This is a genomic window from Serratia sp. BNK-33-b (genome assembly GCF_048684565.1).
GTDB classification, from domain to species: domain Bacteria; phylum Pseudomonadota; class Gammaproteobacteria; order Enterobacterales; family Enterobacteriaceae; genus Serratia; species Serratia marcescens.
In genome coordinates, this window is the sequence record NZ_JBLQTZ010000001.1 from 4,641,457 (window position 1) to 4,756,799 (window position 115,343).

At 58.7% G+C, this 115,343-nt stretch carries 91 protein-coding genes, 7 tRNA genes, 6 rRNA genes, 1 other RNA gene, 1 pseudogene and 1 riboswitch (2 of these 107 only partly in view); of the genes and pseudogenes, 28 read left to right on the top strand and 78 right to left on the bottom strand.

What is annotated here, in order from left to right:
* Together ACMGGK_RS22490 and ACMGGK_RS22495 are read right to left on the bottom strand one after the other, a co-directional pair.
* Window positions 1–4: the 5' end (the start) of a condensation domain-containing protein gene (locus ACMGGK_RS22490; protein ID WP_420277282.1), read on the bottom strand. It extends 2,906 nt beyond the left edge of the window; only the first 4 of its 2,910 coding nucleotides appear in the window; the start codon lies at window positions 2–4; the stop codon falls past the left edge of the window.
* Between the two features lie 78 nt (window positions 5–82).
* Complete coding sequence (locus ACMGGK_RS22495; RefSeq protein WP_049299585.1) at window positions 83–2,176, bottom strand: TonB-dependent receptor; 2,094 nt, start codon at window positions 2,174–2,176, stop codon at window positions 83–85.
* A gap of 534 nt (window positions 2,177–2,710) precedes the next feature.
* On the opposite strand from ACMGGK_RS22495, the gene ACMGGK_RS22500 reads away from it, so the two are divergent.
* Window positions 2,711–4,321 carry a condensation domain-containing protein gene (locus ACMGGK_RS22500; protein WP_420277283.1) on the top strand — a complete coding sequence of 537 codons (1,611 nt, stop codon included), beginning with the start codon at window positions 2,711–2,713 and terminating at the stop codon, window positions 4,319–4,321.
* 64 nt (window positions 4,322–4,385) lie between these two features.
* Window positions 4,386–7,481 carry an amino acid adenylation domain-containing protein gene (locus ACMGGK_RS22505; protein ID WP_420277284.1) on the top strand — a complete coding sequence of 1,032 codons (3,096 nt, stop codon included), beginning with the start codon at window positions 4,386–4,388 and terminating at the stop codon, window positions 7,479–7,481.
* A gap of 43 nt (window positions 7,482–7,524) precedes the next feature.
* On the opposite strand, the gene ACMGGK_RS22510 is transcribed toward ACMGGK_RS22505, so the two are convergent.
* Entirely contained in the window at window positions 7,525–8,868 is a 1,344-nt protein-coding gene (locus ACMGGK_RS22510; RefSeq protein WP_420277285.1) for a condensation domain-containing protein, read from the bottom strand.
* 274 nt (window positions 8,869–9,142) lie between these two features.
* Entirely contained in the window at window positions 9,143–10,459 is a 1,317-nt protein-coding gene (gene gltP / locus ACMGGK_RS22515) for a glutamate/aspartate:proton symporter GltP (RefSeq protein ID WP_420277286.1), read from the bottom strand.
* A gap of 901 nt (window positions 10,460–11,360) precedes the next feature.
* Between gltP and acs the strand changes: the two genes are divergently transcribed.
* The 3 genes from acs to actP all read left to right on the top strand — a co-directional run bounded on the left by acs (window position 11,361) and on the right by actP (window position 15,371).
* Window positions 11,361–13,319, top strand: coding sequence for an acetate--CoA ligase (gene acs / locus ACMGGK_RS22520; RefSeq protein WP_164053953.1), 1,959 nt, complete (start codon window positions 11,361–11,363; stop codon window positions 13,317–13,319).
* Window positions 13,320–13,410: 91 nt separating this feature from the next.
* Entirely contained in the window at window positions 13,411–13,722 is a 312-nt protein-coding gene (locus ACMGGK_RS22525) for a DUF485 domain-containing protein (protein ID WP_004930047.1), read from the top strand.
* Entirely contained in the window at window positions 13,719–15,371 is a 1,653-nt protein-coding gene (gene actP / locus ACMGGK_RS22530; RefSeq protein ID WP_193843206.1) for a cation/acetate symporter ActP, read from the top strand. The genes ACMGGK_RS22525 and actP overlap by 4 nt, the downstream gene beginning before the upstream one ends.
* A 363-nt stretch (window positions 15,372–15,734) precedes the next feature.
* On the opposite strand, the gene rrf (ACMGGK_RS22535) is transcribed toward actP, so the two are convergent.
* The 5 genes from rrf (ACMGGK_RS22535) to ACMGGK_RS22555 form a co-directional block, all read right to left on the bottom strand.
* A 5S ribosomal RNA gene (gene rrf, locus ACMGGK_RS22535) occupies window positions 15,735–15,850 on the bottom strand.
* A gap of 103 nt (window positions 15,851–15,953) precedes the next feature.
* Window positions 15,954–18,861: ribosomal RNA gene (locus ACMGGK_RS22540) — 23S ribosomal RNA — on the bottom strand.
* A gap of 207 nt (window positions 18,862–19,068) precedes the next feature.
* Window positions 19,069–19,144 (bottom strand) — tRNA-Ala (locus ACMGGK_RS22545).
* Window positions 19,145–19,182: 38 nt separating this feature from the next.
* Window positions 19,183–19,259, bottom strand: a tRNA-Ile gene (locus tag ACMGGK_RS22550).
* A gap of 74 nt (window positions 19,260–19,333) precedes the next feature.
* Window positions 19,334–20,875: ribosomal RNA gene (locus ACMGGK_RS22555) — 16S ribosomal RNA — on the bottom strand.
* The 16S, 23S and 5S rRNA genes sit together here with 2 tRNA genes alongside, the layout of an rRNA operon.
* Window positions 20,876–21,510: 635 nt before the next feature.
* Between ACMGGK_RS22555 and purH the strand changes: the two genes are divergently transcribed.
* Both purH and purD read left to right on the top strand, forming a co-directional pair.
* On the top strand, window positions 21,511–23,100 hold the full coding sequence (gene purH, locus ACMGGK_RS22560) for a bifunctional phosphoribosylaminoimidazolecarboxamide formyltransferase/IMP cyclohydrolase (RefSeq protein ID WP_015376332.1): 1,590 nt from the start codon (window positions 21,511–21,513) through the stop codon (window positions 23,098–23,100).
* Window positions 23,101–23,148: 48 nt separating this feature from the next.
* Window positions 23,149–24,432 carry a phosphoribosylamine--glycine ligase gene (purD, locus tag ACMGGK_RS22565; protein ID WP_049300348.1) on the top strand — a complete coding sequence of 428 codons (1,284 nt, stop codon included), beginning with the start codon at window positions 23,149–23,151 and terminating at the stop codon, window positions 24,430–24,432.
* Window positions 24,433–24,481: 49 nt separating this feature from the next.
* Here purD and ACMGGK_RS22570 read toward each other — a convergent pair whose 3' ends face one another.
* From ACMGGK_RS22570 to nudC, 6 genes are all read right to left on the bottom strand, one after another.
* Window positions 24,482–25,153 carry a DUF1481 domain-containing protein gene (locus ACMGGK_RS22570; RefSeq protein WP_028127643.1) on the bottom strand — a complete coding sequence of 224 codons (672 nt, stop codon included), beginning with the start codon at window positions 25,151–25,153 and terminating at the stop codon, window positions 24,482–24,484.
* Window positions 25,154–25,189: 36 nt separating this feature from the next.
* The gene (gene hupA / locus ACMGGK_RS22575) at window positions 25,190–25,462 is read right to left on the bottom strand and encodes a nucleoid-associated protein HU-alpha (protein WP_004929874.1); all 273 of its coding nucleotides are present in this window, start codon (window positions 25,460–25,462) and stop codon (window positions 25,190–25,192) included.
* 189 nt (window positions 25,463–25,651) lie between these two features.
* The gene (locus ACMGGK_RS22580; RefSeq protein ID WP_015376329.1) at window positions 25,652–26,242 is read right to left on the bottom strand and encodes a YjaG family protein; all 591 of its coding nucleotides are present in this window, start codon (window positions 26,240–26,242) and stop codon (window positions 25,652–25,654) included.
* Window positions 26,243–26,290: 48 nt separating this feature from the next.
* A complete protein-coding gene (gene nfi / locus ACMGGK_RS22585; RefSeq protein ID WP_049300349.1) occupies window positions 26,291–26,977 on the bottom strand; it encodes a deoxyribonuclease V in 687 nt (228 codons plus the stop codon).
* Between the two features lie 9 nt (window positions 26,978–26,986).
* Window positions 26,987–28,051 carry a uroporphyrinogen decarboxylase gene (hemE, locus tag ACMGGK_RS22590; RefSeq protein ID WP_016929418.1) on the bottom strand — a complete coding sequence of 355 codons (1,065 nt, stop codon included), beginning with the start codon at window positions 28,049–28,051 and terminating at the stop codon, window positions 26,987–26,989.
* Window positions 28,052–28,089: 38 nt separating this feature from the next.
* Window positions 28,090–28,857: an NAD(+) diphosphatase gene (gene nudC, locus ACMGGK_RS22595; protein WP_028127642.1), complete on the bottom strand. Its 768-nt coding sequence runs from the start codon at window positions 28,855–28,857 to the stop codon at window positions 28,090–28,092.
* Window positions 28,858–28,958: 101 nt separating this feature from the next.
* Here nudC and ACMGGK_RS22600 point away from each other — a divergent pair, with 101 nt between their 5' ends.
* The 8 genes from ACMGGK_RS22600 to ACMGGK_RS22635 all read left to right on the top strand — a co-directional run bounded on the left by ACMGGK_RS22600 (window position 28,959) and on the right by ACMGGK_RS22635 (window position 36,677).
* On the top strand, window positions 28,959–29,462 hold the full coding sequence (locus ACMGGK_RS22600; RefSeq protein ID WP_004929879.1) for an Rsd/AlgQ family anti-sigma factor: 504 nt from the start codon (window positions 28,959–28,961) through the stop codon (window positions 29,460–29,462).
* 39 nt (window positions 29,463–29,501) lie between these two features.
* Window positions 29,502–29,626: riboswitch (TPP riboswitch) on the top strand.
* Window positions 29,627–29,740: 114 nt separating this feature from the next.
* Window positions 29,741–31,684, top strand: coding sequence for a phosphomethylpyrimidine synthase ThiC (gene thiC, locus ACMGGK_RS22605; protein WP_337055790.1), 1,944 nt, complete (start codon window positions 29,741–29,743; stop codon window positions 31,682–31,684).
* A complete protein-coding gene (gene thiE / locus ACMGGK_RS22610; protein ID WP_016929422.1) occupies window positions 31,677–32,327 on the top strand; it encodes a thiamine phosphate synthase in 651 nt (216 codons plus the stop codon). Before thiC ends, thiE begins: the two co-directional genes overlap by 8 nt.
* Window positions 32,320–33,069 (top strand): HesA/MoeB/ThiF family protein, encoded by a 750-nt coding sequence (locus tag ACMGGK_RS22615; RefSeq protein ID WP_004929883.1) that lies wholly within the window; start codon window positions 32,320–32,322, stop codon window positions 33,067–33,069. Before thiE ends, ACMGGK_RS22615 begins: the two co-directional genes overlap by 8 nt.
* The gene (gene thiS, locus ACMGGK_RS22620) at window positions 33,066–33,266 is read left to right on the top strand and encodes a sulfur carrier protein ThiS (protein WP_016929423.1); all 201 of its coding nucleotides are present in this window, start codon (window positions 33,066–33,068) and stop codon (window positions 33,264–33,266) included. The genes ACMGGK_RS22615 and thiS overlap by 4 nt, the downstream gene beginning before the upstream one ends.
* A gap of 1 nt (window position 33,267) precedes the next feature.
* Window positions 33,268–34,047, top strand: coding sequence for a thiazole synthase (locus tag ACMGGK_RS22625; protein ID WP_004929886.1), 780 nt, complete (start codon window positions 33,268–33,270; stop codon window positions 34,045–34,047).
* Window positions 34,047–35,180: a 2-iminoacetate synthase ThiH gene (thiH, locus tag ACMGGK_RS22630; protein WP_016929425.1), complete on the top strand. Its 1,134-nt coding sequence runs from the start codon at window positions 34,047–34,049 to the stop codon at window positions 35,178–35,180. Before ACMGGK_RS22625 ends, thiH begins: the two co-directional genes overlap by 1 nt.
* A 717-nt stretch (window positions 35,181–35,897) precedes the next feature.
* Entirely contained in the window at window positions 35,898–36,677 is a 780-nt protein-coding gene (locus ACMGGK_RS22635) for a helix-turn-helix domain-containing protein (protein ID WP_028127641.1), read from the top strand.
* On the opposite strand, the gene ACMGGK_RS22640 is transcribed toward ACMGGK_RS22635, so the two are convergent.
* The 17 genes from ACMGGK_RS22640 to ACMGGK_RS22720 form a co-directional block, all read right to left on the bottom strand.
* Window positions 36,663–37,937 (bottom strand): sensor histidine kinase, encoded by a 1,275-nt coding sequence (locus ACMGGK_RS22640; protein ID WP_016929427.1) that lies wholly within the window; start codon window positions 37,935–37,937, stop codon window positions 36,663–36,665. The two genes, ACMGGK_RS22635 and ACMGGK_RS22640, sit on opposite strands and share 15 nt — an antisense overlap.
* Before the next feature lies 1 nt (window position 37,938).
* Window positions 37,939–38,403 carry a hypothetical protein gene (locus tag ACMGGK_RS22645; protein WP_016929428.1) on the bottom strand — a complete coding sequence of 155 codons (465 nt, stop codon included), beginning with the start codon at window positions 38,401–38,403 and terminating at the stop codon, window positions 37,939–37,941.
* Window positions 38,403–38,849, bottom strand: coding sequence for a GNAT family N-acetyltransferase (locus ACMGGK_RS22650; protein ID WP_016929429.1), 447 nt, complete (start codon window positions 38,847–38,849; stop codon window positions 38,403–38,405). Before ACMGGK_RS22650 ends, ACMGGK_RS22645 begins: the two co-directional genes overlap by 1 nt.
* A 167-nt stretch (window positions 38,850–39,016) precedes the next feature.
* Window positions 39,017–43,240 (bottom strand): DNA-directed RNA polymerase subunit beta', encoded by a 4,224-nt coding sequence (rpoC, locus tag ACMGGK_RS22655; RefSeq protein ID WP_004929899.1) that lies wholly within the window; start codon window positions 43,238–43,240, stop codon window positions 39,017–39,019.
* 118 nt (window positions 43,241–43,358) lie between these two features.
* A complete protein-coding gene (rpoB, locus tag ACMGGK_RS22660) occupies window positions 43,359–47,387 on the bottom strand; it encodes a DNA-directed RNA polymerase subunit beta (RefSeq protein WP_004929900.1) in 4,029 nt (1,342 codons plus the stop codon).
* A 332-nt stretch (window positions 47,388–47,719) separates the two neighbouring features.
* Window positions 47,720–48,085, bottom strand: coding sequence for a 50S ribosomal protein L7/L12 (gene rplL, locus ACMGGK_RS22665; protein ID WP_004929903.1), 366 nt, complete (start codon window positions 48,083–48,085; stop codon window positions 47,720–47,722).
* A gap of 63 nt (window positions 48,086–48,148) precedes the next feature.
* Window positions 48,149–48,646: a 50S ribosomal protein L10 gene (rplJ, locus tag ACMGGK_RS22670; protein ID WP_004929905.1), complete on the bottom strand. Its 498-nt coding sequence runs from the start codon at window positions 48,644–48,646 to the stop codon at window positions 48,149–48,151.
* Window positions 48,647–48,984: 338 nt separating this feature from the next.
* Window positions 48,985–49,689 carry a 50S ribosomal protein L1 gene (gene rplA, locus ACMGGK_RS22675; RefSeq protein ID WP_004929908.1) on the bottom strand — a complete coding sequence of 235 codons (705 nt, stop codon included), beginning with the start codon at window positions 49,687–49,689 and terminating at the stop codon, window positions 48,985–48,987.
* A gap of 3 nt (window positions 49,690–49,692) precedes the next feature.
* Window positions 49,693–50,121 (bottom strand): 50S ribosomal protein L11, encoded by a 429-nt coding sequence (rplK, locus tag ACMGGK_RS22680; RefSeq protein WP_004929911.1) that lies wholly within the window; start codon window positions 50,119–50,121, stop codon window positions 49,693–49,695.
* Between the two features lie 165 nt (window positions 50,122–50,286).
* Window positions 50,287–50,832 carry a transcription termination/antitermination protein NusG gene (gene nusG / locus ACMGGK_RS22685; protein ID WP_004929914.1) on the bottom strand — a complete coding sequence of 182 codons (546 nt, stop codon included), beginning with the start codon at window positions 50,830–50,832 and terminating at the stop codon, window positions 50,287–50,289.
* A 1-nt stretch (window position 50,833) separates the two neighbouring features.
* Window positions 50,834–51,217 (bottom strand): preprotein translocase subunit SecE, encoded by a 384-nt coding sequence (secE, locus tag ACMGGK_RS22690; RefSeq protein ID WP_004929916.1) that lies wholly within the window; start codon window positions 51,215–51,217, stop codon window positions 50,834–50,836.
* 259 nt (window positions 51,218–51,476) lie between these two features.
* Window positions 51,477–52,661 (bottom strand): elongation factor Tu, encoded by a 1,185-nt coding sequence (gene tuf / locus ACMGGK_RS22695; protein WP_015376315.1) that lies wholly within the window; start codon window positions 52,659–52,661, stop codon window positions 51,477–51,479.
* A 109-nt stretch (window positions 52,662–52,770) separates the two neighbouring features.
* Window positions 52,771–52,846: transfer RNA gene (locus tag ACMGGK_RS22700), tRNA-Thr, on the bottom strand.
* A 6-nt stretch (window positions 52,847–52,852) separates the two neighbouring features.
* A tRNA-Gly gene (locus ACMGGK_RS22705) sits at window positions 52,853–52,927 on the bottom strand.
* A gap of 36 nt (window positions 52,928–52,963) precedes the next feature.
* A non-coding RNA gene (locus ACMGGK_RS22710) (RtT sRNA) lies at window positions 52,964–53,079 on the bottom strand.
* 46 nt (window positions 53,080–53,125) lie between these two features.
* Window positions 53,126–53,210: transfer RNA gene (locus ACMGGK_RS22715), tRNA-Tyr, on the bottom strand.
* A 25-nt stretch (window positions 53,211–53,235) separates the two neighbouring features.
* Window positions 53,236–53,311, bottom strand: a tRNA-Thr gene (locus ACMGGK_RS22720).
* 396 nt (window positions 53,312–53,707) lie between these two features.
* On the opposite strand from ACMGGK_RS22720, the gene ACMGGK_RS22725 reads away from it, so the two are divergent.
* Complete coding sequence (locus ACMGGK_RS22725; protein ID WP_004929422.1) at window positions 53,708–54,256, top strand: GNAT family N-acetyltransferase; 549 nt, start codon at window positions 53,708–53,710, stop codon at window positions 54,254–54,256.
* A gap of 219 nt (window positions 54,257–54,475) precedes the next feature.
* On the top strand, window positions 54,476–55,426 hold the full coding sequence (gene coaA, locus ACMGGK_RS22730; protein WP_025304936.1) for a type I pantothenate kinase: 951 nt from the start codon (window positions 54,476–54,478) through the stop codon (window positions 55,424–55,426).
* 48 nt (window positions 55,427–55,474) lie between these two features.
* Here coaA and birA read toward each other — a convergent pair whose 3' ends face one another.
* The 11 genes from birA to ACMGGK_RS22785 all read right to left on the bottom strand — a co-directional run bounded on the left by birA (window position 55,475) and on the right by ACMGGK_RS22785 (window position 68,605).
* Entirely contained in the window at window positions 55,475–56,437 is a 963-nt protein-coding gene (gene birA, locus ACMGGK_RS22735) for a bifunctional biotin--[acetyl-CoA-carboxylase] ligase/biotin operon repressor BirA (RefSeq protein ID WP_004929427.1), read from the bottom strand.
* Window positions 56,434–57,471: a UDP-N-acetylmuramate dehydrogenase gene (gene murB, locus ACMGGK_RS22740; protein ID WP_151254215.1), complete on the bottom strand. Its 1,038-nt coding sequence runs from the start codon at window positions 57,469–57,471 to the stop codon at window positions 56,434–56,436. Before murB ends, birA begins: the two co-directional genes overlap by 4 nt.
* Before the next feature lie 378 nt (window positions 57,472–57,849).
* Window positions 57,850–57,965: ribosomal RNA gene (rrf, locus tag ACMGGK_RS22745) — 5S ribosomal RNA — on the bottom strand.
* A gap of 99 nt (window positions 57,966–58,064) precedes the next feature.
* Window positions 58,065–60,972, bottom strand: a 23S ribosomal RNA gene (locus tag ACMGGK_RS22750).
* Window positions 60,973–61,211: 239 nt separating this feature from the next.
* Window positions 61,212–61,287 (bottom strand) — tRNA-Glu (locus ACMGGK_RS22755).
* Between the two features lie 88 nt (window positions 61,288–61,375).
* A 16S ribosomal RNA gene (locus ACMGGK_RS22760) occupies window positions 61,376–62,917 on the bottom strand.
* 391 nt (window positions 62,918–63,308) lie between these two features.
* Window positions 63,309–63,842 carry a menaquinone-dependent protoporphyrinogen IX dehydrogenase gene (gene hemG, locus ACMGGK_RS22765; protein WP_420277288.1) on the bottom strand — a complete coding sequence of 178 codons (534 nt, stop codon included), beginning with the start codon at window positions 63,840–63,842 and terminating at the stop codon, window positions 63,309–63,311.
* A gap of 21 nt (window positions 63,843–63,863) precedes the next feature.
* Window positions 63,864–65,315 (bottom strand): Trk system potassium transporter TrkH, encoded by a 1,452-nt coding sequence (gene trkH / locus ACMGGK_RS22770; RefSeq protein WP_004934492.1) that lies wholly within the window; start codon window positions 65,313–65,315, stop codon window positions 63,864–63,866.
* 35 nt (window positions 65,316–65,350) lie between these two features.
* A complete protein-coding gene (locus tag ACMGGK_RS22775) occupies window positions 65,351–65,965 on the bottom strand; it encodes an IMPACT family protein (protein WP_004934489.1) in 615 nt (204 codons plus the stop codon).
* Window positions 65,965–67,296, bottom strand: coding sequence for a Xaa-Pro dipeptidase (gene pepQ, locus ACMGGK_RS22780; RefSeq protein ID WP_049299746.1), 1,332 nt, complete (start codon window positions 67,294–67,296; stop codon window positions 65,965–65,967). Before pepQ ends, ACMGGK_RS22775 begins: the two co-directional genes overlap by 1 nt.
* 112 nt (window positions 67,297–67,408) lie before the next feature.
* Window positions 67,409–68,605: an MFS transporter gene (locus ACMGGK_RS22785; protein WP_028127639.1), complete on the bottom strand. Its 1,197-nt coding sequence runs from the start codon at window positions 68,603–68,605 to the stop codon at window positions 67,409–67,411.
* A 233-nt stretch (window positions 68,606–68,838) separates the two neighbouring features.
* Here ACMGGK_RS22785 and fadB point away from each other — a divergent pair, with 233 nt between their 5' ends.
* Together fadB and fadA are read left to right on the top strand one after the other, a co-directional pair.
* The gene (fadB, locus tag ACMGGK_RS22790) at window positions 68,839–71,028 is read left to right on the top strand and encodes a fatty acid oxidation complex subunit alpha FadB (RefSeq protein WP_016929440.1); all 2,190 of its coding nucleotides are present in this window, start codon (window positions 68,839–68,841) and stop codon (window positions 71,026–71,028) included.
* Between the two features lie 10 nt (window positions 71,029–71,038).
* The gene (fadA, locus tag ACMGGK_RS22795; protein WP_033638974.1) at window positions 71,039–72,202 is read left to right on the top strand and encodes an acetyl-CoA C-acyltransferase FadA; all 1,164 of its coding nucleotides are present in this window, start codon (window positions 71,039–71,041) and stop codon (window positions 72,200–72,202) included.
* Between the two features lie 172 nt (window positions 72,203–72,374).
* Here fadA and fre read toward each other — a convergent pair whose 3' ends face one another.
* The 3 genes from fre to pepE form a co-directional block, all read right to left on the bottom strand.
* Window positions 72,375–73,076 carry an NAD(P)H-flavin reductase gene (gene fre / locus ACMGGK_RS22800; protein ID WP_004934474.1) on the bottom strand — a complete coding sequence of 234 codons (702 nt, stop codon included), beginning with the start codon at window positions 73,074–73,076 and terminating at the stop codon, window positions 72,375–72,377.
* A 50-nt stretch (window positions 73,077–73,126) separates the two neighbouring features.
* The gene (gene ubiD / locus ACMGGK_RS22805) at window positions 73,127–74,647 is read right to left on the bottom strand and encodes a 4-hydroxy-3-polyprenylbenzoate decarboxylase (protein ID WP_015376309.1); all 1,521 of its coding nucleotides are present in this window, start codon (window positions 74,645–74,647) and stop codon (window positions 73,127–73,129) included.
* A 62-nt stretch (window positions 74,648–74,709) separates the two neighbouring features.
* Complete coding sequence (gene pepE / locus ACMGGK_RS22810) at window positions 74,710–75,435, bottom strand: dipeptidase PepE (protein ID WP_004934469.1); 726 nt, start codon at window positions 75,433–75,435, stop codon at window positions 74,710–74,712.
* 245 nt (window positions 75,436–75,680) lie between these two features.
* Between pepE and rfaH the strand changes: the two genes are divergently transcribed.
* On the top strand, window positions 75,681–76,169 hold the full coding sequence (gene rfaH, locus ACMGGK_RS22815; protein WP_016929445.1) for a transcription/translation regulatory transformer protein RfaH: 489 nt from the start codon (window positions 75,681–75,683) through the stop codon (window positions 76,167–76,169).
* Window positions 76,170–76,214: 45 nt separating this feature from the next.
* Here rfaH and hemB read toward each other — a convergent pair whose 3' ends face one another.
* The 12 genes from hemB to udp form a co-directional block, all read right to left on the bottom strand.
* Entirely contained in the window at window positions 76,215–77,237 is a 1,023-nt protein-coding gene (hemB, locus tag ACMGGK_RS22820; RefSeq protein ID WP_004934463.1) for a porphobilinogen synthase, read from the bottom strand.
* A gap of 14 nt (window positions 77,238–77,251) precedes the next feature.
* Window positions 77,252–78,034, bottom strand: coding sequence for a 3'-5' ssDNA/RNA exonuclease TatD (gene tatD, locus ACMGGK_RS22825; RefSeq protein WP_028127638.1), 783 nt, complete (start codon window positions 78,032–78,034; stop codon window positions 77,252–77,254).
* Window positions 78,035–78,087: 53 nt separating this feature from the next.
* Window positions 78,088–78,858 carry a Sec-independent protein translocase subunit TatC gene (gene tatC / locus ACMGGK_RS22830; protein WP_004934456.1) on the bottom strand — a complete coding sequence of 257 codons (771 nt, stop codon included), beginning with the start codon at window positions 78,856–78,858 and terminating at the stop codon, window positions 78,088–78,090.
* Window positions 78,859–78,861: 3 nt separating this feature from the next.
* Window positions 78,862–79,413 (bottom strand): Sec-independent protein translocase protein TatB, encoded by a 552-nt coding sequence (gene tatB / locus ACMGGK_RS22835; RefSeq protein WP_420277293.1) that lies wholly within the window; start codon window positions 79,411–79,413, stop codon window positions 78,862–78,864.
* A 3-nt stretch (window positions 79,414–79,416) separates the two neighbouring features.
* Window positions 79,417–79,680 (bottom strand): Sec-independent protein translocase subunit TatA, encoded by a 264-nt coding sequence (gene tatA, locus ACMGGK_RS22840; protein ID WP_004934452.1) that lies wholly within the window; start codon window positions 79,678–79,680, stop codon window positions 79,417–79,419.
* Between the two features lie 80 nt (window positions 79,681–79,760).
* Window positions 79,761–81,392, bottom strand: a complete 1,632-nt coding sequence (gene ubiB, locus ACMGGK_RS22845; RefSeq protein ID WP_420277296.1) for a ubiquinone biosynthesis regulatory protein kinase UbiB — start codon at window positions 81,390–81,392, stop codon at window positions 79,761–79,763.
* Complete coding sequence (gene ubiJ / locus ACMGGK_RS22850; protein WP_015376304.1) at window positions 81,389–81,997, bottom strand: ubiquinone biosynthesis protein UbiJ; 609 nt, start codon at window positions 81,995–81,997, stop codon at window positions 81,389–81,391. The genes ubiB and ubiJ overlap by 4 nt, the downstream gene beginning before the upstream one ends.
* A gap of 13 nt (window positions 81,998–82,010) precedes the next feature.
* Window positions 82,011–82,766, bottom strand: a complete 756-nt coding sequence (gene ubiE, locus ACMGGK_RS22855; protein WP_004934443.1) for a bifunctional demethylmenaquinone methyltransferase/2-methoxy-6-polyprenyl-1,4-benzoquinol methylase UbiE — start codon at window positions 82,764–82,766, stop codon at window positions 82,011–82,013.
* A gap of 78 nt (window positions 82,767–82,844) precedes the next feature.
* Window positions 82,845–84,392, bottom strand: a complete 1,548-nt coding sequence (gene rmuC, locus ACMGGK_RS22860; protein ID WP_049241614.1) for a DNA recombination protein RmuC — start codon at window positions 84,390–84,392, stop codon at window positions 82,845–82,847.
* Window positions 84,393–84,532: 140 nt separating this feature from the next.
* Window positions 84,533–85,063 (bottom strand): DedA family protein, encoded by a 531-nt coding sequence (locus ACMGGK_RS22865; protein ID WP_004934438.1) that lies wholly within the window; start codon window positions 85,061–85,063, stop codon window positions 84,533–84,535.
* A gap of 79 nt (window positions 85,064–85,142) precedes the next feature.
* Window positions 85,143–85,925 carry a tyrosine-protein phosphatase gene (locus ACMGGK_RS22870; RefSeq protein ID WP_004934435.1) on the bottom strand — a complete coding sequence of 261 codons (783 nt, stop codon included), beginning with the start codon at window positions 85,923–85,925 and terminating at the stop codon, window positions 85,143–85,145.
* Window positions 85,926–86,054: 129 nt separating this feature from the next.
* Window positions 86,055–86,816: a uridine phosphorylase gene (gene udp / locus ACMGGK_RS22875; protein WP_004934432.1), complete on the bottom strand. Its 762-nt coding sequence runs from the start codon at window positions 86,814–86,816 to the stop codon at window positions 86,055–86,057.
* A 493-nt stretch (window positions 86,817–87,309) separates the two neighbouring features.
* Between udp and ACMGGK_RS22880 the strand changes: the two genes are divergently transcribed.
* Window positions 87,310–88,137 carry a dienelactone hydrolase family protein gene (locus ACMGGK_RS22880; protein WP_420277300.1) on the top strand — a complete coding sequence of 276 codons (828 nt, stop codon included), beginning with the start codon at window positions 87,310–87,312 and terminating at the stop codon, window positions 88,135–88,137.
* 84 nt (window positions 88,138–88,221) lie between these two features.
* On the opposite strand, the gene metE is transcribed toward ACMGGK_RS22880, so the two are convergent.
* Window positions 88,222–90,510, bottom strand: a complete 2,289-nt coding sequence (gene metE, locus ACMGGK_RS22885) for a 5-methyltetrahydropteroyltriglutamate--homocysteine S-methyltransferase (protein ID WP_079452306.1) — start codon at window positions 90,508–90,510, stop codon at window positions 88,222–88,224.
* A 90-nt stretch (window positions 90,511–90,600) separates the two neighbouring features.
* On the opposite strand from metE, the gene metR reads away from it, so the two are divergent.
* On the top strand, window positions 90,601–91,545 hold the full coding sequence (gene metR / locus ACMGGK_RS22890; protein WP_016929455.1) for an HTH-type transcriptional regulator MetR: 945 nt from the start codon (window positions 90,601–90,603) through the stop codon (window positions 91,543–91,545).
* Window positions 91,546–91,561: 16 nt separating this feature from the next.
* On the opposite strand, the gene ACMGGK_RS22895 is transcribed toward metR, so the two are convergent.
* A complete protein-coding gene (locus tag ACMGGK_RS22895; RefSeq protein ID WP_016929456.1) occupies window positions 91,562–92,422 on the bottom strand; it encodes a carboxylate/amino acid/amine transporter in 861 nt (286 codons plus the stop codon).
* 151 nt (window positions 92,423–92,573) lie between these two features.
* On the opposite strand from ACMGGK_RS22895, the gene ACMGGK_RS22900 reads away from it, so the two are divergent.
* Window positions 92,574–92,903 (top strand): hypothetical protein, encoded by a 330-nt coding sequence (locus ACMGGK_RS22900; RefSeq protein ID WP_049299739.1) that lies wholly within the window; start codon window positions 92,574–92,576, stop codon window positions 92,901–92,903.
* Here the strand turns inward: ACMGGK_RS22900 and ACMGGK_RS22905 are convergent.
* From ACMGGK_RS22905 to ACMGGK_RS22965, 13 genes and pseudogenes are all read right to left on the bottom strand, one after another.
* Window positions 92,884–93,840 carry an AEC family transporter gene (locus tag ACMGGK_RS22905; protein ID WP_016929458.1) on the bottom strand — a complete coding sequence of 319 codons (957 nt, stop codon included), beginning with the start codon at window positions 93,838–93,840 and terminating at the stop codon, window positions 92,884–92,886. The genes ACMGGK_RS22900 and ACMGGK_RS22905 overlap by 20 nt on opposite strands.
* A gap of 60 nt (window positions 93,841–93,900) precedes the next feature.
* Complete coding sequence (gene ugpQ / locus ACMGGK_RS22910) at window positions 93,901–94,638, bottom strand: glycerophosphodiester phosphodiesterase (RefSeq protein ID WP_016929459.1); 738 nt, start codon at window positions 94,636–94,638, stop codon at window positions 93,901–93,903.
* Complete coding sequence (locus tag ACMGGK_RS22915) at window positions 94,638–95,276, bottom strand: TOBE domain-containing protein (protein WP_420277488.1); 639 nt, start codon at window positions 95,274–95,276, stop codon at window positions 94,638–94,640. The genes ugpQ and ACMGGK_RS22915 overlap by 1 nt, the downstream gene beginning before the upstream one ends.
* Window positions 95,277–95,282: 6 nt before the next feature.
* Window positions 95,283–95,697 (bottom strand): annotated as a pseudogene (locus ACMGGK_RS22920) (ATP-binding cassette domain-containing protein); the annotation flags it as partial.
* Between the two features lie 5 nt (window positions 95,698–95,702).
* Entirely contained in the window at window positions 95,703–96,548 is an 846-nt protein-coding gene (ugpE, locus tag ACMGGK_RS22925; RefSeq protein ID WP_004934403.1) for a sn-glycerol-3-phosphate ABC transporter permease UgpE, read from the bottom strand.
* Window positions 96,545–97,432, bottom strand: coding sequence for a sn-glycerol-3-phosphate ABC transporter permease UgpA (gene ugpA / locus ACMGGK_RS22930; RefSeq protein WP_015376293.1), 888 nt, complete (start codon window positions 97,430–97,432; stop codon window positions 96,545–96,547). The genes ugpE and ugpA overlap by 4 nt, the downstream gene beginning before the upstream one ends.
* A 78-nt stretch (window positions 97,433–97,510) precedes the next feature.
* The gene (gene ugpB, locus ACMGGK_RS22935) at window positions 97,511–98,830 is read right to left on the bottom strand and encodes a sn-glycerol-3-phosphate ABC transporter substrate-binding protein UgpB (protein ID WP_420277303.1); all 1,320 of its coding nucleotides are present in this window, start codon (window positions 98,828–98,830) and stop codon (window positions 97,511–97,513) included.
* A 309-nt stretch (window positions 98,831–99,139) separates the two neighbouring features.
* Window positions 99,140–100,327 carry a PLP-dependent aminotransferase family protein gene (locus tag ACMGGK_RS22940; protein WP_033638994.1) on the bottom strand — a complete coding sequence of 396 codons (1,188 nt, stop codon included), beginning with the start codon at window positions 100,325–100,327 and terminating at the stop codon, window positions 99,140–99,142.
* 44 nt (window positions 100,328–100,371) lie between these two features.
* On the bottom strand, window positions 100,372–101,073 hold the full coding sequence (gene livF / locus ACMGGK_RS22945) for a high-affinity branched-chain amino acid ABC transporter ATP-binding protein LivF (protein ID WP_015376292.1): 702 nt from the start codon (window positions 101,071–101,073) through the stop codon (window positions 100,372–100,374).
* A 268-nt stretch (window positions 101,074–101,341) separates the two neighbouring features.
* The gene (gene livG / locus ACMGGK_RS22950; protein WP_143778386.1) at window positions 101,342–102,112 is read right to left on the bottom strand and encodes a high-affinity branched-chain amino acid ABC transporter ATP-binding protein LivG; all 771 of its coding nucleotides are present in this window, start codon (window positions 102,110–102,112) and stop codon (window positions 101,342–101,344) included.
* Window positions 102,109–103,392 carry a high-affinity branched-chain amino acid ABC transporter permease LivM gene (locus tag ACMGGK_RS22955; RefSeq protein ID WP_197759055.1) on the bottom strand — a complete coding sequence of 428 codons (1,284 nt, stop codon included), beginning with the start codon at window positions 103,390–103,392 and terminating at the stop codon, window positions 102,109–102,111. Before ACMGGK_RS22955 ends, livG begins: the two co-directional genes overlap by 4 nt.
* A complete protein-coding gene (gene livH / locus ACMGGK_RS22960) occupies window positions 103,389–104,315 on the bottom strand; it encodes a high-affinity branched-chain amino acid ABC transporter permease LivH (protein ID WP_015376290.1) in 927 nt (308 codons plus the stop codon). The genes ACMGGK_RS22955 and livH overlap by 4 nt, the downstream gene beginning before the upstream one ends.
* A 117-nt stretch (window positions 104,316–104,432) precedes the next feature.
* The gene (locus ACMGGK_RS22965; protein WP_015376289.1) at window positions 104,433–105,548 is read right to left on the bottom strand and encodes a branched-chain amino acid ABC transporter substrate-binding protein; all 1,116 of its coding nucleotides are present in this window, start codon (window positions 105,546–105,548) and stop codon (window positions 104,433–104,435) included.
* 405 nt (window positions 105,549–105,953) lie between these two features.
* Between ACMGGK_RS22965 and panM the strand changes: the two genes are divergently transcribed.
* Genes panM through ACMGGK_RS22980 form a run of 3 tightly spaced genes read left to right on the top strand, consistent with a single transcriptional unit; the run spans window position 105,954 to window position 109,622 of the window.
* Window positions 105,954–106,346 (top strand): aspartate 1-decarboxylase autocleavage activator PanM, encoded by a 393-nt coding sequence (gene panM, locus ACMGGK_RS22970; protein ID WP_016929466.1) that lies wholly within the window; start codon window positions 105,954–105,956, stop codon window positions 106,344–106,346.
* The gene (locus ACMGGK_RS22975) at window positions 106,343–107,560 is read left to right on the top strand and encodes a DUF3142 domain-containing protein (protein WP_049300253.1); all 1,218 of its coding nucleotides are present in this window, start codon (window positions 106,343–106,345) and stop codon (window positions 107,558–107,560) included. Before panM ends, ACMGGK_RS22975 begins: the two co-directional genes overlap by 4 nt.
* Window positions 107,561–107,603: 43 nt before the next feature.
* Window positions 107,604–109,622 (top strand): hypothetical protein, encoded by a 2,019-nt coding sequence (locus ACMGGK_RS22980; protein WP_143778395.1) that lies wholly within the window; start codon window positions 107,604–107,606, stop codon window positions 109,620–109,622.
* A 64-nt stretch (window positions 109,623–109,686) separates the two neighbouring features.
* Here the strand turns inward: ACMGGK_RS22980 and rpoH are convergent, their stop codons facing one another.
* The 4 genes from rpoH to ftsY form a co-directional block, all read right to left on the bottom strand.
* A complete protein-coding gene (rpoH, locus tag ACMGGK_RS22985) occupies window positions 109,687–110,544 on the bottom strand; it encodes an RNA polymerase sigma factor RpoH (protein WP_004934345.1) in 858 nt (285 codons plus the stop codon).
* 317 nt (window positions 110,545–110,861) lie between these two features.
* Window positions 110,862–111,815: a permease-like cell division protein FtsX gene (gene ftsX, locus ACMGGK_RS22990; protein WP_004934340.1), complete on the bottom strand. Its 954-nt coding sequence runs from the start codon at window positions 111,813–111,815 to the stop codon at window positions 110,862–110,864.
* Window positions 111,805–112,476: a cell division ATP-binding protein FtsE gene (gene ftsE / locus ACMGGK_RS22995; protein ID WP_004934337.1), complete on the bottom strand. Its 672-nt coding sequence runs from the start codon at window positions 112,474–112,476 to the stop codon at window positions 111,805–111,807. Before ftsE ends, ftsX begins: the two co-directional genes overlap by 11 nt.
* A gap of 5 nt (window positions 112,477–112,481) precedes the next feature.
* Window positions 112,482–114,164, bottom strand: coding sequence for a signal recognition particle-docking protein FtsY (gene ftsY / locus ACMGGK_RS23000; RefSeq protein ID WP_420277306.1), 1,683 nt, complete (start codon window positions 114,162–114,164; stop codon window positions 112,482–112,484).
* A 242-nt stretch (window positions 114,165–114,406) separates the two neighbouring features.
* On the opposite strand from ftsY, the gene rsmD reads away from it, so the two are divergent.
* Window positions 114,407–115,027: a 16S rRNA (guanine(966)-N(2))-methyltransferase gene (gene rsmD, locus ACMGGK_RS23005; RefSeq protein ID WP_049299805.1), complete on the top strand. Its 621-nt coding sequence runs from the start codon at window positions 114,407–114,409 to the stop codon at window positions 115,025–115,027.
* Window positions 115,017–115,289, top strand: a complete 273-nt coding sequence (locus ACMGGK_RS23010) for a DUF1145 family protein (protein ID WP_004934327.1) — start codon at window positions 115,017–115,019, stop codon at window positions 115,287–115,289. Before rsmD ends, ACMGGK_RS23010 begins: the two co-directional genes overlap by 11 nt.
* A gap of 3 nt (window positions 115,290–115,292) precedes the next feature.
* Here ACMGGK_RS23010 and ACMGGK_RS23015 read toward each other — a convergent pair whose 3' ends face one another.
* On the bottom strand, window positions 115,293–115,343 hold the 3' portion of the coding sequence (locus ACMGGK_RS23015) for a DUF2500 domain-containing protein (protein ID WP_028127633.1). Its footprint extends 306 nt past the window's final position; 51 of the gene's 357 nt are visible here — the last part of the coding sequence; its start codon lies off the right edge, out of view — the gene reads right to left on this strand; it ends in the stop codon at window positions 115,293–115,295.

A 115,343-nucleotide genomic window follows, 5' to 3' on the forward strand; every position in this document is an offset into this window, starting at 1 on the left:
TCACTGCGTTATCTCCTTTGCCCGGCCATGCCGGGATAGCGCATAAAATGGGGGACATTCGTCCCCCGTCACCGCGATAGCGTTAGAAAGTCAGCTCAACCGCTGCGCCGACCAGGCGGCCTCGCTGGAGAGTCGCCGTGTAGATGTCGTTGCTTCTGACCATCTCGCGGCGGTCGGAATCAAACAGGTTTTTCGCATACAGCGTGGCGCGACCGTAGTCGAAGGTGTAAGCCAACTGGGCGTTGGCCGTCCAATAAGAGCCGATGCGCCCGCGCGAGTCGTTGTCGTATTGCGAATAGTAGGAGTCGGTAAACGCCACGTTGCTGCTCAGCTCCCATCCTTTCAGGAACTGATATTTGGCGCCCATGTTGGCGGTGTAAGCCGGTGCGCGCGCCAGCTCATGCCCTTCCACGCCGCTGCCCGAGAACTTCTTGATGTCGGTTTTCAACAGGCCGAGGTTGCCGAACAGTTCGAAGTCCCAGCGCGGCTGCCAGGTGGCGCCGATTTCCGCGCCGTAGGTTTCCACCTTGTCGGCGTTGCGGATCACGCTGGAGTTCTCACCCAGCGAGTACGGAAGCTGCATGTCTTTGTAATCGTTGTAGAAGATGTTACCTGTCAGCACCACGTTGGCGTCTTTCAGGTGATGGCGGGTGTACAACTCGTAGTTCCAGACATACTCAGAACCGTAGGTGTAGCTGACCACCGGCGTGCCGATCGTGATGCCGCCGCCGCCGGCGTTATAGCCGCGGGCGATCTTGGCGCCGTAGGTTTGGGTATCCGTCGGTTTCCAGGCCACGTCCAGCTTCGGCAGGAACACGGTGTAGGTTTCATCGAAATCGATGCGCACCGCCTGGCTGCCGCCGTCGCGGCGACGGTGTTCGCGTTCCAGGCGGCTGGCGGCGGTCACGTCCACCTGCGGCGTCAGCGCATAGGTCAGCTCGGCGAACGCCGAATGGGTATCGGTTTTATCTTTGAAGGTCGATCCGCCGAAGATGTTGACGAACTCATCCTGCGTGCCGTGGAAGTAACGCAGCCCCGCCAGCCCGTGCAGGCGGCTGTCCGCTCCGCCGAAGCGCACCACCGGCTCCACGTGAACTTCCTGGCCGTCGATCTCGGCGTATTGGATGTTGTAAGCGGTCGGACGGTTGATGTTGAAATCGGTATAGATAACGCGATTTTCAAACGTCATCGCATCGGAGGCCTCCCAGGCCAGATCCCAGATGGTGCTGTTCATGTTGCTTTTGAACACGGCGCGGCGCGGATCGTGGCGCGGGTTGGTCGGATGCGGCTGCGGGTTGAGGCTTTCGTTCTGCGGCGCGGTGCTGCCAAAGTGGTTAAAGGTCAGCTTGGTGGTCAGATCGCGCAGGCCGGCCGGGTTAAACAACAGCTTGGCGCGGGCGGTGGTGGCCTCCACTTCGCGCGGATCGCCCACCGGCGCATAGGCCGGCAGATCGGCTTCGCTACGGCGGCGCTGGCGATCGACGCTGACGCGGAACGCCAGCTGATCTTCCACCAGCGGGCCGGACGCCATGGCGGCCAGCTGTGAAGAGTGCTGGTTGCCGGCCCCGCCCTTGAACGCGCTTTCCCATTCGAAGGTCGGATCTTTACTGGCCATGACGATAGCGCCGGCGATGGCGTTGCGCCCCTGGATGTAGCTTTGCGGGCCGAGGAACACTTCGACGCGATCCAGATCCCACAGCGACTGCGGACCGAACGCCTGTTCGTTATACGTCAGCGAACGGCCGTCCAATGACAGATTGAGGCGCGGGCGGGTGCCGCTGAGGAAAGCGTTGGCGCCGACGTTCGGGCCGGAACCGTCGATACCGCGCACGGTCGGCAGTTCGTTGCCGATGCCTAGATCCACCACGTTGGGGGTCATGCGCAGCAGATCGGGGATCTGCACCGCATCGGGCATCGAGGCGATGCGGTTGCTGTCGAACACCTGCACGCTGGAGCCGGTGTCGAAAATGGAACGTTTGATCTTCTCACCGGTAACCAGCAGCGTTTCCGCGTCCTGGTAGGTTTCGTTGCTCTTCGTTTCCGCCGCGTTGACGTTACCGATCGCCAGTGAACAAACCCCTAAAAATACGGAGGAAAATGCCCCAAGGGCTTTCATCCCCGCCTTTTCCCCGTTTCCTACGCTTTCATGCCGTTGAGCCGCAAAATGCTTGCCCATAGATGTCTTCTCCTTTCATCCCAGAGGTGCACAAAATTTGATTTTTTTTTACACAACCTACATCGACACTCACACAGACCATGACGCTGCGGCCTTCCCGGCCTTGCTGTTGCTTATCCCTGCGGCAAACCCATGTCTTTCGCGGCCGAACGGGCGCGGCCCGTCCACGGCCAAGCCGCCGGCGGAGCGGCCGACGGCTTGTATAAAAACGTAAAATAATGTTAAGAATGATAATATTTTGCATTTTCTAATGCAAATCATTATCAATAAAGGTGTGAGAGCGGCCACGATAACCGCCAGAAAACCTTATACTTTCGCAGGAAAAACAAGCGCTGCAATAACAAGCAATCATTTCAATGCTAAGAATAATATAGATAAATTATTCACACCCAACGCCCTCTCTGCCCGGCATCGCTAAAACGCCTTATAGATAGCACCCGTGCGCCAAATGGATCAAATAATAATAATTTTCATTCCTATTAACATTTGGATATATTCTTGCAGTCTCGTTGGCTGAATCAAAATGGATACCCGATGAAAGCGTTAACCACGATGCAGGCCGCCTATTGGGTTGGCCGACAGTCCGCTCCCCCTCTGGGCGGCATGGCCGCCCATCTGTATGCGGAGTTCGACGGCGGCGAGCTGGATATCGCTCGGCTGCGCCAGGCCGTCGAGGCGTTGTACCTGCGTCATCCGCTGCTGCGCCTGCGCATTACCGACGATGGCCGGCAGACGATCGCGCCTCCCGGCCCCCGACATACCTTGCATCTCGACGACTGGCGACATGCCGATGAAGCAACGCTGGCGGCCGCGCTCGCCGCCAAACGCCAGGCGAAAAGCACCCAGTTGCTGCCGCTGGAACAGGGCGTTCCCTGCGATATCAGCCTGAGCCTGTTGCCGGAAGGACGCAGCCGCCTGCATGTCGATCTCGACATGATCGCCGGCGATGCCATGAGCTTTCGCCTGTTGATGGAAGATCTGACGGCGTTTTATCACCAGTGTCCGGCGGCCCCAGCCCATGACGCGCCGCCGGCCTACTTCGATCACCTCGAACGACGCGACGCCGACGTGGCGCTGCGCCAACGGCGCGAACGCGGCCAGCGTTGGTGGCGTGAACGCCTGGCACAGATGCCGCCGGCGCCGCGCCTGCTGCGCACGCCGGACCGTTGCCGCAGCGATCGTTTGGCCATACAGCTGAATGCAGAAGAAAGCCGCGCGCTGGAAAACGTCGCGAAACGGCATCACACCTCCCTCTCGACGCTGTTTCTGGCGCTGTTCGCGCTGGCCGTCGGCCAGGGTTGGAACATGACACGCTTCCGGCTCAACGTGCCGCTGTTCCACCGCGAGAGCGAACGGGAGGACGCACATCGCCTCATCGGCGATTTCTCTAACCTGGTGCTGCTCGGCGTGGAACTGAACCCGACGGAAAACCTGAACGCCTTCTGCCGACGCTTGATGACGCAGCTGGCGGAGCTGATCGAGCATGCGGATTACCCCGGCGTCAGCGTGATGCGCGATCTGTCGCGCCTGCACGGCAGCCTGCAACCTTCGCCGGTGGTGTTTACCGCCGGTTTCGGCATCCGCGGCAAAACGCTGTTTTCCGAACGGGTCACCGACACCTTCGGCCGTCTCGGCTGGGTGATCTCTCAGGGGCCGCAGGTGGCGCTGGATGCGCAGGTCGCCCATGTCGACGACGGTATTCTGATCAACTGGGACGTGCGGCTGGACGCGTTCCCCGAGCAGGTGCTGCCGCGCCTGCTGGCCTGTTACCGGGCGCTGCTGCACCTGGCCGCGCGGCAAGCGGGGGCGTTCGATCGCCCGCTGTCGCAGCTGCTGGCGCAATGCACGCCCGACGCGCTGGCGCAGCAGGCGCCGGTGCGCCAGGTGCTGCACCGGCTGCTGGCGCGGGTGGCTCCCAAGGCCGACTTGCGCGACCACGACGATATCCGCCGGTTGGCCTTGCCGGATGCCGGGGTGAACGCGCTGCTGACAGTGCTCAACAAGTATCTGGCGGCGGCGCTGACGGCGCAGGATCTGACGGCGCATCCCTCCCCGGCTGCGCTGGCGGCGTTGATCTGCCAACGGTCGCCAGAGGCAGGAAAGCATGCGAAAACGCTGCTCGCCGCGCTGGCGCCGCAGCACTGAGATCGGTTTCCGGGCGCACGGCGCCCGGCTCGTTTTAATCGGTTAGCGACTATAGGGAAGTACCATGGAGACACCATTAACCGCACTGCAGCAGGCCTACCTTCTGGGCCGCAGCGATCGATGGCCGCTCGGCGGCGTGGCGATGCACGACTTTCGCGAATACCGCACCCGGCAGCGGGATGTACCGCGCCTTGAAGCGCGCCTGGCCGAGCTGGTACAGCACTACCCGGCGTTGCGCACCTGCATCGATGTGCAGCGCGCCACGCAGCACGTACGCCCAGAGGTGACGCTGCATCTGGATCGCCACGATCTGCGCTCCCTTGATGGCGAAGCGGCGCAGCGCCAGACTGAACAGCTGCGCGATCGCTACTCCCACCAGCGCCACGATCCGAGCCAGCCACTGTGGCGCATCGCCGTGATCCAACTTGCCGAACAGCAGGATCCGACGGGATCGCCGTACGATACCCTGATCTTCACCAGCTTCGATGCCTTGATCCTCGACGGCCAGGGTATCTCCACCGTGATCGCGCGCCTGTTCGACGATCGCCCTCTGGCGCCGACCGCCGCCGCACTGCCGCCCCCCGCCGCATCGGCGGCGCAGCGCCAGGCCGATGCCGCCTACTGGCGTGAAAAGCTGCAGGATGTCACCACCCCGTCGGCACTGCCGTGGCGCGCCCCACTCGCCAATCTCACCTCATCACGCTATCGCCGCGCCACCCTGACGCTGCCGCGCGATACGGTAAAACAGCTTGGCCGCCTGGGATCGCCGCATGCGCTGCTGCGCAACAGCCTGCTGTCGGCGCTGATCCTCGATACGCTGGCCCACTGGACCACCGATGGCGAGCTGTGCGTCGGGGTGCCGGTGGCGTTCCCCGCCGCCGACGGCGCCCTGGGCAACGCCTCCAGCTTCGTGGCGGTGCGCTATTCCCGCCACGGCGAAGATTTTATTCAGCGCGCGCAAGCCCTGCAGGACGATGTGCTCGGCGCGCTCGACCACCTGGCGTTTTCCGGCGTCGATCTGGCGCGGCAGTTGCTCGGCCAAAGCCAGGGCGGCCCGGCGCTGCCGGTGATCCTGACCAACTGCCTGGGTTGGGAAACGCTGCCGGCCGAGGCGCCGGTGCGCTTCCACGACGGCCTGACCCAAACGCCGCAGGTCGCCATCGACATTCGCCTGACGCTGGACAGCGAAAAAAATCTGCAGCTGTGCGTGGACTACGCCGAACAGGCGCTGCACGGCGAGCAGGTAGAAGCCATGCTAGCCGCGTTGCAGCGACGCATCCTGCACAGTTGCCAACGGGCCGACCTGGCGATCGCGCCGCGGGACTTCATCGATCTGGCGCATTACCGCCACAACGACAGCGAAGCGAATTACGCGCCTTACCCTTATCTGGCGCAGCTGGCCGAGCGGCTGTTTGGCGCGCAAAACGGCGGCAATGCGCTGATCTGCGGCGAGCAGACGCTGACCTACCGCGAACTGGGCCAGCGGATCGCCACGGCAATCGCCCACCTGCAGAGCCGCGGCGTGCAGCCGGGCAACGTGGTGGCGCTGTATCTGCCGCGCAGCCCAGAACAGATCATCTTCAGCCTCGCCTGCGCCCTGCAGAGCGTGATCTGGGTGCCTATCGACATCAACTCACCGCCGGAACGCACCGCCTACCTGCTGGAGAACTGCCGGCCAACGCTGGTGGTGCACGGCGGCGATCTGGAGACGCCGATCGGCGTGACGCCGGCGATCCTGCTGGCGCCGACGGATCGCGCGCCTGCGCTGCCGGATGAACAGACGTTGGTGGAACGCAGCGCCAGCCTGGCCGCAAGCTACTACCTGTATACCTCCGGCACCACCGGCAAGCCCAAATGCGTGGTGCTCAACAACCGCGCCACCGCCAACGTTATCCACCAGACCCAGCAGCGCTGGGCGGTCACCGCCGACGACGTGTTCATTTCCGTCACGCCGCCGCACCATGACATGTCGATGTTCGATCTGTTCGGTTCGCTGTGCGCCGGCGCTACGCTGGTGCTGCCGGCGCCGCATCAGGAAAAGGACGCCATCAGCTGGAACCAGCTGGTGGAAAAACATCGGGTCAGTCTGTGGTGTTCGGTGCCGGCCATTCTGGAGATGCTGCTCACCTGCAAAACGGCCGACAGCCTGCGTTCGCTGCGCCTGGTGGCGCAGGGCGGCGACTACATCAAGCCGGCGACGGTGCAAACCCTGCGAACCCTGCGCCCGGATCTTGCGCTGTTCTCGCTTGGCGGGCCGACCGAAACCACCATTTGGAGCATCTGGCACCCGATCGCCCCGCAGGAGAGCGGCACTGTGCCTTACGGCCGCCCGCTGCCCGCCAACCGTTATTTCATCTGCCATGACGACGGCAGCCATTGCCCGGCGGGCGTGGTCGGCCGCATTCACACCGCCGGGGTCAACCTGGCGTTGGGCTACCTGGAGCAGGGTGAGCTGAGGCAGCACGATTTCATCACCCTCGAAGGGCCGGACGGACAACCGCTGCGCGCTTTCCGCACTGGCGATCAGGGCTACTACCGTGCGGACGGCAACATCATGTTCGCCACCCGAGTGAACGGCTATGTGAAGATCCGCGGCGTGCGCGTCTCGCTGCCGGAAATCGAAGACGTGCTGCGCCGCCATCCGGCGATCCTGGATATGGTGGTGGTGGATTATCCCAGCGGAGAGAACAACGAGGCGGCGCTCGGCGCCCTGTATCTGACCCGCGACGGCAAACCGCTGCCGCTGTCCGAGATCCGCGCCTTCGCCACCGGCTATCTGCCCTGTACCCATATTCCCACGCGCTTTATCCATGCCGAGGCGCTGCCGTTGTCCGCCAACGGTAAAACCGATCGCCATCGCATCCGCGCCGACCTGAGCCACCAGCAAACCGCGCCGGCGTTAAACGCCTGCGCGGCCCCGCCGCCAAACGCGCCGCTGGCGCGCAGCACAGAGATCCTGACCATTTACTGGCAGGCGATCGGCGTGACGCCGCGCCCGGAATGGGGGGAAGAGACGGCGTTTATCGCCATGGGGCTGAAGCTGCCGCATATCAAACAGGTGGCGGCACGCCTCAATGACGCTTTCGGCACCCGTCTGGTAAGCAGTTCGCTCTTGCCGTGCAAGAACGCGCGCGAAGTGGCGGCGTTGCTGGCCAGCTGAAGCCATACCACTCGGGCGGGAGCATCCTCCCGCCCGCACTTTCTCAGGCGGGCAACGCCGTCAGGGCCGCCAGCGGTTGCTCCCAGGCTTCCCGCTGCAGCGCACGCAACAGAAATTCTTGCAGCGCCTCGCCATAGTCCAGCGCATCCTCCGTCGGAAACTGCTCCAGATAGATATCGATATCCACCTGCAGATCGCGGGCGTCGGTGCGGCCGCGATAAGTCAGGTTGAAACCGTCGCCCGAGCCGCCGGCCAATACGCTGCGCGTACCGCTGCAGCCGGTAAAACGGGGCGTATCGAAGGGCTGCACGTTGATGAAAGGGGAAATAAAGAAGCGCGAGTCCGGATCCACGCCGCGATCGGCGGCCAGTTGGCGCAGGCGGTAGCCGCCGTGGCTGCGCAGCTCGCGCAGTTGCTGCGTCAGCGTGGTGAGAAAGCTCCCCAGCGTCTCCGCTTGCGGTGGTGACACCAGCAGCGGCAGAGTGTTGACCGCCAGCGAAGGCACGTTGGTGGCGGCCTGTCCACGGCGATTCAGCGCCGGCATCCACATCGGCAGCGTATCGCCCTGCCGGGTACAGCGCGGCATCACCTGAAACAGCCAGGCCGCCGACAGCGCCACCAGCAAGTCGGGCCAATTGATGCCGCTGCGCTCCGCCAACTGCGCCAGACAGTGCGACACCGCCGCCGGCAGCCGGTAGTGGGCGCTCAAACGCCGTACGCCATAGGCCTCACCGCCCTTGCGCACCGTCGGCAGCGCCTGCGACGGCGGCAGATAGGTCTGCCAAAAGCGCCGATCGCGCGCGCATCGCTCAGAATCAGCGTAGGCCAGTTCAGCCTGTTGAAAGGCGTCAAAGGCACCCAGGGGCATACCCGCGCTGCCCTCACCCAGATAGTGCGCGTATAACGCGGCGCAGCGGTGTTCGATCAGGGCCATGCCGAAGCCATCAACCAGAATATGGTGCGCACGCACGTACCAGAGGTAGCGCTCCGGCCCCAGTTTGAGCAGCCAGGCTGCGGCTAGCGGCTCGCTGTGCAGCGCCCGGCGCTGCGCGATATCTTCGCGCATCAGGCTTTGCGCCGCCTGCCAGGGATCGCCGTGCGTTTGCAGATCGATGCGTTGCAATGGCGGTGTGCACTGTGGATCGTAACGTAACGACGCAGGAGCGTCGCCATGCCGCTCACCAAAGCGCAAGGCAAGCGCCTGCGTCTCGGCGAGAGTGGTGACGATCGCCCGGCAGAGCGTCTCTTCCTCTACCGCGCCACACAGTTCGGTGCAATGTGCGACGGTGGACAGAGTCTGCCCAGGGTGCAAGATGTGTTCTTCCCAGAAATCAAGCTGCGCTGGCGCCAGCGGCAACCATCCAGAGGCCAAAGCGGTGTCCGACATGTTACCTACCTTTGATAAGCCCGAATAAAGACGCCGAACGGGCGTAACCCCACCGTTCAACGGCTTTGCGTGTCTCCATACATCATCAAATGAAAATGATAATAACATCTATTATCATTTCTATTAATTTGGTAACACTTTAGATTCTGTTAAGCGGGGATGCAAGTCGCGCAGTAAGGCAGAGAAAAGAAAGTGGCAGGTTGAAGAGCCATAAAAAACAAAACGCCCCGGCACAACTGCCTGGGGCGTTTTCAACGTCGGCGATACTCGGTGATTAGGCCTGGTTGGCCGGCTTCACCTTCTGCGCCTGGAACTCCGTTTCGTAGGCCAGCGCCTTCTTGCGATCGAACTGGTGCTCCCACTTGGCGATCACCAGTACCGCCAGCGCGTTGCCCACCACGTTCAGCGCGGTGCGCGCCATATCCAGGATACGGTCCACGCCGGCGATGAACGCCAAGCCTTCCAGCGGAATGCCGACGCTGCCCAGGGTGGCCAGCAACACCACGAACGAGACGCCCGGCACGCCGGCGATCCCTTTCGAGGTCACCATCAGCGTCAGCACCAGCACGATCTCCTGCCCCAACGACAGCTCGATGCCGTACAGCTGGGCGATAAAGATGGCGGCAATGCTCTGGTACAGCGTCGAGCCATCCAGGTTAAAGGAGTAACCCGTCGGCACCACGAAGCTGGTGATCGACTTGGGCGCGCCGTAAGCCTCCATCTTTTCGATGATGCGCGGCAGCACCGTTTCCGAGCTGGCGGTGGAATAAGCCAGGATCAGTTCGTCTTTCAGGATGCGGATCAGCGTCCAGATGCGCAGGTTGCACAGCCGGGCGACCGCCCCCAGCACCACCAGGGCGAAGAACGCGATGGCGAAGTACACCAGCACCACCAGCTTGGCCAGCGGCAGCAGCGAAGCGAAACCGAAGTTGGCTACCGTGACCGCAATCAGGCCAAACACCCCGATCGGCGCATAACGCATGATCATGTGGGTGACTTTGAACATGCTCTCGGACACCGCCTTGAACACCTTCAGCAGCGGCTCTTTGGTCTCTTTCGGCAACGACGACAGCCCCAGGCCGAACAGCACCGAGAAGAAAATAATCGGCAGCATGTCGCCCTTGGCCATCGACGAGAAGACGTTCGATGGGATCAGCGACAGAATGGTCGCCACCAGGCTGTGCGAACCGCTTTGCACCTGTTCGGTGGTTTTCTCATACTGCGAAATGTCCACCGTGGTCAGCGTCGACATATCAATGCCGTGGCCAGGTTGGAATACGTTGGCCAAGGTGAGCCCCACCACGATGGCGATCGTGGTGATCACTTCGAAGTAAATAATGGTTTTCAATCCGATGCGGCCCAGCTTTTTCGCATCCCCCACGCCGGCAATACCGACGATCAGCGTGGAAATAACGATCGGCACCACAATCATCTTGATCAGACGAATAAAGATATCACCCGCCGGGCTGAGAATATTACTGACCAGCCACTCACGAGATTCGGTCTGGTTGTGCAATACCGCGCCAACAATAATACCCAGTACCAACGCGATCAGGATTTGCCAAGCCAGGCTAATTTTTACACTTTTCATACCCAAAAAGTCCTCAAAGACTCTTTGCGCCGTACAAAGTCGCAACACGGCGAAAAGAATACTTAATCATTTATTACAGGCTTATGTTAATTCAGTGGAAGCGTTCACCTGCCCTGGGTGCGACGCAGTATAAATCTGTATCATCCGGGCGGCATGCTCTGCAAGCCTTGATTTGTCAGGCTTGAGCGCTGAATCGAATCACAAAAATTTCGCGTAACTATTTCAAATGGCATAATTGCTTGTTATTAAAAACATAATTCTTCATATAATGAAGTACATAACCGCGCCGACGACGATTTTTTGAACGCGATTAAAATGCGTTATTTTTCGCTCATTCTGCATATTTAATCCGCATCGTATGTTTATATTTTGTTACTCAAAAGTCAAATAAATGAGAATTGGCCGAGTGACACTTTCGTCCATAAATGCAGCTCCACTTTATATTTCGATTAAAAATCGAACGATACCGCAGGATGAATGCCACAGGGTATTTCCCGAGTTTTCATCAGGAATTAAGCGTTAATAAAACGTTATTTCACGCGGTGCAGTCCATCGTTATATCGTGCTAATGCCAACTTAGAATATTAATGGCGAAAAACAACCCAAAAAGATTTATAGCGAGAAATAATGGCGGCCCTGATCGTATCTATTAATTTCGCGGCAGTTGAGTCCGTTTTGGTTTATTCTTTTTTGTTCTTTATATAAGTGTTTTTGGTTAAAAACGTGGGTTTATGAGGATTTAAGCGCCAAAGAGATAGATACGCCCTGCAAATGCGACAGAACGATTACAAATCAATATCTTTGTTGCGTGATCTGCCGCGCAAAAAAGAAACAAAGAATCGTAGCAAACTATACTTAACCTTCAGTTGACATATCATTAACAACTTCAAGGAGAAAAGCTATGAGCCAACTGCATAAACACGCTATTCCTTCTGCAATTGCAGAACGCGCCCTGATTAATCCGGCACAATACCAACAGTATTATCAACAGTCGGTTCAAGACCCAGAGGCTTTCTGGGGTGAGCATGGCAAAATCCTGGATTGGATCAAACCCTATACCAAAGTTAAAAATACCTCGTTCGATCCGGGCCACGTCAGCATTCGCTGGTTTGAAGACGGCACCTTGAACCTGGCGGCCAACTGCCTGGACCGCCATCTGGCCGAGCGCGGTGACCAGACCGCCATTATCTGGGAAGGCGATGACCCGACCCAATCCAAAAAGGTGACTTACAAACAGCTGCATCACGATGTCTGCCAATTCGCCAACGTGCTGAAACAGCTCGGCGTTAAAAAAGGCGACGTGGTGGCCATCTATATGCCGATGGTGCCGGAAGCGGCGGTCGCGATGCTGGCCTGCGCGCGCATCGGCGCCGTACATTCGGTGATCTTCGGCGGCTTCTCGCCGGAAGCCGTCGCCGGGCGCATTATCGACTCCAACGCCAAACTGGTGATCACCGCCGATGAAGGCCTGCGCGCCGGCCGCGCCGTGCCGCTGAAAAAGAACGTCGACGATGCGCTGAAAAATCCCGGCGTGATCAGCGTGGCCAACGTGGTGGTATTCAAACGCACCGGTAAGCCGGGCTACTGGCAGGAAGGGCGCGATCTGTGGTGGCATGAGCTGACCCAGGGCGTCTCCGCAGACTGCCCGCCGGAAGAAGTGAACGCCGAAGATCCGCTGTTCATCCTGTACACCTCCGGTTCGACCGGCAAGCCGAAAGGCGTGCTGCACACCACCGGCGGCTACCTGGTCTACGCTGCGATGACCTTTAAGTATGTGTTCGACTACCACGACGGCGACATTTACTGGTGCACCGCCGACGTGGGCTGGGTCACCGGCCACAGCTATCTGCTGTACGGCCCGCTGGCCTGCGGCGCCACCACGCTGATGTTCGAAGGCGTGCCTAACTATCCGGGCGTCAATCGCCTGTCGCAGGTGATCGACAAACACCAGGTCAACATTCTGTATACCGCGCCGACCGCCATTCGCGCGTTGATGGCCGAAGGCGACAAGGCGATCGAAGGCACCCGACGCGATTCGCTGCGCATCATGGGCTCGGTCGGCGAACCGATCAACCCGGAAGCTTGGGAGTGGTATTACAACAAGATCGGCAACGCGAGATGCCCGATCGTCGACACCTGGTGGCAAACCGAAACCGGCGGCTTCATGATTACCCCGCTGCCGGGCGCCACTGAGCTGAAGGCCGGTTCAGCCACGCGGCCGTTCTTTGGCGTACAGCCGGCGCTGGTCGATAACGTCGGCACGCCGCAGGAAGGTGCCTGCGAAGGCAATCTGGTGATCGTCGATTCCTGGCCAGGCCAGGCGCGCACCCTGTTCGGCGATCATGATCGCTTCGAGCAAACTTACTTCTCGACCTTCAAAGGCATGTACTTCAGCGGTGACGGCGCCCGCCGCGACGAGGACGGTTACTACTGGATCACCGGCCGCGTCGACGACGTGCTGAACGTCTCCGGCCATCGTCTGGGCACCGCCGAGATCGAGTCCGCGCTGGTATCGCACCCGAAAATCGCCGAAGCAGCGGTGGTCGGCATTCCTCACAACATCAAAGGCCAGGCGATCTACGCCTACATCACGCTGAATCACGGCGAAGAACCGACGCCGGAGCTCTATACCGAAGTGCGCAACTGGGTGCGCAAAGAGATAGGGCCGATCGCTACGCCGGATGTGTTGCACTGGACAGATTCGCTGCCCAAAACGCGCTCCGGCAAGATCATGCGGCGTATCCTGCGCAAAATTGCCGCCGGCGACACCAGCAACCTGGGGGATACCTCCACGCTGGCGGATCCGGCCGTAGTCGACAAGCTGTTGGAAGAAAAACAATCAATGAAAGTGCCGTCATAATTTACGCCGCTTCAGGCCGCTCATTCGGATAACGCGCCGTTGAGCGGCCCTGGCGCGGCGTACTCTCTCAATACCGACTGGAGACACTCTGATGAATGACACCATTTATCAAGGGATTGAAGAAAACCCGCGCTTTAAAGAGCTGGTGAGAAAACGCGGCCGGTTCGCCTGGCTGCTTTCGCTGATTACGCTGGCGCTGTACGTCGGCTTTATCTTGTTGATCGCCTTCGATCCCCAATGGCTCGGCACGCCGATCGCCGCCGGATCGACCATCACCCGCGGGATCCCGGTCGGCGTCGGGTTGATCGTGATCTCTTTCGTCTTGACCGGGATCTACGTGTTTCGCGCCAACGGCGAGTTCGATCGCCTCACCGCAGAGATCCTGCGCGAGGTGAAACAATGAAGCGCTTATTGTTCGCCGCCGCGCTGCTGTTACTGCCGGGCCTGGCCTGCGCCGACGCCATTGGCGGCGAGGTGCATCGCCAGCCGCTGAACATCCAGGCGATCGTGATGTTTATCCTGTTTGTCGGCGCCACGCTCTACATCACCTATTGGGCGTCCAAACGCACTCGTTCCCGTCAGGACTACTACACCGCGGGCGGGCGCATCACCGGCCTGCAAAATGGCCTGGCGATCGCCGGCGACTTCATGTCCGCCGCCTCGTTCCTCGGCATCTCCGCACTGGTCTATACCTCGGGCTATGACGGGCTGATCTACTCCATCGGCTTCCTCATCGGCTGGCCGATCATTCTGTTCCTGATCGCAGAACGCCTGCGCAATCTCGGCCGCTATACCTTCGCCGATGTCGCCTCTTACCGTCTGCAGCAGAAACCGATCCGTACCCTCTCGGCCTGCGGCTCGTTGGTGGTGGTGGCGCTATATCTGATCGCGCAGATGGTCGGCGCCGGCAAACTGATCCAGCTGCTGTTCGGGCTCAACTACCACGTGGCGGTGATCCTGGTCGGTATCCTGATGGTGCTGTACGTGCTGTTCGGCGGCATGCTGGCCACCACCTGGGTGCAGATCATCAAAGCGGTGCTGTTGCTGGCGGGCGCCAGCTTTATGGCGCTGATGGTGATGAAGTCGGTGAACTTCGACTTCAATACCCTGTTCGCCGAAGCGGTAAAGGTGCACCCGAAAGGCATCGCCATCATGAGCCCCGGCGGGCTGGTCTCCGATCCGATTTCCGCGCTATCGCTTGGCCTGGCGCTGATGTTCGGCACCGCCGGTCTGCCGCACATCCTGATGCGTTTCTTCACCGTGAGTGACGCCAAGGAAGCGCGCAAGAGCGTGTTCTACGCCACCGGCTTTATTGGTTACTTCTATATTCTGACCTTTATCATCGGCTTCGGCGCCATCTTGCTGGTCAGCGCCAATCCGGCGTTCAAAGACGCCACCGGCGCGCTGCTGGGCGGCACCAACATGGCGGCGGTGCATCTGGCCAATGCCGTTGGCGGCAACTTCTTCCTCGGCTTTATCTCGGCGGTGGCGTTCGCCACCATTCTGGCAGTCGTCGCAGGCCTGACGCTGGCCGGCGCCTCGGCCGTGTCCCATGACCTGTACGCCAGCGTGATTAAAAACGGCAAGGCGACCGAGCGCGATGAACTGAAGGTCTCCAAGATCACCGTCGTGGTATTGGGGCTGGTCGCCATTGCCCTGGGGATTTTGTTCGAGAAGCAGAATATCGCCTTTATGGTCGGACTGGCCTTCTCCATCGCCGCCAGCTGTAACTTCCCTATCATCATCCTGTCGATGTACTGGTCGCGTTTGACGACCCGCGGCGCGATGATTGGCGGCTGGCTGGGTCTGTTAACGGCGGTGATTCTGATGATCCTCGGCCCGACAATCTGGGTACAGATCCTCGGCCATGAAAAACCGATTTATCCGTATGAATATCCGGCGCTGTTCTCGATGATCGTGGCCTTTGTCGGCACCTGGCTGTTCTCGATCACCGACAGCTCGCTGGCCGGACAGCAGGAGCGGGAACGCTTCCGGGCCCAGTTTGTCCGTTCGCAAACCGGGCTGGGCATCTCCCAGGGCAGCTCGCATTGATCGAATAATAAGTGAAAAAAGCAAACACACCCTAATCAAAGGCCCTTCGGGGCCTTTTCTCTGGCTCGCTGGCGGAGAATAAGGAGGAGGGGGAAAACCGCGCAGCGTAGCTGCGCTTTTTTACGTTTTACGCACAGCAAAAAGCCCTGAACGTCAGTTCAGGGCTTTCGGCTTTGTTTGATGCCTGGCAGTGTCCTACACAATTCGTCTCATCCTGAGACTCTCCCCTCCGGGGCCGCCGCACACGGCGTTAAGGCCCGTTCCCGACGGGCCTTTCGCATGCCCATGCTCGAGCAGAACGCCAGATAACAGACAAAACAACAAGCCTCATGCGAAAGCATGAGGCTTGTTGTTTTATTTGATGCCTGGCAGTGTCCTACTCTCGCATGGGGAGACCCCACACTACCATCGGCGCTACGGCGTTTCACTTCTGAGTTCGGCATGGGGTCAGGTGGGACCACCGCGCTATTGCCGCCAGGCAAATTCGTTTTAATCAACCCGCTTCATCGCTGAAGCCAGTCAATCCAATCTGTCAACAAGCTGAATATTGTCTCGGTCTCACCAAAACACCTTCGGTGTTGTAAGGTTAAGCCTCACGGATCATTAGTACTGGTTAGCTCAATGCATCGCTGCACTTACACACCCAGCCTATCAACGTCTTAGTCTTAAACGTTCCTTCAGGGGCCTTGAAGGCCCAGGGAAGACTCATCTTGAGGCAAGTTTCGCGCTTAGATGCTTTCAGCGCTTATCTTTTCCGCACTTAGCTACCGGGCAATGCCATTGGCATGACAACCCGAACACCAGTGGTGCGTTCACTCCGGTCCTCTCGTACTAGGAGCAACCCCTCTCAATCTTCCAACGCCCACGGCAGATAGGGACCGAACTGTCTCACGACGTTCTAAACCCAGCTCGCGTACCACTTTAAATGGCGAACAGCCATACCCTTGGGACCTACTTCAGCCCCAGGATGTGATGAGCCGACATCGAGGTGCCAAACACCGCCGTCGATATGAACTCTTGGGCGGTATCAGCCTGTTATCCCCGGAGTACCTTTTATCCGTTGAGCGATGGCCCTTCCATTCAGAACCACCGGATCACTAAGACCTACTTTCGTACCTGCTCGAGCCGTCACTCTCGCAGTCAAGCTAGCTTATGCCTTTGCACTAACCTCACGATGTCCGACCGTGATTAGCTAACCTTCGTGCTCCTCCGTTACTCTTTGGGAGGAGACCGCCCCAGTCAAACTACCCACCAGACACTGTCCTCACCCCAGATTATGGGGCCGAGTTAGAACATCAAACATTAAAGGGTGGTATTTCAAGGATGGCTCCACGCAGACTGGCGTCCACGCTTCAAAGCCTCCCACCTATCCTACACATCAAGGCTCAATGTTCAGTGTCAAGCTATAGTAAAGGTTCACGGGGTCTTTCCGTCTTGCCGCGGGTACACTGCATCTTCACAGCGAGTTCAATTTCACTGAGTCTCGGGTGGAGACAGCCTGGCCATCATTACGCCATTCGTGCAGGTCGGAACTTACCCGACAAGGAATTTCGCTACCTTAGGACCGTTATAGTTACGGCCGCCGTTTACTGGGGCTTCGATCAAGAGCTTCGCCTTGCGGCTGACCCCATCAATTAACCTTCCAGCACCGGGCAGGCGTCACACCGTATACGTCCACTTTCGTGTTTGCACAGTGCTGTGTTTTTATTAAACAGTTGCAGCCAGCTGGTATCTTCGACTGGCTTCAGCTCCATCCGCGAGGGACTTCACCTACATGCCAGCGTGCCTTCTCCCGAAGTTACGGCACCATTTTGCCTAGTTCCTTCACCCGAGTTCTCTCAAGCGCCTTGGTATTCTCTACCTGACCACCTGTGTCGGTTTGGGGTACGATTTAATGTTACCTGATGCTTAGAGGATTTTCCTGGAAGCAGGGCATCAACTACTTCTGCACCGTAGTGCATCGTCATCACGCCTCAGGGTTGATATGCAACCGGATTTACCAGGTCACACCCCCTACACGCTTAAACCGGGACAACCGTCGCCCGGCTAGCCTAGCCTTCTCCGTCCCCCCTTCGCAGTAACACCAAGTACAGGAATATTAACCTGTTTCCCATCGACTACGCTTTTCAGCCTCGCCTTAGGGGTCGACTCACCCTGCCCCGATTAACGTTGGACAGGAACCCTTGGTCTTCCGGCGAGCGGGCTTTTCACCCGCTTTATCGTTACTTATGTCAGCATTCGCACTTCTGATACCTCCAGCAACCCTCACAGGCCACCTTCAACGGCTTACAGAACGCTCCCCTACCCAACAACGCCTAAGCGTCGCTGCCGCAGCTTCGGTGCATGGTTTAGCCCCGTTACATCTTCCGCGCAGGCCGACTCGACCAGTGAGCTATTACGCTTTCTTTAAATGATGGCTGCTTCTAAGCCAACATCCTGGCTGTCTATGCCTTCCCACATCGTTTCCCACTTAACCATGACTTTGGGACCTTAGCTGGCGGTCTGGGTTGTTTCCCTCTTCACGACGGACGTTAGCACCCGCCGTGTGTCTCCCGTGATAACATTCTTCGGTATTCGGAGTTTGCATCGGTTTGGTAAGCCGGGATGGCCCCCTAGCCGAAACAGTGCTCTACCCCCGAAGATGAGTTCACGAGGCGCTACCTAAATAGCTTTCGGGGAGAACCAGCTATCTCCCGGTTTGATTGGCCTTTCACCCCCAGCCACAAGTCATCCGCTAATTTTTCAACATTAGTCGGTTCGGTCCTCCAGTTAGTGTTACCCAACCTTCAACCTGCCCATGGCTAGATCACCGGGTTTCGGGTCTATACCTTGCAACTAATCGCCCAGTTAAGACTCGGTTTCCCTACGGCTCCCCTATACGGTTAACCTTGCTACAAAATATAAGTCGCTGACCCATTATACAAAAGGTACGCAGTCACACCACGAAGGTGCTCCCACTGCTTGTACGTACACGGTTTCAGGTTCTATTTCACTCCCCTCGCCGGGGTTCTTTTCGCCTTTCCCTCACGGTACTGGTTCACTATCGGTCAGTCAGGAGTATTTAGCCTTGGAGGATGGTCCCCCCATATTCAGACAGGATGTCACGTGTCCCGCCCTACTCATCGAACTCACGACCTGTGCATTTTAGTGTACGGGGCTATCACCCTTTGCTGCGCGACTTTCCAGACGCTTCCACTAACACACAAGCCGATTCAGGTTCTGGGCTCCTCCCCGTTCGCTCGCCGCTACTGGGGGAATCTCGGTTGATTTCTTTTCCTCGGGGTACTTAGATGTTTCAGTTCCCCCGGTTCGCCTCATGCCACTATGTATTCATGACATGATAGTGTGTCGAAACACACTGGGTTTCCCCATTCGGGTATCGCCGGTTGTAACGGTTCATATCACCTTACCGACGCTTTTCGCAGATTAGCACGCCCTTCATCGCCTCTGACTGCCTAGGCATCCACCGTGTACGCTTAGTCACTTAACCTCACAACCCGAAGATGTTTCCATCGTTCGCGCTGCAAACATTTGAGAGACTCTATGACAGGTTACTCTTCATCCCAGTACTTCTACGGAGGGATAAATTTCAGCCGTCATGTTTCAATTTTCAGCTTGTTCCAGATTGTTAAAGAGCAAAATACTTCGCAGCATACTGTCGCCAATATACTCTGAAGTATTGAAATACCGGACTATATGGTGGAGCTAAGCGGGATCGAACCGCTGACCTCCTGCGTGCAAGGCAGGCGCTCTCCCAGCTGAGCTATAGCCCCATACAGTCACGCGCAGTACCTTTTCCACTTCCGAGAAGTGGTAGGCCTGAGTGGACTTGAACCACCGACCTCACCCTTATCAGGGGTGCGCTCTAACCACCTGAGCTACAAGCCTATAAAGGTATTTCTGCTCGTTACTTTCTATCAGACAATCTGTGTGAGCACGCCACTCGAACTAATATCTTTAGGTAAGGAGGTGATCCAACCGCAGGTTCCCCTACGGTTACCTTGTTACGACTTCACCCCAGTCATGAATCACAAAGTGGTAAGCGCCCTCCCGAAGGTTAAGCTACCTACTTCTTTTGCAACCCACTCCCATGGTGTGACGGGCGGTGTGTACAAGGCCCGGGAACGTATTCACCGTAGCATTCTGATCTACGATTACTAGCGATTCCGACTTCATGGAGTCGAGTTGCAGACTCCAATCCGGACTACGACGTACTTTATGAGGTCCGCTTGCTCTCGCGAGGTCGCTTCTCTTTGTATACGCCATTGTAGCACGTGTGTAGCCCTACTCGTAAGGGCCATGATGACTTGACGTCATCCCCACCTTCCTCCAGTTTATCACTGGCAGTCTCCTTTGAGTTCCCGGCCGAACCGCTGGCAACAAAGGATAAGGGTTGCGCTCGTTGCGGGACTTAACCCAACATTTCACAACACGAGCTGACGACAGCCATGCAGCACCTGTCTCAGAGTTCCCGAAGGCACCAATCCATCTCTGGAAAGTTCTCTGGATGTCAAGAGTAGGTAAGGTTCTTCGCGTTGCATCGAATTAAACCACATGCTCCACCGCTTGTGCGGGCCCCCGTCAATTCATTTGAGTTTTAACCTTGCGGCCGTACTCCCCAGGCGGTCGATTTAACGCGTTAGCTCCGGAAGCCACGCCTCAAGGGCACAACCTCCAAATCGACATCGTTTACAGCGTGGACTACCAGGGTATCTAATCCTGTTTGCTCCCCACGCTTTCGCACCTGAGCGTCAGTCTTCGTCCAGGGGGCCGCCTTCGCCACCGGTATTCCTCCAGATCTCTACGCATTTCACCGCTACACCTGGAATTCTACCCCCCTCTACGAGACTCTAGCTTGCCAGTTTCAAATGCAGTTCCCAGGTTGAGCCCGGGGATTTCACATCTGACTTAACAAACCGCCTGCGTGCGCTTTACGCCCAGTAATTCCGATTAACGCTTGCACCCTCCGTATTACCGCGGCTGCTGGCACGGAGTTAGCCGGTGCTTCTTCTGCGAGTAACGTCAATTGATGAACGTATTAAGTTCACCACCTTCCTCCTCGCTGAAAGTGCTTTACAACCCGAAGGCCTTCTTCACACACGCGGCATGGCTGCATCAGGCTTGCGCCCATTGTGCAATATTCCCCACTGCTGCCTCCCGTAGGAGTCTGGACCGTGTCTCAGTTCCAGTGTGGCTGGTCATCCTCTCAGACCAGCTAGGGATCGTCGCCTAGGTGAGCCATTACCCCACCTACTAGCTAATCCCATCTGGGCACATCTGATGGCAAGAGGCCCGAAGGTCCCCCTCTTTGGTCTTGCGACGTTATGCGGTATTAGCTACCGTTTCCAGTAGTTATCCCCCTCCATCAGGCAGTTTCCCAGACATTACTCACCCGTCCGCCGCTCGTCACCCAGGGAGCAAGCTCCCCTGTGCTACCGCTCGACTTGCATGTGTTAAGCCTGCCGCCAGCGTTCAATCTGAGCCATGATCAAACTCTTCAATTAAAAGCTTGATTTGCTTCCACTCGAGAAGCGATGCTCAAAGATTTACTGCATGAATTTTACTTCAGTTAGTCACTCTTCAAGACTTGATATTTTTTTGCATCCGAAGATGCTGGATATCGTCTTGTGGAGTGCCCACACAGATTGTCTGATAAATTGTTAAAGAGCAGTGAGTTAGGCGCTTTCGCTTGCTAACTCGAGGTGGCGTATATTACGCTTTCCTCTTTCAGAGTCAACCCTAATTTTCAGGATTTTTTCTCTGCGACCCCCGGATACTCTGTGAAGTTGTTCACATGTTCCGTGTCGATGGAGGCGCATTATAGGGAGTTCCTCGCAGGCCGCAACAGGTATTTTCAGCAAAAACGATCGTTCGCTGCATTCCACAGCAAAACCCCGCCTTATACCCACTTGCGCACAGTGTTATCCACAGATGCGATTTGTACGGAAAATTTACGAGCGCCACGCAAACGTTTTCGCTACAATTCCCCGCGACGAAACGATCCCCCTTTTAATGGGGGCGTTACCTGAATATGTGCCTGACCCTCCCTTATAAGGCAAAAAACCTTCCTTATAGAGAGAACGAGGTGGACATTCACGTAACGCTCTTTAATTGCGACTCAAAGCCAAGGGATAAAACCATGCAACAACCTCGTCCAATCCGCCGGGCCCTGCTCAGCGTGTCTGACAAAACCGGTATCGTTGAATTCGCCGAAGCGCTTTCCCAGCGCGGCGTTGAACTGCTCTCCACCGGCGGCACCGCTCGTCTGCTGGCAGACGCCGGTCTGCCCGTTACCGAAGTTTCCGACTACACCGGCTTCCCGGAGATGATGGACGGACGAGTTAAGACCCTGCACCCGAAAGTCCACGGCGGCATTCTCGGCCGCCGCGGCCAGGACGACGCCGTCATGAATCAGCATGACATCAAGCCTATCGACATGGTGGTCGTCAATCTGTACCCGTTCGCCCAAACCGTGGCGCGCCCGGATTGCTCGCTGGAAGACGCGGTCGAAAATATCGATATCGGCGGCCCGACCATGGTGCGCTCCGCCGCCAAGAACCATAAAGACGTCGCCATCGTGGTGAAGAGCAGCGACTACGCCGCCATCATTACCGAGATGGACAACAACGACGGCTCGCTGCGCTATGCCACCCGCTTCGATCTCGCCATCAAAGCCTTCGAACACACCGCCGCCTACGACAGCATGATCGCCAACTACTTCGGCGCGCTGGTGCCGGCGTACCACGGCGAGACCGAGCAACCGTCCGGCCGCTTCCCGCGTACCCTGAACCTCAACTACATCAAGAAGCAGGATATGCGCTACGGTGAGAACAGCCACCAGCAGGCCGCCTTCTATATAGAGGAAGAGGTGAAGGAAGCGTCCGTCGCGACCGCCGAGCAGCTGCAGGGCAAAGCATTGTCCTATAACAACATCGCCGATACCGACGCCGCGCTGGAATGCGTGAAAGAGTTCGCCGAACCGGCCTGCGTGATCGTCAAGCACGCCAACCCTTGCGGCGTGGCGATCGGCGACGACATTCTGGCCGCCTACGAGCGCGCTTACCAAACCGACCCGACCTCCGCCTTCGGCGGCATCATCGCCTTTAACCGCGAGCTGGACGCCGCCACCGCGCAGGCGATCATCAGCCGCCAATTCGTGGAAGTGATCATCGCGCCAAACGTCACCCAGGAAGCGCGCTCCCTGCTGGCCGCCAAACAGAACGTGCGCGTGCTGGCCTGCGGCCAGTGGCAGCAACGCGTGGCGGGGCTGGACTTCAAGCGCGTCAACGGCGGCCTGCTGGTGCAGGATCGCGATCTGGGCATGGTAACCGCCGCCGATCTGCGCGTGGTATCCGAGCGCCAGCCGACCGAGCAGGAACTGCGTGATGCGCTGTTCTGCTGGAAAGTGGCCAAGTTCGTGAAATCCAACGCCATCGTTTATGCGCGTGACAACATGACCATCGGCATAGGCGCCGGCCAGATGAGCCGCGTTTACTCCGCCAAGATCGCCGGCATCAAAGCGGGCGACGAAGGGCTGGAAGTAAAAGGCTCCGCCATGGCCTCCGACGCCTTCTTCCCGTTCCGCGACGGCATCGATGCCGCCGCGGCGGTTGGCATCACCTGCGTGATCCAGCCTGGCGGCTCAATCCGTGACGACGAAGTGATCGCCGCCGCCAACGAACACGGCATCGCGATGATCTTCACCGACATGCGTCACTTCCGCCATTAATTCCTTTTGCCGCGTGCGCTCCGGCGCACGCCATTCGTGGAGCCCCTGATGAACATTTTGATTATCGGCAACGGCGGGCGCGAACACGCGCTGGCCTGGAAAGCCGCCCAGTCTCCGCTGGCGGACAAAGTCTACGTCGCGCCGGGTAATGCCGGCACCGCGCTGGAAGCCAATCTGGAAAACGTGGCGATCGCCGCCACCGACATCCCCGCCCTGGTCGCGTTCGCCCAGAGCCATGATATCGGTCTGACCATCGTTGGGCCGGAAGCGCCGCTGGTGATCGGCGTGGTCGACGCCTTCCAGGCCGCCGGTCTGAAAATCTTCGGCCCATCACAGGCCGCCGCGCAGCTCGAAGGCTCCAAAGCCTTCACCAAAGATTTCCTGGCGCGCCACCGCATCCCGACCGCCGAATATGAAAACTTCACCGAGGTGGAGCCAGCGCTAGCCTATGTGCGCCGCAAAGGCGCGCCGATCGTCATCAAGGCTGATGGCCTGGCGGCCGGTAAAGGCGTGATCGTCGCGATGACGCTGCAGGAAGCGGAAGAAGCCGTGCGTGACATGCTGGCCGGCAACGCCTTCGGCGACGCCGGTCATCGCATCGTAGTGGAAGAGTTCCTCGACGGCGAAGAAGCCAGCTTCATCGTGATGGTCGATGGCGAGAACGTGGTGCCGATGGCCACCAGCCAGGACCACAAGCGCGTCGGCGACGGCGATACCGGCCCGAACACCGGCGGCATGGGGGCCTACTCTCCGGCGCCGGTCGTGACCGACGAAATCCACCAGCGCGCCATGGACCAGGTGATCTGGCCGACGGTGCGCGGCATGGCGGCGGAAGGCAATACCTACGTCGGCTTCCTGTACGCCGGCCTGATGATCTCCGCTGACGGCCAGCCGAAGGTGATCGAATTCAACTGCCGTTTTGGCGATCCGGAAACTCAGCCGATCATGCTGCGCCTGCGCTCCGATCTGGTGGAACTGTGCCTGGCGGGTGCCGAAGGCCGTCTGAACGAGAAAAGTTCTGACTGGGACGAACGCCCTGCGCTCGGCGTAGTGCTGGCAGCCGGCGGTTATCCGGGCGACTATCGCAACGGTGAGGTTATCCAGGGGCTACCGCAGCAGGAAAGCGCCGACGGTAAGGTCTTCCACGCCGGTACGCACCTGCAGGGCGATGACGTCGTCACCAGCGGCGGCCGCGTGCTGTGCGTGACGGCGCTGGGCGACACCGTGGCGCAGGCGCAGCAACGCGCTTATCAGCTGGCGGAAGGCATCCAGTGGCCAGGCAGCTTCTGCCGTAAAGATATCGGTTATCGCGCGATTGCGCGCGGCAAATAATTTGACCTTTCATGGTCATGACAAGAGGCTCCGCAGCGCGGGGCCTTTTTTATAGTTGGTCTTCTTTCGGTTCCCAGCTGCAGAAATCGTCGTTCGCCACCAGCAGCAGTTCGCTGCCTTCAGGCGCTTCCAGCCAGGCGACGCTCACCGGCCGGCTGCTGCTGCGGGCACGCTTCTCGATCCAGACGATGGAGGCGGCATCCAGTCCCGGTTTCATGCTTTGGCCGTCGCAGGTTTGCACCTCGCCCTGCATCCAACGCCCCTGCAGCAATTTCACCTTGCCGGCGCGCAGCGCATTGCTCACTTCGAGGATCCGTCGCGCCTGATATTGATACAGGGCAATTTCATCGCGGGTCAGCGGTTCGCGGCGTGTCGCCAGTTGGCGCTGCATAAAGCTCACCGTGCCGTCGTCGGCAAAGCGCAGCTGAATAGAATCTCGATCGCCGTCGGCGTCGTTACGTTTGATTTGGCGCAGCACGTCGCCCTGATAGGTGTACAGCGTGGTAATGGTACCCGGACCGCGGTAAGGGCTGTAGACGCTGACCAACACTTGCGGACGATGTTGCTCATCGTCTTTACGCCACAGACGTATCACGCCCTGATCGGCCACGAAGCCGCTGGCGGTAAAACTGGGGATATCGGAATGGAAACTGCAGGCGCTCAGGCCGACGGCGATGCCAACGGCCATGAGCGCCCGACGAGTAAACAAAAGGGGCGCCATCGCCCCCCTGTTTAATCTTTTCACCGAGGCGCGGTCTTATTTAACGGCGTCTTTCAGTGCTTTGCCAGAAACGAACGCAGGCACGTTGGCTGCTGCGATTTTGATTTCTTTGCCAGTCTGTGGGTTGCGGCCAGTGCGCTCGCTACGATGGTTTACTTTGAAAGTACCGAAGCCAACCAATTGTACTGCATCACCTTCTTTCAGAGACTCAGTAATTGCAGCCAGGGTGGATTCCAGAGCCAGTTTAGCTTGTGCTTTGGAAAGGTCAGCCTTGTCCGCGATTACATCAATCAGTTGAGTCTTGTTCATAAGTTATCCTTACAGTGTGTTTATCGTTTGCAAAGCATCGAGTGCGACGGATATGCCGATTGACAGCACTCTCCTGCATACACGCACCGATAGCCACTTTTTTTACGCCCCCCAAATGTAGACCAGACAGGGTGCGGATGTGAAGCCTTAAGGCATGACAAATCAGGCGTTAAATCACGTTTTGTTGCCTTATTGCGCTAAATTTATCCCGATGTTGCTGACACCGGCCTCTCGCAGGTCGGATCGCAGCCCCTTGATCAGGTCTAAATCGCGCTCTTCACAGGCGTCCAACAGGCGGAAAATTTCCCATTGAATGTCCCATTCTTCCTCTACCGCCGGCAAACTTTCCAACTCTTCGTCGGTCATTTCCTTACCGGCTTGGGTCATTTCCAACATCGCCACGGTACGAATCGATGTTTCGCTGATGGCGATGGCGTGCTCCAGCGTCTCCCCGCCGAGCCGCGAATGGATCAGTTCCCCTAATGCGATACAGGCATCAATTGCCGGGTAAACGCCGTAAAGATCGTAATCTTCCGCCGACGGAATCGCCTCTTCCAACTTCTCGAGCTGGCTGTCGAAGTTGACCTTGGCATCCTTCACCACCAGCGTTTCCCACACCAAATCCAGAATGCGGCGATAAACCGCCGGATCGCCGAACTCGGTCTGTTTGCAGAACATCTGGTAATTCGGGTACATACGCTCGCACAAACTGGCCATAAAGGTCAAATGTTGCCAGCCCTCGAGCCGTTCCAGACGTAAATGAATCGGGTTACGTAGCATGCTTTACTCTCTTACGCGTTATCTGCGGCGCAGTGTACCCGAAATCGCTCATGGCGACACCTCCGGATGCTGCTGCAACCACCGCTGAAACGCCGGACGGCGCGAAGCGATGGCGTCGGCCCAACGGGTCGGCTCCGGCAAACGGTAGCCCGCCATGCAGCGCTGCACCCACGCCAGCGCGCTGTCGGCACCCACGCGGTGACCGGTAGAGATGAACAGCGGGTTGCAACGCGCCTTGCTGCGCCATACCCAACCCAGCTGTTCACCCTTATCTTCCAACGGCGCCAGCGCGCCGACGGCGGCGTCCAGCGGCGCGAATTTGCCGCACAGGCGCTTCTTGGCCACGCCGATGGTCGGCACATCGACCAGCAGGCCGAAATGGCTGGCGACGCCAAGGCGCCGCGGATGTGAAACGCCGTGGCCATCAACGAAGATCAGCCCCGGTTTTTGCCGCAGCTGCGCCCAGGCGGCCAGCAGCGCCGGGTATTCGCGAAACGACAGGAAACCCGGGATATAAGGCATGACGGTAGCGATGCGCGCCACCTGATACTCCACCAGATCCAGCGACGGATAGCGCAGGATGGCGATGGCGGCGCGCGTCACCGCGCCCTCTTGCTCGAAGCCCACATCGGCGCCGGCGATGAACGCCGGCGGTTCGGCCGGCAGATCGTCGTAGCGAATGACTTCAGCGGCGCGCCGCAGCTGTTCGGCGCGCAGAGCCGCCATATCGGTCACATCGGATCCTTAACGGTGGTATTTCGCCGACTGCGCGTGTACCGCCTCGACGAAGGCCCCGGCGTGCTCCGGCGGCACATCCTGATGGATGCCGTGGCCCAGGTTGAACACATGACCGTTGCCGTGGCCGAAACCGGCCAGAATGGTCTCCACTTCGTCCGCGATGCGCGCCGGAGAAGCATAAAGCATCGACGGATCCATATTGCCCTGCAGCGCCACTTTGTCGCCCACGCGCCGACGCGCGTCGGCGATATCGGTGGTCCAGTCCAGCCCCAGCGCATCGCAGCCGGTGGCGGCCATCGCCTCCAGCCACTGCCCGCCGCCTTTGGTAAACAGCGTCACCGGCACGCGGCGGCCGTCATTTTCACGCAGCAGGCCATCGACGATCTTGTGCATGTAGTGCAACGAGAACTCGCGGTAATCGCGCCCGGTCAGCACGCCGCCCCAGGTGTCGAACACCATCACCGACTGCGCGCCGGCCTTGATCTGGGCATTGAGATACAGGATCACGCTGTCCGCCAGCTTGTCCAGCAACAGGTGCAGCGTGGCCGGTTCGGCATACATCATCTTCTTCAGCTTGGTGAAGGCCTTGCTGCTGCCGCCCTCAACCATATAGGTAGCCAGCGTCCACGGGCTGCCGGAGAAGCCGATCAGCGGCACTTCGCCCTTCAGCTCGCGGCGAATGGTGCGCACCGCGTTCATCACATAGCCCAGCTCCACTTCCGGATCGAACACCGGCAGTTTGTCGACGTCGGCGCGGCAGGTGACGGGGGAGCTGAAACGCGGGCCTTCGCCGGCTTCAAAGTACAGGCCGAGCCCCATGGCGTCGGGAATGGTGAGAATATCGGAGAACAGGATGGCGGCGTCCAGCGCATAGCGGCGCAGCGGCTGCAGCGTAACCTCACAGGCCAGCTCCGCGTTCTTGCACAGCGACATGAAATCACCGGCCTGGGCGCGAGTCGCCTTGTACTCCGGTAAATAACGACCGGCCTGGCGCATCATCCATACGGGGGTCACATCCACCGGCTGGCGCAACAGCGCGCGCAGGTAACGATCGTTCTTCAACTCAGTCATTTATGGGGCTCCCTTAATAATCTGCCGGCCATTGTACATTATTCTGCCCGGCACAGCGCCACGGTGTCCTCAATCAACCGGCGCGCCACGGTGCCGGGCGGCGGCAACAGCGGCAGTTGGTCGTAACGATACCAGCCGGCATTGAGCAGCTCCTTGGGATCGTGACGAATCTCACCCTGGTGGTAATCGGCCATAAAGGCCATCATCAGCGAGTGCGGAAACGGCCAGGGTTGTGACGTGACGTAGCGCAGGTTCTTGATTTCAATATTGCTCTCTTCCATCACTTCGCGCGCCACCGCTTGCTCCAGCGTTTCGCCCACTTCGACGAAGCCGGCCAGCACCGTGTGAATGCCGCCGCGATGGCGCACGTGCTGCGCCAGCAGGATCTGATCCTCGCGCCGAATGGCGACGATCACGCAGGGCGCGATCTGCGGGTAGTAGCGTTCTTTGCAATGGCCGCACAGGCAGGCGCTTTCGGTGCGGCTGAGGTGCATCTCATGGCCGCAGTAGCCGCAATAGCGATGGGAGCGGTAGAAGTCCGCCAGCTGCACGCCGCGCCCGGCCAGCTGGAACAGACCGCGATCCTGATCCAACAGCTGACGCACCGACCCCATCTCCCGCGGCATCGCCTGGCGCACCAGCCAGACCGGCGCGCCCTCCCACTCACCGATGACGCGCGCCATATGGCCCTGCAGCCCGAGGGCGGCGGCAGTCCCCGACGGCAATTCACCGTTCGGTAACCAAAGTTTGCTTTCATGGCTGACGATCCACCAGCCGTTTTCATTGCCCGTTAATGCAAGTTCCATATCGTTGTTGCACAACCTCAGCTTCACTGGCACTCTACAAATCGGCTTTGTTACATTTTAATAACTTACCGGTTGCTTTTGTTACTTACACGGAGTCAAACATGCTCAACCGTTTGGAAAGGCTGACTCAGCGCGTTGGCGGTAGTAATGAATTAGTTGATCAATGGCTTCAGGCCCGCAAGCAGTTGCTGGTCGCCTACTGCACGCTGGTAGGCCTCAAACCGAATAAAGAAAAGCATACGCCGCTGAATGAAAAAGCGCTGGAGAACTTTTGCCACAACCTGGTGGATTACCTCTCCGCAGGGCATTTTCATATCTATGACAGAATTATCAAACAAGTGGAAGGCGCAGCCAGTCCGAAAATGTCGCTGGCGGTGAACATCTACCCCAAGCTGTGGGCCAATACCGAACAGATCATGGCATTCCACGATCGCTATACCGAAGTGGATATCGATCAGGAGGTTTGTCTGGAATTCCACCAGGCCTTGTCGGATATCGGCGAAACGCTGGCGGCGCGCTTTGCGCTGGAAGATAAGCTGATCCTGCTGGAAGCGGAAGCCACGCAGCAACCGCTGCCGGACCAGGCGCTGGATCCGGCGCGTTAAAATTTTATAGTTTTTTTTCTTATCCCTCCTATACTGGGGGGCATCTTGTCGGAGTGCCTAGCGCCTGATTTGTTCATCGAATCAGCCAGGCTGAGACCGTTAATTCGGGATCCGCGGAACCTGATCGGGTTAATACCCGCGAAGGGAACAAGAGTAATCTATCGCCACAGACACGGCCTTCCCCTTGCGGGTGCCCTGCCTTATCGGCCACCATCATTACTCCCTCCGAGCTCCAGACAAGCAACTTTCCCAACCCAACACACTGGTAGGAACTTGCTATGTCTAACGTTAATCCACCGCGCGCCCGTAAAGCGCAACGCGAAGCCGCCCAGCAGTTTATCGACACCCTGCAAGGCATGGCTTTCCCAAACTCACGCCGCATCTACCTGCAGGGTTCGCGCCGCGATATCCAGGTGCCGATGCGCGAAATTCAGCTCAGCCCGACCCTGATCGGCGGCAGCAAAGATAGCCCGCAGTATGAACCCAACGAGGCGATCCCGGTGTATGACACCGCCGGCCCGTACGGCGATCCACAGGCCGAGCTCGACGTGCACGCGGGCCTGACCAAGCTGCGCGCAGGCTGGATCGACGCGCGCGGCGATACCGCCACCCTGAGCGGCGCCAGCTCCGGCTTCACCCAACAGCGGCTGGCGGACGAAGGCCTCGATCACCTGCGTTTCGAACACCTGCCGTTGCCACGCAAGGCGTTACCGGGCAAGTGCGTGACCCAACTGCACTATGCCCGCGCCGGCATCGTCACACCGGAGATGGAGTTCATCGCCATCCGCGAAAACATGGGGCGCGAGCGCATTCGCGGCGAGGTGCTGCGCCACCAGCATCCGGGCCAGGGCTGGGGCGCCAACCTGCCGGACAACATCACGCCGGAGTTCGTGCGCCAGGAAGTGGCCGCCGGCCGCGCTATCATTCCCGCCAACATCAATCACCCGGAAGCGGAGCCGATGATTATCGGCCGCAATTTCCTGGTAAAGGTGAACGCCAATATCGGCAACTCGGCGGTCACATCATCGATCGAAGAAGAGGTGGAGAAGCTGGTGTGGGCCACCCGCTGGGGCGCAGACACCGTGATGGATCTCTCCACCGGCCGCTACATTCACGAAACCCGCGAGTGGATCCTGCGCAACAGCCCGGTGCCCATCGGCACCGTGCCGATCTACCAGGCGCTGGAGAAGGTCAACGGCGTGGCGGAAAACCTCACCTGGGAGATGTTCCGCGATACGCTGCTGGAACAGGCGGAGCAAGGGGTCGACTACTTCACCATCCACGCCGGCGTGCTGCTGCGTTACGTGCCGATGACCGCCAAACGCCTGACCGGCATCGTGTCGCGCGGCGGCTCGATCATGGCCAAATGGTGTCTGTCGCACCATCAGGAAAACTTCCTCTATCAGCATTTCCGCGAAATCTGTGAGATCTGCGCCGCCTACGACGTTTCGCTGTCGCTCGGCGACGGCCTGCGCCCCGGCTCAATTCAGGACGCCAACGACGAAGCCCAGTTCGCCGAACTGCATACGCTGGGCGAGCTGACCAAAATCGCCTGGGAATACGACGTGCAGGTGATGATCGAGGGCCCAGGCCACGTGCCGATGCAGATGATCCGCCGCAACATGACCGAAGAGCTGGAACACTGCCACGAAGCGCCATTCTACACCCTCGGCCCGCTGACCACCGATATCGCCCCGGGCTATGACCATTTCACCTCCGGCATCGGCGCGGCGATGATCGGCTGGTTCGGCTGCGCCATGCTGTGTTACGTCACGCCGAAAGAGCACCTCGGCCTGCCGAACAAAGAAGACGTCAAACAGGGCCTGATCACCTACAAGATCGCCGCTCACGCCGCCGATCTGGCCAAAGGCCATCCGGGCGCGCAGATCCGCGATAACGCCATGTCCAAGGCGCGTTTCGAATTCCGCTGGGAAGATCAGTTCAATCTGGCGCTCGATCCGGCCACCGCGCGCGCCTATCACGACGAAACCCTGCCGCAGGAATCCGGCAAGGTCGCCCACTTCTGCTCGATGTGCGGGCCGAAATTCTGCTCGATGAAGATTTCGCAGGAGGTGCGCGACTACGCCGCCGCCCAGGAGGTCGCCAAGCCGATCGAAGTGCAGCTGACCGGCATGGAGAAAATGTCCGCCGAGTTCCGCGCCCGCGGCAGCGAGCTGTATCACAGCGCCGGCACGCTGCAAGAGGAGACAAGCAATGACTGATATCACGACCCCCTTCCCGGCGACGCCCTACAAACTGGGGCTCTACCCGGTCGTCGACAGCGTGGAATGGATCGCTCGCCTGCTTGAGGCCGGCGTCACCACCATCCAGCTGCGCATCAAGGATTTGCCTGACGAGCAGGTCGAAGAGGATATCGCCGCCGCCATCGCGCTGGGCCAGCGTTATCAGGCGCGGCTGTTCATCAACGACTACTGGCGGCTGGCGATCAAGCACGGCGCCTACGGCGTGCATCTGGGCCAGGAAGATCTTGATACCACCGATCTGGCGGCCATTCACCGCGCCGGGCTGCGGCTCGGCGTGTCCACCCATGACGACGCCGAACTGGCGCGCGCGCTGGCGGTGAAACCGTCCTACATCGCGCTGGGGCACATCTTCCCCACCCAAACCAAAGACATGCCTTCGGCGCCGCAGGGGCTGACGGAGTTGAAACGCCACATCGCCGGCCTGGCGGATTACCCGACGGTGGCGATCGGCGGGATCAGTATCGATCGCGTACCGGCGGTGCTGGCGTGCGGCGTCGGCAGCGTCGCGGTGGTCAGCGCCATCACCCAGGCGCCGGACTGGCGCGCGGCGACGGCCGAGCTGCTGCGGCTGATCGAAGGCGAGGATCCGAACGATGCTTAACGATCAGGAATTCCTGCGCTATAGCCGCCAACTGCTGCTGGAGGACGTCGGCCCGGAAGGCCAGGAGAAACTCAAGCGCGCCACGGTGCTGATCGTCGGTTTGGGCGGGCTCGGCTCCCCGGCTTCGCTGTATCTGGCCGCCGCCGGCGTCGGCACGCTGCTGTTGGCCGACGACGACCAGCTGCACGTCACCAACCTGCAGCGGCAAATCCTCTACCGCAGCGCCGATACCGCCACCGGTAAGGCGGCGCTGGCGCAACGCCATCTGCAGGCGCTGAACCCATTGGTGGAATCCATCCCGCTGGCGCAGCGGCTGCAAGGGCAAGCGCTGCGCGACGCGGTCGCCCGCGCCGATTTGGTGCTGGACTGCTGCGACAATATGGCGACCCGCCATGAGGTCAATGCCGCCTGCATCGCCGCCGCCAAGCCGCTGATCAGCGGCAGCGCGGTCGGCTTCAGCGGCCAGTTGCTGGTGCTCGAGCCGCCCTATGCACACGGCTGTTACGCCTGCCTGTACCCGGAGCAGGAAGAGCCGCAGCGCAACTGCCGCACCGCCGGGGTACTCGGCCCGGTGGTCGGCGTGATCGGCACCCTGCAAGCGCTGGAGGCCATCAAGATGCTGGCCGGCATGCCTTCCTCCCTCAGCGGGAAACTGCGGCTGTTCGACGGCAAGCAGCAGAGTTGGAGCACGCTGCAACTGAGCCAGGCCCGCGCCTGCCCGGTATGCGGAGGCGCGGCATGAAGATCCGTCTTAACGATCAGCCGCTGGAGCTGGCGCAGCCGCTCAGCGTTGCCGCCCTGCTGACCCAGCTGGAACGCCACCAGCCGGGCACCGCGCTGGCGATCAACCAAACCATCATCCCGCGCGCCGACTGGGCCGACCACCAGGTGCAGGACGGTGACGATATTTTACTGTTTCAAGCGATCGCCGGAGGCTGACATGCTGAAAATCGCCGATACCACTTTTACCTCGCGCCTGTTCACCGGCACCGGCAAGTTCGCCACCCCGGCATTGATGCTGGAGGCGCTGGCGGCCTCCGGTTCACAGCTGGTGACCATGGCCATGAAGCGCGTCGATCTGCGCGGCGGCAACGACGCCATTTTGGCGCCGCTGCAGCAGTTGGGCGTCAGGCTGTTGCCCAACACCTCCGGCGCCAAAACCGCCGCCGAAGCGGTGTTCGCCGCCCGGCTGGCGCGTGAAGCGCTCGGCACCCGCTGGGTGAAGCTGGAGATCCATCCCGATGTGAAATACCTGCTGCCTGATCCGATAGAAACGCTGAAGGCGGCGGAAACGCTGGTGAAAGACGGTTTTGTGGTGCTGCCTTACTGCGGCGCCGATCCGGTGCTGTGCAAACGGCTGGAAGAGGCGGGCTGCGCGGCGGTGATGCCGCTCGGCGCCCCTATCGGCTCCAACCGCGGTCTGCGCACCCGTGACTTCCTCGAGATCATCATCGAACAGGCCAAAGTGCCGGTGGTGGTCGACGCCGGCATCGGCGCGCCGAGCCACGCGCTGGAAGCGATGGAGCTGGGCGCCGACGCGGTGCTGGTGAACACCGCCATCGCCGTGGCGCGCGACCCGGTGCAAATGGCGCGGGCGTTTCGCCTGGCGCTGGAGGCCGGCGAATTGGCGCGCAGCGCCGGACTGGGCGCCAGCCAGCGCGGTGCGGTCGCCTCTAGCCCGCTGACCGCCTTCCTCAGCCAGCCAGAGGAGGCACAGTGATGGGCGACGATTTCAGTAGCCGCTGGCAACAGCTGGATTGGGACGACATTACGCTGCGCATCAACGGCAAAACCGCGCGCGACGTGGAACGCGCGTTGAACGCCGACAAGCTGACGCGCGACGACTTTATGGCGCTGATCTCCCCCGCCGCCGCGCCGTATCTGGAACCGCTGGCGCAGCGCGCGCAGCAGCTGACCCGTCAGCGATTCGGCAACGTCGTCAGCTTCTATGTGCCGCTGTACCTCTCTAACCTGTGCGCCAACGACTGCACCTACTGCGGCTTTTCGATGAGCAACCGCATCAAGCGCAAAACGCTGGATGCGGCGGAGATCGCACGCGAGTGCGAAGCCATCAAGGCGCTGGGGTTCGAACACCTGTTGCTGGTCACCGGCGAGCATCAGACCAAGGTCGGCATGGACTATTTCCGCCGGCACATTCCGGCGATCCGCAGCCACTTCAGCTCGCTGATGATGGAAGTGCAGCCGCTGGCGCAGGACGAGTACGCCGAACTGAAAACACTGGGCCTGGACGGCGTGCTGGTGTACCAGGAAACCTACCATCCGGCCACCTATCTGCAGCATCACCTGCGCGGCCAGAAGCAGGATTTCCATTGGCGCCTGGCCACGCCGGATCGCCTGGGGCGCGCCGGGATCGACAAGATCGGCCTCGGCGCGTTGATCGGCCTCTCCAACAGCTGGCGCACCGACTGCTACCTGCTGGCGGAACATCTGTTCTACCTGCAGCAAACTTACTGGCAGAGCCGCTACTCGATCTCGTTCCCGCGTCTGCGCCCCTGCGCCGGCGGCATTGAACCGGCGTCGATCATGAGCGAGCCTCAACTGGTGCAGCTGATCTGCGCCTTCCGGCTGTTCGCGCCGGACGTTGAGCTGTCACTGTCTACGCGTGAGTCGCCGTACTTCCGCGATCATATGATCCCGGTGGCGATCAACAGCGTCAGCGCCGGCTCCAAGACGCAGCCCGGCGGCTATGCCGATGACGTGCCGCCGGAGCTGGAACAGTTCGAACCGCACGACGGCCGCACGCCGCAGCAGGTCGCCGAGGCCATCAGCAACGCCGGGCTGCAGCCGGTGTGGAAAGACTGGGACGGTTATCTGGGACGCGGTGCGCAATAAGCGGCAACGTTTGCCGCCGCGTGAAGAAAACGCTGGAGCGGCCGCGCAATGCTGAACGCCGATGCTGGCGTCGGCAAGCCCCTCGCTTATAGTGACCTTGCCGACCGCCAAACCCGGCGTCGGCCGGGGCCGTCTCCCTCTCGATGGCCCCGCCTTATCCCATCCCGGATCGCGCAGAGACTCTCTGCGCGACTCCGGTTCCTCCTTGGATTTGCGCCGGCGGGGCATGCGGACAGGCCGTTTTGGCGACTCGGCTGACAGGAGAAACTGCGTTCTGCAATAACTCAGAGTGAGATTCAAAGGGCGACGGTTACAACAGAAAGTGGAGAGCGTGGAAAAAGAAGGCACTGCAAAGAAGATGCGCGACAAGAGAAGCTTGAAGGATAATCCCCGGTGCTGCCAATGGCCCTGGTGCTGGCCGCGGATCTTTTTGCCGCCTGCTCCCTGCTTACGGACAAGAGCAGGCGGTTTATTTTGTGAGACTGGCACCCCCCCAGGACGCGAATCACACAGTATGTGCGCTAATTAACCACATAAACGGCGAAATGTGAATGTCTTTTGAGTGTTTTTTTATTCATGATCGAGTGTGTTTTGAGTTTGCCAAGGAAAATCAAACTGATATCACCGCAATACCCGAGGCTTCATCTATAATCCAGCACGGGTCCTCAAACAGGTTTTTCAACGCTCGCGGTTAACATCAAAAAAGCCAAGGTTGTCATGAAGAAAACGCCAAATTACATCGATGCAATCAGCGCGTTGCTCACTCTGAAAGGAGTTGGCGACAGAAAACATGCCTCCACGATGGCCAACATACTGAACCTTCAGTACAACAGCGCCAAACAGAAGCTGGATGGCAAAAGGGGCATCACCCTCGATGAAGTCAAAAAGGTTTTCCAGTATTTCAACGAGCCGTTTGCCGGCCAACGGACACATAACGGCGTGTTTATCATGAACAGCATTCACAAGCGCTGCAACATTGAGGTCGACGAGCGCCCGGTCACGCAAGCGGACAACGACGAAACTTACGCCTACAAAAAGGACGACCTTTTCATCATCAACACCAATCGGGAATATGCAGCCGATGCCCCGCTGTATAAAGTCAACAAGATAGACTTTCTGCCGGCCCCGCGTATCGCGATCCTGGATAATGACGGCGATATTCTCGAACTGTTGAAGAAGATCGCCAGCCGCTACGGCATCGAAACTGAGACCTTTCAGACGGCGGACGCCATGCTGGCCGCGCTGGAGCAGCAGTCCTTTGAGGCGTTTATTTTGGACTGGCTGTTGGACTTCGGCGAGACTTCCGAACGCGTCGTGAAGAAAATTAAAGACGCCCTCGATCCGCACGCCCGCATCATCATTCTGACCGGCCAGCTGAATCACTACGAGAAAAACATCGGCGATATGATCCTGCACTATGACGTGCACCTGGTGGAAAAACCGACCAAGCCGCTGATTATCTCCTCGCTGTTGCTGTCGAACCTATTCTTTAATTAGTTTGATCGGGATGCGGATCAAAAACGATGAGCCAACTCCTTCGACGGATTTGACCTTGATGGCGCCTTTCATCGTCGTGACGTAATTTTTGATAATGGTCAGCCCCAGCCCCAACCCCTGCCGCGTTTCCCTTTCCAGCCCCTGATTGAACGCCTTATATAACCGATCCAGATTATCGACGTTAAACCCGATGCCGGTGTCTTTGACCCGCAAATACAGATTGCCGTGACACACCTTCACATTGAGGACGATCGCGCCGTGGTGGGTAAATTTGTCCGCGTTGCTGAGCAGGTTGGCCAATATTCGGTAGAGCTTGTATTTATCAGAACCAATCAGGCCGGCATAAGACGAACGGTGGATCACGAGCCGATTGCCTCGCCCGGCGCCGATGCCGGTTACGGCATCCTCCACCACCTCATTCAGCCGGAAGGTGGAAATATTGATTTTAACTTCTCCCATCTCAAGCCGAGAATAATCCATCACCTCGCGCGTTTGTTCGGCGATCTTGTTGCCGTGATAGGAGATCAGGCGGGCTTCTTTTTTCAACTCTTCCTGCGCTAGCTCGTGTTCCATAATATCCGCGGCAATGACGATGGCCTGGGTCGAGCCGGCGATCTCGTGGTAGATGGAAGAGATAAAGATGTTCTTGTTCTTGATGATCTCTTTCAACGAGAAGGCATTTCTCAGCACCAGGAACATCATCAGGAACACCAAAATCAGCGAAAAGAGGGCGAACATCTCGGCTTTACTCGAGTTGTCCTGGATGATGCCTTTCACTTCGGTAAAGTTTTTAATCTGTATCCGATAAATAATTTCCTGGATATCGACCAGCGTGCCCTCGATATCATCCATATAAGAGAGAATGTCCGCCTTGTTTTTCTGCCCCACCAGCAAGCCGGCAGAAAGATCGTCCAACGTGCGATACTGCTGCTTCAGCAGCGCAACATTTTTGATGAACTCATCGTCGTAATAAAAAGAGTCGCTGAAGGTCGAACGGCTCTCCAGGATCTGAATCTTCGAGTAGAAGATTTTCTTTTTGATCTGGAAGGCGTCGTAATCGTTGTTTTCACTGAGCAACAGCGCGGTTTTGGTCCTTTCAAACGCCAGAAACAGGATCTCGGCCACCGAGTAGTTGTCCAGGTTGGGCTCGATCTGCTTATAGCGCTCTTTTACGCCGCCGAAATTAATGGCAATCAACAAAATCAATAAGGAGAAGATGGCAACCAACGCGATAAGAGTACCGATCAGTTTTTTGCTCATCTTATTTCAGCTCCAACCTTTTAACTTGCCAGACGGTTTTCGCATTCACATCCAGGTTATTCAGCTCAGCATAGCCATCGCGCGGATAAATAATGGCGAACGGCCCCAGCTCACCAACGTCGATCGGCTTGCCGCCGCGCTGGTAGGCGACGATCACACGGTATTTAATCATCTCGTCAATCGGCATCGAATAAGAGTAATCATCCCAGGCGAAAGCGCGCACCGACTGGCCTTTCAGGTGATAGGCTTTCACTAACTCCGCAAACTCAACGCCGGTGAACATATCTTCCGGGGTGAAATTGGTCGAGGTTTTAATCGTGTGCTGCGGCATCGCCGCCAGCATCTGCCGGGTTATCTTGATCTTCTCGCCATCGAGCGGTTTCAGGTAAAAATAGTCAACGGCCGCATACAGCGGCGTGCTGAACAGCGAAAGCAGCAGTAACGTCATCAATCCTTTGATTGTCATTATTCACCCTCTTTACGTTTTACCAGTTCGGCCTGGCCGAATTCATCCTGCCCGACCACGGCCCAACCGTGATGTTGATAAAAGCCTTCGGCTTTGGAGCCGGGATCGGTGGTTAAGTGGATCGCTTCGGCGCCGCGCTCAAACATCCAGGCGGTGACCCGCGCCAACAAGGCGGAGCCGATCCCCTTCGACTGGTATTCCGGCTTCACGAACAGGCCGCCGATCAGCGGTTCAGGGATGAATAACCCGAAGCCAACGCCGGCATAGTCGTCGCCATGCTTGCAGATCCAGCCGCCGCCCTGGTTGATGTCCTCCAGCGCCTGCCTGCGCTGCAGATACTGGATCTGATGCGGGTGCAGCAGGTTTTCCTCAACGGAAAAGCGGATCTCATACAGGTAAGGCAGGTGTTGCGCCGTCAATTTTTCGAAGGTAATGAGGCTGTCCATGTTCGCACTGTCCTTGGTTGTCTGGTAAAAAACGCCGGTCAATTTCTGCTGTAACCATAGTAGCAAAGTTTGCTCGGCCCCGGCATGAGGCGAAAAAAAACCGCCCCCGAGGGAGCGGTTTATCTGGCGATGGGCCCGGCATGCCGGGCCCGCGGCGCGGATGACGATTATTCGTCGTCGCTGCCGCCCAGGCCTGCATTGAGCAGCTCGGCCAGGTTAGCCGTCGCTTCTTCCGCGCTGACTTGCGGAACAACCGGCGCTTCACCCTGAGCACGGCGACGCATGCGATCCTGATGATAAGCGTAACCGGTACCGGCTGGGATCAGACGGCCCACGATGACGTTCTCTTTCAGGCCACGCAGTTCATCACGCTTGCCGGCTACGGCAGCTTCGGTCAGAACGCGCGTCGTTTCCTGGAACGATGCGGCGGAGATGAAGGACTCGGTCGCCAAGGAAGCCTTGGTAATACCCAGCAGATCGCGCGAGAAGGTTGCCGCAATTTTACCTTCAGCTTCCAGCTGACGGTTGGCAATCTTGACGCGAGACACTTCAGCCTGCTCGCCTTCCAGGAACTCGGAGCCACCAGCGCTAACGATGGTGCCTTTACGCAGCATCTGACGAACGATAACTTCGATGTGCTTATCGTTAATCTTAACGCCTTGCAGACGGTAAACTTCCTGCACTTCGTTGGTGATGTAGCGGGTAACCGCATGCACGCCACGCAGACGCAGAATGTCGTGCGGAGACTCTGGGCCGTCGGAAACGACGTCACCACGTTCCACCACTTCGCCTTCGAACACGTTGAGCTGACGCCATTTCGGAATCATCTCTTCGTAAGCGTCGCTGCCGTCCAGCGGAGAGATCACCAGGCGACGTTTGCCTTTGGTCTCTTTACCGAACGAGATAATCCCGCTGATTTCAGCCAGGATTGCCGGCTCTTTCGGACGACGCGCTTCGAACAGGTCGGCAACGCGCGGCAGACCACCGGTAATATCCTTGGTACCGCCGGATTCCTGAGGAATACGCGCCAGGGTATCACCCGCACCGATCTGAATGCCATCTTCCAGCTGAACGATCGCTTTGCCCGGCAGGAAGTATTGAGCAGGCATATCAGTACCTGGGATCAATACGTCTTCGCCCTGAGCGTCAACGATTTTCAGTGCCGGACGCAGGTCTTTACCGCTACCGGTACGCTCTGCGCTGTCCAGAACAACCAGAGAAGACAAACCGGTCAGTTCGTCGGTCTGACGAGTAATCGTCTGGCCGTCAACCATGTCCGCGAAGCGAATGAAGCCGCTGACTTCACTGATGACCGGCATGGTGTGCGGATCCCAGTTAGCGACGGTTTCGCCGCCATTAACTTCTTCACCGTCGCCTTTGCCCATCACGGCGCCGTAAGGCACCTTGTAGCTTTCTTTGGTACGGCCGAATTCGTCGATCAGTTTCAGTTCGGTGTTACGCGAGGTGATCACCAGCTTGCCTGCGGCGTTCATAACGAACTTCGCGTTGCTCAGCTTGATGCTACCCTTGTTTTTCACCTGAATGCTGGATTCAGCAGCCGCACGAGATGCCGCACCACCGATGTGGAACGTACGCATCGTCAGCTGTGTACCCGGCTCACCGATGGACTGTGCCGCGATAACGCCGATGGCTTCGCCTTTGTTGATGATGTGGCCACGTGCCAGGTCGCGACCATAGCAGTTTGCACACACACCAAAGTCGGTTTCACAGCTCACCACGGAACGGACTTTAACGCTGTCGACAGAGTTCTCTTCCAACAGGTCACACGCCTTCTCGTTCAGCAGGGTGTTGCGTGGCACCAGAATGTCCGCCGTACCCGGCTTGAGGACGTCTTCTGCCGTCACACGGCCCAGAACGCGTTCACGCAGCGGCTCTTTCACGTCGCCACCTTCGATAACCGGAGTCATCAGGATGCCGTCGTGGGTGCCACAGTCGTCTTCGGTCACCACCAGATCCTGCGCCACGTCAACCAGACGACGGGTCAGATAACCGGAGTTCGCGGTTTTCAGTGCGGTATCCGCCAGACCTTTACGAGCACCGTGGGTGGAGATGAAGTACTGGAGTACGTTCAGACCTTCACGGAAGTTCGCGGTGATTGGCGTTTCGATGATGGAGCCGTCCGGCTTCGCCATCAGACCACGCATACCGGCCAGCTGACGAATCTGAGCGGCGGAACCACGCGCACCGGAGTCGGCCATCATAAAGATGCTGTTGAAGGAAACTTGCTGTTCCACTTCGCCGTCACGGTTAACCACGTCTTCTACCGACAGGTTTTCCATCATCGCTTTAGCAACGCGTTCGTTCGCTGCAGCCCAGATATCGATCACTTTGTTGTAGCGTTCGCCGGCGGTAACCAGACCAGACTGGAACTGCTCCTGGATCTCGGCAACTTCGGTTTCCGCTTCTTCGATGATCTCCGCCTTCTTGGCCGGGATAACCATGTCGTCGATGCCTACGGAAGCGCCGGAACGGGCTGCGTAAGCAAAACCGGTGTACATGATCTGGTCAGCAAAGATAACGGTCGGCTTCAGGCCCAGGATGCGGTAACAGGTGTTCAGCATCTTGGAGATCGCTTTCTTGCCCAAAGGCTGGTTAACGATCGCGTACGGCAGACCTTTCGGTACGATCATCCACAGGATGGCGCGGCCGATGGTGGTGTCGATGATGCTGGTCTGAGAAGTCCATTCGCCTTCGGCGTTTTTGACGTCTTCGGTGATACGCACTTTAACGCGCGCATGCAGAGACGCCAGGCCGGCGCGGTATACGCGCTCAGCTTCTTTGGAACCGTTCAGCACCATGCCTTCGCCCTTGGCGTTAACACAGTCGCGGGTCATGTAGTACAGACCCAGTACAACGTCCTGAGAAGGAACGATGATTGGCTCGCCGTTCGCTGGGGACAGGATGTTGTTGGTGGACATCATCAGCGCACGCGCTTCCAGCTGGGCTTCCAGCGTCAGCGGCACGTGAACGGCCATCTGGTCACCATCGAAGTCGGCGTTGTATGCCGCACAAACCAGCGGGTGCAGCTGGATCGCTTTACCTTCGATCAGAACCGGTTCAAACGCCTGGATACCCAAACGGTGCAGGGTTGGTGCACGGTTCAGCAGTACCGGGTGTTCGCGGATCACTTCGTCCAGGATATCCCAAACGACGGCTTCTTCACGCTCAACCATTTTCTTGGCGGCTTTGATGGTGGTGGCCAGGCCACGCAGCTCCAACTTGCCGTAGATGAACGGTTTGAACAGCTCCAGCGCCATCTTTTTAGGCAGACCGCACTGATGCAGACGCAGGTATGGACCTACGGTGATTACGGAACGGCCGGAGTAGTCAACGCGTTTACCGAGCAGGTTCTGACGGAAACGACCCTGCTTACCTTTGATCATGTCGGCCAAAGATTTCAGAGGACGTTTGTTGGAACCGGTGATCGCACGACCGCGACGGCCGTTATCCAGCAGGGCGTCTACCGCTTCTTGCAGCATACGCTTTTCGTTGCGCACGATGATGTCCGGCGCAGCCAGATCCAGCAGGCGTTTCAGACGGTTGTTACGGTTGATCACGCGGCGATACAGATCGTTCAGATCCGACGTCGCGAAACGGCCGCCATCCAGCGGAACCAGTGGACGCAGATCCGGCGGCAGTACCGGCAGCACGGTCAGGATCATCCACTCCGGCTTGTTGCCGGACTGTACGAACGCTTCCAGCAGCTTGATACGCTTGGTCAGCTTCTTGCGCTTGGTTTCGGAGTTGGTTTCGTTCAGCTCTTCACGCAGCTGCTCGCACTCGGCTTCCAGATCCATGTTTTTCAACAGGGCCTGAATAGCTTCCGCACCCATCTTGGCGTCGAATTCGTCACCGAACTCTTCCAGCGCGTCCAGATACTGCTCTTCGGTCAGGATCTGACGACGCTCGAGGTTCGTCATACCGCCTTCGACCACCACATAGGATTCGAAGTACAGTACGCGTTCGATGTCACGCAGCGGCATATCCAGCAGCAAACCGATGCGGGATGGCAGCGATTTCAGGAACCAGATGTGCGCAGTCGGGGAAGCCAGTTCGATGTGGCCCATGCGCTCACGACGCACTTTGGTCTGGGTCACTTCAACGCCGCACTTCTCACAGATCACGCCGCGGTGTTTCAAGCGCTTGTACTTACCGCACAGGCACTCGTAATCTTTTACCGGCCCGAAGATACGGGCGCAGAAAAGGCCGTCACGCTCTGGTTTGAACGTACGGTAGTTAATGGTTTCCGGCTTCTTAACTTCACCGAACGACCACGAACGGATCATGTCTGGCGAGGCCAGAGCAATCTTGATCGCATCAAACTCTTCGGTCTTAGTTTGCGCTTTCAGAAACTTCAATAAGTCTTTCACGGATTGGCTCCTGTCGGAGTTAAACCTGTTGGGCACCCACAACCGCAGTAGGTACCCGTGTGACCTGAACAACCACCCTCAGGCTCCCTTAGGCGGGGAGCCTGAGCCGGAATGACGATTACTCGTCTTCCAGTTCGATGTTGATGCCGAGCGAGCGGATTTCTTTCAACAGTACGTTGAAGGACTCCGGCATGCCTGGCTCCATCCGGTGATCGCCATCCACGATGTTTTTGTACATCTTGGTACGGCCGTTAACGTCATCCGACTTAACGGTGAGCATTTCCTGCAGGGTATAAGCCGCGCCGTATGCTTCCAGTGCCCACACTTCCATCTCACCGAAGCGTTGACCACCGAACTGCGCTTTACCACCCAGAGGCTGCTGAGTAACCAAGCTGTAAGAACCGGTTGAACGGGCGTGCATTTTATCGTCAACCAAGTGGTTCAGTTTCAGCATGTACATATAGCCGACAGTAACCTGGCGCTCGAATTGCTCACCGGTACGGCCATCGAACAGCGTGATCTGACCGGAGGTCGGGATTCCGCCCATTTCCAGCAGCTTCTTGATTTCAGTCTCTTTCGCACCGTCAAACACCGGCGTTGCGATCGGCATACCTTTTTTCAGGTTCTCTGCCAGACGCAGCACTTCGTCGTCGCTGAAGGTGTTCAGGTCAACTTTCTGGCAAACGTCGTCGCCCAGATCGTAGGCCTTCTGGATGAACTCACGCAGCTTGGCCACTTCCTGCTGCTGCTTCAGCATCTGGTTGATCTTCTCACCGATGCCTTTCGCAGCCATACCCAGGTGGGTTTCCAGGATCTGACCGATGTTCATACGTGATGGTACGCCCAGCGGGTTCAGTACGATGTCTACCGGCGTGCCGTTTTCATCGTAAGGCATATCTTCGATCGGGTTGATCTTGGAGATAACACCCTTGTTACCGTGGCGGCCCGCCATCTTGTCACCCGGTTGGATCTGACGTTTAACGGCCAGATAAACCTTGACGATTTTCAGTACGCCCGGCGCCAGATCGTCGCCCTGAGTGATCTTACGACGCTTGGCTTCCAGCTTCTTCTCGAAGTCGGATTTCAGTTCGTCGTACTGCTCAGCCAGCTGCTCCAGCTGGTTTTGCTTCTCTTCGTCGGTCAGGCCCAGTTCCAGCCAGCGATCGCGCGGCAGCTTGCTCAGCTTGTCGGCTTCGATGCCACCGGCAACCAGCACCGCGTGGATACGCGCAAACAGGCCGGCTTCCAGGATCTGCAGTTCTTCAGTCAGGTCTTTCTTCGCCTGCTTCAGCTGCATCTCTTCGATTTCCAACGCGCGCTTGTCTTTTTCCACGCCATCGCGGGTGAAGACCTGCACGTCGATAACCGTACCGGAAACGCCGTTCGGCACACGCAGAGAAGAGTCTTTAACGTCAGACGCTTTCTCACCGAAGATCGCACGCAGCAGTTTCTCTTCCGGCGTCAGTTGGGTTTCGCCTTTAGGCGTTACCTTACCGACCAGAATGTCGCCGCCGGTCACTTCAGCACCGATATACACGATACCGGATTCATCCAGTTTGGAGAGCGCAGCTTCACCCACGTTAGGGATGTCGGCGGTGATCTCTTCAGGCCCCAGCTTGGTGTCGCGAGACACGCACGCCAGTTCCTGGATGTGGATGGTGGTGAAGCGATCTTCCTGCACCACGCGCTCGGAGACCAAGATGGAGTCTTCGAAGTTGTAGCCGTTCCAAGGCATGAACGCTACGCGCATGTTCTGGCCCAGTGCAAGTTCGCCCAGGTCTGTCGATGGGCCATCCGCCAGCACGTCACCGCGCTCGATTGGCTCACCCAGATTCACACACGGCATCTGGTTGATGCAGGTGTTCTGGTTAGAACGGGTGTACTTGGTCAGGTTGTAAATATCGATACCTGCTTCGCCCGGGTACATCTCGTCTTCGTTAACTTTGATAACGATACGGGAAGCATCCACGTACTGGATCACACCGCCGCGTTTGGCAACGGCGGTTACGCCGGAGTCAACCGCTACAGCGCGTTCCATACCGGTACCGACCAGCGGCTTGTCAGCGCGCAGGGTTGGTACGGCCTGACGTTGCATGTTCGCACCCATCAATGCACGGTTGGCGTCATCGTGTTCCAGGAATGGAATCAGTGAGGCACCAACGGAAACAACCTGTTGGGTGGATACGTCCATGTAGTCAACCTGGTCGCGGCTGAACAGGCTTGATTCGCCTTTGCTGCGGCAGGTGACCAGGTCTTCTACGAAGCGGCCTTCTTCATCCAGGTTGGAGTTCGCCTGGGCGATAACGAAGTTGCCTTCTTCAATAGCAGACAGGTAGTTGATTTCATCGGTCACCACGCCGTCGCGCACGCGGCGGTACGGGGTTTCCAGGAAGCCATACTCGTTAGTCTGTGCGTACACGGACAGGGAGTTGATCAGACCGATGTTTGGACCTTCCGGCGTTTCGATTGGACACACGCGGCCGTAGTGGGTCGGGTGTACGTCTCGAACTTCAAAGCCGGCGCGCTCACGGGTCAGACCGCCCGGGCCCAGTGCGGAGATACGACGCTTGTGCGTGATCTCGGACAGCGGGTTGTTCTGGTCCATGAACTGGGACAGCTGGCTGGAGCCGAAGAACTCTTTCACCGCCGCCGAAATCGGCTTGGCGTTGATCATGTCCTGAGGCATCAGGGTATCCAGATCGCCCAGAGACAGACGCTCTTTCACCGCACGCTCAACACGCACCAGACCTACGCGGAACTGGTTCTCGGCCATTTCGCCAACGGAGCGGATACGGCGGTTGCCCAAGTGGTCGATATCGTCCACTTCGCCCTTGCCGTTACGGATATCGATGAGCTTCTTCATCACTTCGATGATGTCGTCTTTGCTCAGGATGCCCGAACCTTCGATCTCGTCACGCAGCAGAGAACGGTTGAACTTCATACGGCCAACCGCGGACAGATCGTAGCGGTCTTCGGAGAAGAACAGGTTCTCGAACAGGCTTTCGGCAGCTTCGCGCGTTGGCGGCTCACCAGGACGCATCATGCGGTAGATTTCTACCAGCGAGCTCAGACGATCGTTGGTCGGATCGACACGCAGCGTTTCAGAGATGTACGCGCCGTGGTCCAGATCGTTGGTGAACAGCGTTTCGATGCGCTTGTGGCCAGACTGGCTCAGCTTGGCCAGCAGATCCAGCGACAGCTCCATGTTGGCTGCGCAGATCAGTTCGCCGGTATTGGTATCGATATAGTCTTTCGCGACCACTTTGCCCGCGATGTACTCTACCGGTACTTCAATGCTCTGAATGTCGTCTTTTTCCAGCTGACGGATATGACGAGCGGTGATGCGACGGCCTTTCTCTACGTAGATCTTGCCGTTGGCTTCGATATCGAACGAAGCGGTCTCACCACGCAGGCGCTCTGGCACCAGCTCCATCTGCAGCTTGTTGTCGCGGATTTCGAAGACGATCTTGTCAAAGAACAGGTCGAGGATCTGTTCAGTGGTGTAGTTCAGCGCGCGCAGAATGATGGTCGCAGGCAATTTGCGGCGACGGTCAATACGCACGAACAGGTTGTCTTTCGGATCGAACTCGAAGTCCAACCATGAACCGCGGTAAGGGATGATGCGTGCGTTGTACAGCACTTTACCCGAGGAGTGGGTTTTACCCTTATCGCTGTCGAAGAATACGCCAGGACTACGGTGCAACTGAGATACGATAACCCTCTCAGTACCGTTGATCACAAAGGTGCCGTTTTCGGTCATGAGCGGAATTTCGCCCATGTAGACTTCTTGTTCCTTGATGTCTTTGACCGTACCTTCAGGCGCTTCGCGCTCATAGATAACCAGGCGCAGTTTTACGCGCAGCGGTGCAGAGAACGTCACACCACGGATCTGGCACTCTTTGACGTCGAAGACCGGCTCACCAAGACGGTAGCTAACGTATTGCAGCTCCGAATTGCCACTGTAGCTCTGGATAGGGAAAACAGAACGGAATGCGGCTTCAAGGCCGTACTGCCCTTCTGGATCTTGCTCGATAAACTTCTGGAACGAGTCAAGCTGGATAGAAAGGAGATATGGTATGTCCAGCACTTGTGGACGTTTACCAAAATCCTTACGAATACGTTTTTTCTCGGTATAGGAGTAAACCATAGGGTTCCTCAGCTCGCTGATCAGTGACCCAATCTGTCCGTCCGATTAGGGACAGTTCATGCAACACCGTTTTGTCGACCGGAAAGCGGGAACACTTTCCGCAATGTCTCTTGCTATCACGCTTAAACCATTTCATCGCGCCTTCCCCCAGAACTCCTGGTAGTGCAAAGACCGCGGTATATTAAGTCGTCAATAGAAACAAACATTGGGAGGCGAAACCAGCAGCCAAACAGTGTGAAACGCTACTGGCGCCCTACAGCGCAAAAAGGCTGGTGACTAAAAAGTCACCAGCCATCAGCCTAAAAGACTAGGCTGCAACCGGAAAGGTTGGCTTATTTAACTTCAACTTCTGCGCCAGCTTCTTCCAGAGATTTTTTCAGAGCTTCTGCGTCATCTTTGCTCACGCCTTCTTTCAGAGCGGCTGGAGCAGATTCAACCAGGTCTTTAGCTTCTTTCAGACCCAGGCCGGTAGCGCCACGTACTGCTTTGATAACAGCAACTTTGTTAGCGCCTGCAGCTTTCAGGATAACGTCGAATTCAGTTTTCTCTTCAGCAGCTTCAGCTGGGCCAGCAGCTACAGCTACAGCAGCAGCAGCAGAAACGCCGAATTTTTCTTCCATAGCGGAAACCAGTTCAACAACGTCCATTACGGACATAGCGGCAACTGCTTCCAGGATTTGGTCTTTAGTGATAGACATAACAATTGTTCCTAAAATTCAGAAATAGTTTAAATACGTTAGCAAAGGCTAAGAAAGAGTGGCTTACGCCGCTTCTTTCTGATCGCGTACTGCAGCCAGAGTGCGAACCAGTTTGCCGGCAGCGGCTTCTTTCATGGTTGCCATCAGGCGTGCGATCGCTTCTTCGTAAGTTGGCAGCGTCGCCAGGCGGTCGATTTGCGCCGCTGGGATCAGCTCACCTTCAAAGGCCGCAGCTTTAACCTCGAATTTTGCATTCGCTTTCGCGAACTCTTTGAACAGACGAGCAGCAGCGCCCGGGTGTTCGTGAGAGAATGCAATCAAGGTTGGACCGACAAACGTGTCTTTCAGGCATTCGAATGGAGTGCCTTCAACTACGCGACGCATCAGGGTGTTGCGAACAACACGCATGTAAACGCCAGCTTCACGACCTGCTTTACGCAGTTCAGTCATTTTATCTACGGTAACGCCGCGGGAATCCGCAACAACCGCAGACAGCGCGCCTTTGGCTACTTCGCTGACTTCAGCAACAATCGCTTGTTTGTCTTGAAGATTTAATGCCATTAGCTTTTTGCTCCTGGATTAGCCGGGGAAAATCCCCCGGAACTCACTTCACTCGGCGCTTTGTAAAACGCCACGCCGAGCGGCTTAACACGGTGAGCAGAATCCAGCAAAGACATTCTTTTATAAAAAAGAAAAATTTTCTTAGGCTCTGTCACCGTCTACGCAGGAAGGATTAAGTATCTCGCGATACACCTGCGGTCTTGGACGGAGGCCTGGATAGGCCAGGCTCCAACCGAAAAATCTTTGTTTTGCCTACGGCATAGCCAATAGCAAAACCTTGGGGCATAAGATTCTAGACAAATCTCGGCCCCAAGTCAAAGCGATAATCGCAAGTGCGATTAGTTCGCTGCGGCAGACAGACCGCTCTGATCGATAGCAACGCCAGCACCCATGGTGGTGGAGAGGCTAACTTTCTTGATGTACATACCTTTCGCCTGAGAAGGTTTTGCTTTTTTCAGCGCAACCAGCAGGGCTTCCAGGTTTTCTTTCAGTTTGTCTGCGTCGAAATCAACCTTACCGATGGTGGTATGGATGATGCCGTTTTTGTCGTTACGGTAGCGAACCTGACCTGCTTTAGCGTTTTTCACAGCTTCAGCAACGTTCGGGGTAACGGTACCCACTTTCGGGTTTGGCATCAGGCCGCGTGGACCCAGGATCTGGCCCAGTTGACCAACAACGCGCATTGCATCCGGGGAAGCAATAACAACGTCGAAGTTCATTTCGCCTTTCTTGATCTGCTCAGCCAGATCGTCCATACCTACCAGCTCTGCGCCTGCAGCTTTCGCAGCTTCAGCGTTAGCGCCTTGGGTAAATACGGCAACGCGAACGGAACGACCGGTGCCGTGTGGCAGAACGGTAGCGCCACGAACGTTTTGGTCAGATTTACGAGCGTCGATGCCGAGGTTAACGGCAACGTCAACGCTTTCTACGAATTTAGCGGTGGCCAGCTCTTTCAGCAGAGCAACAGCTTCAGTGATGTCATACTGTTTAGTAGCATCAACTTTGTCACGGATCACGCGCATGCGCTTGGTCAGCTTAGCCATCTCTTAATCCTCCACTACCAGGCCCATGGAACGAGCGGTACCTTCGATGGAGCGAGTCATCGCTTCAACGTCAGAACCAGTCATGTCCGCAGCTTTGGTTTCTGCGATTTCACGTACCTGAGCACGGGTCACTTTACCTACTTTGTCTTTGTTCGGCTTACCGGAACCAGACTTGATACCAGCCGCTTTTTTCAGCAGAACTGCTGCTGGCGGGGTTTTGGTAACGAAAGTGAAGGAGCGATCAGAATAAACGGTGATAACAACCGGAATCGGCAGACCTTTTTCAATGCTGTCAGTCTTAGCATTGAACGCCTTACAGAACTCCATGATGTTAACGCCCTGCTGACCCAGAGCTGGACCCACTGGTGGGCTCGGGTTAGCCATACCAGCTGCAACTTGCAGCTTAACGTAGGCTTGTACTTTCTTAGCCATTTAAATTTCCTCGGTTTGGGTAGTATCGCCTCGTAAGAGGCTCCCCGTGTTTAACCTCGCCGGACAAACATCAGGCAAGGCATCTAAAAACAAAAGGCGCGAAATTGTAGTTCAATTTCGCGCCTTTGACAAGCGGCAACAGGCCGCTTACTGCTGATTATTCGATCAGCCTTTTTCAACCTGGCTGAAGTCCAGTTCCACCGGCGTTGCACGCCCGAAGATGGAAACGGAAACTTTCAGGCGGCTCTTCTCGTAATCGACTTCTTCGACCACGCCGTTGAAATCGGCAAACGGGCCGTCGTTGACGCGCACCAGCTCGCCCGGCTCGAACAGCGTTTTCGGACGCGGCTTGTCACCGACCTGCTGCAGGCGGTTCATGATCGCATCAACTTCTTTATCGCTGATCGGCGCTGGACGGTCAGACGTACCGCCGATGAACCCCATGACGCGCGGTACGCTGCGCACCAGGTGCCAGCTGGCGTCATTCATCACCATCTGCACCAGCACATAGCCAGGGAAGAACTTACGCTCGCTCTTGCGACGCTGGCCGCCACGGATTTCAACCACTTCTTCCGTAGGCACCATCACTTCGCCGAACAGCTCTTCCATATCGTGCAGTTTGATGTGTTCACGCAGCGATTGTGCTACGCGACCTTCAAAACCGGAAAACGCCTGAACGACGTACCAACGTTTTTTTGGAGCTTCAGACATTTTAGAACCTCAGGCCAGTAATAAACGACACCAGACGGACCAGAATACCATCCAGCCCCCACAGAATCAGTGACATCACGGCGGTTACCGCGGCGACGATCAACGTGGTGTGCAGCGTTTCCTGACGAGTTGGCCAAATCACTTTACGTACTTCGGTACGCGCTTCACGGGCAAACGCAACGGTGGCTTTGCCTTTGGTGGTCATCAGAGCCACTGCACCTGCAACGGCGATGATCAGCACAACTGCCAGCGCGCGCAATGGCAGGCTTAAATCACGGTAGTAATAGTTACCGACAATAGCCACAACCAACAGAACGGCGACGATCAGCCACTTTGCCGCTTCCAGGCCGCGTCCGCTCCCTTGAGCCTCGGTATTCGCACTCATAAACCAACCTGTCACAATGATGATTCAGAACAAACAACTTTGCCTCGCATTGCGAGGCAAACCAAACCGATCGGATACCGCACTAGCGATATCCCGGTGTTTTACGCCATGACGTATTCAGTCAATACGGTTTAAGAGCCCATCTCACCAATGATTATGACTGCAAAATCGCTGATGAGATAGGTTCTAGTTCACAGCGTAGAAAAAGGGCATCAAATGATGCCCTTTTACCGCGTGTCGCGTCAAACTTTATCAGCGATTAAGCGATAACTTTAGCAACAACACCAGCGCCTACAGTACGGCCGCCTTCACGGATTGCGAAACGCAGACCGTCGTCCATCGCGATTGGGTGAATCAGGGTTACAACCATGTTCACGTTGTCGCCTGGCATTACCATCTCTACGCCTTCTGGCAGTTCGATGGTACCGGTCACGTCAGTAGTACGGAAGTAGAACTGTGGACGGTAGCCTTTGAAGAATGGCGTGTGACGACCACCTTCATCTTTGCTCAGGATGTACACTTCAGATTCGAACTGGGTGTGCGGCTTGATGGAGCCTGGCTTAGCCAGTACCTGACCACGTTCGATTTCTTCACGTTTGATACCACGCAGCAGAACACCTACGTTCTCACCAGCACGGCCTTCGTCCAGCAGTTTGCGGAACATTTCAACGCCAGTACAGGTAGACTTAACGGTGTCTTTGATACCAACGATTTCAACTTCTTCGCCAACTTTGATGATACCGCGCTCAACACGACCGGTAACAACGGTACCACGACCGGAGATGGAGAATACGTCTTCGATTGGCAGCAGGAACGGCTTGTCGATAGCACGCTCTGGCTCTGGGATGTAGCTGTCCAGGGCTTCGGCCAGTTCGATGATTTTCGCTTCCCACTCAGCTTCGCCTTCCAGCGCTTTCAGCGCGGAACCGCGGATTACCGGCAGGTCGTCGCCTGGGAAGTCGTAAGCGGACAGCAGTTCGCGAACTTCCATTTCTACCAGTTCCAGCAGCTCTTCATCATCTACCATGTCGCATTTGTTCATGAATACGATGATGAAAGGAACGCCAACCTGACGACCCAGCAGGATGTGCTCACGAGTCTGAGGCATTGGGCCGTCAGTCGCAGCTACTACCAGGATCGCGCCGTCCATCTGAGCAGCACCGGTGATCATGTTTTTCACGTAGTCGGCGTGCCCTGGGCAGTCAACGTGCGCGTAGTGACGAGTCGGGGTGTCATATTCAACGTGAGAGGTGTTGATGGTGATACCACGAGCTTTTTCTTCTGGCGCGTTATCGATCTGGTCGAAAGCACGTGCAGAACCGCCGTAGGTTTTAGCCAGTACGGTAGTGATCGCTGCAGTCAGGGTAGTTTTACCGTGGTCAACGTGGCCGATAGTACCGACGTTAACGTGCGGTTTTGTACGTTCAAACTTTTCTTTAGACATCGATTGTCCCTCTAAGACACGGATAAATCGGTGGTATCACCACATCAACCAAGCATTTGCTCGTTGAATCCAGAACAGAAAGAAAATCAGGGGGCGAGAAATTAAGAAGTGGTGCTGATAGGCAGATTCGAACTGCCGACCTCACCCTTACCAAGGGTGCGCTCTACCAACTGAGCTATATCAGCACATCTTGGAGCGGGCAGTGGGAATCGAACCCACATCATCAGCTTGGAAGGCTGAGGTAATAGCCATTATACGATGCCCGCATCCTGGAACTCGGCTACCTGATTTTTCTGTAGAATTTTGGGATGGAGCAGGATTGTTCATCACTCGGCTCGCATCCTTCGGGCCGGCTGCGCCTTGCGCTGCACAGCTCGAACCTTGCCGAAGGCTTTCGCCCTCTCCTCCCGCCATCAACCGTTGCGGTATTTATCGCATCTCAGTTAATCGCCGAAGGCAAGATTTGGTGGTGGGGGAAGGATTCGAACCTTCGAAGTCTGTGACGGCAGATTTACAGTCTGCTCCCTTTGGCCGCTCGGGAACCCCACCAGATTTTAACTACTTGTGACTTGAATGGTGCCGGCTACCGGAATCGAACTGGTGACCTACTGATTACAAGTCAGTTGCTCTACCTACTGAGCTAAGCCGGCATCAAGTGCAGCGCATTCTAGGTAGAGCGGGCGACCTATGCAACAAAAAAATTGCTTTACGCGCACTTTCGCTCATAAATCAGTCAATTTTGCATACTGTCATGCAATTTGCAGCCTGCGGCGTGCAAACATTCATCACTCGCGGCAATCATTCTCTACAATTTTATCCACTTTTTGCAAGCCTTGAGCGCCGCTTTCTCCGTGTCGGGCTTCTCAAAACACTTAACCCGCGATGGTAAACTGTGAGCGGGATCGATGCACCAAAAAGGGGATACCTGCCCCGGACTGCGGCGTGGGCTACACTGATCCCTCGCCCTTTTGCCGTTGCTATGCCTTTCGCCGCTGTGGCTCAGTTATTGCTTCTCTTCATTACCCCCATCCCAGGAGGAATGACCGATGAAAATAGTGCCTATCAACGCCGCTACGTTGCCGATTTACCGCGATGAATTGGCCCGCCTGTTGACCGATGCCGTCACGCACGGCGCTTCTGTCGGTTACGACACCTTAATTCCTCACGAAGACGCCGAGAGCTACTTCCACAGTCTGCGACCGGCCCTGGCCAAAGGTGAGCTGCTGCTGTGGATTGCCCGTGACGATCGCGGCGTCGTTGGCACCGTGCAACTCGAGCTTTGCCAGAAGCCGAACGGCCGTAATCGTGCGGAGGTGGTGAAGCTGTTGGTGCATAGCCGCGCTCGCCGCAACGGCGTAGGTCAGGCTCTGATGAAGACGCTGGAGTACGCGGCACTGCAGCAGCAACGCGGGCTATTGTATCTGGATACGCAGGCCGGTTCGGCGGCAGAAGCGCTTTATCGCAGCCTGGGTTATCGCTGTTTGGGTGAGCTGCCGGATTATGCAGCGGGTCCCGATGGGCATTACCATCCGACCGTCATTTATTACAAACGTCTGTTCACCGTAAATCAGCCTTCGCGCGCCATCGCCAGTTAGTCTTCAGGCGGTATCCGGCTCTGATGATACCGCCTTGCAACCCCGCTTTATCAACTGCGCGCCGCTTCGCACAATTGACATAAACTGCTGCCTATCGACAACTTTTGCGAAAAAAGTCTACGCCAAAAACGAAGCTGTCTATAATATGCAGCTTGTTTATTCTCTGGAGTTGGCGTCCGGCGCCTTTCCCAACCTGCGTTAACAGGCAGAATTTGGCTTATGATAAAAAGAGATCAATCTTTAGCAACGCCTTACCTACAGTTCGATCGTACCCAATGGGCTGCGTTGCGAGATTCGGTGCCGCTGACGTTGTCGGAAGAAGAGATCGTTAAACTGAAAGGGATTAACGAAGATCTCTCGTTGGAAGAAGTTGCGCAGATTTATCTGCCGCTGTCACGACTGTTGAACTTCTATATCAGTTCCAACCTGCGTAGGCAGGCGGTGCTCGAGCAATTCCTCGGCACCGACGGGCAAAAGATTCCCTATGTCATCGGCATCGCCGGCAGCGTAGCCGTAGGTAAGAGCACAACCGCACGTCTGTTGCAGGCGTTGTTGAGCCGTTGGCCAGAACACCGCAGCGTTGAGTTGATCACGACCGATGGCTTCTTGCACCCTAATAAGGTGCTGAACGAACGCGGCCTGATGAAGAAAAAAGGCTTCCCGCAGTCTTACGATATGCATAGCCTGGTGAAATTCGTGTCGGAAGTGAAATCCGGCGCCAAACGCGTCACCGCCCCGGTTTATTCCCATTTGATCTATGACGTCGTGCCCGAAGGTAATAAAGTCATCGAGCAACCGGATATTCTGATCCTGGAAGGGCTTAACGTATTGCAAAGCGGTATGGATTATCCTCACGATCCGCATCGCGTATTCGTTTCCGACTTTGTCGACTTCTCTATATATGTCGATGCGCCGGAGACGCTATTGCAAAGCTGGTATATCAATCGTTTTCTGAAATTCCGTCAGGGCGCATTTTCCAATCCCGATTCTTATTTCCATAATTATTCAAAATTGCCGGAACCGGAGGCGATTAATATCGCCACGCAATTATGGAATGAAATCAATGGATTGAATTTGCAGCAGAACATACTGCCTACGCGCGAACGCGCGAGCCTGATTATGACCAAAAGCGCTAACCATGCCGTTGAAAGCGTGCGTTTAAGAAAATAAGCCTACCGAAAGATCAAGGGGACGCTGCCGTCCCCTTGTCTTTTCTCACTATTCCGCGCTGCGCAGCGATATCTCTCCGCCGATAAAAGGTTTGATTTCCCCGTCCTGTTCCAGCAACAGTGCGCCCTGCGAATCGATACCCCGGGCGATACCCACAATCTGTCGCTCGCCAATCAGCAGTTTGACCGGCCTGTCGATAAAGTTATCCAGGGTACGCCAGCGACCGATAAAGGGTGCGAGTCCGTCTATCTCAAACTGTTTCAATGACTGACGCAGTTCATTAAGCAAGGTCGCAGCCAGTTCATTGCGATCGATCTGAATTCCCGCTTCCTGTAGGTTAATCCATCCCTGAGTAATGGCGCTGGCATTGGTATCACGCATCGCCAGGTTGATGCCGGCGCCGATGACCAGTTGGGCCGCATCGCCGGTTTTTCCCGTCAGTTCGACCAGGATCCCCGCCAATTTACGATCGTTTAGATAAAGATCGTTAGGCCACTTCACGCGCACATCAGCCGCACCGAGACGCTGCAAGACCTCCGCCATCACCATCCCGATCACCAGGCTAAGCCCCATAGCCGCTGCCGGCCCCTGCTCCAGTCGCCAGAACATCGACAGATATAAATTAGCGCCGAATGGCGAGATCCACTGCCGCCCGCGGCGCCCTCGTCCTGCCTGTTGGTATTCAGCGACGCAGGCATCACCAGAGTGCAATTCGTCGATGCGATCCAGCAAGTATTGGTTGGTGGAATCGACCACCGGCAACACGCTTACACGCTTGTCTTCCAGCAGGCTGAGGATTCGCTTGGCTTCCAACAGCTGGATGGCGCCAGGCAGGCTATAGCCTTTTCCGGGCACGGTAAAGACATCCAGTCCCCATTCGCGAATGGTCTGAATATGCTTATTGATCGCCGCGCGACTCATGCCCAGTGACTCACCGAGGTGTTCACCGGAATGGAATTCGCCGTCAGCCAGCAGCGCGATCAGTTTTAACGGAACCTTGGTATCTTTCATGACAGCACCGCCACGGCATTCAGTTCACCGGTCGCGCCAATAAAACGCACCTCAGGTTCCAGCCACACGCCGAATTTATCAGCCACCGTCTTGCGTACGTGGCGCGCCAACGCCACCACATCCTGACTGTGGGCGTTGGCGATGTTCACCAGCACCAGCGCTTGTTGGCGGTGTACCGCAGCGCCACCGATACGATATCCTTTCAGTTCGCATTGATCGATAAGCCATCCGGCGGCCAGCTTCACTTGGCCATCCTGCTGTGGATAATGCGGCATAGCAGGATATTTAGCGATGAGTTCTGCGGCTTTCTCTGCGTTCACCAGCGGATTCTTGAAGAAGCTGCCTGCATTGCCGGTTTCACGCGGATCGGGCAGCTTGCTGCGGCGCATGGCGCATACGGATTCAAATACCTGAAGTGGCGTCACCGTGGCAGGATCCAGCTTGGCCAGATCGCCGTAGCTCAATTTAGGTTGCCACTGTTTGTTGAGACGCAGACCCAGCCCGACAATGACATGCCCGGTCTGGAAACGGTGTTTGAAAATACTTTCCCGGTAACCAAAACCACACTCGGCAGCCGGGATACGATCGATAGCGCCGGTAGAGAAGTCCAGCAGATCGACATACTCGCAGATATCTTTCAATTCGACGCCGTAGGCGCCGATGTTCTGGATAGGGGCGGAACCGGCCAATCCAGGAATCAATGCCAGGTTTTCCAGACCGCAGATCCCGGCCTGCAGCGTATATTGCACCAGGTCATGCCAATTTTCACCGGAGCTGACGTGGAGATACCAGGCATCGTTATCTTCCCGAACATCAATACCCTTCAACTGATTGACCATTACTGTGCCAGAAAAATCCTCCAGGAACAGCACGTTGCTACCTTCACCGAGAATCAGCAACGGCTCCTGACGCTTGCGCGTTTGTTGCCACACCTTGAGCATCAGCTCAATTCTATCGGCCATGATCAGGTGCGCTGCGTTGACCGGGAGCGCAAACGTATTGTGGTTTTTTAAAGACGCGCTTTCAGTAGACATAACGTTCAGTACCCATACGGAAATAATCTTCCGCCTAGTCTACTCGATTCGAGGCGTCTGGCTAATATTTGTTTTAATTAACGTGAAATTTATCGACTAATACACTGAAGAATTAAGATTTATCTTTGATATAACCGGATAATTCTCATCAGTCTGTTCATAGATAGATATTTTTATTATTTAAATAATAATCTGGAACTATCAATTATATATTTAGCTGGCTATTTCCCTAGCAAAGAAACATTATGCTTCCTTATAAGGATAAGCTACATATGCCAAAAAAAACATTTTTCAAAGTAATAGATACTGTCAGGATATTTATTTTACGCACAGCAAAAAGCCCTGAACGTCAGTTCAGGGCTTTCGGCTTTGTTTGATGCCTGGCAGTGCCCTACTCTCGCATGGGGAGACCCCACACTACCATCGGCGCTACGGCGTTTCACTTCTGAGTTCGGCATGGGGTCAGGTGGGACCACCGCGCTATTGCCGCCAGGCAAATTCTGTTTCATTCCAACCGCTTCACTCTCGTGTCGCCATCAGAACCAATCTCGGAACTTCGCTGAAAATCTCTCTAAAAACACCTTCGGTGTTGTAAGGTTAAGCCTCACGGATCATTAGTACTGGTTAGCTCAATGCATCGCTGCACTTACACACCCAGCCTATCAACGTCTTAGTCTTAAACGTTCCTTCAGGGGCCTTGAAGGCCCAGGGAAGACTCATCTTGAGGCAAGTTTCGCGCTTAGATGCTTTCAGCGCTTATCTTTTCCGCACTTAGCTACCGGGCAATGCCATTGGCATGACAACCCGAACACCAGTGGTGCGTTCACTCCGGTCCTCTCGTACTAGGAGCAACCCCTCTCAATCTTCCAACGCCCACGGCAGATAGGGACCGAACTGTCTCACGACGTTCTAAACCCAGCTCGCGTACCACTTTAAATGGCGAACAGCCATACCCTTGGGACCTACTTCAGCCCCAGGATGTGATGAGCCGACATCGAGGTGCCAAACACCGCCGTCGATATGAACTCTTGGGCGGTATCAGCCTGTTATCCCCGGAGTACCTTTTATCCGTTGAGCGATGGCCCTTCCATTCAGAACCACCGGATCACTAAGACCTACTTTCGTACCTGCTCGAGCCGTCACTCTCGCAGTCAAGCTAGCTTATGCCTTTGCACTAACCTCACGATGTCCGACCGTGATTAGCTAACCTTCGTGCTCCTCCGTTACTCTTTGGGAGGAGACCGCCCCAGTCAAACTACCCACCAGACACTGTCCTCACCCCAGATTATGGGGCCGAGTTAGAACATCAAACATTAAAGGGTGGTATTTCAAGGATGGCTCCACGCAGACTGGCGTCCACGCTTCAAAGCCTCCCACCTATCCTACACATCAAGGCTCAATGTTCAGTGTCAAGCTATAGTAAAGGTTCACGGGGTCTTTCCGTCTTGCCGCGGGTACACTGCATCTTCACAGCGAGTTCAATTTCACTGAGTCTCGGGTGGAGACAGCCTGGCCATCATTACGCCATTCGTGCAGGTCGGAACTTACCCGACAAGGAATTTCGCTACCTTAGGACCGTTATAGTTACGGCCGCCGTTTACTGGGGCTTCGATCAAGAGCTTCGCCTTGCGGCTGACCCCATCAATTAACCTTCCAGCACCGGGCAGGCGTCACACCGTATACGTCCACTTTCGTGTTTGCACAGTGCTGTGTTTTTATTAAACAGTTGCAGCCAGCTGGTATCTTCGACTGGCTTCAGCTCCATCCGCGAGGGACTTCACCTACATGCCAGCGTGCCTTCTCCCGAAGTTACGGCACCATTTTGCCTAGTTCCTTCACCCGAGTTCTCTCAAGCGCCTTGGTATTCTCTACCTGACCACCTGTGTCGGTTTGGGGTACGATTTAATGTTACCTGATGCTTAGAGGATTTTCCTGGAAGCAGGGCATCAACTACTTCTGCACCGTAGTGCATCGTCATCACGCCTCAGGGTTGATATGCAACCGGATTTACCAGGTCACACCCCCTACACGCTTAAACCGGGACAACCGTCGCCCGGCTAGCCTAGCCTTCTCCGTCCCCCCTTCGCAGTAACACCAAGTACAGGAATATTAACCTGTTTCCCATCGACTACGCTTTTCAGCCTCGCCTTAGGGGTCGACTCACCCTGCCCCGATTAACGTTGGACAGGAACCCTTGGTCTTCCGGCGAGCGGGCTTTTCACCCGCTTTATCGTTACTTATGTCAGCATTCGCACTTCTGATACCTCCAGCAACCCTCACAGGCCACCTTCAACGGCTTACAGAACGCTCCCCTACCCAACAACGCCTAAGCGTCGCTGCCGCAGCTTCGGTGCATGGTTTAGCCCCGTTACATCTTCCGCGCAGGCCGACTCGACCAGTGAGCTATTACGCTTTCTTTAAATGATGGCTGCTTCTAAGCCAACATCCTGGCTGTCTATGCCTTCCCACATCGTTTCCCACTTAACCATGACTTTGGGACCTTAGCTGGCGGTCTGGGTTGTTTCCCTCTTCACGACGGACGTTAGCACCCGCCGTGTGTCTCCCGTGATAACATTCTTCGGTATTCGGAGTTTGCATCGGTTTGGTAAGCCGGGATGGCCCCCTAGCCGAAACAGTGCTCTACCCCCGAAGATGAGTTCACGAGGCGCTACCTAAATAGCTTTCGGGGAGAACCAGCTATCTCCCGGTTTGATTGGCCTTTCACCCCCAGCCACAAGTCATCCGCTAATTTTTCAACATTAGTCGGTTCGGTCCTCCAGTTAGTGTTACCCAACCTTCAACCTGCCCATGGCTAGATCACCGGGTTTCGGGTCTATACCTTGCAACTAATCGCCCAGTTAAGACTCGGTTTCCCTACGGCTCCCCTATACGGTTAACCTTGCTACAAAATATAAGTCGCTGACCCATTATACAAAAGGTACGCAGTCACACCACGAAGGTGCTCCCACTGCTTGTACGTACACGGTTTCAGGTTCTATTTCACTCCCCTCGCCGGGGTTCTTTTCGCCTTTCCCTCACGGTACTGGTTCACTATCGGTCAGTCAGGAGTATTTAGCCTTGGAGGATGGTCCCCCCATATTCAGACAGGATGTCACGTGTCCCGCCCTACTCATCGAACTCACGACCTGTGCATTTTAGTGTACGGGGCTATCACCCTTTGCTGCGCGACTTTCCAGACGCTTCCACTAACACACAAGCCGATTCAGGTTCTGGGCTCCTCCCCGTTCGCTCGCCGCTACTGGGGGAATCTCGGTTGATTTCTTTTCCTCGGGGTACTTAGATGTTTCAGTTCCCCCGGTTCGCCTCATGCCACTATGTATTCATGACATGATAGTGTGTCGAAACACACTGGGTTTCCCCATTCGGGTATCGCCGGTTATAACGGTTCATATCACCTTACCGACGCTTTTCGCAGATTAGCACGCCCTTCATCGCCTCTGACTGCCTAGGCATCCACCGTGTACGCTTAGTCACTTAACCTCACAACCCGAAGATGTTTCCATCGTTCGCGCTGCAAACATTTGAGAGACTCTATGACAGGTTACTCTTCATCCCAGTACTTCTACGGAGGGATAAATTTCAGCCGTCATGTTTCAATTTTCAGCTTGTTCCAGATTGTTAAAGAGCAATATCTTAAACATGACTCGGAAGTCATCTTTAAGATATGGTGTATCGTCAGATACTTGAGACCGCCGCTTTCACCGGGTGGGTCGGAAGCTTGGCGTCCCCTAGGGGATTCGAACCCCTGTTACCGCCGTGAAAGGGCGGTGTCCTAGGCCTCTAGACGAAGGGGACACGACACCGTACTTTTATGACGCTTTTGCTCGTTACTTTTTCATCAGACAATCTGTGTGAGCACGCCACTCGAACTAATATCTTTAGGTAAGGAGGTGATCCAACCGCAGGTTCCCCTACGGTTACCTTGTTACGACTTCACCCCAGTCATGAATCACAAAGTGGTAAGCGCCCTCCCGAAGGTTAAGCTACCTACTTCTTTTGCAACCCACTCCCATGGTGTGACGGGCGGTGTGTACAAGGCCCGGGAACGTATTCACCGTAGCATTCTGATCTACGATTACTAGCGATTCCGACTTCATGGAGTCGAGTTGCAGACTCCAATCCGGACTACGACGTACTTTATGAGGTCCGCTTGCTCTCGCGAGGTCGCTTCTCTTTGTATACGCCATTGTAGCACGTGTGTAGCCCTACTCGTAAGGGCCATGATGACTTGACGTCATCCCCACCTTCCTCCAGTTTATCACTGGCAGTCTCCTTTGAGTTCCCGGCCGAACCGCTGGCAACAAAGGATAAGGGTTGCGCTCGTTGCGGGACTTAACCCAACATTTCACAACACGAGCTGACGACAGCCATGCAGCACCTGTCTCAGAGTTCCCGAAGGCACCAATCCATCTCTGGAAAGTTCTCTGGATGTCAAGAGTAGGTAAGGTTCTTCGCGTTGCATCGAATTAAACCACATGCTCCACCGCTTGTGCGGGCCCCCGTCAATTCATTTGAGTTTTAACCTTGCGGCCGTACTCCCCAGGCGGTCGATTTAACGCGTTAGCTCCGGAAGCCACGCCTCAAGGGCACAACCTCCAAATCGACATCGTTTACAGCGTGGACTACCAGGGTATCTAATCCTGTTTGCTCCCCACGCTTTCGCACCTGAGCGTCAGTCTTCGTCCAGGGGGCCGCCTTCGCCACCGGTATTCCTCCAGATCTCTACGCATTTCACCGCTACACCTGGAATTCTACCCCCCTCTACGAGACTCTAGCTTGCCAGTTTCAAATGCAGTTCCCAGGTTGAGCCCGGGGATTTCACATCTGACTTAACAAACCGCCTGCGTGCGCTTTACGCCCAGTAATTCCGATTAACGCTTGCACCCTCCGTATTACCGCGGCTGCTGGCACGGAGTTAGCCGGTGCTTCTTCTGCGAGTAACGTCAATTGATGAACGTATTAAGTTCACCACCTTCCTCCTCGCTGAAAGTGCTTTACAACCCGAAGGCCTTCTTCACACACGCGGCATGGCTGCATCAGGCTTGCGCCCATTGTGCAATATTCCCCACTGCTGCCTCCCGTAGGAGTCTGGACCGTGTCTCAGTTCCAGTGTGGCTGGTCATCCTCTCAGACCAGCTAGGGATCGTCGCCTAGGTGAGCCATTACCCCACCTACTAGCTAATCCCATCTGGGCACATCTGATGGCAAGAGGCCCGAAGGTCCCCCTCTTTGGTCTTGCGACGTTATGCGGTATTAGCTACCGTTTCCAGTAGTTATCCCCCTCCATCAGGCAGTTTCCCAGACATTACTCACCCGTCCGCCGCTCGTCACCCAGGGAGCAAGCTCCCCTGTGCTACCGCTCGACTTGCATGTGTTAAGCCTGCCGCCAGCGTTCAATCTGAGCCATGATCAAACTCTTCAATTAAAAGCTTGATTTGCTTCCACTCGAGAAGCGATGCTCAAAGATTTACTGCATGAATTTTACTTCAGTTAGTCACTCTTCAAGACTTGATATTTTTTTGCATCCGAAGATGCTGGATATCGTCTTGTGGAGTGCCCACACAGATTGTCTGATAAATTGTTAAAGAGCAGTGCCGAGAAACTCATCGGCGCGGGCTGCGTATACTACGCTTTTCGCCCGGAGAGTCAAGCGTTTATTTCGCTTTCTTCTCGCTGACCCGGCGGCTTGTCAGTCGTTGTTCCCGATCAGTGGAGGCGCATTATAGGGAGTTCTCGGCAGGCCGCAACCCCTAATTGCAAAAAACTTTTCAAGCGCGGATTTTTTCGGCAAAACGCTGGCCAAACCCGCGTTTTTGTCACTTTTCGTACTGGATCTGGCTAAATTCCTGGGCGAAACGGTCGACCTGCTGCCAATCGGTGTACTCCACTTCCTTACTGGTATCCGTTTCACCGCCCGTCATACGCATAATAAATTGAATCATGATGCGGTCGAACCAACGATAGCGCGGATAACGCAATGCGCCGGCAAACACCACACACTGTTTTGGCTGCCACGGCGAGGCCAGCAGGAACTTGCGGGCATAAGCGTTGGTTTGCGGCGAGCGCTTTTCCGGTTTACGCGCGGTCAGGTTCACGGCAAAGAACGCGCTCGGCATTCGATTCAGTTGTTCGGCATGACGTTTGACGAATTTGTCCAGCACCGGGTTAAAGTGCCCGTAACGGATAGAAGCACCGATCATCACCTGCTGGTACTGACTAAGGTCGACCTGTTCCGCCTGCAGCAGATCGATCACCTCACAACGCAGCGTGTCCTGCAACTTGCTTGCTATATAAGAAGCGATAGCACGTGTTTGCCCGTCACGGCTCGAATAAAGTATCAATGCCTTCATGGCGTACTCCTTATATCAGGCTCACTCACGCCAAAAAGTTGGCGTGAACAGCACCAGCAATGTAAACACTTCCAGGCGCCCGAACAGCATCGTCACCACCAGGATCCACTTGGCCGCCGCCGGCATCGTGGTGAAGTTATCCGCCACCACGCCCAGGCCGGGGCCAAGGTTATTGAGCGTTGCCGTCACTGCGGCGAACGCGGAAAAATCGTCAACGCCGGTGGCAATGATCGCCAGCATGCTGACGATAAACACCAGCGCATAGGCGGAGAAGAATCCCCACACCGCTTCCAGAATACGTTCCGGCAGTGCGCGATTGCCCAATTTGATGGTATAGACCGCGTTGGGGTGCACCAGCCTTTTCAACTCTCGCGAGCCCTGCAGGTACAGAAGCAGGATACGGATCACCTTCAGGCCGCCGCCGGTCGAGCCGGCACAACCGCCGATGAACGCTGAGCACAGCAACAACATCGGCAGGAACAGCGGCCACTTGGCGATGCTGTCGGTCGTAAAACCAGCCGTGGTCGCCATCGATACCACCTGGAAGAACGCCTGATTGAGCGTTTCCATACCGCTCTTATAGACGCCATGTCCCCAGAGCACCAACGTGCATACCACCACCAGCGTCAACTGAACGAAGATGAACATGCGGAATTCAGGATCGCGCCCGTACACCTTCAGACTGCGGCCGCTTAGCAAAGCGAAGTGCAGGCCGTAGTTACAGCCGGAAATCAGCAGGAACACGGCAATGATGGTGTTGATGGTCGGGCTGGCGTAATAACCGATACTGGCATCGTGGGTAGAAAACCCGCCGATGGCGATGGTCGAGAAACTGTGGCCGATGGCGTCGAACACCGACATCCCGGCCCCCCAGAGCGCCAGCGCACAGGCAACGGTCAGCAACACATAGATTAGCCACAGGGTTTTGGCGGTTTCGGCAATGCGCGGACGCATCTTGTTATCTTTCAATGGCCCGGGCATTTCCGCCCGATACAGCTGCATGCCGCCGACGCCAAGTATCGGCAGTATCGCCACCGCCAACACGATGATCCCCATGCCGCCCATCCATTGCAGCATTTGGCGATAGAACAGGATGGCCTTCGGCAACGAGTCCAGCCCCACCAGCGTCGTTGCGCCGGTGGTCGTCAATCCCGAGAAGGATTCAAAGAAGGCGTCGGTAAGCGACAAATTGGGCCGTTCCGAAAACAGGAATGGCAATGCCCCCACGCTGCCCAGCACGGTCCAGAACAACACGACAATCAGGAAGCCTTCACGGGGCTTCAACTCGTGTTTCTGTTTGCGGTTCGGCCACCACAGCATCAGACCGATGGTCAGCGCCACGAAGAAGGTTTGGCTGAACGCGCGCCCCGCCCCATCGCGGTAAATCAATGCCACCAGGCCAGGAATAAACATCGTCCCGGAGAACAGGATGACCAGCAGACCAACGATACGGGTTATGGCGCGAAAATGCATTTCAGCACGATCCTTAGCAATTCAATTGGGAGGAATTATTGCGAAATGGGGGTTAATTGCAAATTACCGCGACTGAGATCACGCAATTTATTTCCAAACAGCTCGACCTCGGTGGCCGGCAACGCCAGATGCAGCACGACGGCGGCACCGTATTCACCCTGCAGGATCCGACCTGCGGTTTGCTGCAGCAAGTTCTCCACCAGCGCCAACTGCGCATAGTCGCACTGCAAGATATATTCGGCTTCCGGCACCTTTTGTGCCAACGCCAACTGCTTCAACGCCTGTTGAACACCGTTGCCATAGGCTTTCACCAGCCCGCCGGTGCCCAGCTTGACGCCGCCATAGTAACGAACGACCACGGCGGTCACTTCGCCGATACCGCTGCCCATCAGCTGCGCGAGGATCGGTTTGCCGGCGGTGCCCGACGGTTCTCCGTCGTCGGAGAACCCCAGCTGCTGCGAGTCATCGGGGCTGCCGGCGACGAAAGCCCAACAATGGTGCCTCGCCGCCGGGTGCTCGTCCCGCACCTGCTGAATAAACGCCTTTGCCGCTTCTACCCCGCTGGTCGGCGCCAGCAGGGTGATAAAACGGCTCTTCTTTATTTCTTCGGTAAAGCAGGTTGCTTCCGCCGGTATCGGGTACGGCCGCATCAGGCCAGGTTCAGATCGCGCGTCATGTTCTCGATGCGCTTTTCGTGGATCACGATGTTGTCTTCGATGCGGATGCCGCCGTACGGCTTCAGCGCATCGATGCGATCCCAGGCGAAGTGCTGCTTGAACTCACCGCTGCGCCACGGCGCCAACAGAGAGTCAATGAAGTACAGACCCGGCTCGATGGTCAACACCATGCCCGGCTGCAACACGCGGGTGCAACGCAGGAACGGATACTTGGACGGCGCCGCCAGGTGGGTGCCTTGCTCGTCCTGCATAAAGCCGGCGGCGTCGTGCACCTGCAGGCCCAGCGGGTGGCCCAGCCCGTGCGGCAGGAACGGCGTGGTGATACCCGTTTCAACCATCGCCTCTTCGCTGAGGCCGTTCACCAACTTGTGATTCTTGAGCAGCTTGGCGATGCGCTGGTGCATCTGCACATGGTAGTCGGTATAACGCACGCCGGTTTTGATGGTATCGATCAACGCCAGCTGCTCACCGTTGAGATCTTTCACCAGGTGGGCAAACTCGCTGCCGCTTTGCGCCGCGTAGGTGCGGGTCAGATCGGCGGCGTAGCCGTTATATTCCGCGCCGGCGTCGATCAGGAAACTCAGGGATTCGGCCGGCGGCTGATGATCCAGCTTGGTGTAGTGCAGTACCGAAGCGTGTTCGTTCAGCGCCACAATGTTGTCGTAAGGCACGTCGGTATCGCGGTGGCCGGTCGCCGTCAGGTAGGCCAGGTTGATGTCGAACTCGCTCATGCCGGAGAGGAAGGCCTCATGCGCCGCACGATGGCCGGTTACCGCCGTCTTCTGCGCTTCGCGCATGCAGGCCAGCTCATAGCCGGTTTTGATCGAACGGTGGAAATCCAGGTAGTTCAACACCGCTTTCGGATTGATGTTCTCGGAAGGGATGCCGAGATCGCGGGCGCGCTGTTGCGCATAACCGATATAGCCCACGCGCTCGCGCTGCGGCGGAAGCTGCTGGGCGATGGCGTCGGCGTTGGCCAGCGGCATCAATTCAAGGGATTTAGTCCAGAAACTGTCCGGCAGCGGCTCTACGCTGTGCCAGTAGTCGACCGGGGAGTAGAACCACAGCTTCGGCTTGTTGACACCGTCGATCCACAACCAGCAGTTCGGCACCGACGTCACCGGCACCCAGGCTTTGAAATGCGCATTCACTTTGAACGGATAGCTATGGTCGTCCAAAAATACCTTTTGCAGTTCACCGGAGTGAATCAGCAACGCATCCAACTTGTTGCGCTCCAGCACTTCGCGCGCGCGTTTTTGCAGCTCTGCCAAGTGGTCGTTATACAAAGAAGCCAGCGTTTCCATCACAGTACCCTTATGCCTTAGCACGAAAGAAGTCATCTTAACACAGCGCTCCGGCGCACCAACCTTATCGCGTTGGGCATGCGGAGCAGCTCGCAATTCCCTGCAAATGCCGTTACATCCGCAGTTTAACCATTAGCCAGCCGGCCAGGCCGAGCAACGCTATCGCCAGCGCCCATAGGCCGTGGTGCTCCAATAACACCGCGCCGGCCGCGGCAATGCCCGCCAGACACTGCTGCAGAAAGCCGCACAGCGCCATCGCATAGGCACCGTGCTCTTTGGCGTCGCTGACCGCCATCGCCATGCTGTTGGGAAACAACACCGCCTGGCCAAAAATGGTCAGGCAATACAGCACGATGAACAGTGCCATACCGGAAAGGCCGGCCAGAATGCCGCTCCACCACAACAGCAGGATCGCTACCGTCGCCAGAGCGACGATGCCGCTGCCGGTTTGCATCAGTTTTTTCCCGCCGACACGCGCCACCGTGCGGTTCACCGTCAACGCGCCGCTAAAGTAGGCGATACCTATCACCAACCCCAGCGCGCCGAACGCCGTAACGTTGAGGCCAAAACCCTGCTGCATGACGAACGGGCTCACCTCCTGCAATGTCACCGTGGTGGCGAAGCCCAATCCGCCGACGCAGGCCGGCCAGAAGAACCCCGGCCGCCGCAGGATGGCGAAGTAGGTGGCCGCCATCGCCGGGCGTGGCCCGCGTGTGCGCCCCGCCTCAAGCGGCAGCGTCGCCATCAGCGCCAGAATGGCCAAACCGGTGGCGCCCATCAGGACGAAGCCCATCTGCCAGTGCGAATATTGGCTGAGCAGGCCGCCGACAAACTGACCACCGCCCAGCGCGGTGATAAAAGCGATGGAGAGCACCGATAACCGACGCGCCAACTCGTCACCGCTCCAGTTATCCCGCACGATGATACGCGCAATGATCGCCGCACCGCCGGCGCCCACACCCTGCAGCGCACGCAGCGCCAGCAGCTGGGCGCCGTTGCTGCACAGCGCCAACAGCCCGCTGCAGCCAATGAAAAGAAACAAAGACAGCGTCAGGGGCGCACGGCGGCCAAAGCGATCGGCGGCCGCGCCCCAGAACAGCACCGGCAAAGCGGCGCCGATGACGAAGATCGAAATGGACAGCTCGGTGGCGCGTCGGCTCATCGCCAGCTCCCGCATCACCGTCGGCAGCGAAGGCAAATACACGGTCGTCGCCATCTGTGCCATAAACACCAACAGACATGCCAGCGTCATGGTTCTGGCCGGAATGCTCCATAAGCCGCTGCGTTTGACACAAGCCGCCTTAGTCATGCGTAACCTCGTCTGAATGTTCATTCGCTGCGAGCAAGTGTATGAGTGCCGACACACTCCAGCAAATGCCGATAGCACATAAAATATAACTTCGTTTCAAATCAAAAAACTAACTTGGCGACATGTGATCCGACCAGCAAATATGCAATCTCTCATTTGCATATTTTTAACATAAAAACCACACTCCTCTTCATCTGGTCATACCAGATCATACGCTGATTCAGGAGATAGACATGCTCTACCAAGGCGAAACATTACAACTGCACTGGCTCGATAACGGCATCGCCGAGCTGGTGTTCAACGCACCGGGCTCGGTCAACAAGCTGGACACCCGCACCGTCGCCAGCCTGGGCGAAGCGCTCACCGTGCTGGAAAACCAGCCTGAGCTCAAGGGGTTGCTGCTGCGCTCCTCCAAAGCCGCGTTTATCGTCGGCGCCGATATCACCGAATTCCTTTCTCTGTTCGCCGCACCGGCTGAAAAGCTGCACGAGTGGCTGGTATTCGCCAACAACGTCTTTAACCGGCTGGAAGATTTGCCGGTACCGACCATTTCGGCCATTAACGGCTATGCGCTCGGCGGCGGTTGCGAATGCATTCTGGCGACCGATTTCCGCGTCGCCTCGCCGGACGCGCGCATCGGCCTGCCGGAAACCAAATTGGGCATCATGCCGGGCTTCGGCGGTTCCGTCCGTCTGCCGCGCCTGCTGGGTAACGACAGCGCGCTGGAAATCATCGCCGCCGGCAAAGACGTCAGCGCCAAAGACGCGTTGAAAGTCGGCCTGGTGGATGCGGTGGTGACACCGGAAAAACTGGCCGAAGCGGCGCTCAACATGCTGCAACAGGCGATCGACGGCAAGCTGGACTGGCGCGCCGCGCGTCAACCTAAGCTGGAGCCGCTGAAACTCAGCCCGATTGAAGCGGCGATGAGTTTCACCACCGCCAAAGGCATGGTGCTGCAGACCGCCGGTAAACATTACCCGGCGCCGATGACCGCGGTGAAGACCATTGAAGCCGCCGCCAAGCTGGGCCGCGATGAAGCGCTGAAACTGGAAACCGCCAGCTTCGTGCCGTTGGCCCGCTCCAACGAAGCGCGCGCGCTGGTCGGCATCTTCCTTAACGATCAGTTCGTGAAGGGCCAGGCGAAAAAGCTGGCCAAGAATGTGGATGCGCCGAAACAGGCGGCGGTGCTGGGCGCCGGCATCATGGGCGGCGGTATCGCCTACCAATCGGCGCTGAAAGGCGTGCCGGTGATCATGAAAGACATCAGCGACAAGTCGCTGACGCTGGGCATGAGCGAAGCGGCCAAGCTGCTCAATAAGCAACTGGAGCGCGGCAAGCTGGATGGCCTGAAAATGGCGCAGGTGCTGTCGACCATTCAGCCGACGCTGGACTATGCCGGCATCGAGCGCGCGCAGGTGATCGTTGAGGCGGTCGTCGAGAATCCGAAAGTCAAAGCCGCCGTGCTGTCGGAAGTGGAAAACCTGATCGGTGAGGACACCGTTCTGGCGTCGAACACCTCGACCATTCCGATTAATCACCTGGCAAAATCGCTGAAGCGCCCGCAAAACTTCTGCGGCATGCACTTCTTTAACCCGGTGCACCGCATGCCGCTGGTGGAAATCATCCGCGGCGAACAGACCAGCGACGAGACCATTGCCAAAGTGGTGGCCTACGCCAGCCGCATGGGCAAAACGCCGATCGTGGTGAACGACTGCCCGGGCTTCTTCGTCAACCGCGTGCTGTTCCCGTACTTCGCCGGCTTCAGCCTGCTGCTGCGCGACGGCGCCGACTTCCGTCAAATCGATAAAGTGATGGAGAAACAGTTCGGCTGGCCGATGGGCCCGGCCTACCTGCTCGACGTCGTGGGCATCGACACCGCGCACCACGCGCAGGCGGTAATGGCCGCCGGCTTCCCGGATCGCATGAGCAAAGACTATCGCGACGCCATTGACGTGATGTTCGACAACCAGCGCTTCGGTCAGAAAAATCAGCTGGGCTTCTACCGCTACAGCCAGGATAGCAAAGGCAAACCGCGCAAGGACAACGACGAGCAGACCGATGCGCTGCTGGCCGAAGTGAGCCAACCGCGCCAGACCATCAGCGACGAAGAAATCATCGCGCGCATGATGATCCCGATGATCAACGAAGTGGTGCGTTGCCTGGAAGAAAAGATCGTCGCCAGCCCGGCCGAAGCCGATATGGCGCTGGTCTACGGCATCGGTTTCCCTCCGTTCCACGGCGGCGTGTTCCGCTACCTGGATACGCTCGGCACCGCCAACTACGTTGAGCTGGCCCAGCGTTACGCACACCTCGGCGCCCTGTACCAGGTGCCGGCCGGTCTGCGCGCCAAGGCCGAACGCAATGAAAGCTACTACCCGGTGGCGACACCGCTGTCCGACGTCGCTACCCGCCAACCGGCATGAGGTCATAAAGATGGAAAACGTAGTTATTGTTGATGCCGTACGCACGCCGATGGGCCGCTCCAAGGGCGGCGCCTTCCGCCAGGTGCGCGCCGAAGATCTCTCCGCTCACCTGATGCGTGAAGTGCTGAGCCGCAACCCGGCGCTGGACGCCGCCGAGATTGATGACATTTACTGGGGCTGCGTGCAGCAAACGCTGGAACAAGGCTTCAACATCGCCCGCAACGCCGCGCTGCTGGCCGAGATCCCGCACCGCGTGCCGGCGGTGACCGTCAACCGCCTGTGCGGCTCTTCGATGCAGGCACTGCACGACGCGGCGCGCGCCATCATGGTTGGCGACGCGCACATCAGCCTGATCGGCGGCGTGGAACACATGGGCCATGTGCCGATGAATCACGGCGTGGATTTCCATCCGGGCCTGAGCCGCAGCGTGGCCAAAGCCGCCGGGATGATGGGGCTGACCGCCGAAATGCTGGCCAAGATGCACAACATCAGTCGCCAGATGCAGGATGAGTTTGCCGCCCGCTCCCACCAGCGCGCACATGCGGCGACGCTGGCGGGTTACTTCAAAAACGAGATCATACCGACCAACGGTCACGACGCCGACGGCGTGCTGACCCGTTACGATTTCGATGAAGTCATTCGCCCGGAAACCACCGTCGAAAGTCTGTCGGCCCTGCGTCCGGCGTTCGATCCGGTCAACGGCACCGTCACCGCCGGCAGCTCCTCCGCCCTGTCGGACGGCGCTTCCGCCATGCTGCTGATGAGCGAATCGCGCGCCAAAGCGCTCGGTTTGAAGGCCCGCGCCCGCATCCGCTCGATGGCGGTGGTCGGCTGCGATCCTTCCATCATGGGCTACGGCCCGGTGCCGGCCAGCAAGCTGGCGCTGAAACGCGCCGGTCTGGGCGTGCAGGACATCGATCTGTTCGAGCTGAACGAAGCGTTCGCCGCCCAGTCGCTGCCGTGCATCAAGGATCTGGGGCTGATGGACAGCATCGACGACAAGATTAACCTGAACGGCGGCGCCATCGCGCTCGGCCACCCGCTGGGCTGTTCTGGCTCCCGCATCTCGACCACCCTGTTGAACAACATGGAACGTCGCGACGCGCAGTTCGGCCTGGCGACCATGTGCATCGGCCTGGGCCAGGGCATCGCCACCGTCTTTGAACGCGTTTAGCTGTGTCTATCTTGGGATGACCGCGTCACTACTTCAAATCGCGGCATCCCGCCAAGTTTAGTTGCCGTTCTTCCCGCCTGTCAGGGGCGGGTTTTTTATGCCTGAAGTTTGCCGACGCCCAAATAAAAACGGGGCGACCCTCGGCCACCCCGTTCACCGCGCATCGCATCGGTCAGATAAACGAAAACGCGTCGCCAAACATATGCGCTTCCAGCGCGCCGCGCTCGGCGCAGAAACGCTCGCGGGCGATTTTCGCCATCTCGAAACGCCCGGCGATGTAAATGTCATGCTCCGCCAGCGTGCCGAAATCCTGCAGCACCGCGCTGAGCACGGTGCCGCTGCGGCCGCGCCATTCGGCTTCCGGCTGCTCGACCACCGGGATCACCTTCAGATTCGGATGCTGCAACGACAGCGCTTCCAGCTCGCTCAAATCGTACAGGTGCTTCAGCTCACGCCCACCCCAGTAGATTGAAATGTCGCGATCCGGCTGCTGCTCCAGCGCGGTCAACAAGATTGAACGCGCGTAAGAGAAACCGGTGCCGCCGGCGATCAGCACCAGCGGACGGCTGCCCTCTTCCCGCAGCCAGGCGTCGCCGTGCGGCACGTCAACGGTGATCGCCTGCTCTTTCAGGATGCGATCCATCACCGCCATGGCATACAGATTCAGTTCCGAAGCGCCAATGTGCAGCTCGATATAATCTTGCTGCGTCGGGGTTGATGCCAGTGAGAACGGACGCTTGTCGCGCTCATCCATCACCACCATCAGATATTGCCCTGCCTTGAAAGAAAACGGCTGCTCGGGCACCAGACGTACCCGATAAACCGTATCGGTAATGGCCTCTACCGAGGTCACTTTACAGCTCAATATTGTCATGCGTTCCCTCTGTCGGGTCATCAATGCAAAGCTGAGAACAGGGCCTGACGCTATAACGTCGGTTCCCTGTCACTGAAGATTGCGAGCTCATCCCAGATTTCGTCGACGCGCGCACGTACCTTTTCATCCATCTGAATCGGACGGCCCCATTCGCGATCGGTTTCACCCGGCCATTTATTGGTGGCGTCCAGCCCCATCTTCGAACCCAGGCCGGAAACCGGCGAGGCGAAGTCCAGATAGTCGATCGGCGTATTCTCCACCAGAACGGTATCCCTTGCCGGATCCATTCGTGTGGTGATCGCCCAAATCACGTCGTTCCAGTCGCGCGCATTGACGTCATCATCACAGACGATAACAAATTTGGTGTACATAAACTGCCGCAGGAACGACCAGACGCCCATCATCACGCGTTTCGCGTGGCCGGCGTACTGTTTTTTCATGGTCACTACCGCCAGGCGGTAAGAGCACCCTTCCGGCGGCAGATAGAAATCGACGATTTCCGGGAACTGCTTTTGCAGGATCGGTACGAACACTTCATTCAGCGCCACGCCCAGGATCGCCGGCTCATCCGGCGGGCGACCGGTGTAGGTCGAGTGGTAGATCGCGTTGCGGCGCTGGGTGATGTGAGTAACGGTGAACACCGGGAACTGGTCGATTTCATTGTAGTAACCGGTGTGGTCGCCGTAGGGGCCTTCCGGCGCCATTTCACCCGGCTCGATATAGCCTTCAAGCACGATTTCGGCGCTGGCGGGCACTTCCAGATCGTTGGAAAGGCACTTGACCACTTCGGTTTTGTTGCCGCGCAGCAGCCCGGCAAAGGCATATTCAGACAAGGTATCAGGCACCGGCGTGACCGCACCGAGGATGGTAGCGGGATCGGCGCCCAGCGCCACCGCAACCGGGAAACGCTCGCCCGGGTGCGCCTGGCACCACTCCTGATAATCCAGCGCGCCGCCGCGATGCGACAGCCAGCGCATGATCACTTTATTCTTGCCCAGTACCTGCTGGCGATAGATGCCGAGATTTTGCCGTTCCTTATGCGGGCCGCGGGTCACGGTCAGCCCCCAGGTGATCAGCGGCGCGGCGTCTTCCGGCCAGCAGTGCATCACCGGAATACGGCTGAGATCGACATCGTCACCCTGCCATACCTGCTCCTGACAAGGCGCGGATCCCAGCACCTTGGTCGGCATGTTCAGCACCTGCTTGAACTTCGGCATTTTGTCGAACAGATCGCGGAAGCCTTTCGGCGGCTCAGGTTCTTTGAGGAACGCCAGCAGTTTGCCGACTTCGCGCAGCGCGCTGATGTCTTCCTGCCCCATGCCCATCGCCACGCGATTGGCGGTGCCGAACAGGTTGCACAGCACCGGCATGTCATACCCTTTCGGGTTTTCAAACAGCAGTGCCGGACCGCCCGCTCGCAGGGTGCGATCGGCAATCTCCGTCATTTCCAGGTAAGGATCGATCGGCTGGCTGATGCGTTTTAGTTCCCCTCTCTTCTCCAGCAACGAGAGGAAATCGCGTAAGTCACGGTATTTCATGCTGATCATTATAACGGCCAGTGGGGAGGGCATTATAAGCCCTCTTCACGGTTGTTGCTGCAATTTTGTTAACGCCGCCCGCCGCCGGGTGGCCCTCAGCCGCAGTTGAACGGCACCAGCGCAGCCAGCGCGCGCGTATCCTGATATTCACGCGTCTCCTCACCGTGGCGGAACACCTTGAAGCCCTGCCCGTTAGCGCTGAAGTAACGCAGCGCATTGCCTTCAACGTGCAGCAGGCTACCTTCACGCAGCGCCACCACCGATTCGCTTGGGTTGATCGCGCAGAACTCCGCCAGGCGCTCGTCACGGGTTTCGCCCATGTGGCCGCTGATATGCGCGTCGATGTAGTGCGGGTTGATCTGCACCGGGAACAGCCCCAGCGCCGGCAGCACCACGCTGCAGCGCACCGGCATGTCATTGGTGGTGCGAATGCTCGGCGTGGCCACGTTGCAACCGGCGCTCCAGCCGACGTAAGGCACTTCACGCTCGCGCACCGCGCGCTGGATGGGCACGATCAGGCCTTGCTCGTGCAGCATTTGGTTCAGCAACCAGGTATTGCCGCCGCTGACCAAAATGCACTCCGCCTGCGCGATCGCCGCCGCCGGTGAAGCGGCATGGTGGATGCTGGTGACTTCAATGCCCAGCGTTTGCGCCAGTTCCTGCGCACGCTGGTCATAGTCGTAACGAATCAGGGCGTAAGGGATAAAGACGGCGGATTTGATGCCGCGACGCGCAATCATCGCCAGCAACTGGCTTTTAGCGTACCCCAGCAGCTCGGCTTCGCCAGACAGCTTGCCGTTGCTCAACAGAAACAGCTCCATTTCTTTCCCCCTCGGTCGAAAACGATGAATAGCGTCACAGCCGGCGGCGCTACGCCTGTCATACTGTGACGGTAACAAATTTTTAGCCCTCTGTTATACCAGCGCCGTATCGATAAGTGTGTGACCCCTCGCTAATAGCCGCAGATTCATAGAGATAGGTGATGTTACACGCTGAAACTTGCATCACTATGTATCCGGAATAGCTTTTGATATGCTTACCGGCTGGCAGAAAGGCATGTGAAACTATGGAATCCTGGTATCTACTTTATTGCAAACGCGGTCAGTTGTTGCGGGCGCAGGAACATCTGGAACGGCAGCAGGTAAACTGCCTCAGCCCGATCATCACGCTGGAAAAGATCGTGCGTGGTAAGCGCATCGCGGTCAGCGAACCCCTGTTTCCCAACTATCTGTTTGTGGAGTTCGACCCGGAGCGCATTCACACCACCACCATCAGCGCCACCCGTGGCGTCAGCCACTTCGTGCGTTTCGGCGCGTTGCCGAGCGTCATCCCGAGCAAGGTGATCGATGAACTGCGCACGCACGCCTGCGAAACCTATGTCGATCCGGAAACCCCACAGCCGGGGGATACCGTTCTGATCGTCGACGGCGTGTTCGAAGGGCTGCAGGCGATCTACACCGAGCCGGACGGCGAAGCGCGTTCCATGTTGTTGCTGAACCTGATCAACAAGCAGGTCAGCCAAAGCATCGACAACCGACAGTTCCAGAAGATGTAATGCAAAAGGCGCCCTCAGGCGCCTTTTTGTTGGCTCATTTTACGCTTAGCGGCGCATCGCGTCGTCGTGCAGCCACTGGGCGACACGCTTGGCGAAGTAGGTCAGCACGCCGTCGGCGCCGGCGCGTTTAAAGCACATCAACGATTCCATCACCGCAGGTTGCTCCTGCAGCCAGCCGTTCTGAATCGCCGCCATATGCATCGCGTACTCGCCGGACACCTGATAAGCGAAGGTTGGCACACCGAAGGTATCCTTCACGCGGCGCACAACGTCGAGGTACGGCATGCCCGGTTTCACCATCACCATGTCCGCACCTTCCTGCAGATCCTGCGCAATCTCCTGCAGCGCTTCGTCGCTGTTGGCCGGATCCATCTGATAGGTCTTCTTGTTGCCGCCCTTCAGATTGCCGCTGGAGCCCAACGCATCGCGGAACGGGCCGTAGTAGCAGGAAGCATACTTGGCGGAGTAGGCCATGATCTGGGTATTCACCAGGCCCTGCAATTCCAGACGATCGCGGATCGCCCCGATGCGGCCGTCCATCATGTCGCTCGGCGCCACGATTTCCGCGCCCGCTTCAGCATGGGACAGCGCCTGACGCACCAGAATGTCTTTGGTCACGTCGTTAATCACATAACCCTGCTCATCGATCACCCCGTCCTGCCCATGCGTGGTGTAGGGATCGAGCGCCACGTCGGTCAGAATGCCCAGTTCAGGCACCGCGTCTTTCAGCGCGCGCACCGTGCGCTGTACCAACCCTTCAGGATTATAGGCTTCTTCCGCATGCAGCGATTTCAGGCTCGGTTCGATCACCGGGAACAGGGAAATCACCGGCACGCCAAGTTTGGCGATGGTTTCCGCTTCCTTGACCAGCAGATCGATCGTCATGCGCGATACGCCCGGCATCGAGGCCACTTCTTCCTGGCGGTTGCTGCCTTCCATGACAAACACCGGATAAATCAGGTCGTTGACCGTCAGTTGATTCTCGGCCACCAGGCGGCGGCTGAAGTCGTGACGGCGCACGCGGCGCATACGGCGACCAGGGAAGGTGCCCGGAAATGCATAGCTCATAGTTTTCTCCTAGCTCAAACCAGCCGGAATAGCCGGCGGGCGTTCTCATCGGTTTTTTGCCCCAGCCATTGCGGCTCTTCCCGCCGCCAGACGGCGACCTGCTGCACGATGTGGGGCAGGAAACAGGGTTCGTTGCGGCGAGATGCGGGTTTAGGCTGTAAATCCCGGGGCAACAGATAAGGGGCGTCAGTTTCCAGCAGCAGACGCTCGGCTGGGATCTGCGGCAACAGTGCGCGCAGTTCCAGGCCGCGCCGCTCGTCGCAGACCCAACCGGTAATCCCGATCGACAAACCCAGCGACAGGCAGCTTGTTAATTCTTCGGCGGTGCCGGTGAAGCAGTGCACCACGGCCGCGGGCAGTTTATCCAACCACGGCGTCAGTAGCTCGGCAAAACGTGCGTGTGCGTCGCGGCAATGCAGAAACACCGGCAGCGCCAACTCCGCCGCCAGCGCCAGCTGCGCGGTGAACGCCGCTTCCTGCTGCGCGGGCGTCGAGAAGTTGCGATTGAAATCCAGGCCGCATTCGCCGATCGCCGCCACTTCAGGGCGTGCGGCTAACGCATAAATCTGCTCGGCGGCGTGTTCATCCCAACCGCTGGCGTAGTGCGGATGCACACCGGCGGTAGACCAACAGTAACCCGCATGTTGCTGCGCCAGTTCCGCCGCTTCGCGGCTCTCTGCCAGATCGGTGCCGGTAATCAACATCCCGGTAACGCCCGCCGCGCGGGCGCGCTCCACCACCGCCTGGCGATCTTTGGCGAATTGGCTGCTGGTCAGATTAACGCCGATATCAAACATGATTTTTTCCAAAGCAAAAGCCGCCCAATGGGCGGCTTCGCAATCAATGTGGATCAGGGGGCTGGGGGTTCGTCACCCTCGTCTTCTTCTTCCGCTTGCGGACGACGTTTGCCGGTATAGAAGCGAGCGAAGAACACCCCCACTTCAAACAGCAGATACATCGGTATTGCCAACAAGGTTTGCGAGAACACGTCTGGCGGCGTCAACAGCATGCCGACCACAAACGCGCCAACCAACACATACGGCCGTTTCTTCTTCAGATCTTCCGGCGAGGTGACGCCACTCCAGCACAGCAGAATGATGGCGACCGGCACTTCGAAGGCAACGCCGAACGCCATAAACAGCGCCATGACGAAATCGAGGTAGTTTTTAATGTCGGTCGCAATGGTCACCCCCATCGGCGCGGTCTTGGCGAAGAAGCCGAAGGCCAGCGGGAACACGATGAAGTAGGCGAAAGCCATGCCGAGGTAGAACAGCAGGCTGCTGGACACCAGCAGCGGCATCATCAGGCGGCGTTCATGCTTGTACAGCGCCGGCGCGATGAATGCCCACACCTGATACAAAATCATCGGCGCGGAGACGAACACCGAGACGATCATGGTCAATTTGATCGGGGTAAAGAACGGTGACGCCACGTCAGTGGCGATCATGCTCGCCCCGGCCGGTAACTGCTTCAGCAGCGGCGCAGACACCAGTTGGTAGATGTCGTTGGCGAAAAACACCAGCACCACGAACACCGCCAGCACGCAAATAATCGAGTTCAACAGCCGCTTGCGCAGCTCTATCAGATGACTGATAAGGGGTTGGGTATCTTCAACAGCCATGTATTAACGATCGCCACTAGGTTGGTGAGACGCTGGGGTTTTATCCGCAACAGGTTCGACAGGTGCCGGCGCGGTTTCCGCCGGCGCTTTAGCCGGTTGCGCCGCCACCGGCGCGACGGCTTCAGGTTCCGCTGCCGGTTTTGGCGCGGCGGCGGGCGCACTGGCGCGGGTTGCCGCTTCCGCTGGCGTCACGCCGTCGTGCAAGGCTTCCGGATCGGTGATCTGCGGGTTATGAATGGTGTTCGCCAGCTCTTCTTTCTCGCCCTGGTAGGTGCGTTTCAATGATTCCGCCGCGTCTTTCAGCTCATCCATCGACGCCTTCAGTTCCGGCGTCAGGTTCTGCAGGCCGGCCTGTTCCGCTTTTTTCAGGCTGTCCTGCAGCTCCTGCAGCTTCAGCTCCTGAGACAGTTCGTGCTGCACCGAGGCCGCCAGCGAGCGCAGCGCGCGGATCCAGCCCGATACTGTTCTGACCGCGACCGGCAAGCGTTCCGGCCCCAGAACAACCAGGCCGATCACCAGCACCAGCACCAGCTCACTAAACCCAATGTCAAACACGGTTTATACCTGCTCTTTGTTCTTCGACTCTTCCGGTTTCACTTCCGGCTGCTTATCGGTAATAGGCTTGGCCGAGAAGTCAGCGTCATCCAGGCTGCTTTTCTCAGCCGTGTTGGGGGTCGACGGCGTATCGTCGCCGATCGCCTTCTTGAAGCCCTTGATCGAGGCGCCGAGATCGGAGCCCAGCGTGCGCAGTTTTTTGGTACCGAACAACAGCACCACGATCACTGCGATGATCAACAATTGCGTAATACTAATACCGCCCATTTTAATTACCTCTAATTTTAAAGGGTCTTTTAAAGACAGCCCGCATTATAGAGCCGACTTTACCAGAGTAACGAATTAAATCAGGTGGTTCGCTTCCAGCCAATCACCCAGCATACGATGCCGGCAGCCATCATCCAGGCGGGAAACACCTCGATTTGCCCCAGCAGCAACAGCGTGCCGCTTACCAACAGTGTAGCGCCAACGCCGAACAAATAACGTGACTGCCCCTGACGAACCCGCTGAGCCTGCATCTGGTTGGTCAGCTTATCAACGCTTTGTTGCAACAGTTTATGCTGCTGCAAGCTGTCGTAAAACAGCTCGGGCAGTTCCGGCAGCTTCTCCGCCCAAAACGGCGCTTTCTCTTTCAGCGCACGCACCACGGCGGGAATGCCGACCTGATCGCGCAGCCAGCTCTCGAGGAACGGCTTGGCGGTGGTCCACAGATCCAGCTGCGGATAGAGCTGACGCCCCAGTCCTTCAACATACAGCAAGGTCTTCTGTAATAACACCAACTGCGGCTGCACTTCCATATTGAAGCGTCGCGCGGTGTTGAACAGGTTCAGCAGCACGTTGCCGAAGGAAATCTCCGCCAGCGGCTTCTCGAAAATCGGCTCGCACACGGTGCGGATGGCGAATTCGAAGTCTTCCACGTTGGTGTCGCGCGGCACCCACCCGGAGTCGACGTGCAGTTCCGCCACCTTGCGGTAATCGCGGTTGAAGAAGGCGATGAAGTTTTCCGCCAGGTAGCGTTTATCATCCTTATTCAGCGAACCGACGATGCCGCAGTCGATGCCGATGTAGCAAGGATCTTCCGGATGTTCGTAGCTGACGAAAATATTACCGGGATGCATGTCCGCATGGAAGAAGCTGTCGCGGAAGACCTGGGTAAAGAACACCTGGACGCCGCGTTCCGCCAACAGTTTCATGTTGGTGCCCTGCTGTTCCAGCGTGGCGATGTCCGAGACCGGAATGCCGTAAATGCGCTCCATCACCAATACGCTTTCGCTGCAGTAGTCGGAATAAACTTCCGGTACGTACAGCATTGGGCTGCCGTCGAAATTGCGGCGCAGCTGAATGGCGTTAGCCGCTTCGCGCAGCAGGTTCAATTCGTCCAGTAGAGTTTTCTCATACTCGCGTACCACTTCGCGCGGGCGCAGACGGCGGCCGTCCGGCAACAGCTTCGGCACCCAGCCTGCCAACCGGTACATCAGACGCACGTCGGCCTTGATGATCGGCCCGATATCCGGCCGGATCACCTTCAGCACCACTTCCTGGCCGGTGGTTTTCAACCGCGCGGTATGCACCTGCGCGATCGAGGCAGAGGCCAGCGGCTGCTGATCGAAGTCATCGAACCAGGTCTCCAGCGGGCCGCCCATCGCCAGCTCGATATGCTTACGCGCCAACGCGCCATCGAAAGGCGCCACCCGATCCTGCAGCAGCGTCAGCTGATCGGCAATGTGCGGCGGAAACAGATCGCGACGGGTCGACATCATTTGGCCGAACTTGATCCAGACCGGCCCCAATTCCTGCAGCGCCAGCCGCAGACGTTCACCCAGCGGTTTGTCCTTGTGCCGATTCGGCATCCAGAACAGCAGCCGGCGGCCAAAGCGCAGCGGCAGCGTCAACCGCATTTTAGGGATCAGCTCATCCAGCCCATAGCTGAGAAAAACGCGGACGATAAAATACAAACGGCGCAGTTCGCCTGGGGTCATCGCTTGCCCTCCAACTTGTCCATACGGGCAATCAGCGCTTCCGCGCTGCGGGCGAGTGCGTCAACTTCTTCGTTGAACCACACCACTTCCAGCGGCCCCGGCGCCAGGCGCCACTCTTCTGTCAACGCCTCAGCCATGTCTTGCTGCCGGCGCATAAAGCCGGCTTTCAGCAGCGAGGCGCCTTTTCCCAGCGCCTGTGTAATGCCTTGGGCGGCGATATCGCCGATGTAGGGCGCCAGCCACTCCGCCGGATCCCACTCCGCCAGATCGAGCAGGCCAACCAGCTGCTGCACCACCTGAATATCGCCTTCCACCGTCAATTCGCCGCTGCGCATCAGCACCGGCAACTGCTGGCGATCGCGCAGCTTCAGCAAGGAGGGAATGCGGCTACGCACGGTGCAATCGGCGCTGTCTTCAGACTGCCCCAGCACATCCACGCGCAGTTCGCTGAACACCAGCACCAGCGGCGAAGCCAACTCTTCCAGTTCGATGCGCAGCACCTTGCCCGCCAGGCGTTGGCGGGCGGCTTTCATGCTGCGATCGCGAAACAGCAGGTTATTCAGCGAGGTTTCCAGCGCGCCGGTCAGCAGAGGGGTAAACAGCATCGGCATCTCCCTCTCAGAACTTGAAGCCGCGATGCAGGGCGACAATCCCACCGGTCAGGTTGAAATAGGTGACGTTTTCAAAACCGGCGTTGCCCATCATGCCCTTCAGGGTTTCCTGATCGGGGTGCATGCGGATCGATTCCGCCAGGTAGCGGTAGCTGTCCGGATCTTTCACCACCAGCTCGCCGATCTTCGGCAGCACGTGGAAAGAGTAGGCGTCATAGGCTTTGCTCAGCGGCGCCAGCAGCGGCTTGGAGAATTCCAGCACCAGCAGACGGCCGCCCGGCTTCAGCACGCGGAACATCGAGCGCAGCGCTTTGTCTTTGTCGGTGACGTTACGCAGGCCAAAGGAGATGGTGATGCAATCGAAGTAATTGTCCGGGAACGGCAGCGCTTCGGCGTTGGCCTGCACGTAATTGATGTTGCCGACGATGCCGCGATCGCGCAGCTTCTCGCGCCCCATCTTGAGCATCGAATCGTTGATGTCCGCCAGCACCACCTGCCCCTGCTCGCCCACCATGCGGGAGAACTTGGCGGCCAGGTCGCCGGTACCGCCGGCCAGATCCAGCACGCGCTGCCCGCGGCGCACGCCGCTGCAGTCAATGGTGAAACGCTTCCAGATACGGTGAATACCGAACGACATCAGGTCGTTCATCACGTCATACTTTGCCGCTACCGAATGGAAAACGTCCGCCACCATGGCCTGTTTTTCGTCTCTAGCGACGGTGCGAAAACCGAAATCGGTGGTTTCCTGCGATTGATCTGCCATTGTCCTGCCTGCTATTCAGTCAATTTTGTGTGGATGAGTGTACCAGAAGCCCGGTGAATACCCCACCTCGCCACGGCCTCAGCCGTGCGAAACGAAGCCCGGTTCCCCGGCGGTATCGTCATCGTCGTTCGTCTGCGGCAGCGCGGCGACATCATCGTCGTTCGCCTCTTCCGCTTCATCGTGTTGCGCGCCGGCTTGCTGCGCCAGCAGCGGGTTTATCGGCCGTTTGACCTCAACCCCCAACGCGCGGAAACCTTCAATTTGGCCGATAAGATTACCACGGCCTTCGCTCAGTTTGTTCATCGCCTGACGATAACTGCCCTGCGCCTTGTCCAGGCTCTGCCCCAGAGCGGACATATCGTCCACGAACAGCCGCATCTTGTCATACAGTTTCGCCGCGCGATCGGCGATGCGCTGGGCGTTCTGGCTCTGATGCTCATAGCGCCACAGGTTGGTGATGGTACGCAGCGCCACCAGCAACGTGGTCGGGCTGACCAGCATGATGTTGTGCTTAAGCGCTTCGCTGATCAGCTCTGGCTCGCGATCGATAGCCAGCAGGAAGGCGGGCTCGACCGGAATGAACATCAGCACATAATCCAGCGAACGCAGCCCCGGCAGCTGCTGATAGTCCTTGCGGCCCAGCATGCGGATGTGGCCGCGCAGCGAGGCGATATGTTCGCTCAGCGCCGCTTCGCGCTCCGCCTCATCCTCGCCGTTGAAATAGCGCTCGTAGGCGATCAGCGACATCTTGGCGTCAATCACCACATCCTTACCCTGCGGCAGGCGCACGATCACATCGGGCTGCATGCGGCTCTGATGATCCACCCGCACGTTGACCTGCGTTTCATACTCATGCCCTTCGCGCAGGCCGGAAGCCTCCAGCACCCGGCTCAGCACCACCTCGCCCCAGTTGCCCTGCGTTTTGTTGTCGCCTTTCAGCGCCTTGGTGAGGTTGATCGCCTCGCGCGCCATCTGCGCGTTCAACTGCTGCAGATTGCGTATCTCGTGCGTCAGCGTATGGCGCTCCCGCGCTTCCTGGCCAAAGCTGTCCTGCACCTGACGGCGGAAACCGTCCAGCTGTTCGCGCAGCGGCAGCAGTAAACGATCCAAACTTTGCTTATTTTGCTCGTCAACCTTGCGGCCGCTGTGTTCAAAAATGCGGTTGGCGAGATTTTCAAACTGGGTGGTGAGCCGCTGTTCGCTGTTGATAAGCAGGCGCTGCTTCTCCTCCGCCGCCATACGCGTCTCTTCCAGACGGATGGTGACTTCGCGCAGTTCGGCTTCCTGCGCGCTGTTAACCTCGCGCTGGGCGCGCAGCTCCTGATTGAGCAGCTCGCATTCGTTGCGCCAATGGTTGAGCTGTTGCAGCTTCTCATGTCCGGCCGCCAGTTGGCTGTGCAGATTGCGCAGCTCCAGCTCGCTCTGGCGCAACTGCTGCTCGTGGCGCTGCAGCGTTTCCTGTCGCGCCGCCGTTTCCTGCTGCGCCTGCTGCAACGCTTGCTCCAGCAACCGCAGCTCGGTTTCATGTTGCGCATGCGTCTGCTGCACCCGCAAACTGGCGATCAGCCACCCCAACAGCATGCCGATCGCTACGCCGCCAATCCCATAAATCAGACTGGTATCCACCCTGCCTCCTGTTGCACCTTGCCGTTGCGGCGTTTTGCACGCCCATTGCCCGTCACGTTAAGGGGAGGCTGTATGGATGTCCAGCCTGATTTTGCCGGCCGCGCACAATATTGCGCGGCGCTGCGCAATTTAGCGAGAAATCAACCCAGCCACTGGCTGAGCCACTTGATGCCGAACGCCCCCGGCGCCAGAATGCCGAACGCCCAGATCATCGCCGACGTGACGTTGGCCAGTTGGAAATAGCGCTGCGGCATGCCGCAAATGCCGCCCACCAACGGCACCACGGCGCGCAGCGGGCCGAAGAAGCGGCCGATGAAAATGCCCAGCACGCCCCAGCGTTCAAAGAAGGCGTGGCCGCGCGCCAGCAGCTGCGGATTGCGCGACAGCGGCCACATATGGGCCACGCGATCCTGATAGTGATAGCCGATCCAGTAAGAGAGCCAGTCGCCGAAAAACGCCCCGGCGGCGGCGGCGGCCCAAATCGGCCAAAAGGCGATGCCGCTTTCGCCGATCAGCGCGCCCAGCGCCAGCAGGATCACCGTGGCCGGCAGCAGCAGCGACAAAAACGCCAGCGACTCGCCGAACGCCAGGAAGAAGATGATGGGAATGGCCCAGCCTTCGTGCTGACGCACGACGTCGCTGACCCAGTTGATAACGTCATTGAGGCTCAATACGGGGCTCCTGATACGCGATGGTTCGCCGCCTAGGATAAGCCGGGGCGAGTTAAACCCCGGTTAAACACGCGGCGATTTACTCGAGGTAGAACGCCTGCAGCGCTTCGCGCTGGGCCGCGCCCAGACCGTATTCCGCTTCCAGCCAGCGGTCGGTGGAGCCGTATTGTTGGCGGATGCAGCCCAGCGCCGTCATCAGGAACTCCTCGCGCGCGCTGAGCACGTAGGCGAATTGCTCCAGCGCCGCCGCATTCAGCTTGATAGAGAGCTGATCCAGCATCTGCTCGCGGAAAGTGGCCAGCGTGGTTTCAGTCAGCAGATAGTCTTCCAGCACCGTCGCTTCGTCGGCACCCAGCGCGAACAGCACCAGCGCCGAGCCGACCCCGGTGCGATCCTTGCCGACCGCGCAGTGTTGCACGATCGCGCCGCCGCCGGGGTTGCTCAGCAGCTGCGCCAACCGCTGATAGGCTGCATTGCCGAACGGCAGGCGACGATACAGTTCCAGCATGAACGCGCGGGCGTCGAAAGCGGCCAACGTTTCGTTGGTGAGCTTCTCCAGGTTGGCGTTGACTTCGCTGCTCAGCGGGTTGGCCGGCACGTGATGATAGTCGGCGCCATTCCACAGAATATCCGGTTTGGCCTGCACTTCGTCGGCATCGCGGTAGTCCAGCACCGAACGCACCGGCACGCCGGCGAGAAAGGCGCAGTCGTTTTCCGTCAGCCGCTCGAGGGAACCGGAGCGAAACAGCAGGCCGCGCTTGATGCGGCGCCCGTCGGCCACGCCGTTGCCGCCGAAGTCACGGAAGTTAATGCCGCCGTCGAGCGGCGCAAGCGAAGGATGAAGCAGGATCTGGGCGGTCATAAACGTCCTCGTTGTTATTGTTCTGACAACGCGCGGCGGCCATCGGCGCAGCGCTGAGGAGTATCACCGTAACAGATTAGTCGCGAATGGAAAAACAGGCCGCGTCGGCGGCCCGTTGAGGGAAGGCGATTACAGCAGACGGCGGGCAGCGTCCACCACGATCTGCACCGCTTTGCTTTCGGTGTTTTTCATGGTCTCGGCGTTCGGGATCTCTTGCTGGGTGCGGTTGACGATCACCCCAGCCACCATGCCGGCACGCAGGCCCTGGCTGGCGCACATGGTCAGCAGCGTGGCGGATTCCATTTCATAGTTCATCACGCCCATCGCCTGCCACTCTTCCATCGAGCCTTTAAAACGGCTGACCACGCGGCCGGAGTAGGTGTCGTAACGTTCCTGGCCCGGGTAGAAAGTATCGGAAGAAGCGGTTACGCCAATGTGGGTGGTCGCGCCGCTGGCTTTGGCCGCTTCCACCAGCGCGGTGGTGCAGGCGAAGTCCGCAACCGCCGGGAACTCCATCGGCGCAAAGTGCAGGCTGGCGCCGTCGAGGCGTACCGCCGCCGTAGTCACCAGCACGTCACCGACGTTGATATTGGCCTGAATGGCGCCGGTGGTGCCGATGCGCAGGAAGGTGCGAATACCCAGCTGCGCCAGCTCTTCCACCGCGATAGAGGTAGACGGGCCGCCAATACCGGTGGAGCAGACGATCACCGCCTTGCCGTCCAGCTCTGCGCGCCAGGTGGTGAATTCACGATGGGAGGCCAGATGCACCGGATTTTCCATCAGCTTGGCAATCTTCTCTACGCGCTGCGGATCGCCCGGCACGATGGCAAGCTGGGCCCCTTGTAAATCGTTCTTGGTGAGGCCGAGATGAAAAACGTCAGACTGAGACATACGAGACTCCTCATGGATCATGTTTATTGGGAGGAACAAAAAAGCACTCTACTGAAAATCGCCGCTTAATTTCGTGACGACAGTCACTATGAAAAGAGAAACAAATGACATGCTACATATTTTTTGTGATTTTTATCACAAAAAATCACTATCACTATAAGGCATCCAGAATGCACCGCTAAACCTCAGTCTAGCCGACAAACCTTGCAGCTCCCTGCCCGTTGGTTGCCGGCTGAAACTATTTAGCTCATCAATCCGAAATAACTCCATCTTATCGGTTGCTTAGGGGCAAAAAAGCCCTCTAACGCACCTTATGGCACTTACGCGGGCCAAAACGCGTAATAACATGATAAAAAGCGCTTAAAAATGCCGCAAAGCCAGATAATTAGCCGTTTTTTATCGACTTGTCCGAAAGTGCGCCACGCAGCGCCAATAATGGGTAATCTTTCCTATAGTTAATCTCAGCGCTTTTTTCTATTGCACGGAGACCGCAATGAAAACCGAACATGTGATGACATTAGAACAGGCTCAGGGGGGATTCGCCCCGGCCGCCGCGCCGTTGGCCGCCTCCGCGATTATCACCGACGAACAGGGCATTCATGCCGGGCAAACGACCATCCCTTCTCAGGGCGACGCGCTGCCGGCCTACGTCGCCAAACCCGCCGACCATAACGGCCCCTTTCCCATCGTGCTGGTGGTGCAGGAAATCTTCGGCGTCCATGAGCACATTCAGGATCTTTGCCGTCGCCTGGCCAAGCAGGGCTATCTGGCGATCGCGCCTGAGCTCTATTTCCGCCAGGGCGATGCCAACGACTACAGCGATATCGGCGAGCTGTTCCAGCAGTTGGTGACCAAGGTGCCGGATCGTCAGGTGTTGTCCGATCTGGATCACGCCGCGCACTGGGCTATTCGCCACGGCGGCGACGCCGGCAAGCTGGCGATCACCGGTTTCTGCTGGGGCGGCCGCATTACCTGGCTGTACGCGGCGCACAACCCGCAGTTGAAGGCGGCGGTCGCCTGGTACGGCAAACTGGTCGGCGAGAAAACGCTGAATTCACCGAAGCATCCGGTCGATGTCGCCACCCACCTGTCAACGTCGGTGCTGGGGCTGTATGGCGGGCAGGACAGCGGCATTCCGCTGGAGACGGTGGAAACCATGCGTCAGGCGATCCGCGCCGCCAACGCCGAGGCCGAAATCGTGGTATATCCTGGCGTCGGGCACGCATTCAACGCCGACTATCGCCCCAGCTACAACGCCGAAGCGGCGGAGGACGGCTGGCAGCGCATGCTGGCGTGGTTCGCCCAGCACGGCGTCAAATAATGTCCCTCGCATAAAAAAGGGCGCCGAAGCGCCCAATCATCACACCAGTAAATCTATAAGCGGCGGTTCATCCGCCGCACGGCATCACGCGTGCTCGCGCAGGCGCTGCGCCGCCAATACCATGTTGGCCAGCGACTGCCGGGTTTCCGGCCAGCCGCGAGTTTTCAGGCCGCAATCCGGATTGACCCACAGGCGTTCCGCCGGGATGTTCTGCGCCGCTTTACGCAGCAGCGCTTCGATCCATTCCACGCTCGGCACGTTCGGCGAGTGGATGTCGTAGACGCCCGGCCCGATTTCGTTCGGGTATTCGAACTCTTTGAAGGCTTCCAACAGATCCATATCGGAACGCGAGGTCTCGATGGTGATCACGTCGGCGTCCAGCGCGGCAATGGATTCCATGATGTCGTTGAACTCGCAGTAACACATGTGGGTGTGGATCTGGGTGTCATCCCGCGCCACGGCGGCATTCAGTTTGAAGGCGTCCACCGCCCAATTCAGGTAGGCGGCCCAGTCGGATTGGCGCAGCGGCAGCCCCTCGCGCAGCGCAGGTTCGTCGATCTGGATGATGCCGATGCCGGCTTTTTCCAGATCCTCCACCTCGTCGCGCAGCGCCAGCGCAATCTGCTTGGCGATCACTTCGCGGGTCACGTCTTCACGCGGGAACGACCAGCACAGGATGGTCACCGGCCCGGTCAGCATGCCTTTCACCGGTTTGTCGGTCAGCGACTGGGCGAATTTGGCCCATTCGACGGTGATGGCTTCCGGGCGGCTGACGTCACCGATGATGACCGGCGGCTTCACGCAGCGGGAGCCGTAGCTCTGCACCCAGCCGTTCTGGGTAAACACGAAGCCGTCGAGGTTCTCGCCGAAATACTCCACCATGTCGTTGCGCTCGGCTTCACCGTGCACCAGCACGTCCAGCCCGAGACGTTCCTGCTCGACAATCGCCTGTTTGATGTGCTCACCGATGCTGGTGCGGTAGTTATTGCCGTCCAAACGGCCCTGTTTGAAGTCGAGACGCAGGCCGCGGATCTCGGTGGTCTGCGGGAACGAACCGATGGTGGTGGTCGGCCAGGCCGGCAGGTTGAAACGCTCGCGCTGCGCCCTGGCGCGCTCGGCGTAAGCGCTGTGGCGTTCGCTGTCCTGCGCGGTGATCGCGGCCAGCCGGCGCTCAACCTGTGGGTTATGCACACGGCTCGACTGACGGCGGGCGCGGATCGGCGCGCTGTAGGCGTCCAGTTCAGCCTGTTTCGCCGCGTCAGGCGCGTTCAGCGCAGAGCTCAACAGCGCCAGTTCGGCGCATTTTTGCAGCGCGAAGGCGAACCAGCTTTTCACTTCTTCGTCCAGACGGCTTTCCACGCTCAAGTCGATCGGGCTGTGCAACAGTGAACAAGAGGAGCCAATCCACAGCGGGCGAGTACCCACCAGCGGCTGCAAGCGCTCAAACCAGCGGCTCAGATCGGCGCGCCAAACGTTGCGGCCGTTGATCACCCCCAGTGACAGCAGCCAGTCTTTCGGCAATGCGGCGCTCAGCGCGGCGATATCGTCATGACCGGCGACCAGATCGACGTGCAGCCCCTGCACTTGCAGCGTGCGAATGGTGTCGAGGTTATGGCCGACGCTGTCGAAATACGTGGTCAACAGCAGCTTCACCTGCCCCTGCAGCGCATCGTAAGCCGGTTTGAACGCGTCCAGCCAGGCTTGCGGCAGCTCCAGCACCAGCGCAGGCTCGTCAATTTGCACCCACTCAACGCCGCGCTTCGCCAGCTCGGCCAGCACCTGCTGGTAAACAGGCAGAATCTCTTTCAGCAGCGACAGGCGGTCGAACGGCTCACCCTTCACTTTCCCCAGCCACAGATAGGTCAGCGGACCCAGCAGCACCGGCTTGATGCGATGGCCGAGCGCCAGCGCTTCATCCACTTCGTCCAACAGCTGAGTCCAGCCCAGCTTGAACTGCTGGCCTTGCTGGAATTCGGGCACCATGTAGTGGTAGTTGGTGTTGAACCATTTGGTCATTTCCGCCGCGGCCGCCGGCTCGCCGGTCGGTGCGCGGCCACGGCCGATGCGAAACAGCGTGTCCAGATCAATAGAGCCATCCGCATTCTGATGGCGCGCCGGCACATTGCCCAGCAGCAGGCTAGTGGTCAACACATGATCGTACCAGGCGAAATCGCCGACCGGCACCAAATCCACCCCGGCCTGTTGTTGCTGCTGCCAATGACGAGCGCGCAGCTCGCGGCCAACCGCCAACAGCTCTTCCTGCGTTGAGTTGCCGGCCCAGTAGCTTTCCTGAGCTTTTTTCAGCTCACGTCGTAGCCCAACGCGAGGAAAACCCAGTGTGTGATTCAAAATTGCCATCGTCATATTCCCCATTTAGCCGTCCAGATGTTTACACATCCATAATCAGCAGGTACTGTATTAACCACAAGCGCAATTTATTCACTGTCAATGTGAAGGACTCTCATGATCGAACTGAAACATTTACGGACGCTGCAGGCTCTGCGCAACAGCGGTTCGCTGGCGGGGGCGGCGGCCCAACTTCATCAGACGCAGTCTGCCCTGTCGCACCAGTTCAGCGATCTTGAGCAACGTCTGGGCTTCAAGCTGTTCGTCCGCAAGAGCCAACCGCTGCGCTTCACCGCCCAGGGCGAGATCCTGCTGCAGCTGGCGGAACAGGTGCTGCCGCAGATCCAACAGGCGCTGCAGGCCTGCCACGAGCCGCACCAGACCACGCTGCGCATCGCCATCGAATGCCACAGCTGCATTCAGTGGCTGACGCCGGCGCTGGACAACTTCCGCCAGCGTTTCCCGCAGGTGGTGATGGACTTCACTTCCGGCGTGACTTTCGATCCGCAGCCGGCCCTGCAACAGGGCGAGCTGGATCTGGTGATGACGTCGGATATTCTGCCGCGCAGCGGCCTGCACTATTCGCCGATGTTCGATTTCGAGGTGCGTCTGGTGCTGGCGCCGGATCATCCGCTGGCCGGCAAGCCGCACATCGAGCCGGAAGACTTGAGCGATGAAACGCTGTTGATTTACCCGGTGCAGCGCCAGCGGCTGGATATCTGGCGGCATTTCCTGCAGCCGGCGGGCGTTAACCCGGCATTGAAGAACGTCGATAACACACTGCTGCTGATCCAGATGGTATCGGCGCGGATGGGGATTGCGGCGCTGCCGCACTGGGTGGTGGAGAGTTTCGAACGGCAGGGGCTGGTGGTGACCAAAACCCTGGGTGACGGCCTGTGGAGCCGCCTGTACGCCGCCGTGCGCGACGGCGAACAGCGCCAGGCGGTGACCGAAGCCTTTATCCGCTCGGCCCGCCAGCACGCCTGCGATCATCTGCCGTTCGTGCGCGATGCGGCACGCCCCGGCGCGACCGGCGCCAAAGCGTTGGCGGCCGGCGTATAAACTGTCGGCCCCCCGTTTAGCCGAGCTGTTTCGGCGCCACCCAGCGGCGGTGCACCCACAGCGAAGCGACGATCACCGCCCCGCCGATGATAAAGCTCGGCCAGTGCGGCTGCTGCTGCCAGATAGCCAGGTTGACCAACAAGCCGGCCGGCACATGCATGTTGTTCATGATGCCGAGCGTGCCGGCATCCACCTGCGTCGCGCCGTAGTTCCACATGAAATAGCCCAGCCCCGACGCCACCACGCCCAGCCAGATCAGCACGCCCCACTGCAGGTTGGTGGTTGGCAGCTGCTGCGGATTGCCCCACAGGAACCAGGCCACTACCGCCACCGCCGCCGCCCCCAGGTAGAACCAGGAAAAGGCGGTGTGCTGCGGCAAGGGGTGCACTTCCATCAGGCGCTTATAGCCGACCATGCCGATGGCGAAACTGATGTTCGCCGCCTGCACCAACAGCAGCCCCCACCAGAAGTGTTCGCTCAGTTGGTGATAGCGAATGATCGCCGCGCCCAGCACCGCCAGCAGCGCGCTGAACACATAGCCCCAGCGCAGACGGCGGCCGCTCAGTAAGTCGTAGATCAGCGTGATGTACAGCGGCGTCAACACGGTGAACAACAGGAATTCGGGTACCGTCAGGTAGAGATAGGCGCGGAAGCTGAACAGATACATGATGCCCAGCTGGAAAGCGCCCACCAGCATATACAGCAGGATCACCCTGGGCTTGATATTGCGCCAGCGCAGGAACGGCAGGAACACCAGCGCTGCCAGCCCGATGCGCACCAGCGCCGAGAACCCGCTGTCGACATGGCCCGCCAAGTACTCGCCGATCAGGCTGAAAGAAAACGCCCACAGGATGGTGGTTATAACCAAAAGCAGCACGATGGGTTCACCCTAAAAAGACCGAAAGGGCGATTGTAACGGAAGATGGACGCATAAGGGGATGAAAGGCGGTTTACATCTGAACAAAATACAAACTACCAGCAAAATTTCACCGCTGAGTTAGGCTTAATAAAAAGGCGAGGTAACCATCATGAAAACGTCTCACATTCTGTTCGCTCTGCTGTTACTGCCTGGGTTGGCGGCGGCGGCCAACGGCGTAACCGACCTGCGCTCACAGCAGCAGTTACTCAACCAAAACAGCCAGCAGGCGCAACAACAGCGCTTGTTGAACAACCGGCAGATGGATCAACGCCGCCTGCAGCAGCAGCGACAGTTCGACAATCAACGGCAACAGCTGTTGCAAACCGCGCCGAGCGGCGGGCAACTGCTGCCTAACGGCAACCAGCCGCGCGATCCGTTCAATCGCACCGCGCCGGCGGTGCCGCAGGCGCCGCTGCCGGCTACGCCCGCACGCCCATAACGGTGAGGATCAGCGGCGTGGTGATCGCCGCCAGCACGGTGGACATCACCAGGCTGGTGGCGGCCGGGCCGGTGAGCGTATTGAACTGGCGCGACATCAGGTAGACGTTCACCCCCACCGCCATCGACCCAAGCAGCACCACAACCCGGGTCTCCATCGGCGGCAGATCCATCATCCAGGCCAGCAGCCAAATCACCAACGGCTGTACCAGCAACTTCAGCACGCAGATGGCGCTGCTCAGCTGCCAGCCTTCGCTGATGCGGTACTCGGCGAGCCCCATGCCAAGCACCACCAGCGACAGCGGCGCCGCCACCTGGCCGAGCATGCTGACCGGTCGATCGACGAAGTCCGGCAACGGCAAGCCGGTCAGGCTAAACAGCGTGCCGGACAAAATGCCGACGATCAGCGGGTTGGTCAGCACGCTGCGCGCGGTTTTAGCGAAGCCGCCCAGCGTCGGCGAGCCGTTGCGCGCCCATTCGATCGACACCGTCACCAGCGTCCACAGGATCAGGCCGTTGAACACCAGCACCAGCGCCACCGACGGGATCGCCGCCTGCCCCAGCATTACGCTGGCGATCGGTAAACCGAGCATCACGTTATTGGAGAAAATACCGCCCAGCGCAAACACCGATCCGGCGACGCCATCCAGCCGGAAGAGGTGCCGGGCGACCAGGCGGCCAAGCACGAACACGATCAGGCAACTGCCGAAGAACGCGATCAACAGCCGGGCGTCGACCGCCGGGCGCTGCGAGAAGTCGCACATCATGCGAAACAGCATGGCGGGCAAGGCGAGGGAAAACACGAAACGCGTCAGGCCATCGGTGATGCTGGAGGGCCATTTCCCCCAGCGAATCAGCCCATAACCCAACGCGATCAGGGCGAACAGCGGTAAAGACAGCACGATCTGGTGCCACAGTGACATCATAAAGCCTGGCATCGCATTCCTTCCGTTGGCGCGGCGGCAAGGCTTGTCGTCGCGGGATTTATCGGCGCCGGATTAAAAATCCGAGCCAATCAAATCTATCCGGTCGGTGCAAATGCAGTCAACGCCCCAGTCGAGCAGCAGGCGCGCGCGATCCGGTTGGTTGACGGTATACACCAGAATGCGCAGCCCGGCGTCTTTCAACGCGTTCACCCGCTCGGCGGTCAGCGCTTTGTGGTCGATATGCAGCGAGACGCAGTCCAGACGCTCCGTCAGCTCGCGCCAGTTGTCGTCCCACTCCTCCAGCAGCAGGCCACGCGGCAAATCCGGCACGGTGCGCTGCGCCGCCGCCAACGCTTCCACCGAGAAGGAGGAGAGCAGCGGGTCGGTCTGCCCTTGCCACAGCAACCGCGCCGCCAGCGCCACCACCCGCCCGGTTTCATCGTCGCTGCCGGTGGTCGGTTTGATCTCGATATTGGCCATCAGGCCATGTTCCCGGCAGCGTTCCGCCACCTCCGACAGCAGCGGCAGCCGCTCGCCCTTGAAGGCCGAGCTGTACCAGTTGCCGGCGTCCAGCTGCACCAGTTTATCCCACGGCAGTTCGCCCGCCACGCCCCAGCCGTTGCTGGTGCGATCCAGCGTATCGTCATGCAGCAGGAAAATTTGTCCGTCCTGTGCCAGTTTGGCGTCGAACTCGATCATCTTGTGCCCGTGGCGCGCGCCGACGTCGATCGCCGCCAGGGTGTTTTCCGGCGCCAGAGAACCGCCGCCGCGGTGGGCGACAATATGTGGGTAAGGCCAGGGTCTCGTCATCAATCCATCCGTAATCCGCTGTGGGTGTCAAAGAAGTGCAGCGCCTGAGCAGGCAGCTGCAAATATAGCGTACTGCCCGCCGCCGGCAAGGTTTCATGCGACAGCCGCGCGATCACCCCGTGACCGCCCCACTGGCCGTGCGCCAGATTATCGGCTCCCAGCAGTTCCAGCGTCTGCAGCTGCAGCGGCACGCCCTGGCCTTGCGCCACCAGCTGAATATGCTCCGGCCGAATGCCCAGCGTCAACTGCCGTCCCGCCCACTGCGGCTTGGCCGCCGGCAACGGCAGCGCCATGCCGTCCGCCAGCAGCAGCTGGCCGCCGTCGGCGCTCAGGGTGCCGGGCAGCAGGTTCATCGCCGGCGAGCCGATAAAGCCGGCGACGAACAGCGAAGCCGGCCGCTGATATACCTCGCTCGGGGTGCCGATCTGCTCCGCCACGCCCTTGTTCATCACGATCACCCGCTGCGCCAGCGTCATCGCCTCCACCTGATCGTGGGTCACGTACAGGCTGGTGGTTTTCAGGCGTCGGTGCAGCTGTTGCAGCTCCAGGCGCATCTGCACCCGCAGTTTGGCGTCCAGGTTGGACAGCGGCTCGTCGAACAGGAATACCGCCGGTTCGCGCACGATGGCGCGCCCCATCGCCACGCGCTGGCGCTGGCCGCCGGATAGCTCGCGCGGTTTGCGCTTGAGCAGCGGCTCCAGCTCCAGAATGCGCGCCGCCTCCTCCACCCGCTGGCGGACCGAAACCGCGGATCTTGAGGCCGTAGGCCATGTTGTCGTACACGCTCATGTGCGGATAGAGCGCGTAGTTCTGAAACACCATCGCGATGCCGCGATCCTTGGGCTCCAGATCGGTCACGCGCCGGGTATCGATATAAATATCGCCGCTGGTGGTGCGTTCCAGCCCGGCCACCATGCGCAGCAGCGTGGACTTGCCGCAGCCGGACGGGCCGACCATCACGATGAACTCACCGTCCGCCACGTCGAGGTCAATCTGTTTGATCACCGGCGTTTTACCGTCGTAAGACTTGGTGACCGCCTGTAGTTTTAATCCTGCCATCGTCGTTATTTCTCGCTATCAACCAGACCGCGCACAAACCAGCGCTGCATCAGAAGCACCACCGCCAGCGGTGGCAATAAAGTCAGAATCATCGCCGCCATCACCTGGTTCCACTGGGTCGGCGCGCCGGAAGTGGAGATCATGCTCTTGATGCCCGCCACCGCGGTGCCCATCGAGGCGTCGCTGGTGATCAGGATCGGCCACAGGTATTGGTTCCAGCCGTAGATAAAGGTGATGACGAACAGCGCCGCCAGATTGGTTTTCGACAGCGGCAGCACAATGTCCCAGAAGAAACGCATCGGCCCGGCGCCGTCGATGCGCGCCGCCTCCAGCAGCTCATCCGGCAGCGTCATGAAGAACTGGCGCAGCAGGAAGGTCGCGGTGGCCGAGGCCATCAGCGGCAGCGTCAGGCCGGTGTAGCTATCCAGCAGGTTGAGGTTGGAGATCACCTCCACCGTCGGGAAAATGCGCACCTCCACCGGCAACATCAGGGTGAGGAAAATCAGCCAGAAAAACAGGCTGCGCAGCGGGAAACGGAAATACACGATGGCGTAAGCCGACAGCACCGACACCGCGATCTTGCCGCAGGTGATCGCCAGCGCCATGATCACGCTGTTGAGCAGCAGCAGCGAGAACGGCACCTTGAGGTTGCCCACGCCGCCCTGCCAGATATTGCGAATGTTCTCCCACAGGTGGCCGCCGGGCACCAGCGTCATCGGCACCTGAAACACCTGTTTGTCGTCCAGCGTGGCGGCGACAAAGGCCACGTACAGCGGGAACAGCACCACCAGCACGCCGATAATCAGCATCACATGGCTGAAGATGTCCAGCCCGCGTCGATTCTCAATCATTGGTAGCGCACCTTACGTTCAACGAAGCGGAACTGGATCACCGTCAGGCCGATCACCAGCAACATCAGGATCACCGACTGCGCGGCGGAACTGGAGAGATCCAGCCCGGCGAAGCCTTCGCGGTAGATTTTGTAGATCAACGTGGTGGTGGACTGCACCGGCCCGCCGCCGGTGGCGGCGTCGATCACCGGGAAGGTATCGAAGAAGGCGTACACCAGATTGACCACCAGCAGGAAGAAGCTGACCGGCGCGATCAGCGGCAGCACCAGATGGAAGAAACGCCGCACCGGGCCGGCGCCGTCTATGGCCGCCGCTTCCACCAGCGAACGTGGAATAGACTGCAGCGCCGCGAGGAAAAACAGGAAGTTATAGCTTATCTGCTGCCATACCGAAGCCAGCACCACCAGGAACATCGCCTGGCCGCTGTTTTGCGCATGGTTCCAGTTATAGCCCAGACCGTTGAGGAAATGGGTGATCAACCCCAGACCGGGGTTGAACAGAAAGATCCACAGCACCGCCGCCACCGCCGGCGCCACCGCGTAGGGCAGGATCATCAGCGTGCGATAGAGGCGGCTGCCGCGCAGCACGTAGTCCACCAGCGCGGCGAAGAACAGCGAGACCGCCAGCCCGATGCCCGCCACCAGAAAGCTGAAGATCAGCGTGGTATAGAACGAGTCGAGGTAGTAAGGATCCTGGAACAGCTGTTTAAAGTTATCCAGCCCGACAAACTGGCTGGACAGGCCGAACGGATCGAGGCTCTGCACCGAATACCACAGCGCCTCGCCGGCGGGCCATAAAAAGAAGACGGCGGTAATCAGCAGCTGCGGCAGCACCAACGCATAGGGCAGCCAGCTGCAGCCGAAACCGGGACGGGAAGATGACATAGACGTTAAACCATTAATCGGGTGCAGAAGGATCGGCGTGAAGACGCGAGCCCGGTCCGCCGGGCCCGCGACGCAGGATTACTTGGTCGATGCTTCGAAGCGGCGCAGCAGCACGTCACCGCGCTGCACGGCGGCGTCCAGCGCCTGCTGAGGCGTTTTCTTGCCGGTCCACACGCCTTCCAGCTCTTCATCCACCACGCTGCGGATCTGCGGCATGTTGCCCAGGCGCAGGCCCTTGGTGAACGGCAACGGCGGCTTGTTCAGCATCTGGCGAGTGGCGACGTCGGCCCCCGGGTTCTTGTCGTAGAAGCCCTGCTGCTTGGTCAGATCGTAAGCCGCGGTGGTGATCGGCAGATAACCGGTCTTCTGGTGCCATTCGGCGGCGATTTCCGGCTGCGCCAGGTACTGCAGGAACTCGGCCACGCCCTTGTAGGTGGCGGCGTCTTTGCCGTTCATCACCCACAGACTGGCCCCGCCGATGATGGCGTTCTGCGGCGCGTTTTTCGCGTCGGCGTCGTAAGGCATCATGCCGACGCCGTAGTTGAATTTGGCGTAGTGCTTGATGTCCGCCAGCGAACCGGAAGAGGCGGTGGTGATGGCGCAATCGCCGTTGTAGAACTTCTCGGTGGATTCGTCTTTGCGGCCGAAATAGGTGAAGTCGCCCTTCTTGTTCATCGCTTCGAGCAACGCGATATGCTTGACCTGCAGCGGTTGGTTGAACTCCAGCTTGGCGCTGGTGCCGCCAAATCCGTTGTTTTCACTGGCGAACGGCACGCCGTGCCAGGCGCTGAAGTTCTCCAGTTGGATCCAGCCCTGCCAGCCGCTGGCGTAACCGCACTTCATGCCTGCTTCGCGCAGTTTGGCGGTATCCGCCGCCAGTTCCTGCCAGGTTTTCGGCGGCTGATCCGGGTTCAGGCCGGCCTTTTTGAAGGCGTCTTTGTTGTAGTACAGCACCGGCGTGGAGCTGTTGAACGGCTGCGAAAGCAGATGGCCGCTCTTGTTGTCGGTGTAATAGCCGGCCACCGTCGGCACGAACACCGACTCGTCGAAGTTGATGCCGGCCTCTTTAAACACTTCGTAGACCGGCTTGATGGCTTTGCTGGCCATCATGGTGGCGGTGCCCACCTCGTAAACCTGCAGGATCGTCGGCGCCTTGCCGGAGCGGTAAGCGGCGATGCCCGCCGCCAGGCTCTGTTCGTAGTTGCCTTTATAAACCGGCACAATCTTGACGTCGCTGTGCGACTGATTGAAGCGATCCGCCAGGGAATCCACTTCCTTACCCAGTTCGCCTTCCATCGAATGCCAGAACGGGATTTCTGTCGCCGCCAGCGCCTGGGCGCTGATCGCCAGGGTCAATGCGACGCACAGCGTGGTTTTGCGAATAGCGTAGGTGAGCATGCCTAACTCCTGAAAAGCTGGTGTAAAAGCGCGTGAGCGAAAAGAATCAATTCTTAATGAGGGAGTGCCCCTATAGCTTTCGAGTTGCAGCCAGGCGGCAACCTGCTGGCTCCCTGGAGCTTAGCTAACTAAGTGACAGGGGGGCAGCCGGGCAGCCAACAACGCTGCGGCTCGAAAGATGACGGGGGATAACATGCCATGCGCGGATGACAGAAAAATAACCGTTAGATGACAGCCACATGACGGCAAGGTGAAGTGAAGATGGCGGTTTGATGTCGGCGGCGGGCATGGGCTCCGCCGCCGCGAGGATTACAGCGAACGGCGCAGGCGCGCCACCGCTTCTTGCATCTGCTGCTCGGTGGCGGTGGCGAACGACAGGCGGAAGGTCGAACGATCCGGGTTGTCGGAGAAGAAGTATTCCCCCGGCACGAACACCACGCCCTGCTGCAGCGTGGTGTTCAGCCATTCGGTGGCGTTGAACGGCTGGCGGAAACGCGCCCACAGGAACATGCCGCCCTTCGGTTTATCGAAGGTGATGTAGTCGCCCAGCTCCTGCTCCACCAAACCGGCCAGGATCTCGCCCTTTTGCTTGTAGGCGGCGCGGATCTTGTCGATCTGCGCCGGCAGGCGATCCAGGCCAAGGTAGCATTCGACGATGCTCTGCGACAGGGCGCTGGCGTGCAGATCCGCCGCCTGTTTGATGATCGCCACTTTATGCAGCAGGAACGGCGGCAGGATCGCCCAGCCCAAACGCAGGCCCGGCGCCAGGATCTTGGAGAAGGTCGAGGTATAGATGATGTGGTCGGTGTTGCCCAGCACCCGCTGCGACACCTGATGCAGCGTCGGGTGGCGCTCTTCGGTGAAACGCAGTTCGCCGTACGGATCGTCTTCGATGATCAGGAAGTTATGTTCGGCGGCCAGCTTCACCAGCAGTTCGCGGCGCGCGGCGCTGAGGGTAATGCCGCTGGGGTTGCCGAAGTTCGGCACCACGTACACGCCCTTGATGCGCTGGGTTTTCAGCAGTTCAGCCAGCTCTTCCACCACCATGCCGTCGCTGTCAGACGAGACCGACATGATGTTGGCCTCCGCCAGTTCCAGCGTTTGCAGCGCCGCCAGGTAGGTCGGGCGCTCCACCACAAACACGTCGCCCGGGTTGACGATGGCGCGCATCACCAAATCCAGTGCCTGCTGCGAGCCGGCGGTGACCATCACCTCTTCCGCGCCAGCGGTGACGCCGCGCTCGGCGCACAGGGCGCAAATGCGCTCACGCAGCAGCGGGCTGCCCTCGGTCAAACCATACTGGAACGCGCTTTTCGGCTGTTCGGTGATCGCCTGCTGGGTGGCGATGCTCAACCCTTCGAAATCGAACAGCGCATCAGAGGGGATGCCGCCCGCCAGCGAAATGACGTGTTCCATCTTGCTGTGCTTAAGCAATTCACGGATGGCCGAACTTTTTACGTTAACGATGCGCTGCGCGAGTAACCCTTCTGTCTTCATTTCTTCTTCTCGTACCTGATTATTTTAATTCGTAGGGGGGCGGATTAACCGCCCAGATACGCCGACCTCACTGCTTCGTTGGCTAACAATGCAGCCCCCGTATCTTCCAACACCACGCGGCCGTTTTCCAGCACATAACCGCGGTCCGCCAATTTCAGCGCCTGATTGGCGTTTTGCTCCACCAGGAAGATGGTCATGCCCTCTTCCCGCAGCTGCTGAATGATGTCGAAGATCTGCTGGATGATGATGGGCGCCAGCCCAAGCGAAGGTTCGTCGAGCAGCAGCAGCTTCGGCTGGCTCATCAGCGCGCGGCCGATGGCCAGCATCTGCTGTTCGCCGCCGGACATGGTGCCGGCGCGCTGGCTTCGGCGCTCCAGCAGGCGCGGGAACAGCGTGAACACCCGTTCGATGCGCTGCTGATATTGGTGACGATCGGCGAAGAAGCCGCCCATCGCCAGGTTTTCTTCCACCGTCATGCGCGAGAAGACGCGCCGCCCTTCCGGCACGATCGCCACCGCTTCGCGCATGATGCGCGAGGTTTGCCACTGGGTGATGTCCTGCCCCTGGAAGACGATGCTGCCTTCGCTGGCGCGCGGTTCGCCGCACAGGGTGCCGAGCAGCGTGGTTTTACCGGCGCCGTTGGCGCCGATTAACGTCACGATTTCGCCCTGACTTATCGTGAGACTGACCTGATGCAGCGCCTGAATTTTGCCGTAATGGGCGGATACCTGATTGAATGACAACATAAAGACTGCGCCCCGTCATTGTGCGTGAGCATCGCTGGTGATTATTTCGCTGCGCAGCAAGGCGCGAGCCGTGAGGTTTGGTGGGCCAAATAAACGGTGAGTAACGCAGCGGCGCGGCGAAATAGCCCCAGCCCTGCGGGTCGCGCCCCAAAAACCCGCTCTCTGCGTTGTCAGATTCGAACATAGTCCCGCTATGTTCTTCATCTTCCGCCTTGATAGCGGGTTTTTGGGTCTGCGACGATGCCACGAACAATGATGGGACACAGTCTTAAGCCTCGCCCAAATAAGCCCGGATCACGTCCGGGTTGTTGCGGATCTCCGCCGGTGTGCCCTGCGCCAGCGGCGTGCCCTGATTCACCACATAAATGCGGTCGGAAATGCCCATCACCAGCTTCATGTCGTGCTCGATCAGCAACACCGAGACCTTATGCCGCTCGCGCAGCTCGACGATCAGATGATCCAGCTCGTCGGTCTCTTTCGGGTTGAGGCCGGCGGCCGGTTCGTCCAGCATCAGCAGCTCCGGCCGGGTCACCATGCAGCGGGCGATCTCCAGCCGCCGCTGCTGCCCATAGGCCAGGTTGCCCGCCGAACGGTTGGCCATCGATAGCAGGCCGACGCGCTCCAGCCACTCCGCCGCGCGCGCCAGCGCCTCGGCTTCGGCGCGGCGGAAGGCCGGGGTTTTCAGCAGCCCGGCGAACACGCCGCTTTTCAGATGCTGATGCTGCGCCACCAGCAGGTTCTCAATCACCGTCATTTCACGGAACAGCCGCACATGCTGGAAGGTACGCACCACGCCCATACGGGCGATGGCCTGCCCCGCCAACCCTTCCAGGTGGCGATCGCGCAATTTGATGGTGCCGCCGGTCGGGCGGTAAAAACCGGTCAGGCAGTTGAATACCGTGGTTTTACCGGCGCCGTTGGGGCCGATCAGCGACACGATTTCGCCTTCGTTCAGCGTCAGCGCCACATTGTTGACCGCCAGCAGCCCGCCGAAACGCATCGACAGGCCTTCCACCTGCAGTAAAGGTTGAACGCTCATGCCTGTTTCCCCTTGCCCGCGTGAATGTCCGCCGCCTGCAGCTTCAACTGCGGCCGTTTCATCGGCAACAGCCCTTGCGGCCGCCAAATCATCATCAGCACCATCAGCGCACCCAGCAGCAACATGCTGTATTCATTCAGATCGCGCATCAGCTCGCGCGACACCACCAGCAGGATTGCCGCCAGAATGACCGCGAACTGCGAGCCCATGCCCCCCAGTACGACGATCGCCAACACGAAGGCAGACTCGACGAAGGTGAAAGATTCCGGGCTGACGAACCCCTGGCGCGCGGCGAACAGCGTGCCGGCAAACCCGGCGAAGGCGGCGCTGATGGTAAAGGCGGTCAGCTTGATGCGCGTCGGGCTGAGGCCCAGCGAGCGGCAGGCGATCTCGTCTTCACGCAGCGCTTCCCAGGCGCGCCCGAGCGGCATGCGCAGCAGGCGGTTGATGACGAACAGCGTCAGCACCACCAGCAGCAGCGCCACCAGGTACAGGAACACGATGCGATCGCTCGGATCGTATTTCAGGCCGAAGAAGTTATGGAAGGTATCCCAACCGCCGTCGCGCACGCTGCGGTTGAACTCCAGGCCGAAAAAGGTCGGTTTCGGGATCTGGCTGATGCCGTTCGGCCCGCCGGTGATCTCGGTATTGTTCAGCAGCAGGATGCGCACGATCTCGCCGAAGCCGAGCGTCACGATCGCCAGATAGTCGCCGCGCAGCCGCAGCACCGGGAAACCGAGCAGGAAGCCGAAGGCGGCGGTGACGATACCCGCCAGCGGCAGGCTCTCCCAAAAGCCGAAACCGTAATAGTGATTCAGCAGCGCGTAGGTGTAGGCGCCGATGGCGTAGAAACCGCCGTAGCCGAGCACCAGCAGACCGGACAAGCCCACCACCACGTTGAGGCCGAGGCCCAGCATCACGTAGATCAGCGTCAGGGTGGCGATATCCACCGTGCCGCGCGACACCAGGAACGGCCAGGCGACCGCCGCCACAAGCAGCAGAGCCGCCAGCAGCTTTTGCCGCGGCGTGGTGCCGTCGAAGCTCGGCAGCACGAACGCCGGGCCGGAGACTTTTTTCAATCCCTGTTGCAGCAGCGGGCGCAACAGCTGGAATAAAAAGACGATGACGCAGCCGATGCCGATCCACATCCAGCGCACTTCCGCCGCGCCGTGCACCACCAGTTTGGTGCCGTCCAGGCTGAGCTGCATGCCCATCAGGAACGACGCCATCACGAACAGCACCGCCGTGGCGATCAGCGCATTGAGCAGATTGAGTTTCATACTTTCTCAACCTCCGGACGCCCGAGAATGCCGGTCGGCATGATCAGCAGCACCACGATCAGCAGCGCGAACGACACCACGTCTTTGTATTCGGTGCTCAGATAGGCGGAGGTCAGCGCTTCCGCCACGCCCAGCACCAGGCCGCCGATCATCGCGCCGGGAATGCTGCCGATGCCGCCCAGAACCGCGGCGGTAAAGGCTTTCATACCGGCCATAAAGCCGATGTAAGGGTTGATGACGCCGTAGAACTGGCCGAGCAACACCCCGGCCACCGCCGCCATCACCGCACCGATGACGAAGGTCAGCGAGATCACCCGGTCGGTGTTGATGCCCAGCAGGCTGGCCATCTTCAGATCTTCCGCACAGGCGCGGCAGGCGCGGCCCATGCGCGAATAGCGGATAAACAGCGTCAGCGCCAGCATCGCCAGGAAGGTCACGAGCCAGATGGTCAGCTGCATGGTGCTGATGGTGGCGGCGAAGCCGTTGCTTTCCCCCAGCACCCACTGGCCGGTCACCAGGCTGGGCAGCGCCAGATCGCGCGAGCCCTGCGTCAGGCTGACGTAGTTTTGCAGGAATATCGACATGCCGATAGCCGAGATCAGCGCAATCAGGCGCTTGGAGTTGCGCACCGGCTTGTAGGCCACCCGTTCGATGCTCCAGCCGTAGGCGCTGGCGATGACGATCGAGACCAGGAACGCGGCGCCGATCAGCAGCCAGCCGACGTCGATGCCGAGCATCATCAGGGCGGCGATAACGATAAAGGAGACATAGCTGCCGATCATGTACACCTCGCCGTGGGCGAAGTTGATCATGCCGATGATGCCGTAAACCATGGTGTAACCGATGGCGATCAATGCATAGGTGCTGCCCAACGTTAAGCCGTTGAACATCTGCTGCAGAAAATAGAGGAGCTGCTCTGACATACTCTGAACCCTTGGCTGCGAAACCCGCCGACGGAGAACCTGCGGGTAAAGGGAGACGGGGCCGGCAAGCCGACCCGCCGGGCACAGCAAACTGCGCCCCACCCTAATCATTATGGCTTATTTGATCGGTGTGGACGTGCCGTTGGCATGCCACTCGAACACGCCGAACTCGAAGCCTTTCAGGTCGCCCTTGTCATCCCAGCTCAGCGGCCCCATCACGGTGTCCACCGGCTTGCCGGTTTTCAGATCCTTGACGATGTCCGCCGGCTCCTGGCTGCCGCTGCGCTCCATCCCGGTGGTCAGCGACTGCAGCGCGGCATAGGTGGTCCAGACGAACGGGCCGGTCGGATCCAGCTTCTTGGCTTTCAACGCATCGACGATCGGCTGGTTGGCAGGCACCTGATCGTAGCGTTTCGGCAGCGTCACCAACATGCCTTCCGAAGCGGCGCCGGCGATGTTGGACAGTGAGGAGTTGCCCACGCCTTCCGGCCCCATAAAGCGGGTCGTCAACCCGGCCTGTTTGGCCTGACGCAGGATCTGGCCCATTTCCGGGTAGTAACCGCCGAAGTACACGAAGTCGATATTCTCTTTCTTCAGGCGCGCCACCAGGGTGGAGAAGTCTTTGTCGCCGGCGGTGATGCCTTCGAACATCGCCACTTCGGTGCCCTGTTTTTTCAGGCTGTCGCGCACCGAGCGCGCCAGGCCTTCGCCGTATTGCTGCTTATCGTGCACCACGGCGATGCGCTTCGGTTTGATGTCGCTGAGGATGTATTTGGCGGCGGTCGGGCCCTGATCCGAATCCAGGCCGGTGGTGCGCAGGATCATCTTGTAGCCGCGGGTGGTCAGATCGGCGTTGGTGGCCGCCGGGGTAATCATGATCACGCCTTCGTCTTCATAGATATCGGACGCCGGCTGGGTGGAAGAGGAACACAGGTGGCCAATCACGTAGCGAATGCCGTCGTTGATCACCTTGTTGGCGACCGCAACCGCCTGTTTCGGATCGCAGGCGTCGTCATATTCCACGCCGACCAACTTGTCGCCCTTGATGCCGCCCTTGGCGTTGATGTCGGCAATCGCCTGGCGCGCGCCGGTAAACTCCATGTCGCCATACTGCGCGACTGGGCCGGACATCGCCCCGACGATCGCCACCTTGATGTCTTTCGCCATGGCCGCCTGGCTCATGGCCATCGCAATGCAACCCGCCAGCAGTGCCTTACCTGTTGTTAATTTCATCCGCAAATCCCCATCTGTCGTTGTGAACGTACCTGTTGTGTTTGCCTGCGCTCGATCGTTATTGACCGCTTTTGTTATAAGTAATAATGATTTAGGCGCTTTGTCGGCATTATTTTCTAATAAGACTTTATTTTTCATGCCATTAAACAGGAATTTTCTGCTGCAAATCAACTTCATCAGGCAGAAACAAGCGGTGTAAACAGGATAAAATTCGAATTAAATCTGCGCCGTTTACCTTGAGGCGTAGCGCGTTGTGCTGGTTAACAATCCCTTTACTAACTATTTACTCGGAAAATGCCCCGTGCAAAAAACATATTGCACAGTAATCGTACAGAAAAACTTACACAACGCTCTGCACAAGATCTATTACACTGTCGGCATCATTTAGCTGCGCGGAAATTCTGCATGAAACTGACCATCGAGCGCCTGACCGCGCTATCCCCGCAAGACCTTATCGACCTCGGTAAAATTTGGCCGCACCAGCAGCCGGAACAGTGGCAGCGCTGGCTGAGCGACGGTAGGGCGCTGTTCGCCGCCCGCTTCAACGAGCGTCTGCTGGGCGCGGTGAAAATTGCGCTGCAGGACGACCGCGCCGAACTGCAGGATCTGCTGGTGCGCGAAGTGACGCGCCGCCGCGGCGTCGGTCTTTACCTGGTGCAGGATGCGCAGCGTCAGCTGCCGCAGGTCGCCCACTGGCAGCTGTCGACCGCCGGTCTGGCGCCGCGCGAACGCGGGGAAGTCGATAACTTCATGCGCGCCTGCGGCTTTGCACCGCAGGGCGATCTCTGGCAAAAATGAAACGCCGGTTGGCGGCGCTGGTTTTGATTGCGCTGGGGTTGGCGGCCTGGTTCGCCGGGCATCAGCAGGCGCTGCGCCTGGCCTCAGGCTGGGATCAGCAGGTTTATGTCTGGCAGCGGGTGTGGACGCCGCAGCACGCCGATGCGCTGGCGCACAGCCGCGATCTGTTCAGCGGGGTGCGAGTGCTAACGCTGCAGGTGCATCCGCGTGAAGGCTGGCGGGAAATCCCGGCCGATCTCAGCCTGCTGAAGCAGGACGGCCGCCCGCTCTGGCTGGTGGCGCGCCTCGACGGCCAGCTGCCGCAGCTGGACCAGGCGGCCATTATCCAGCGCCTGCTGGCGCTCACCCAGCGCTGGCAGGCGGCCGGGCTGCCCGTCACCGGCGTCGAGATCGATCATGACGCCGCCACCGCCCGCCTGCCGGACTACCAACGCTTTCTGCAGCGGTTACGCCAACGGCTGCCCGCCGCTGTGCAGCTCGGCATCACCGCCCTGCCGGCCTGGATCGGCTCGCCCGACCTGCCCGGCGTACTGCAACAGGCCGACAGCTCCGTCCTGCAGGTGCATGCGGTGCTCTCGCCGCAGCAGGGGCTGTTTGACGGCCCCTTGGCGCTACGCTGGGTGCGGCAGTACGCCGCCGTCACACCGAAGCCGTTTCGCGTCGCGCTGCCGGCTTATGGCATGGCGCTGCTGGGGTTTGATGCGCAGGGCGCGCAGGTGGAGAGCGAATCCTCGCTGCGCGTGGCGGGCAACGGCCGTGAGCTGACGGTCGCGCCGCAGCAGATCGCCGATTTTCTGCAAACGCTGGCGCAGCAAACGCCGCCCCGGCTGCGCGGCATTATCTGGTTCCGCTTGCCGCTGGCGGACGATCGGCGCGCCTGGTCGCTCGCCACGCTGCGAGCGGTGATCGAACGGCGGCCGCTGAATGTCGACTGGCAGGTAAAATTTAGGCCTCAGCCACAGCAAAACGGGCTGTATGATCTGATAATTCATAACAACGGGCCGGTGGACGCCCCGCTGCCGCAAGAAGTCATCATCCGCGCCGACGACTGCCTGGCGGCGGACGCGGTCGGCAACTACCGGCTGGAGTCCGCACCGCAACGGCAACGCTTTATTCGAATCAGCGGCGATCAGCTGCGCGCCGGACAATCCCGGCCGCTGGGCTGGCTGCGCTGCCAACAACTGACGCCAGGAGGCACCCTTGTCACACCTTGATACGCGCGCGGCACGGAACACCCGCCGCCTTCTTCCGCTGGCCATGCTGATCGGCGCCGCGCTGGCGCTGCCGCTGAACGGCTATGCCTGCGGCCCGGATTTTCCTAACCGGCTGCTGATCGACCGCAACGGCACCCTGCTGTATATGCCGGAGGGCAATTTCGCCTTCGAAGCCGGCCGGCTGGTGCCGATGGATAAACAGCTGCCGCACTGGCAAGCCCCGCCGCCGCCGATGCCGCCGAAACCGATGCCGCAATCGCCGGAAACGATCGCGATCGGCAAAATGCGCGCCGCCAAAACGGTGGAAGAGGCTGACGCCGTCAATACGCAGGGGTTGTCCAACGCCGCGCGTCTCTATCAACTGGGCGCCGTGGCTTTCGCCAGCCACGATCCGCGCGCCACAGACTATTTCCAGCAGGTGCTGAAGCTACCGGCCGCCGAGCAGGGCGACTGGGGACTGCGGGCGCAGTATTCGCTGGGGCGGGTACTGATGGCGGACCACGGGACGCCGGTGAATGAATCTGGTGAAACCGCCCCCGCCGCCGAGCATCCGCCAAAAGCCGCGCTTGAACAGGCGCTGGCGGCATTCCAGCAGGTGATCGATCGGGTGAAAAACGGCGTCGCCGATCCCGATCAGCTGGCGCTGAGCAGTCTTGGGCAACAGGCGCGCATTCACCTGTGGCTGGGTGACGTCGCCCCCGCCGCCCACCTGTACGCGCAACAGGCGGCGCAGGGCGATCCGAGCGGCGGGCAGTCGCTGCAGTACGTCTCCAGCCTCCTGGTCAATCCCGACCATTTGGACACGCTGAAACAGGTTATCGGCGATCCGTTGATCCAGCAGCTGGTGACCATTGAGCTGTTCGCCCGCAGCGGCAACCTGCAAATGGCGGATACCGACGGCAACGGCCGCTCCGCGCAAATCATCAGCCAGATCCTGACGCTGCTGGACGGCTCAGTGAAAAGCGGCTTCGCCGGCAGCGATCGGCTGGCGGCGCTGGCTTACCGTTCGGGGCAATACCCGATGGCGGCGAGCCTGCTGAAAAACGCCGGCGACAGCGGCCTGGTGTGGTGGCTGCGCGCCAAAATGGCGCTGCGCGACGGCGACGTGAAAGCCGCCACCGCCGCCTACGCCAAGGCGGCAAGCGCGTTCCCCGCCGACGAAAGCTGGGGTGAACAGCGCAACGCCGACTTCGTCGCGGAAACCATCGTGCCCGAGTGCCGGGTGGCCGGCGAACAGGCCATCCTGGCGCTGAACCGCGGCGACTATCTGCAGGCGATGGATCTGCTGTATCGCGGCAAAGCGCTCTACTGGGCCGACGTGGCCGACGTGGCGGAGCGGGTGCTGACCGTCGATGAGTTGAAAGGCTTTGTCGATAAGCACGCCCCGGCGCCGACGACGCCGCTCAAGCCGGTAAACCCGGACGACTACGGCGGCCAGCAGATCACGCCGGAAGTGCAGCTGCGCGAACTGCTGGCGCGGCGGCTGATGCGCGTCGGACGCGCGCCGGAAGCGCTGGCCTATTTCGATATTCCCAACTACCGGCAAGCGGCGCAGCAGTATGCCGATGAGCTGAAGGCCGCCAAGGACAAATCCGCCGCGCCGCTGACGCGCGCGCAGGCTTACTATCGCGCCGCCAACCTGCTGCGCGCCCAGGGGCTGGAGTTTACCGGGTATGAGATGACGCCGGATTACGCCATCTATGGCGCCGGCTATTCCTATCTGGGGGATTCGTTCGATACTCGCGAGCTGAAGCATAAAAGCTGGATCGACAGCGCAGAAGCGGCGCGCGCCAAGGCGGCGCTACCGGAGGAAGACAACCGTTTCCTGCACTATCGCTGGCAGGCGGTGGGGCTGGCGCAACAGGCGGCCGATCTGCTGCCGCCGAAGAGCCAGGCCTATGCCGCCGTGCTGTGTAACGCCGCCAGCTGGGTTATCAAGCGCGACGCCAAAACCGGCCGCGCGCTTTATCAGCGCTATATCAACACCGGCACCCGTTATCCGTGGGCGGCGAAATTCGGCTACGACTGCCCGGCGCCGGACTTCGCCGCCGTGGCGCCATAACGCCGAATTTCAGGCACTAAAAAGCCCGGCTTGCCGGGCTTTTTTTATCGAATCTCGCATCGACTCAGGCTTCGATCGCCATTTTGAGTTTCTTCATGGCGTTCTTTTCCAGCTGGCGCACGCGTTCGGCGGAAACGCCGTACTGATCGGCCAGCTCCTGCAGCGTCGACTTGTTGTCGTCGTCCAGCCAACGGGCGCGAATGATATGCTGGCTGCGCTCGTCCAGACCTTCCAGCGCATAGGCCAGTTTGTCTGCGGCGTTGCTTTCCCAGTTATCTTCCTCGATGCCTTCGGCGAAGTCCGAGCTCTTGTCCTGCAGGTACAGCACCGGCGCCATCGACTGGCCATCGCGAGCCTCGTCGTCCGGAGTCGGATCGAACGTCATATCCTGCGCCGCCATGCGCGATTCCATCTCGCGCACGTCTTTGCTGGTTACGCCCAGCTCGCGGGCCACCAGTTCCACTTCGTCCTGGTTGAACCAGCCCAAACGCTGTTTGGTTTTGCGCAGGTTAAAGAACAGCTTGCGCTGCGCTTTGGTGGTCGCCACTTTCACGATGCGCCAGTTGCGCAATACGTACTCGTGGATTTCCGCCTTAATCCAATGCACCGCAAAGGAAACCAGACGCACGCCGACTTCAGGGTTGAAGCGGCGAACGGCTTTCATCAGGCCGATGTTGCCTTCCTGAATCAGATCCGCCTGCGGCAGACCATAGCCTGAATAGTTGCGGGCAATATGAGCGACAAAGCGCAGGTGAGACAGGATGAGCTGCTTAGCGGCATCCAGATCGCCCTGATAATGCAGCCGTTCAGCCAGCTCCCGCTCTTCCTCTGCCGTCAGCATCGGATAGGCGTTGGCTGCCCGGATATAGGCTTCCAAGCTACCTTGGGGTACTAAGGCTAAAGTTTGCATTTCTTTGGTCATTCAAACCCTCTCTATGAGAATACAAAATCATGCAGGTGATTATTACAGCGGGGAAATGATTGATTCTACGGCAGTTGCTGAAGCAAAAGCGGTTCCACACGCCGGACACCTTAACATTTGCTGCAATTTTTGACCGTACTCCGCCCTAGAAGTTCACCCTTTTTTGCAAGCATTGTCGCTGACAATACGTGACGAGGGTGCAGGCCGATAGGGAATTTGTGCGCTAAGAAGAGAGGGATGGTGCTGACTTCGCTTGAGGTCACTCTTCTCCCGCAACGCGATCAAAAGCAGCAGGAGAAGAGTATACCAAAAAAATCTTACTGTGGTGTAAATCGGCGTAAATGTTGCACCGTCGCCAACCAGGCGGCGATCCAGCCGATCATCGCAGAGATGATCAGCAGCAGCAGCGCCTCATCCCAGCCCAGCCCGTGTAAGGTGAAGGTGGTGCCGAACACTTTGGCCACGCCGGCGACCACCGACTCCAGCTGCCACACCAGCGCCCCGGACAGCACCAGCGACAGCAGCGCGCCGGCAAAACCCAGCATCGCCCCGCCGTTGAGGAACGGCCGCAGGATAAAACCGTCGGTGGCGCCGATCAGTTTCATCACGTTGATGGTGTCGCGGCGGCTGAAGATGCTCAGACGCACGCTGTTGCCGATCACCAGGAACACCGCCACAATCATCAGCACGCCGATGATCGCCGCAATCTGGCCCGCCAACCCGGTCAGCGCCGCCAGACGGGCAAACCAGCTGTCATCCATACGCACTTCTTCGACGCCCTGCACCGCCGCCACGCGATCGCGCAGGGTGTTGAGGGTGTCCGAACTCTGGAAACTCAGCTTCGGCGTGACGATCGCCACCGCCGGCAACGGGTTCTCTTCCAGCATGTCCAGCGCGCCGCCAAAGCCCGACCAGTTGCGGAACTCGCCGCGCGCTTCTTCACGCGACAGGTAGTTCACCTTCTCCACGCCGGCTTCCGCCTTGATGGCGTCGAGCACTTTCAGCGCCGCGTCGTCATCGAGCGATTTATCCAGATAGACGGTCAGCTGCGGCGTCGGATACCACTGGCTGGCCGCGGTGCTGACGTTTTTCCACACGATATAGCACACGCTCGGCAGCGTCAGGGAAATGGCGATCACCATCACCGTCAGCAGCGTCGCCAACGGCTGACGCAGCATGTCTTTGATGGCATTCATCCAGGCGTAACGCCACTGTTCGCGCCAGCCGCCGCGCAGCGCCTTGCTCTTGGCGGTTTTTGCGTTATTGGCCATGGTGAGCGCCTCCTTGCATGCGGCCCTGGCTCAGCGTCAGGATGCGGTAATTGCGGCGGGCGATAAGCCCGGTGTCGTGCGTCGCCATCAGAACGGTCACGCCGACGCGATTGAATTCTTCAAACAGGCGCAGAATGCCTTCCGACAGCGCATCGTCCAGGTTACCGGTCGGTTCATCCGCCAGCAGCACCGCCGGCTTGTTCACCACCGCGCGGGCGATGCCCACGCGCTGCTGCTCACCGCCGGACAGCTGAATCGGGAAGTTCTTCGCTTTATCCAGCAAACCGACCTTGTCCAGCGCGGCGGAAACGCGGCGGCGGATATCTTCGGTGCTGGCGCCGGCGATGATCAGCGGCATCGCCACGTTGTCATACACCGTGCGATCCAGCAGCAAGTGGTGATCCTGGAAGATCATGCCGATCTGCCGACGCAGGAACGGCACCTCGCGGTTTTTCAAGCGGCTGATGTCGTGGCCGCCAAACCAGATGTGGCCGGCGCTGGGCCGTTCGATACCGCAAATCAGTTTCAGCAGGGTACTTTTCCCCGCGCCGGAATGGCCGGTCAGAAACGCCATCTCCGCCGGGCGCAGATGGAAATCGACCCCCTGCAGCGCTTGCCGTCCGCCCAGATAAGCTTTACTGACCTGTTCAAAGCGAATCATCCGTATTAATCCTCTCGGGCAAAAAGTGCCTCAATAAAATCGTCAGCCTTAAACGGCCGCAAATCTTCGATGCCTTCCCCGACGCCGATATAGCGGATCGGGATACCGAACTGATCGGCGATGGCGAAGATCACCCCGCCCTTGGCGGTACCGTCCAGTTTAGTCAGCGTGATGCCGGTTAAGCCCACGGCCTCATTAAATAATTTCGCCTGACTGACGGCATTCTGGCCGGTGCTGGCATCGAGCGTCAGCATAACCTCATGGGGGGCCTGGTCGTCCAGTTTTTTCATGACGCGGACGATCTTCTTCAGCTCTTCCATCAGGTGCGATTTGTTCTGCAGACGGCCGGCGGTATCGGCGATCAACACATCGATGCCGCGCGCCTTGGCGGCCTGCACCGCATCGAAGATCACCGAAGCGGAATCCGCGCCGGTATGCTGCGCCACCACCGGAATGCGGTTGCGTTCGCCCCACACCTGCAGCTGTTCCACCGCCGCGGCGCGGAAGGTGTCCCCCGCCGCCAGCATCACCGACTTGCCCTCCGCCTGGAACTGACGCGCCAGCTTGCCGATGGTGGTGGTTTTACCCACACCGTTCACGCCGACCATCAGGATGACATACGGAGTTTTCCCGCTGACATCCAGCGGCCGATCGACCTTGGCCAGAATTTCGGACATTTCCTCCTTCAGCTTGCCGTACAGCGCTTCGGCGTCTTTCAGCTGCTTGCGGCTGGCGTGCTGGGTCAGGGAGGTGATGATCTTGCGCGTGGTGTCCACGCCGACGTCGGCGATCAGCAGCTGTTCTTCCAGCTCGTCGAACAGGTCGTCGTCGATCTTTTTACCGCGGAACAGCCCCATAAAGCCGGAACCGAGGTTTTGCTTGGTCTTCAGCAGGCTGCGCTTCAGGCGCGCGAAGAAGCCCTCTTTGGTCGGGCGCTCCTGCTCTTGCGCAACGGCCGGCACGACAGGCTCCAGCGGCTCTTCTTCCGGCTCGGGCTCGATGACCGGCTCAGGTTCGACGACTGGCTCGGGTTCAACCACTGGCTCTGGCTCGACCACCGGCTCTGGCTCGACGACCGGCTCAGGTTCAACCACCGGCTCTGGCTCGACGACCGGCTCAGGTTCAACCACCGGCTCTGGCTCGACGACCGGCTCAGGCTCGACGACCGGCTCGGGTTCAACCACCGGCTCAGGCTCGACGACCGGCTCAGGTTCAACCACCGGCTCAGGCTCGACGACCGGCTCAGGTTCAACCACCGGCTCAGGCTCGACGACCGGCTCAGGTTCAACCACCGGCTCAGGCTCGACGACCGGCTCAGGTTCAACCACCGGCTCGGGTTCAACCACCGGTTGCTGCTGCTCCGCCACTTGCTCGGTGACGCTGACGATCTCTTCAGCCAACGCTTGCGGCGCCGCCGGATGTTCAGCCGCCGCCGGTAGGTTTTCCGCGATTTGTTCACCGGCCTGACCGTTATCCCACTCTCCCGGGGTGTCGACGGAGGCGGCAGGTTCAGATTCCTGGGCGGGGAGCTTGTCATCCAGCTTGGCGGCGGCCGGTTCAGCCGGCGTCTCCGCGGCCTGAGGTTCCGCCTGCTCTACCGACGGCTCAGGTTGCTGTTGCTCTTCTTCCTTTTCCTTCTGGCCAAAGCCCAGCCAGGAGAAAAACCCACGTTTCTTATCTTTTGCCATGTTATGACTCTACTCCGTACCGAAGGCTCGCTTACCCTCCATACCTGAAGGATATATGCTGACAATAATCCGCCGAGTCTATCACTTTCCCTCGCGCAGCAACACGCATCCGGCATGCTTTCCGGCGTGAAATCAGACAACAACGTTTTACCGTTCCCCCCGACGCCCGTCACCGGTAGAATAGGGACAACTTTTCGTTAACCTCGGCGGCCCCGCGCCGCGAAAGAAACCAAACAACGCTTATGACAAGACTCTCGCCACGGGCGGCGGCCAAAAAACCGCCCCAGGCCGCAGCCGGACAGATCCGCATCATCGGCGGCCAATGGCGCGGCCGCAAACTCCCGGTGCCGAACAGCCCGGGGCTGCGCCCCACCACCGATCGGGTGCGCGAAACCCTGTTCAACTGGCTGGCGCCGGTGATTCAGGGCGCGCGCTGTCTGGACTGCTTCGCCGGCAGCGGCGCATTGGGGCTGGAAGCGCTGTCGCGCTATGCCGGCAGCGCCACGCTGCTGGAATTCGAACGGCCGGTGGCGCAGCAGCTGGAAAGAAATCTGGCGCTGCTGCAGGGCAAAGGGGTGGTTATCAACACCAACGCGTTGAACTGGCTGGCGGGTGACGGTCAACCGTTCGACGTGGTCTTCCTCGATCCGCCGTTTCGCAAAGGCCTGCTGGCGGAGACCGCCCTGTTGCTGGAACAGCGCGGCTGGCTGGCCGACGAGGCCTGGATCTATGTAGAAGCCGAGGCGGAAAGCGCCGCGGCGGACGTGCCTGCCAGCTGGCAGCTGCACCGGGAGAAGGTCGCCGGCCAGGTGGCCTATCGCCTTTATATTCGTTCGCAAGAGAAAACCGATCATGCTGATTAATCTGGGCCGCCTGCTGATGCTGTGCGTGTGGGGCTTCCTGCTCTCTAACCTGTTCCATCCATTTCCCAAGCCGCTGAAGTATTTCATCGACGTGGCGCTGTTCTTTATGGTGGTGATGCACGGTCTGCAGCTGGTGCTGTTGAAATCCACCCAGCCGAAGGATCAGCCGATCAGCTACTGGCAAGAGGCCAAGATCTTTATCTTTGGCGTGTTCGAGCTGCTGGCCTGGCAAAAGAAACAGCCGCCCATCAAGAAGAAGTGACCGCTACGGCTGAGCGGTGAACGAGACGAAGCGCGTGCCCTGCATGTTCAACGT

What these genes read in the sequence shown, in the direction of transcription:
- ACMGGK_RS22495 (WP_049299585.1), bottom strand. Translation starts at nt 2,176, where the DNA reads ATGGGCAAGCATTTTGCGGCTCAACGGCATGAAAGCGTAGGAAACGGG.
- metR (WP_016929455.1), top strand. Translation starts at nt 90,601, where the DNA reads ATGATCGAACTGAAACATTTACGGACGCTGCAGGCTCTGCGCAACAGC.
- ACMGGK_RS22525 (WP_004930047.1), top strand. Translation starts at nt 13,411, where the DNA reads ATGAATGACACCATTTATCAAGGGATTGAAGAAAACCCGCGCTTTAAA.
- rplL (WP_004929903.1), bottom strand. Translation starts at nt 48,085, where the DNA reads ATGTCTATCACTAAAGACCAAATCCTGGAAGCAGTTGCCGCTATGTCC.
- purD (WP_049300348.1), top strand. Translation starts at nt 23,149, where the DNA reads ATGAACATTTTGATTATCGGCAACGGCGGGCGCGAACACGCGCTGGCC.
- hemB (WP_004934463.1), bottom strand. Translation starts at nt 77,237, where the DNA reads ATGAGCTATGCATTTCCGGGCACCTTCCCTGGTCGCCGTATGCGCCGC.
- ACMGGK_RS22570 (WP_028127643.1), bottom strand. Translation starts at nt 25,153, where the DNA reads ATGGCGCCCCTTTTGTTTACTCGTCGGGCGCTCATGGCCGTTGGCATC.
- tuf (WP_015376315.1), bottom strand. Translation starts at nt 52,661, where the DNA reads ATGTCTAAAGAAAAGTTTGAACGTACAAAACCGCACGTTAACGTCGGT.
- ubiD (WP_015376309.1), bottom strand. Translation starts at nt 74,647, where the DNA reads ATGCCCTCCCCACTGGCCGTTATAATGATCAGCATGAAATACCGTGAC.
- ACMGGK_RS22645 (WP_016929428.1), bottom strand. Translation starts at nt 38,403, where the DNA reads ATGACAATCAAAGGATTGATGACGTTACTGCTGCTTTCGCTGTTCAGC.
- gltP (WP_420277286.1), bottom strand. Translation starts at nt 10,459, where the DNA reads ATGAAAAGTGTAAAAATTAGCCTGGCTTGGCAAATCCTGATCGCGTTG.
- metE (WP_079452306.1), bottom strand. Translation starts at nt 90,510, where the DNA reads ATGGGGAATATGACGATGGCAATTTTGAATCACACACTGGGTTTTCCT.
- ACMGGK_RS22785 (WP_028127639.1), bottom strand. Translation starts at nt 68,605, where the DNA reads ATGACTAAGGCGGCTTGTGTCAAACGCAGCGGCTTATGGAGCATTCCG.
- acs (WP_164053953.1), top strand. Translation starts at nt 11,361, where the DNA reads ATGAGCCAACTGCATAAACACGCTATTCCTTCTGCAATTGCAGAACGC.
- thiS (WP_016929423.1), top strand. Translation starts at nt 33,066, where the DNA reads ATGAAGATCCGTCTTAACGATCAGCCGCTGGAGCTGGCGCAGCCGCTC.
- rpoB (WP_004929900.1), bottom strand. Translation starts at nt 47,387, where the DNA reads ATGGTTTACTCCTATACCGAGAAAAAACGTATTCGTAAGGATTTTGGT.
- rplK (WP_004929911.1), bottom strand. Translation starts at nt 50,121, where the DNA reads ATGGCTAAGAAAGTACAAGCCTACGTTAAGCTGCAAGTTGCAGCTGGT.
- ACMGGK_RS22980 (WP_143778395.1), top strand. Translation starts at nt 107,604, where the DNA reads ATGCTGATCGGCGCCGCGCTGGCGCTGCCGCTGAACGGCTATGCCTGC.
- fadB (WP_016929440.1), top strand. Translation starts at nt 68,839, where the DNA reads ATGCTCTACCAAGGCGAAACATTACAACTGCACTGGCTCGATAACGGC.
- ACMGGK_RS22635 (WP_028127641.1), top strand. Translation starts at nt 35,898, where the DNA reads ATGAAGAAAACGCCAAATTACATCGATGCAATCAGCGCGTTGCTCACT.
- hemG (WP_420277288.1), bottom strand. Translation starts at nt 63,842, where the DNA reads ATGAAGGCATTGATACTTTATTCGAGCCGTGACGGGCAAACACGTGCT.
- rsmD (WP_049299805.1), top strand. Translation starts at nt 114,407, where the DNA reads ATGACAAGACTCTCGCCACGGGCGGCGGCCAAAAAACCGCCCCAGGCC.
- nudC (WP_028127642.1), bottom strand. Translation starts at nt 28,857, where the DNA reads ATGGAACTTGCATTAACGGGCAATGAAAACGGCTGGTGGATCGTCAGC.
- ACMGGK_RS22615 (WP_004929883.1), top strand. Translation starts at nt 32,320, where the DNA reads ATGCTTAACGATCAGGAATTCCTGCGCTATAGCCGCCAACTGCTGCTG.
- livF (WP_015376292.1), bottom strand. Translation starts at nt 101,073, where the DNA reads ATGTTGTCATTCAATCAGGTATCCGCCCATTACGGCAAAATTCAGGCG.
- ACMGGK_RS22940 (WP_033638994.1), bottom strand. Translation starts at nt 100,327, where the DNA reads ATGAAGACAGAAGGGTTACTCGCGCAGCGCATCGTTAACGTAAAAAGT.
- ACMGGK_RS22500 (WP_420277283.1), top strand. Translation starts at nt 2,711, where the DNA reads ATGAAAGCGTTAACCACGATGCAGGCCGCCTATTGGGTTGGCCGACAG.
- ubiB (WP_420277296.1), bottom strand. Translation starts at nt 81,392, where the DNA reads ATGACCCCAGGCGAACTGCGCCGTTTGTATTTTATCGTCCGCGTTTTT.
- ftsE (WP_004934337.1), bottom strand. Translation starts at nt 112,476, where the DNA reads ATGATTCGCTTTGAACAGGTCAGTAAAGCTTATCTGGGCGGACGGCAA.
- tatD (WP_028127638.1), bottom strand. Translation starts at nt 78,034, where the DNA reads ATGTTTGATATCGGCGTTAATCTGACCAGCAGCCAATTCGCCAAAGAT.
- ACMGGK_RS22600 (WP_004929879.1), top strand. Translation starts at nt 28,959, where the DNA reads ATGCTCAACCGTTTGGAAAGGCTGACTCAGCGCGTTGGCGGTAGTAAT.
- ACMGGK_RS22870 (WP_004934435.1), bottom strand. Translation starts at nt 85,925, where the DNA reads ATGACCGCCCAGATCCTGCTTCATCCTTCGCTTGCGCCGCTCGACGGC.
- ACMGGK_RS22505 (WP_420277284.1), top strand. Translation starts at nt 4,386, where the DNA reads ATGGAGACACCATTAACCGCACTGCAGCAGGCCTACCTTCTGGGCCGC.
- murB (WP_151254215.1), bottom strand. Translation starts at nt 57,471, where the DNA reads ATGTCTACTGAAAGCGCGTCTTTAAAAAACCACAATACGTTTGCGCTC.
- trkH (WP_004934492.1), bottom strand. Translation starts at nt 65,315, where the DNA reads ATGCATTTTCGCGCCATAACCCGTATCGTTGGTCTGCTGGTCATCCTG.
- ugpB (WP_420277303.1), bottom strand. Translation starts at nt 98,830, where the DNA reads ATGCTCACCTACGCTATTCGCAAAACCACGCTGTGCGTCGCATTGACC.
- ACMGGK_RS22965 (WP_015376289.1), bottom strand. Translation starts at nt 105,548, where the DNA reads ATGAAATTAACAACAGGTAAGGCACTGCTGGCGGGTTGCATTGCGATG.
- ubiE (WP_004934443.1), bottom strand. Translation starts at nt 82,766, where the DNA reads ATGGCAGATCAATCGCAGGAAACCACCGATTTCGGTTTTCGCACCGTC.
- ubiJ (WP_015376304.1), bottom strand. Translation starts at nt 81,997, where the DNA reads ATGCTGTTTACCCCTCTGCTGACCGGCGCGCTGGAAACCTCGCTGAAT.
- pepE (WP_004934469.1), bottom strand. Translation starts at nt 75,435, where the DNA reads ATGGAGCTGTTTCTGTTGAGCAACGGCAAGCTGTCTGGCGAAGCCGAG.
- birA (WP_004929427.1), bottom strand. Translation starts at nt 56,437, where the DNA reads ATGAAAGATACCAAGGTTCCGTTAAAACTGATCGCGCTGCTGGCTGAC.
- ACMGGK_RS22900 (WP_049299739.1), top strand. Translation starts at nt 92,574, where the DNA reads ATGAAAACGTCTCACATTCTGTTCGCTCTGCTGTTACTGCCTGGGTTG.
- actP (WP_193843206.1), top strand. Translation starts at nt 13,719, where the DNA reads ATGAAGCGCTTATTGTTCGCCGCCGCGCTGCTGTTACTGCCGGGCCTG.
- ACMGGK_RS22580 (WP_015376329.1), bottom strand. Translation starts at nt 26,242, where the DNA reads ATGCTACGTAACCCGATTCATTTACGTCTGGAACGGCTCGAGGGCTGG.
- rplA (WP_004929908.1), bottom strand. Translation starts at nt 49,689, where the DNA reads ATGGCTAAGCTGACCAAGCGCATGCGCGTGATCCGTGACAAAGTTGAT.
- panM (WP_016929466.1), top strand. Translation starts at nt 105,954, where the DNA reads ATGAAACTGACCATCGAGCGCCTGACCGCGCTATCCCCGCAAGACCTT.
- thiH (WP_016929425.1), top strand. Translation starts at nt 34,047, where the DNA reads ATGGGCGACGATTTCAGTAGCCGCTGGCAACAGCTGGATTGGGACGAC.
- thiE (WP_016929422.1), top strand. Translation starts at nt 31,677, where the DNA reads ATGACTGATATCACGACCCCCTTCCCGGCGACGCCCTACAAACTGGGG.
- ugpQ (WP_016929459.1), bottom strand. Translation starts at nt 94,638, where the DNA reads ATGACGAGACCCTGGCCTTACCCACATATTGTCGCCCACCGCGGCGGC.
- livG (WP_143778386.1), bottom strand. Translation starts at nt 102,112, where the DNA reads ATGAGCGTTCAACCTTTACTGCAGGTGGAAGGCCTGTCGATGCGTTTC.
- ACMGGK_RS23010 (WP_004934327.1), top strand. Translation starts at nt 115,017, where the DNA reads ATGCTGATTAATCTGGGCCGCCTGCTGATGCTGTGCGTGTGGGGCTTC.
- ACMGGK_RS22775 (WP_004934489.1), bottom strand. Translation starts at nt 65,965, where the DNA reads ATGCGGCCGTACCCGATACCGGCGGAAGCAACCTGCTTTACCGAAGAA.
- rpoH (WP_004934345.1), bottom strand. Translation starts at nt 110,544, where the DNA reads ATGACCAAAGAAATGCAAACTTTAGCCTTAGTACCCCAAGGTAGCTTG.
- ftsY (WP_420277306.1), bottom strand. Translation starts at nt 114,164, where the DNA reads ATGGCAAAAGATAAGAAACGTGGGTTTTTCTCCTGGCTGGGCTTTGGC.
- ugpA (WP_015376293.1), bottom strand. Translation starts at nt 97,432, where the DNA reads ATGTCATCTTCCCGTCCCGGTTTCGGCTGCAGCTGGCTGCCCTATGCG.
- ACMGGK_RS22640 (WP_016929427.1), bottom strand. Translation starts at nt 37,937, where the DNA reads ATGAGCAAAAAACTGATCGGTACTCTTATCGCGTTGGTTGCCATCTTC.
- ACMGGK_RS22975 (WP_049300253.1), top strand. Translation starts at nt 106,343, where the DNA reads ATGAAACGCCGGTTGGCGGCGCTGGTTTTGATTGCGCTGGGGTTGGCG.
- secE (WP_004929916.1), bottom strand. Translation starts at nt 51,217, where the DNA reads ATGAGTGCGAATACCGAGGCTCAAGGGAGCGGACGCGGCCTGGAAGCG.
- fadA (WP_033638974.1), top strand. Translation starts at nt 71,039, where the DNA reads ATGGAAAACGTAGTTATTGTTGATGCCGTACGCACGCCGATGGGCCGC.
- purH (WP_015376332.1), top strand. Translation starts at nt 21,511, where the DNA reads ATGCAACAACCTCGTCCAATCCGCCGGGCCCTGCTCAGCGTGTCTGAC.
- hemE (WP_016929418.1), bottom strand. Translation starts at nt 28,051, where the DNA reads ATGACTGAGTTGAAGAACGATCGTTACCTGCGCGCGCTGTTGCGCCAG.
- fre (WP_004934474.1), bottom strand. Translation starts at nt 73,076, where the DNA reads ATGACAATATTGAGCTGTAAAGTGACCTCGGTAGAGGCCATTACCGAT.
- ACMGGK_RS22725 (WP_004929422.1), top strand. Translation starts at nt 53,708, where the DNA reads ATGAAAATAGTGCCTATCAACGCCGCTACGTTGCCGATTTACCGCGAT.
- ACMGGK_RS22905 (WP_016929458.1), bottom strand. Translation starts at nt 93,840, where the DNA reads ATGCCAGGCTTTATGATGTCACTGTGGCACCAGATCGTGCTGTCTTTA.
- rplJ (WP_004929905.1), bottom strand. Translation starts at nt 48,646, where the DNA reads ATGGCATTAAATCTTCAAGACAAACAAGCGATTGTTGCTGAAGTCAGC.
- ACMGGK_RS22650 (WP_016929429.1), bottom strand. Translation starts at nt 38,849, where the DNA reads ATGGACAGCCTCATTACCTTCGAAAAATTGACGGCGCAACACCTGCCT.
- tatA (WP_004934452.1), bottom strand. Translation starts at nt 79,680, where the DNA reads ATGGGCGGTATTAGTATTACGCAATTGTTGATCATCGCAGTGATCGTG.
- coaA (WP_025304936.1), top strand. Translation starts at nt 54,476, where the DNA reads ATGATAAAAAGAGATCAATCTTTAGCAACGCCTTACCTACAGTTCGAT.
- hupA (WP_004929874.1), bottom strand. Translation starts at nt 25,462, where the DNA reads ATGAACAAGACTCAACTGATTGATGTAATCGCGGACAAGGCTGACCTT.
- ACMGGK_RS22955 (WP_197759055.1), bottom strand. Translation starts at nt 103,392, where the DNA reads ATGAAACTCAATCTGCTCAATGCGCTGATCGCCACGGCGGTGCTGTTC.
- pepQ (WP_049299746.1), bottom strand. Translation starts at nt 67,296, where the DNA reads ATGGAAACGCTGGCTTCTTTGTATAACGACCACTTGGCAGAGCTGCAA.
- ACMGGK_RS22625 (WP_004929886.1), top strand. Translation starts at nt 33,268, where the DNA reads ATGCTGAAAATCGCCGATACCACTTTTACCTCGCGCCTGTTCACCGGC.
- livH (WP_015376290.1), bottom strand. Translation starts at nt 104,315, where the DNA reads ATGTCAGAGCAGCTCCTCTATTTTCTGCAGCAGATGTTCAACGGCTTA.
- nusG (WP_004929914.1), bottom strand. Translation starts at nt 50,832, where the DNA reads ATGTCTGAAGCTCCAAAAAAACGTTGGTACGTCGTTCAGGCGTTTTCC.
- tatC (WP_004934456.1), bottom strand. Translation starts at nt 78,858, where the DNA reads ATGGCTGTTGAAGATACCCAACCCCTTATCAGTCATCTGATAGAGCTG.
- ugpE (WP_004934403.1), bottom strand. Translation starts at nt 96,548, where the DNA reads ATGATTGAGAATCGACGCGGGCTGGACATCTTCAGCCATGTGATGCTG.
- thiC (WP_337055790.1), top strand. Translation starts at nt 29,741, where the DNA reads ATGTCTAACGTTAATCCACCGCGCGCCCGTAAAGCGCAACGCGAAGCC.
- ftsX (WP_004934340.1), bottom strand. Translation starts at nt 111,815, where the DNA reads ATGGCCAATAACGCAAAAACCGCCAAGAGCAAGGCGCTGCGCGGCGGC.
- ACMGGK_RS22510 (WP_420277285.1), bottom strand. Translation starts at nt 8,868, where the DNA reads ATGTCGGACACCGCTTTGGCCTCTGGATGGTTGCCGCTGGCGCCAGCG.
- rfaH (WP_016929445.1), top strand. Translation starts at nt 75,681, where the DNA reads ATGGAATCCTGGTATCTACTTTATTGCAAACGCGGTCAGTTGTTGCGG.
- ACMGGK_RS22915 (WP_420277488.1), bottom strand. Translation starts at nt 95,276, where the DNA reads ATGGGGCGCGCCATCGTGCGCGAACCGGCGGTATTCCTGTTCGACGAG.
- ACMGGK_RS22880 (WP_420277300.1), top strand. Translation starts at nt 87,310, where the DNA reads ATGAAAACCGAACATGTGATGACATTAGAACAGGCTCAGGGGGGATTC.
- udp (WP_004934432.1), bottom strand. Translation starts at nt 86,816, where the DNA reads ATGTCTCAGTCTGACGTTTTTCATCTCGGCCTCACCAAGAACGATTTA.